94 protein-coding genes and 3 pseudogenes (2 of these 97 only partly in view) are annotated in these 115,343 nt (G+C 60.2%); 38 read left to right on the forward strand and 59 right to left on the reverse strand.

Annotated features, from left to right (window positions below):
- The 18 genes from gspG to AC1Q6Y_RS11045 form a co-directional block, all read right to left on the reverse strand.
- Positions 1-439, reverse strand: the 5' portion of a protein-coding gene (gene gspG / locus AC1Q6Y_RS10960) for a type II secretion system major pseudopilin GspG (protein WP_057712339.1). The gene continues 17 nt to the left of window position 1, outside the view; 439 of the gene's 456 nt are visible here — the first part of the coding sequence; the start codon lies at positions 437-439; its stop codon lies beyond the left edge, outside the window.
- A 3-nt stretch (positions 440-442) separates the two neighbouring features.
- The gene (gspF, locus tag AC1Q6Y_RS10965; RefSeq protein ID WP_150811953.1) at positions 443-1,648 is read right to left on the reverse strand and encodes a type II secretion system inner membrane protein GspF; all 1,206 of its coding nucleotides are present in this window, start codon (positions 1,646-1,648) and stop codon (positions 443-445) included.
- Between the two features lie 3 nt (positions 1,649-1,651).
- On the reverse strand, positions 1,652-3,124 hold the full coding sequence (gspE, locus tag AC1Q6Y_RS10970) for a type II secretion system ATPase GspE (protein ID WP_492587309.1): 1,473 nt from the start codon (positions 3,122-3,124) through the stop codon (positions 1,652-1,654).
- A 4-nt stretch (positions 3,125-3,128) separates the two neighbouring features.
- The gene (gene gspD / locus AC1Q6Y_RS10975; protein ID WP_492624553.1) at positions 3,129-5,048 is read right to left on the reverse strand and encodes a type II secretion system secretin GspD; all 1,920 of its coding nucleotides are present in this window, start codon (positions 5,046-5,048) and stop codon (positions 3,129-3,131) included.
- 8 nt (positions 5,049-5,056) lie between these two features.
- Positions 5,057-5,599 (reverse strand): hypothetical protein, encoded by a 543-nt coding sequence (locus AC1Q6Y_RS10980; protein ID WP_492624554.1) that lies wholly within the window; start codon positions 5,597-5,599, stop codon positions 5,057-5,059.
- A 4-nt stretch (positions 5,600-5,603) separates the two neighbouring features.
- Positions 5,604-6,152 (reverse strand): cytochrome b, encoded by a 549-nt coding sequence (locus AC1Q6Y_RS10985; protein WP_057712344.1) that lies wholly within the window; start codon positions 6,150-6,152, stop codon positions 5,604-5,606.
- 77 nt (positions 6,153-6,229) lie between these two features.
- Positions 6,230-7,696: an N-acetylglucosamine-binding protein GbpA gene (gene gbpA / locus AC1Q6Y_RS10990; RefSeq protein WP_057712345.1), complete on the reverse strand. Its 1,467-nt coding sequence runs from the start codon at positions 7,694-7,696 to the stop codon at positions 6,230-6,232.
- Between the two features lie 290 nt (positions 7,697-7,986).
- Entirely contained in the window at positions 7,987-9,054 is a 1,068-nt protein-coding gene (gene hemE, locus AC1Q6Y_RS10995) for a uroporphyrinogen decarboxylase (protein ID WP_057712346.1), read from the reverse strand.
- A gap of 253 nt (positions 9,055-9,307) precedes the next feature.
- Complete coding sequence (locus tag AC1Q6Y_RS11000; protein ID WP_007997363.1) at positions 9,308-10,726, reverse strand: FAD-dependent oxidoreductase; 1,419 nt, start codon at positions 10,724-10,726, stop codon at positions 9,308-9,310.
- 32 nt (positions 10,727-10,758) lie between these two features.
- Positions 10,759-15,204: a glutamate synthase large subunit gene (gene gltB / locus AC1Q6Y_RS11005; RefSeq protein WP_057712347.1), complete on the reverse strand. Its 4,446-nt coding sequence runs from the start codon at positions 15,202-15,204 to the stop codon at positions 10,759-10,761.
- Between the two features lie 349 nt (positions 15,205-15,553).
- The gene (locus AC1Q6Y_RS11010; RefSeq protein WP_492624555.1) at positions 15,554-17,149 is read right to left on the reverse strand and encodes an AAA family ATPase; all 1,596 of its coding nucleotides are present in this window, start codon (positions 17,147-17,149) and stop codon (positions 15,554-15,556) included.
- Between the two features lie 10 nt (positions 17,150-17,159).
- Positions 17,160-18,260, reverse strand: coding sequence for a 3-dehydroquinate synthase (gene aroB, locus AC1Q6Y_RS11015; protein ID WP_057712349.1), 1,101 nt, complete (start codon positions 18,258-18,260; stop codon positions 17,160-17,162).
- A 151-nt stretch (positions 18,261-18,411) separates the two neighbouring features.
- On the reverse strand, positions 18,412-18,930 hold the full coding sequence (gene aroK, locus AC1Q6Y_RS11020; RefSeq protein ID WP_057712350.1) for a shikimate kinase AroK: 519 nt from the start codon (positions 18,928-18,930) through the stop codon (positions 18,412-18,414).
- 4 nt (positions 18,931-18,934) lie between these two features.
- A complete protein-coding gene (locus tag AC1Q6Y_RS11025; RefSeq protein WP_492624556.1) occupies positions 18,935-21,004 on the reverse strand; it encodes a type IV pilus secretin PilQ in 2,070 nt (689 codons plus the stop codon).
- 13 nt (positions 21,005-21,017) lie between these two features.
- Complete coding sequence (locus tag AC1Q6Y_RS11030; RefSeq protein WP_492624557.1) at positions 21,018-21,545, reverse strand: pilus assembly protein PilP; 528 nt, start codon at positions 21,543-21,545, stop codon at positions 21,018-21,020.
- Positions 21,542-22,165 carry a type 4a pilus biogenesis protein PilO gene (gene pilO, locus AC1Q6Y_RS11035; RefSeq protein WP_492624558.1) on the reverse strand — a complete coding sequence of 208 codons (624 nt, stop codon included), beginning with the start codon at positions 22,163-22,165 and terminating at the stop codon, positions 21,542-21,544. The genes AC1Q6Y_RS11030 and pilO overlap by 4 nt, the downstream gene beginning before the upstream one ends.
- Positions 22,162-22,728 (reverse strand): PilN domain-containing protein, encoded by a 567-nt coding sequence (locus AC1Q6Y_RS11040; RefSeq protein WP_150811963.1) that lies wholly within the window; start codon positions 22,726-22,728, stop codon positions 22,162-22,164. The genes pilO and AC1Q6Y_RS11040 overlap by 4 nt, the downstream gene beginning before the upstream one ends.
- Complete coding sequence (locus AC1Q6Y_RS11045) at positions 22,728-23,792, reverse strand: pilus assembly protein PilM (protein WP_492624559.1); 1,065 nt, start codon at positions 23,790-23,792, stop codon at positions 22,728-22,730. The genes AC1Q6Y_RS11040 and AC1Q6Y_RS11045 overlap by 1 nt, the downstream gene beginning before the upstream one ends.
- A 216-nt stretch (positions 23,793-24,008) precedes the next feature.
- Between AC1Q6Y_RS11045 and AC1Q6Y_RS11050 the strand changes: the two genes are divergently transcribed.
- Positions 24,009-26,447, forward strand: coding sequence for a penicillin-binding protein 1A (locus AC1Q6Y_RS11050; protein WP_407515167.1), 2,439 nt, complete (start codon positions 24,009-24,011; stop codon positions 26,445-26,447).
- A gap of 230 nt (positions 26,448-26,677) precedes the next feature.
- Here AC1Q6Y_RS11050 and AC1Q6Y_RS11055 read toward each other — a convergent pair whose 3' ends face one another.
- The 3 genes from AC1Q6Y_RS11055 to rpmE all read right to left on the reverse strand — a co-directional run bounded on the left by AC1Q6Y_RS11055 (position 26,678) and on the right by rpmE (position 29,172).
- Complete coding sequence (locus AC1Q6Y_RS11055) at positions 26,678-27,946, reverse strand: malic enzyme-like NAD(P)-binding protein (protein WP_008047852.1); 1,269 nt, start codon at positions 27,944-27,946, stop codon at positions 26,678-26,680.
- Between the two features lie 183 nt (positions 27,947-28,129).
- Positions 28,130-28,918 carry a thermonuclease family protein gene (locus AC1Q6Y_RS11060; RefSeq protein ID WP_492624560.1) on the reverse strand — a complete coding sequence of 263 codons (789 nt, stop codon included), beginning with the start codon at positions 28,916-28,918 and terminating at the stop codon, positions 28,130-28,132.
- Between the two features lie 35 nt (positions 28,919-28,953).
- Positions 28,954-29,172, reverse strand: coding sequence for a 50S ribosomal protein L31 (rpmE, locus tag AC1Q6Y_RS11065; RefSeq protein WP_008047849.1), 219 nt, complete (start codon positions 29,170-29,172; stop codon positions 28,954-28,956).
- Between the two features lie 289 nt (positions 29,173-29,461).
- Here rpmE and AC1Q6Y_RS11070 point away from each other — a divergent pair, with 289 nt between their 5' ends.
- The 10 genes from AC1Q6Y_RS11070 to AC1Q6Y_RS11115 all read left to right on the forward strand — a co-directional run bounded on the left by AC1Q6Y_RS11070 (position 29,462) and on the right by AC1Q6Y_RS11115 (position 42,602).
- Complete coding sequence (locus AC1Q6Y_RS11070) at positions 29,462-31,681, forward strand: primosomal protein N' (RefSeq protein WP_407515055.1); 2,220 nt, start codon at positions 29,462-29,464, stop codon at positions 31,679-31,681.
- A gap of 251 nt (positions 31,682-31,932) precedes the next feature.
- Positions 31,933-33,669 (forward strand): arginine--tRNA ligase, encoded by a 1,737-nt coding sequence (argS, locus tag AC1Q6Y_RS11075; protein ID WP_349734666.1) that lies wholly within the window; start codon positions 31,933-31,935, stop codon positions 33,667-33,669.
- Between the two features lies 1 nt (position 33,670).
- On the forward strand, positions 33,671-34,378 hold the full coding sequence (locus AC1Q6Y_RS11080) for an SPOR domain-containing protein (protein ID WP_150726570.1): 708 nt from the start codon (positions 33,671-33,673) through the stop codon (positions 34,376-34,378).
- 286 nt (positions 34,379-34,664) lie between these two features.
- Positions 34,665-35,195, forward strand: a complete 531-nt coding sequence (gene hslV / locus AC1Q6Y_RS11085; protein ID WP_007975582.1) for an ATP-dependent protease subunit HslV — start codon at positions 34,665-34,667, stop codon at positions 35,193-35,195.
- A 54-nt stretch (positions 35,196-35,249) separates the two neighbouring features.
- On the forward strand, positions 35,250-36,587 hold the full coding sequence (hslU, locus tag AC1Q6Y_RS11090) for an ATP-dependent protease ATPase subunit HslU (protein ID WP_057712360.1): 1,338 nt from the start codon (positions 35,250-35,252) through the stop codon (positions 36,585-36,587).
- Positions 36,588-36,800: 213 nt separating this feature from the next.
- Positions 36,801-37,172, forward strand: a complete 372-nt coding sequence (locus tag AC1Q6Y_RS11095) for a gamma-butyrobetaine hydroxylase family protein (RefSeq protein WP_057712361.1) — start codon at positions 36,801-36,803, stop codon at positions 37,170-37,172.
- A 260-nt stretch (positions 37,173-37,432) separates the two neighbouring features.
- Positions 37,433-39,112: a class II poly(R)-hydroxyalkanoic acid synthase gene (gene phaC, locus AC1Q6Y_RS11100; protein ID WP_492624561.1), complete on the forward strand. Its 1,680-nt coding sequence runs from the start codon at positions 37,433-37,435 to the stop codon at positions 39,110-39,112.
- A 157-nt stretch (positions 39,113-39,269) separates the two neighbouring features.
- Positions 39,270-40,124 (forward strand): poly(3-hydroxyalkanoate) depolymerase, encoded by an 855-nt coding sequence (gene phaZ, locus AC1Q6Y_RS11105; protein ID WP_057712363.1) that lies wholly within the window; start codon positions 39,270-39,272, stop codon positions 40,122-40,124.
- A 115-nt stretch (positions 40,125-40,239) separates the two neighbouring features.
- The gene (gene phaC, locus AC1Q6Y_RS11110) at positions 40,240-41,922 is read left to right on the forward strand and encodes a class II poly(R)-hydroxyalkanoic acid synthase (protein ID WP_057712364.1); all 1,683 of its coding nucleotides are present in this window, start codon (positions 40,240-40,242) and stop codon (positions 41,920-41,922) included.
- 59 nt (positions 41,923-41,981) lie between these two features.
- On the forward strand, positions 41,982-42,602 hold the full coding sequence (locus tag AC1Q6Y_RS11115) for a TetR/AcrR family transcriptional regulator (RefSeq protein WP_057712365.1): 621 nt from the start codon (positions 41,982-41,984) through the stop codon (positions 42,600-42,602).
- A gap of 192 nt (positions 42,603-42,794) precedes the next feature.
- Here the strand turns inward: AC1Q6Y_RS11115 and AC1Q6Y_RS11120 are convergent, their stop codons facing one another.
- From AC1Q6Y_RS11120 to AC1Q6Y_RS11130, 3 genes are all read right to left on the reverse strand, one after another.
- The gene (locus AC1Q6Y_RS11120) at positions 42,795-43,631 is read right to left on the reverse strand and encodes a phasin family protein (RefSeq protein ID WP_090452655.1); all 837 of its coding nucleotides are present in this window, start codon (positions 43,629-43,631) and stop codon (positions 42,795-42,797) included.
- Between the two features lie 10 nt (positions 43,632-43,641).
- Positions 43,642-44,064: a phasin family protein gene (locus AC1Q6Y_RS11125; protein ID WP_057712367.1), complete on the reverse strand. Its 423-nt coding sequence runs from the start codon at positions 44,062-44,064 to the stop codon at positions 43,642-43,644.
- Positions 44,065-44,309: 245 nt separating this feature from the next.
- Positions 44,310-44,585 carry a polyhydroxyalkanoic acid system family protein gene (locus AC1Q6Y_RS11130; RefSeq protein ID WP_150811973.1) on the reverse strand — a complete coding sequence of 92 codons (276 nt, stop codon included), beginning with the start codon at positions 44,583-44,585 and terminating at the stop codon, positions 44,310-44,312.
- A gap of 155 nt (positions 44,586-44,740) precedes the next feature.
- On the opposite strand from AC1Q6Y_RS11130, the gene ubiE reads away from it, so the two are divergent.
- From ubiE to AC1Q6Y_RS11190, 12 genes and pseudogenes are all read left to right on the forward strand, one after another.
- Positions 44,741-45,511 (forward strand): bifunctional demethylmenaquinone methyltransferase/2-methoxy-6-polyprenyl-1,4-benzoquinol methylase UbiE, encoded by a 771-nt coding sequence (ubiE, locus tag AC1Q6Y_RS11135; protein ID WP_053153319.1) that lies wholly within the window; start codon positions 44,741-44,743, stop codon positions 45,509-45,511.
- Entirely contained in the window at positions 45,511-46,134 is a 624-nt protein-coding gene (locus AC1Q6Y_RS11140; protein ID WP_057712368.1) for a ubiquinone biosynthesis accessory factor UbiJ, read from the forward strand. The genes ubiE and AC1Q6Y_RS11140 overlap by 1 nt, the downstream gene beginning before the upstream one ends.
- On the forward strand, positions 46,131-47,735 hold the full coding sequence (ubiB, locus tag AC1Q6Y_RS11145; RefSeq protein ID WP_057712369.1) for a ubiquinone biosynthesis regulatory protein kinase UbiB: 1,605 nt from the start codon (positions 46,131-46,133) through the stop codon (positions 47,733-47,735). Before AC1Q6Y_RS11140 ends, ubiB begins: the two co-directional genes overlap by 4 nt.
- An 81-nt stretch (positions 47,736-47,816) precedes the next feature.
- Positions 47,817-48,218, forward strand: coding sequence for a phosphoribosyl-AMP cyclohydrolase (gene hisI / locus AC1Q6Y_RS11150; protein WP_007989281.1), 402 nt, complete (start codon positions 47,817-47,819; stop codon positions 48,216-48,218).
- Positions 48,211-48,543: a phosphoribosyl-ATP diphosphatase gene (locus AC1Q6Y_RS11155; protein WP_007975564.1), complete on the forward strand. Its 333-nt coding sequence runs from the start codon at positions 48,211-48,213 to the stop codon at positions 48,541-48,543. The genes hisI and AC1Q6Y_RS11155 overlap by 8 nt, the downstream gene beginning before the upstream one ends.
- A gap of 25 nt (positions 48,544-48,568) precedes the next feature.
- Complete coding sequence (locus AC1Q6Y_RS11160; protein ID WP_057712370.1) at positions 48,569-48,841, forward strand: twin-arginine translocase TatA/TatE family subunit; 273 nt, start codon at positions 48,569-48,571, stop codon at positions 48,839-48,841.
- A gap of 10 nt (positions 48,842-48,851) precedes the next feature.
- Entirely contained in the window at positions 48,852-49,295 is a 444-nt protein-coding gene (gene tatB / locus AC1Q6Y_RS11165; protein ID WP_492624562.1) for a Sec-independent protein translocase protein TatB, read from the forward strand.
- On the forward strand, positions 49,292-50,086 hold the full coding sequence (tatC, locus tag AC1Q6Y_RS11170) for a twin-arginine translocase subunit TatC (RefSeq protein WP_492624563.1): 795 nt from the start codon (positions 49,292-49,294) through the stop codon (positions 50,084-50,086). The genes tatB and tatC overlap by 4 nt, the downstream gene beginning before the upstream one ends.
- The gene (locus AC1Q6Y_RS11175) at positions 50,083-50,790 is read left to right on the forward strand and encodes a 16S rRNA (uracil(1498)-N(3))-methyltransferase (RefSeq protein WP_150811975.1); all 708 of its coding nucleotides are present in this window, start codon (positions 50,083-50,085) and stop codon (positions 50,788-50,790) included. The genes tatC and AC1Q6Y_RS11175 overlap by 4 nt, the downstream gene beginning before the upstream one ends.
- A 222-nt stretch (positions 50,791-51,012) precedes the next feature.
- A pseudogene (locus AC1Q6Y_RS11180) lies at positions 51,013-52,074 on the forward strand (methyl-accepting chemotaxis protein); the annotation flags it as partial.
- Positions 52,075-52,215: 141 nt separating this feature from the next.
- The gene (locus tag AC1Q6Y_RS11185; protein WP_407047289.1) at positions 52,216-52,929 is read left to right on the forward strand and encodes a methyl-accepting chemotaxis protein; all 714 of its coding nucleotides are present in this window, start codon (positions 52,216-52,218) and stop codon (positions 52,927-52,929) included.
- A gap of 217 nt (positions 52,930-53,146) precedes the next feature.
- On the forward strand, positions 53,147-55,483 hold the full coding sequence (locus tag AC1Q6Y_RS11190) for a fibronectin type III domain-containing protein (protein ID WP_492624564.1): 2,337 nt from the start codon (positions 53,147-53,149) through the stop codon (positions 55,481-55,483).
- A 55-nt stretch (positions 55,484-55,538) separates the two neighbouring features.
- Here AC1Q6Y_RS11190 and AC1Q6Y_RS11195 read toward each other — a convergent pair whose 3' ends face one another.
- The 22 genes and pseudogenes from AC1Q6Y_RS11195 to hutC form a co-directional block, all read right to left on the reverse strand.
- Entirely contained in the window at positions 55,539-56,273 is a 735-nt protein-coding gene (locus AC1Q6Y_RS11195; protein WP_492624565.1) for an amino acid ABC transporter ATP-binding protein, read from the reverse strand.
- Entirely contained in the window at positions 56,266-57,225 is a 960-nt protein-coding gene (locus AC1Q6Y_RS11200) for an amino acid ABC transporter permease (RefSeq protein ID WP_492624566.1), read from the reverse strand. The genes AC1Q6Y_RS11195 and AC1Q6Y_RS11200 overlap by 8 nt, the downstream gene beginning before the upstream one ends.
- A 156-nt stretch (positions 57,226-57,381) precedes the next feature.
- Positions 57,382-57,831 (reverse strand): annotated as a pseudogene (locus tag AC1Q6Y_RS11205) (transporter substrate-binding domain-containing protein); the annotation flags it as partial.
- 289 nt (positions 57,832-58,120) lie between these two features.
- Positions 58,121-60,691, reverse strand: coding sequence for a glucans biosynthesis glucosyltransferase MdoH (mdoH, locus tag AC1Q6Y_RS11210; RefSeq protein WP_492624567.1), 2,571 nt, complete (start codon positions 60,689-60,691; stop codon positions 58,121-58,123).
- The gene (locus AC1Q6Y_RS11215; protein ID WP_090452641.1) at positions 60,684-62,498 is read right to left on the reverse strand and encodes a glucan biosynthesis protein G; all 1,815 of its coding nucleotides are present in this window, start codon (positions 62,496-62,498) and stop codon (positions 60,684-60,686) included. Before AC1Q6Y_RS11215 ends, mdoH begins: the two co-directional genes overlap by 8 nt.
- A gap of 321 nt (positions 62,499-62,819) precedes the next feature.
- Complete coding sequence (gene dtd / locus AC1Q6Y_RS11220) at positions 62,820-63,257, reverse strand: D-aminoacyl-tRNA deacylase (protein WP_057712378.1); 438 nt, start codon at positions 63,255-63,257, stop codon at positions 62,820-62,822.
- Positions 63,254-64,225 carry a prolyl aminopeptidase gene (pip, locus tag AC1Q6Y_RS11225; protein WP_492624568.1) on the reverse strand — a complete coding sequence of 324 codons (972 nt, stop codon included), beginning with the start codon at positions 64,223-64,225 and terminating at the stop codon, positions 63,254-63,256. Before pip ends, dtd begins: the two co-directional genes overlap by 4 nt.
- Positions 64,226-64,513: 288 nt before the next feature.
- Positions 64,514-65,716, reverse strand: coding sequence for a hypothetical protein (locus tag AC1Q6Y_RS11230; protein WP_492624569.1), 1,203 nt, complete (start codon positions 65,714-65,716; stop codon positions 64,514-64,516).
- A gap of 116 nt (positions 65,717-65,832) precedes the next feature.
- A complete protein-coding gene (locus AC1Q6Y_RS11235; RefSeq protein WP_492624570.1) occupies positions 65,833-66,750 on the reverse strand; it encodes an alpha/beta hydrolase in 918 nt (305 codons plus the stop codon).
- Positions 66,751-66,911: 161 nt separating this feature from the next.
- Positions 66,912-67,868, reverse strand: coding sequence for a choline ABC transporter substrate-binding protein (locus AC1Q6Y_RS11240; RefSeq protein ID WP_492624571.1), 957 nt, complete (start codon positions 67,866-67,868; stop codon positions 66,912-66,914).
- A 203-nt stretch (positions 67,869-68,071) separates the two neighbouring features.
- The gene (gene hutG, locus AC1Q6Y_RS11245) at positions 68,072-68,875 is read right to left on the reverse strand and encodes an N-formylglutamate deformylase (protein WP_057712382.1); all 804 of its coding nucleotides are present in this window, start codon (positions 68,873-68,875) and stop codon (positions 68,072-68,074) included.
- 10 nt (positions 68,876-68,885) lie between these two features.
- Positions 68,886-70,091, reverse strand: coding sequence for an imidazolonepropionase (hutI, locus tag AC1Q6Y_RS11250; protein WP_340312448.1), 1,206 nt, complete (start codon positions 70,089-70,091; stop codon positions 68,886-68,888).
- Positions 70,092-70,108: 17 nt separating this feature from the next.
- Positions 70,109-71,515 (reverse strand): amino acid permease, encoded by a 1,407-nt coding sequence (locus AC1Q6Y_RS11255; protein ID WP_340312449.1) that lies wholly within the window; start codon positions 71,513-71,515, stop codon positions 70,109-70,111.
- 109 nt (positions 71,516-71,624) lie between these two features.
- Positions 71,625-73,157 carry a histidine ammonia-lyase gene (gene hutH, locus AC1Q6Y_RS11260; RefSeq protein ID WP_492624572.1) on the reverse strand — a complete coding sequence of 511 codons (1,533 nt, stop codon included), beginning with the start codon at positions 73,155-73,157 and terminating at the stop codon, positions 71,625-71,627.
- Between the two features lie 119 nt (positions 73,158-73,276).
- The gene (hutH, locus tag AC1Q6Y_RS11265) at positions 73,277-74,800 is read right to left on the reverse strand and encodes a histidine ammonia-lyase (RefSeq protein WP_090452628.1); all 1,524 of its coding nucleotides are present in this window, start codon (positions 74,798-74,800) and stop codon (positions 73,277-73,279) included.
- A gap of 150 nt (positions 74,801-74,950) precedes the next feature.
- Positions 74,951-75,781 carry a quaternary amine ABC transporter ATP-binding protein gene (locus AC1Q6Y_RS11270; RefSeq protein ID WP_052961897.1) on the reverse strand — a complete coding sequence of 277 codons (831 nt, stop codon included), beginning with the start codon at positions 75,779-75,781 and terminating at the stop codon, positions 74,951-74,953.
- Positions 75,778-76,629 carry an ABC transporter permease gene (locus AC1Q6Y_RS11275; protein WP_057712387.1) on the reverse strand — a complete coding sequence of 284 codons (852 nt, stop codon included), beginning with the start codon at positions 76,627-76,629 and terminating at the stop codon, positions 75,778-75,780. The genes AC1Q6Y_RS11270 and AC1Q6Y_RS11275 overlap by 4 nt, the downstream gene beginning before the upstream one ends.
- A 70-nt stretch (positions 76,630-76,699) precedes the next feature.
- Positions 76,700-77,668, reverse strand: a complete 969-nt coding sequence (locus AC1Q6Y_RS11280) for an ABC transporter substrate-binding protein (protein ID WP_057712388.1) — start codon at positions 77,666-77,668, stop codon at positions 76,700-76,702.
- A gap of 69 nt (positions 77,669-77,737) precedes the next feature.
- Entirely contained in the window at positions 77,738-79,207 is a 1,470-nt protein-coding gene (locus AC1Q6Y_RS11285; protein ID WP_057712389.1) for a purine-cytosine permease family protein, read from the reverse strand.
- A 157-nt stretch (positions 79,208-79,364) separates the two neighbouring features.
- Positions 79,365-81,047, reverse strand: a complete 1,683-nt coding sequence (hutU, locus tag AC1Q6Y_RS11290; RefSeq protein ID WP_057712390.1) for a urocanate hydratase — start codon at positions 81,045-81,047, stop codon at positions 79,365-79,367.
- A gap of 496 nt (positions 81,048-81,543) precedes the next feature.
- On the reverse strand, positions 81,544-82,113 hold the full coding sequence (locus AC1Q6Y_RS11295; protein ID WP_057712391.1) for a HutD/Ves family protein: 570 nt from the start codon (positions 82,111-82,113) through the stop codon (positions 81,544-81,546).
- The gene (hutC, locus tag AC1Q6Y_RS11300) at positions 82,110-82,820 is read right to left on the reverse strand and encodes a histidine utilization transcriptional repressor HutC (protein WP_173677901.1); all 711 of its coding nucleotides are present in this window, start codon (positions 82,818-82,820) and stop codon (positions 82,110-82,112) included. Before hutC ends, AC1Q6Y_RS11295 begins: the two co-directional genes overlap by 4 nt.
- A 146-nt stretch (positions 82,821-82,966) precedes the next feature.
- On the opposite strand from hutC, the gene AC1Q6Y_RS11305 reads away from it, so the two are divergent.
- Entirely contained in the window at positions 82,967-84,331 is a 1,365-nt protein-coding gene (locus AC1Q6Y_RS11305) for a formimidoylglutamate deiminase (protein ID WP_057712392.1), read from the forward strand.
- 114 nt (positions 84,332-84,445) lie between these two features.
- Here the strand turns inward: AC1Q6Y_RS11305 and AC1Q6Y_RS11310 are convergent, their stop codons facing one another.
- On the reverse strand, positions 84,446-85,015 hold the full coding sequence (locus AC1Q6Y_RS11310; RefSeq protein WP_057712393.1) for a lipocalin family protein: 570 nt from the start codon (positions 85,013-85,015) through the stop codon (positions 84,446-84,448).
- A gap of 30 nt (positions 85,016-85,045) precedes the next feature.
- Complete coding sequence (locus tag AC1Q6Y_RS11315) at positions 85,046-85,300, reverse strand: hypothetical protein (RefSeq protein WP_007975531.1); 255 nt, start codon at positions 85,298-85,300, stop codon at positions 85,046-85,048.
- Positions 85,301-85,593: 293 nt separating this feature from the next.
- On the opposite strand from AC1Q6Y_RS11315, the pseudogene AC1Q6Y_RS11320 reads away from it, so the two are divergent.
- Together AC1Q6Y_RS11320 and AC1Q6Y_RS11325 are read left to right on the forward strand one after the other, a co-directional pair.
- Positions 85,594-86,616 (forward strand): annotated as a pseudogene (locus AC1Q6Y_RS11320) (HAMP domain-containing protein); the annotation flags it as partial.
- Between the two features lie 93 nt (positions 86,617-86,709).
- Positions 86,710-87,474: a methyl-accepting chemotaxis protein gene (locus tag AC1Q6Y_RS11325; protein WP_371318464.1), complete on the forward strand. Its 765-nt coding sequence runs from the start codon at positions 86,710-86,712 to the stop codon at positions 87,472-87,474.
- Between the two features lie 114 nt (positions 87,475-87,588).
- On the opposite strand, the gene AC1Q6Y_RS11330 is transcribed toward AC1Q6Y_RS11325, so the two are convergent.
- The 5 genes from AC1Q6Y_RS11330 to AC1Q6Y_RS11350 form a co-directional block, all read right to left on the reverse strand.
- Complete coding sequence (locus AC1Q6Y_RS11330) at positions 87,589-88,191, reverse strand: DUF924 family protein (protein ID WP_492624573.1); 603 nt, start codon at positions 88,189-88,191, stop codon at positions 87,589-87,591.
- 3 nt (positions 88,192-88,194) lie between these two features.
- Positions 88,195-89,205, reverse strand: coding sequence for a class 1 fructose-bisphosphatase (locus AC1Q6Y_RS11335; protein ID WP_007975526.1), 1,011 nt, complete (start codon positions 89,203-89,205; stop codon positions 88,195-88,197).
- 306 nt (positions 89,206-89,511) lie between these two features.
- Positions 89,512-90,885, reverse strand: coding sequence for a DUF3999 domain-containing protein (locus AC1Q6Y_RS11340; protein ID WP_492624574.1), 1,374 nt, complete (start codon positions 90,883-90,885; stop codon positions 89,512-89,514).
- On the reverse strand, positions 90,882-94,088 hold the full coding sequence (locus tag AC1Q6Y_RS11345; protein WP_492624575.1) for a DUF2339 domain-containing protein: 3,207 nt from the start codon (positions 94,086-94,088) through the stop codon (positions 90,882-90,884). Before AC1Q6Y_RS11345 ends, AC1Q6Y_RS11340 begins: the two co-directional genes overlap by 4 nt.
- A gap of 290 nt (positions 94,089-94,378) precedes the next feature.
- On the reverse strand, positions 94,379-96,829 hold the full coding sequence (locus AC1Q6Y_RS11350) for a glycogen/starch/alpha-glucan phosphorylase (RefSeq protein WP_492624576.1): 2,451 nt from the start codon (positions 96,827-96,829) through the stop codon (positions 94,379-94,381).
- Between the two features lie 255 nt (positions 96,830-97,084).
- On the opposite strand from AC1Q6Y_RS11350, the gene AC1Q6Y_RS11355 reads away from it, so the two are divergent.
- Complete coding sequence (locus AC1Q6Y_RS11355; RefSeq protein WP_090452613.1) at positions 97,085-97,522, forward strand: YkgJ family cysteine cluster protein; 438 nt, start codon at positions 97,085-97,087, stop codon at positions 97,520-97,522.
- 219 nt (positions 97,523-97,741) lie between these two features.
- Here AC1Q6Y_RS11355 and typA read toward each other — a convergent pair whose 3' ends face one another.
- Positions 97,742-99,562 carry a translational GTPase TypA gene (gene typA, locus AC1Q6Y_RS11360; RefSeq protein ID WP_057712399.1) on the reverse strand — a complete coding sequence of 607 codons (1,821 nt, stop codon included), beginning with the start codon at positions 99,560-99,562 and terminating at the stop codon, positions 97,742-97,744.
- Positions 99,563-99,701: 139 nt separating this feature from the next.
- On the reverse strand, positions 99,702-101,156 hold the full coding sequence (gene thiI, locus AC1Q6Y_RS11365; RefSeq protein ID WP_057712400.1) for a tRNA uracil 4-sulfurtransferase ThiI: 1,455 nt from the start codon (positions 101,154-101,156) through the stop codon (positions 99,702-99,704).
- A 328-nt stretch (positions 101,157-101,484) separates the two neighbouring features.
- Between thiI and glnA the strand changes: the two genes are divergently transcribed.
- From glnA to ntrC, 6 genes are all read left to right on the forward strand, one after another.
- Complete coding sequence (glnA, locus tag AC1Q6Y_RS11370; protein ID WP_008002929.1) at positions 101,485-102,891, forward strand: type I glutamate--ammonia ligase; 1,407 nt, start codon at positions 101,485-101,487, stop codon at positions 102,889-102,891.
- A gap of 178 nt (positions 102,892-103,069) precedes the next feature.
- On the forward strand, positions 103,070-103,492 hold the full coding sequence (locus tag AC1Q6Y_RS11375) for a cupin domain-containing protein (protein ID WP_492624577.1): 423 nt from the start codon (positions 103,070-103,072) through the stop codon (positions 103,490-103,492).
- 25 nt (positions 103,493-103,517) lie between these two features.
- The gene (locus AC1Q6Y_RS11380; RefSeq protein WP_492587374.1) at positions 103,518-104,033 is read left to right on the forward strand and encodes a DUF4124 domain-containing protein; all 516 of its coding nucleotides are present in this window, start codon (positions 103,518-103,520) and stop codon (positions 104,031-104,033) included.
- Positions 104,030-104,650, forward strand: coding sequence for a DUF4124 domain-containing protein (locus tag AC1Q6Y_RS11385; protein ID WP_492624578.1), 621 nt, complete (start codon positions 104,030-104,032; stop codon positions 104,648-104,650). The genes AC1Q6Y_RS11380 and AC1Q6Y_RS11385 overlap by 4 nt, the downstream gene beginning before the upstream one ends.
- Positions 104,651-104,877: 227 nt before the next feature.
- Positions 104,878-105,963 (forward strand): nitrogen regulation protein NR(II), encoded by a 1,086-nt coding sequence (gene glnL, locus AC1Q6Y_RS11390; protein ID WP_057712404.1) that lies wholly within the window; start codon positions 104,878-104,880, stop codon positions 105,961-105,963.
- On the forward strand, positions 105,960-107,396 hold the full coding sequence (gene ntrC / locus AC1Q6Y_RS11395) for a nitrogen regulation protein NR(I) (protein ID WP_492624579.1): 1,437 nt from the start codon (positions 105,960-105,962) through the stop codon (positions 107,394-107,396). The genes glnL and ntrC overlap by 4 nt, the downstream gene beginning before the upstream one ends.
- A gap of 535 nt (positions 107,397-107,931) precedes the next feature.
- Here ntrC and AC1Q6Y_RS11400 read toward each other — a convergent pair.
- A complete protein-coding gene (locus AC1Q6Y_RS11400; protein ID WP_407515077.1) occupies positions 107,932-108,372 on the reverse strand; it encodes a hypothetical protein in 441 nt (146 codons plus the stop codon).
- Here AC1Q6Y_RS11400 and trmL point away from each other — a divergent pair.
- Positions 108,371-108,826 (forward strand): tRNA (uridine(34)/cytosine(34)/5-carboxymethylaminomethyluridine(34)-2'-O)-methyltransferase TrmL, encoded by a 456-nt coding sequence (trmL, locus tag AC1Q6Y_RS11405; RefSeq protein ID WP_090452600.1) that lies wholly within the window; start codon positions 108,371-108,373, stop codon positions 108,824-108,826. The two genes, AC1Q6Y_RS11400 and trmL, sit on opposite strands and share 2 nt — an antisense overlap.
- Before the next feature lie 116 nt (positions 108,827-108,942).
- Here the strand turns inward: trmL and secB are convergent, their stop codons facing one another.
- From secB to AC1Q6Y_RS11420, 3 genes are read right to left on the reverse strand one after another with little or no spacing between them, the layout of a single operon-like run.
- Positions 108,943-109,428, reverse strand: coding sequence for a protein-export chaperone SecB (gene secB, locus AC1Q6Y_RS11410; protein WP_057397192.1), 486 nt, complete (start codon positions 109,426-109,428; stop codon positions 108,943-108,945).
- A gap of 56 nt (positions 109,429-109,484) precedes the next feature.
- Entirely contained in the window at positions 109,485-109,739 is a 255-nt protein-coding gene (gene grxC / locus AC1Q6Y_RS11415; protein WP_008047737.1) for a glutaredoxin 3, read from the reverse strand.
- A gap of 1 nt (position 109,740) precedes the next feature.
- Positions 109,741-110,154: a rhodanese-like domain-containing protein gene (locus AC1Q6Y_RS11420; RefSeq protein ID WP_008047735.1), complete on the reverse strand. Its 414-nt coding sequence runs from the start codon at positions 110,152-110,154 to the stop codon at positions 109,741-109,743.
- A gap of 153 nt (positions 110,155-110,307) precedes the next feature.
- On the opposite strand from AC1Q6Y_RS11420, the gene gpmI reads away from it, so the two are divergent.
- From gpmI to AC1Q6Y_RS11440, 4 genes are all read left to right on the forward strand, one after another.
- Positions 110,308-111,837: a 2,3-bisphosphoglycerate-independent phosphoglycerate mutase gene (gpmI, locus tag AC1Q6Y_RS11425; RefSeq protein WP_090452598.1), complete on the forward strand. Its 1,530-nt coding sequence runs from the start codon at positions 110,308-110,310 to the stop codon at positions 111,835-111,837.
- Positions 111,838-112,090: 253 nt separating this feature from the next.
- Positions 112,091-113,386, forward strand: coding sequence for a murein hydrolase activator EnvC family protein (locus AC1Q6Y_RS11430; RefSeq protein ID WP_492624580.1), 1,296 nt, complete (start codon positions 112,091-112,093; stop codon positions 113,384-113,386).
- Between the two features lie 34 nt (positions 113,387-113,420).
- On the forward strand, positions 113,421-114,740 hold the full coding sequence (locus AC1Q6Y_RS11435) for a S41 family peptidase (RefSeq protein WP_057712409.1): 1,320 nt from the start codon (positions 113,421-113,423) through the stop codon (positions 114,738-114,740).
- 1 nt (position 114,741) lies between these two features.
- A protein-coding gene (locus tag AC1Q6Y_RS11440) for a divergent polysaccharide deacetylase family protein (protein WP_492624581.1) crosses the window boundary here: on the forward strand, positions 114,742-115,343 show its 5' portion. 175 nt of this gene lie beyond the right edge of the window; only the first 602 of its 777 coding nucleotides appear in the window; its start codon is at positions 114,742-114,744; its stop codon lies off the right edge, out of view.

The raw sequence follows: 115,343 nt of genomic DNA on the forward strand, positions 1-115,343 counted from the left end.
CGATTTCGGCGGCAAACCCTTCACCGCCCGCTACGCCATCGGCGCCCAGGGAATACAGGTCGTAAGTGCCGTCTACCGACCGCACACCCGGGTTGAGGTACTGATAAGGCGTGTTCCACGGGTCGACCGGCATGCTCTTGAGGTAGCCCTGAGGGTTCCAGCCACGCGCCACGGGCAGTCCGGAGGGACGCTTGACCAGCGCTTCCAGGCCTTGCTGGGTCGATGGGTAATGGGCGTTGTCGAGGCGATACATTTCCAGGGCTGTGGCGATGGCCTGGATATCGATTCTGGCGGCAGTGACCTTGGCTTGATCGGGGCGGCTCATGAACTGTGGCACCACGATAGCCCCCAGCACGCCGATGATGACTACCACCACCATGATTTCGATCAGGGTAAAACCGCGTTGCGCGCGGGAAAGGTTTTTGCGGACAGGTTGCATGGATCAATTCACCAATTGGTTGAGGCTGAGAATCGGGAGCAGGATGGCCATGACGATCAGCAGCACGACGCCGCCCATCAACACCAGCATGGCCGGCTCGAAGAGGCCCACCACCAGCGCAATGCGCGCGGCGAGGCTGTTTTCCTGTTGTTCGGCGGCCCGGGCCAGCATGCGGTCGAGTTCGCCGGCACGTTCGCCGCTGGCGATCATGTGCAGCATCATCGGCGGGATGTCACCGCTCAGCTCCAGGCCACGGGTCAGCGTTGCGCCTTCGCGGACCGAGCGGGCGACATCGACCATCCGCGCGCGGATGGTCAAGTTGCCGATGACCGCGGCAGCAATTTCCAGGGCATCCACCAACGGCACGGCACTTTTGCCGAGGATTGCCAGGGTGCTGGCAAACCGTGCCGCTTCCATGGCACGCAGCACTTCACCGAGGACTGGCGCATTCAGCACCCAACGATGCCAGCGCAGGCGCCACTGCGGCTGCTGCCAGCTCCAGCGCCACAGGCCGAACAGCGTCGCCAGCACGCTCATCAACAACAGGAAATGGTTGCGCAGGCCGTTGCTCACGCCAATCAGCGCCCGGGTCAGCCAGGGCAACGGCTGACCGCTGTCGACGAAGATCTTCACCACATCCGGTACCACATAACCAAGCAGAAAACCGACGATTGCCAAGCTGGCCAACATCAGGATCAACGGGTACACCAGGGCCATCTGGATCTTTTGCCGCGAGGCCTGGCGGGCCTGGGTGTAGGCCGCCAGTTGCTCCAGCACATGGCCCAGATGCCCCGAGCGTTCCCCGGCGGCCACGGTGGCGCGAAACAACTCGGGGAAGGCCCTGGGAAACTGCCCCAATGCCGAGGCCAGTGCGTGGCCTTCCATCACCCGGCTCCTGACCGCCCAGAGCAAGCTCGCAACCTTGCGCTTCGAGCTCTGCTTCGCCACCGCATCGAGCGCTTCCTCCAGGGGCAGTCCGGCCTGAACCAGCGTTGACAGTTGCAACGTCAACAACGCCAGATCAGCAGCACTCAGGCGTCCACCTCGCGACTGCTGACCCGCACCGCCGCCCCTGACCTCGGTCAAGACACGCGGCCACAAACCACGTTCACGCAACAACTGTCGCCCATGGCGGGGCCCATCGGCCTCCAGCCGTCCCTTGCAGGATCGTCCCTGGGCGTCGCGGGCGCGGTAGTCGAAGGTCGGCACCGGTCAGTTCTCCTGGGTCACACGCAGCAACTCATCGAGACTGGTCAACCCTTCCAGCACCCGCTGGCGCCCGTCCTGGAACAGGCTGCGCGAGACCTTGCGCGTTTCGTCGACGAGGATTTGCTCGCTGGCGCCCTGATGGATCAACGCCGAGACGGCGGGTGTGACGCTGATCAGTTCATAAATCCCGATGCGTCCGCGATAGCCGTGCTGGCACTGTTCACAGCCCGAGGCCTTGAACAGGGTGTGCGGCGTGCTCGTGTCGAGCCCAAGACGCTGGCAGGCCGCCGCATCGGCGAGGTACGAAACCTTGCAATGGGGGCACAAGGTGCGCAACAGACGCTGGGCCAGAACGCCCACCAGCGAGGACGCCAGCAGATAGGCATCGACGCCCATGTCTACCAGTCGCGTGACTGCGCCGGCCGCGCTGTTGGTGTGCAAGGTCGAGAGCACCAGATGCCCGGTCAAGGACGCCTGGACAGCGATTTCGGCGGTTTCGCGGTCACGGATTTCGCCAACCATCACCACGTCCGGGTCCTGGCGCAAAATCGCCCGCAGGCCCCGGGCGAAGGTCATGTCGACCTTCGGATTGACCGGCATCTGGCCGACACCCGGCAGGTGGTATTCGATCGGGTCTTCGACCGTGAGGATGTTGCGGGTCTGGTCGTTCAGGCTGCTCAGGGCGGCGTACAGGCTGGTGGTCTTGCCGGAACCGGTCGGCCCGGTCACCAGCACAATACCGTGGGGCTTGCCCAACAGATGGCGCAGGGCCGCGAGGATATCGTCCGGCATGCCCAGCCGGTGCAGGTCCAGGCGCCCGGCCTGCTTGTCGAGCAAACGCAGCACCACCCGTTCACCGTGGGCCGAAGGCAGCGTCGAGACCCGCACATCGACTTCATGCCCGGCCAGGCGCAAGGCCATTCGCCCATCCTGGGGTACGCGTTTTTCCGCGATGTCCAGGCGCGCCATGACCTTGATCCGCGACACCAGCAGTGTCGCCAGTTCGCGCTTGGGCCTGAGCATTTCACGCAGTTGGCCATCCACCCGCATACGCACCGACAGGTACTGTTCGAAGGTCTCCAGGTGCACATCCGAGGCATGCTCACGCACCGCTTCACCGAGCAACGCGTTGATCAGGCGAATGATCGGCGCGTCGCCCTGTTGCTCCAGCAGGTCGGCGGTTTGCGGGACCTGATCGACCAGGCTGAGCAAGTCCAGTTCTTCGTCCAGCCCTTGGGCAACTTGCTCCACCGCACTGCGCCCCTCGCGATAGGCCGCCGCCAGGCGCGAGGCGTACTCATCGGCCCCGACGATTTGAAACGGCAACGCCCGTCCGCACACCCGGCGCGCTTCCGCCAATGCAGTGAGCGGCGCATCACTACGCAGGGCAAGGCGCAGGTCGTCGCCGTCATGCTCCAGCAACACACCAAAACGCCGGGCGAAGCCGAAGGGCAATTGCTCGCAGAGTTCGCTCATGGATTCACTGCGCCTTGCCGCGCAAATCGAACATTGGCGCGTCGGTGGCCGGTTCGAACAACCCGCGCGCCTCGGATGGCAGCAACAACGAGTTGTTTTCCCCCGCCCCTGATTTGCTCAAGTCACGCAGCGCGTTGTAACGCTGCTGGCTGACCTGGGACAGGTCTTCCTTGCTGCGCACGATGGTCGGGCGCAAGAACACCATCAGGTTGCTTTTGGTCTGGGTGTCACGATTCCAGCGGAAGATAGCGCCGAGGTAGGGAATGTCCCTCAACAGCGGCACGCCGCTTTTCTGGGTACGCACGCTGTCCCTGATCAGGCCGCCGATCACGATGATTTCGCCATCGTCGGCGAGGATGGTGCTCTTGAGCGCTCGCTTGTTGGTGATCAGGTCCGAGGAATCAATGCCCGACACCGAAGGCGCGATGTCCGACACTTCCTGCTCGACCTCCAGGCGTAACGTCGAGCCTTCGTTGATGTAAGGCTTGATCTTCAGGCTGATGCCGACGTCCTTGCGCTCGACGGTGGTGAACGGATTCTCCGCGCCGTTGCTGTTGGTGGCATAGGAGCCGGTCTTGAACGGCACGTTCTGGCCGACGATGATTTCGGCTTCCTGATTGTCCAGGGTCAACAGGCTTGGCGTGGACAGCAGGTTGCTGTGGGTGTTGCTGGCCAGGGCCGAAACCAGCGCACCGAAGCGGTCGCCGCCCAGTTGCAGGATCGCCCCTTCCGGCGCCGATCTTTTCTCGTCGAACTTCAGCCCGCCGATGATCGGAATGTCGGTGCCGGGAAAGTTGATGAAGCCCTTGGCGTCACCCGTGTTGAGGTTCCACTGCACACCGACGGCCTCGGCGATGTCGCCGGAGATTTCGACGATGGCGGCATGGATCAACACCTGGGCCCGTGGCTGGTCCAGCTGACGCACGATGTTTTCGATGGTCCGCACCTGCGCGGGTTCGGCGATCAGCACCAGCGCGTTCTGGCTTTCGTCGGCCTTGATCATGAAGGCTGCACCGCCAGACGTGTCCTTGGCGCTGCCGACGGCGGAAGTCTGCTTTCTGCCCTGCCCCATCGACTCCAGAATCTCGGCCAACTGCTTGGCATCGCTGTGACGCAGGCGAATCACCCGGGCATTGTCGAGGGTCGTGGTGGCCGGCGTATCGAGACCTCGGGCCAGCTCGATCAGCCGCTGGCGGACGACCGGCGGGCCAATGAAAATCAGGCGGTTGGTCCTGGTGTCGGCCAGAACCTGTATGGCTGACTCGGCATTGCGCTTGCCCATGGAGGCCTCGATCACCGGCGCGACATCGCCCGCCTGGGCATGCTTGAGCTGGACCACCGCGTGCAGGTTGTTCTGACCGGAATCCAGTTCGCGGATCACCCGGGCGATGCGCTTAACATTGGCGGCCGTATCGGTCAGCACCAACGCGTTGGCCGACACCGAGGGGCCGACATAGCCATTGGCAGAGACCAATGGCCGCACCAACCCGGCAATATCGGTGGCGCTACCGGTGTTCAAGCCGATGACTTCGGTTACGAACTGCGACGCCGTGGTGGTTTTTATCGTGCCCTGGCCGGCCCGTGTCCTGGCCTCGGCAACCGGGGTGATGAGAATCCGGTCGCCCTCATCGATCACTGTGAAGTTATGGGCATCGAGCACCGAATAGAACAACCGGCGCACCCCTTCACGATCGAGGGCCTGCCGGGACATGACGGTGATTCGACCGGAGACTTTGGGGTCCAGTACCACGGTGGTCCCCAGAATGTTGGAGATCTCTTCGACGATGTCGCGCAGCTCTGCGTTGTTCATCGCCAGTTGCCATTTTTCTTCCTCGGCCTGAAGTGTGCCTTGGGAAAGCGTTAGCGCCATGGCGACGAAAAAAAGCACCGGCCGCAGTGCTTGTGCACCGAGAAAGCTATTCATGAAGTTGATCACTCTGTCGGCCCGGCAAGCGGGCTAAAAAAACGCGGAGAAACGTTCGGCACTTGCGGCTTGCCGTGGGGGGCGAGCCGTTGCAGGAAACCCGTGACGGGAGGCTGGAGCGTCAACAATTCCTCTCGGCCCTTGCTCCACAACACCGCGTGATCTGGCTCAACGCGACGCAAGATGCTGCCACCGGGCAGGCGCTCGCCGACCTGGTAGATGCGCGCGCCTTGCGAGTCTGCCAGCAACACCCGGGACAAGCCGTGAGTGACGACGAAGCTTGCCTTCAAGGTCAGCGGTTCCGCGCTCGGCAGCAATTCGGCACCCGTCGTCAGACCGAGCACCGTTGCAACCGCCGTTGCGTCGAGCGCTTGACGGGGTACGGGAGCGGTTCGCGAGGTTTCGACCGGTGCTGGCAGCACCAACTGTTCGCGATAGCGCCACTCCTGCCAGCCCAGGAACGCCCCATAGGCCAGCGGTACAACCAGCAGGCTCGCCTTGCTCAAAAGCAAGGCAAGTCCGGTCAAGCGTGAGCGCGAAAACATCACCATGGCCTCACTCAAGTCGCCCGGACCCAGGCTTGCCACACAGGCGCAAAGACATCCGTTGCAGCACCCGGTGGTTGCAGGCCTCATGCACGATGACGGCGCCGATGTGCGCGACCAGCAGCAGCGACAGCACCACACATACCCACGTGTGAACCGTGACGAACAGAGCGATCAGTTGTGGATCGCTTAACGGCTGACCGATCTCGATCACCCCGAATACATCGATCGGGCGATCCATCATCAACACGCCGGTCACCAGAACGGCACCGACGAAGAGGTAAATCAATGCGTGGGCAAACAATGCGAGCACTTCGACAAGCGACAACGACTTCATGCCCGAAAAACGGGTATGAGTGAAAAACAGAAACAGGCGCCACAGGTAAAACGGTATGAACACTGTCGTCAGCGAAACATTGAAGAACGCAACCGACTCCTTGATGTGCGCTGACACCTCGAAACCGGCCACAAGAAAACCAGACAGCAAGGTCCACAGGATCACCGCGGCAGACAACCAATGCAGCAGCACGCGCTGTCTGGAATAACCCGAAACAGTCATTTTCAACTCGATCAACGTCAGAAGAATAAAGCTTCAGGCGATCGGCTACCGATCGCCTGAAGTGCTACAAGGGGGACTTACAACTTGTTCCACGCCATGTGCCAGTGAGCACCGACACCTGGTTCAAAACCGTTGGCTGTGGGGCTGTACTGCTTGCAGTAACCCGACTCGGGGAATGGCTTGCACTCAAAGACTTCGTTGGTCTTCGGTTGCAGAACTTTGGTACCGGCGGTGTAGTCGCCGAGGCCTTCAGGGAACACGAAATCGTATTCGACGCCGGCGCCTTCGCCAGTCAGTTGGGTGGTCTGGGTGTCCTGACGGGTGGTGCGGCCATCCAGGGTGGTGCCGACCAGGGTCAGGGTGTGCGCACCCGGGTTGCTGCGTACATCCATGGACAGCCAGGTGGAGCCACTGGCCACTTGTGCCGACGTGGTGCCTACCGGTTTGTTGTTCTGGTCGAGCAAGGTCGCTTCGACGTTCATCGGACGGTTCGAGATCATGCTGAACTCGACCTTGGCCCGGCCTTTATCCAGAACGTATTCGGCTTGCTGCGAGGCCACCGACATGCGCGCTGCGGTGTCTTCCTTCATGTCCAGTTGCACTTCGTAGCGGGTTACACCGCTTTCTTTTTGTGCGTACAGCGTGTTGTTGCCCCGGATCGGCTCGATGTTGCCGTTTTCATCACGAATACCGGCGCGGATGAGCTTGTGGGTCGCGTTGATTTTTTCCGCCAGCTTGAAGGACCAGTCTTGCGGCGAGCCTTCCTCAGCGTTGTCGATGCTGATTTCGACGCTGTAATCCGGGTTCTCGCCATTGGCGGAGAATGCGCGGGCCTTGACCTTGTCGCCGACCAGCAGCTCGGTCGCGGCGGAAATACTGCCTACGGAAGACCAGCCACCCGGTAGCGCCGGTTCAGCGAGAATGTTCACGTCGGCGGCGTTATAAAACGCTGCATCGGTATCACCGACGGTCCAGATCGCCAGGATGACATGCTGGCCGGATTTATCTGCCGGGATAGTGCAGTTGTGCTTGTCGCTGTTAGACGGCATTTTATTGCCGCCATCGACGGTGCAGAACGGGGTACTTTCGAAGGTGGCGCGCTTGAGCGATTCGTTCGGATTCCAGCCGTTGCGGCTGATGAAGTACTCGTGTTTGGTGGCCGGATGAACTGCCTTGTAATGCCATTGGAAATCAATGTTGCGGTCCTTGATTTCCGTCAGGTGCCAACGGGTGGCGGACTGCGCATCCATGGCAGAGAACAGCGAGTGACCACCGCTGGCGATCTTGCCATCGACCGGTCCCTGCAAGGGAGCACCGCCGACGCCGGCCGGAAAGCCCTTGAAGGTTTCACCAACACTCTGCGGCTCGTACTGGGCGCCACCGCAGTTGGTGTTCAAGCCTTTCTGGCAAGCCAGCGCGCGCGAAGGCGGCACTTCCAGATAGCCATGGGCGGAAACGGTTTGAGAGGCCAGCATTGCCGATAACAGGATCATCGATGAAGTGCAGGCGGTTAATGCACTTCTCTTTTCAAACTTGATTTTCATGATGTATTCCAGACTGCTTATCGAAAACAGGGCGCCTTGTGGGCGCCCCTGTTCGCTTCGTGATTGTTCGGCGATACGCCGGACAAGGGCCTGGAACCTTACGGGGATGGAAGAAAATTCTATGTAGGAGTAATCGCCGCACGAGGCAGGAACAGTCTCTCCATTCCTCGATCCGACAAAGAAAGAAAACATTCTTACAACAAGTGATGCTTTATCGATTGAGCTTTTGAACGGCACAAAAAAACCTGTCCGGCACGAGGCGGGACAGGCTTTGTCGAAACGGGCAATCGCTATTCGTGATACTGCGCCGACAGCTCATGTACCGCGCGCAGGAACGCGCCAGCATGTTCCGGATCGACTTCCGGCGTGATGCCATGGCCGAGGTTGAACACGTGGCCGCTGCCTTTGCCGTAGCTGGCCAGGATGCGCCCGACTTCCGCGCGAATCGCTTCCGGCTTGGCGTAGAGCACGGTCGGGTCCATGTTGCCTTGCAGGGCGACCTTGTCGCCGACACGGGCGCGGGCGCTGCCGATGTCGCAGGTCCAGTCCAGGCCCAGTGCATCAGCACCAGCGTCGGCGATGCTTTCCAGCCACAGACCGCCGCTCTTGGTGAACAGGATCACCGGCACCTTGCGGCCTTCGTGCTCGCGGATCAAGCCGCTGACGATTTTCTTCATGTAGGCCAGGGAGAACTCCTGGTACGCCGCCGCCGAGAGGGCGCCGCCCCAGCTGTCGAAGATCTGCACCGCTTGCGCACCGGCCATGATCTGGCCGTTGAGGTAGCTGGTGACCGTCTGCGCGAGCTTGTCCAGCAGCAGGTGCAGGGCTTGCGGATTGTCGTAAAGCATGGTTTTAGTCTTGCGGTAGTCTTTCGACGAACCGCCTTCGACCATGTAGGTGGCCAGTGTCCATGGGCTGCCGGAGAAGCCGATCAGCGGCACACGGCCGTTCAGTTCGCGGCGGATGGTGCTGACCGCGTCCATCACATAGCCCAGGTCTTTGTGCGGATCAGGAATCGGCAAGGCCTCGATGTCGGCCAGGGTGCTGACGACTTTCTTGAAGCGCGGACCTTCACCGGTTTCGAAGTACAGGCCCTGACCCATGGCATCGGGGATGGTCAGGATGTCGGAGAAGAGAATCGCCGCGTCCAGTTGTGGATAGCGGTCGAGCGGCTGCATCGTGACTTCGCAAGCGAACGCCGGGTTCATGCACAGGCTCATGAAATCACCGGCCTTGGCACGGCTGGCGCGGTATTCAGGCAGGTAGCGACCGGCCTGACGCATCATCCACACGGGGGTGACGTCTACGGGTTGCTTGAGCAGGGCGCGCAGGAAACGGTCGTTCTTCAGGGCAGTCATGTCGGCATCCGGAAAAAAAGTGAGGGCATTTTCTCAGAGCCGGGCGCAAAAGGCACGGTTGCAGGTCAGCCTTTTGTCTATCGGGTCAATTTGTCGCAATGTAAACGCGGTATTCGTTACACCACAAAACAACTGTGGGAGCGAGCTTGCTCGCGATGGCGGTGTCACATTCAACATTTCTGTCGACTGATCCACCGCTATCGCGAGCAAGCTCGCTCCCACAGGGGGTATTACATTGGGTTCTGGGCCGGGGTCAGACGCCCAGGTAATCCAGGATCCCTTCAGCCGCATTGCGGCCTTCGAAGATCGCCGTCACTACCAGGTCAGAACCGCGAACCATGTCGCCACCGGCGAAGATTTTCGGATTGCTGGTCTGGTGCTTGTACTGACCTTGCTCAGGCGCCACCACGCGGCCCTGGCTGTCGGTCTGGATTTCGAACTGTTCGAACCACGGCGCCGGGCTCGGACGGAAACCGAAGGCGATAACCACGGCGTCGGCCGGGATGATCTCTTCGGAGCCCGGGATCGGCTCGGGGCTGCGACGGCCACGGGCGTCCGGCTCGCCGAGACGGGTCTCGACCACCTTCACGCCTTCGACCTTGTCTTCACCGACAATGGCGATCGGCTGGCGGTTGTAGAGGAACTTCACGCCTTCTTCCTTGGCGTTCTTCACCTCTTTGCGCGAGCCCGGCATGTTCGCTTCGTCACGACGATAGGCGCAGGTCACCGACTTGGCGCCCTGACGAATCGAAGTACGGTTGCAGTCCATCGCCGTGTCGCCGCCGCCGAGTACCACGACCTTCTTGCCTTTCATGTCGACGAAATCTTCCGGCGACTTTTCAAAGCCAAGGTTGCGGTTGACGTTGGCGATCAGGAAGTCCAGTGCGTCGTACACGCCCGGCAGGTCTTCACCGGCAAAACCGCCCTTCATGTAGGTGTAGGTGCCCATGCCCATGAATACGGCATCGTATTCTTCGAGCAGTTGCTCCATGGTCACGTCCTTGCCCACCTCGGTGTTGAGGCGGAACTCGATGCCCATGCCGCTGAAGACTTCGCGACGATTGCTCAGCACGGTCTTTTCCAGCTTGAACTCGGGGATACCGAAGGTCAGCAGACCGCCGATTTCCGGGTTCTTGTCGAACACCACCGGGGTCACGCCACCGCGCACCAGCACGTCGGCACAACCCAGGCCCGCCGGGCCCGCACCGATGATCGCGACACGCTTGCCGGTCGGCTTGACCTTGGACATGTCCGGGCGCCAGCCCATGGCGAACGCGGTGTCGGTGATGTACTTCTCCACCGAACCGATGGTCACCGCGCCGAAGCCGTCGTTGAGGGTGCAGGCACCCTCGCACAGACGGTCCTGCGGGCACACCCGGCCGCAGACTTCCGGCAGGGTGTTGGTCTGGTGCGACAGTTCGGCGGCCTGGAGGATGTTGCCCTCGGCCACCAGTTTCAGCCAGTTGGGAATGAAGTTGTGCACCGGGCACTTCCATTCGCAATACGGGTTACCGCAACCCAGGCAGCGGTGGGCCTGGTCGGCCGACTGCTGGGGTTTGAAGGGTTCGTAGATTTCCACGAACTCTTTCTTGCGTTGACGCAACAGTTTCTTCTTCGGATCCTTGCGCCCGACCTCGATGAACTGGAAGTCATTATTCAGACGTTCAGCCATTTTAAAACCTCATCAAACTCTTCAGGCGCATATCACTGCGGGTTGGCACGGGTGCTGGAAAGCAACGTTTTCAAGCTGGCAGCCTTCGGCTTGACCAACCAGAAACGGCGCAGGTAATCATCGAGGTTCTCAGCGAGTTCACGACCCCACTCGCTGTCGGTTTCCTCGACGTACTCGTTCAGCACGCGTTGCAGGTGGCTACGGTAGGCTTCCATCGCCTCGCCGCTGATCCGCTGGATTTCCACCAGTTCGTGGTTGACCCGGTCAACGAAGGTGTTGTCCTGGTCGAGCACGTAGGCGAAACCGCCGGTCATGCCAGAGCCGAAGTTGTAACCGGTCTTGCCCAATACGCAGACGAAACCACCGGTCATGTACTCGCAGCAGTGATCGCCAGTGCCTTCCACGACGGTGTGGGCACCGGAGTTACGCACGGCGAAACGCTCGCCCGCGGTGCCAGCGGCAAACAGCTTACCGCCAGTGGCGCCGTACAGGCAGGTGTTGCCAATGATGGCACTGTCCTGGGTGCGGTAGACGCTACCCTTCGGCGGCACGATCACCAGCTTGCCGCCGGTCATGCCCTTGCCGACGTAGTCGTTGGCATCGCCTTCAAGGTACATGTGCAGGCCGCCGGCGTTCCACACGCCGAAGCTCTGCCCGGCCGTGCCTTTGAAGCGGAACGTGACCGGCGCGTTGGCCATGCCCTGGTTGCCGTGCTTGCGTGCGATTTCGCCGGAGATCCGTGCGCCGATGGAACGGTCGCAGTTGCAGATATCCAGGGCGAATTCAGCGCCGCTCAGGTCGTTGATCGCCGAGGTGGCCATGTCGACCATTTTCTCGGCCAGCAGGCCCTTGTCGAACGGCGGGTTGCGTTCAACGCCACAGAACTGCGGCTTGTCCGCCGGCACGTGGTCGCTGCCCAGCAACGGAGTCAGGTCCAGGTGATGCTGCTTGGCGGTCTGGCCTTCGAGGACTTCCAGCAGATCGGTACGGCCGATCAGTTCTTCGAGGGAACGCACGCCCAGCTTGGCCAGCCACTCACGGGTTTCTTCGGCGACGTAGGTGAAGAAGTTCACCACCATGTCGACGGTGCCGATGTAGTGATCCTTGCGCAGCTTCTCGTTCTGGGTCGCGACGCCGGTGGCGCAGTTGTTCAGGTGGCAGATGCGCAGGTATTTGCAGCCCAGGGCGATCATTGGCGCAGTGCCGAAGCCGAAGCTTTCAGCGCCGAGGATTGCCGCCTTGATCACGTCGAGGCCGGTTTTCAGGCCGCCGTCGGTCTGCACCCGCACTTTGCCGCGCAGGTCGTTGCCACGCAGGGTCTGGTGGGTTTCGGCCAGGCCGAGCTCCCACGGAGCGCCCGCATATTTGATCGAGGTCAGCGGCGATGCACCGGTACCGCCATCGTAGCCGGAGATGGTGATCAGGTCCGCATAGGCCTTGGCCACACCGGCGGCGATGGTACCAACGCCGGCTTCTGCTACCAGCTTCACCGAGACCAGCGCCTGCGGGTTGACTTGTTTCAGGTCGAAAATCAGCTGCGACAAGTCTTCGATCGAGTAGATGTCGTGGTGCGGCGGCGGCGAAATCAGGGTCACGCCTGGCACTGCGTAACGCAGCTTGGCGATCAGGCCGTTGACCTTGCCACCTGGCAGTTGACCGCCCTCGCCTGGCTTGGCGCCCTGGGCGACCTTGATCTGCAGCACTTCGGCATTGACCAGGTATTCCGGGGTTACACCGAAACGGCCGGTCGCCACCTGCTTGATTTTCGAGCTCTTGATGGTGCCGTAGCGCGCCGGGTCTTCGCCGCCTTCGCCGGAGTTGGAACGCGCACCGAGGCGGTTCATGGCTTCGGCCAGGGCTTCGTGAGCTTCCGGCGACAGGGCGCCCAGCGAGATACCGGCGGAGTCGAAGCGCTTGAGCACCGACTCCAGCGGTTCGATTTCGCTCATATCCAGTGGAGTGTCGAGGGTTTTGACTTTCAGCAGGTCGCGGATCATCGACACCGGACGGTTGTCCACCAGCGACGTGTATTCCTTGAACTTGCTGTAGTCGCCCTGCTGCACAGCGGCTTGCAGGGTGTTGACCACATCCGGGTTGTAGGCGTGGTACTCGCCACCGTGGACGAACTTCAGCAAACCACCCTGCTGGATCGGCTTGCGCGGGCTCCAGGCTTCGGTGGCCAGGGCTTTCTGCTCGGCTTCGATGTCGACGAAACGCGCACCCTTGATGCGGCTCGGCACGCCCTTGAAGCTCAGGTTGCAGACTTCCTCGGACAGGCCGATCGCTTCGAACAGTTGTGCTCCGCGATAGGAGGTGATGGTCGAGATGCCCATCTTCGACAGGATCTTGAGCAGGCCCTTGGTGATGCCTTTACGGTAGTTCTTGAACACCTCATAGAGGTCGCCCAGCACTTCACCGGTACGGATCAGGTCGCCCAGCACTTCGTAGGCCAGGAACGGGTAAACGGCAGAGGCGCCGAAACCGATCAACACGGCGAAGTGGTGCGGATCGCGAGCGGTCGCGGTTTCCACCAGGATGTTGGAATCGCAACGCAGGCCTTTTTCGGTCAGACGGTGGTGCACCGCGCCGGTAGCCAGAGAGGCGTGGATCGGCAACTTGCCCGGGGCGATGTGACGGTCACTCAGCACGACCTGGGTACGACCGGCGCGCACGGCTTCTTCAGCCTGATCGGCCACGTTGCGGATCGCCGCTTCGAGGCCGACGCTTTCGTCGTAGTTGAGGTCGATGATCGCGCGCTCGAAGCCCGGACGATCGAGGTTCATCAGCGAGCGCCACTTGGCCGGGGAAATGACCGGCGAGCTGAGGATCACGCGCGAAGCGTGTTCCGGCGACTCCTGGAAGATGTTGCGCTCGGCACCGAGGCAGATTTCCAGCGACATGACGATGGCTTCGCGCAGCGGGTCGATCGGCGGGTTGGTGACCTGCGCGAACTGCTGGCGGAAATAGTCGTACGGCGTGCGCACGCGCTGGGACAGCACGGCCATCGGCGTATCGTCGCCCATCGAGCCCACGGCTTCGTAGCCTTGCTCGCCGAGCGGACGCAGCACCTGGTCGCGCTCTTCGAACGTGACCTGGTACATCTTCATGTATTGCTTGAGCTGATCGACGTCGTAGAACGCCGAACCGTGGTCGTTGTCTTCCATGGTCGCCTGGATGCGCAGGGCATTCTTGCGCAGCCATTGCTTGTACGGGTGACGGGACTTCAGGCGGTTGTCGATCGCATCGGTGTCGAGGATCTGACCGGTTTCGGTGTCCACGGCAAAGATCTGGCCCGGGCCCACACGGCCCTTGGCGATCACGTCTTCAGGCTGGTAGTTCCAGACACCGATTTCCGAGGCCAGGGTGATGAAACCGTTCTTGGTGGTGACCCAACGCGCCGGACGCAGACCGTTACGGTCGAGCAGGCACACCGCGTAGCGACCGTCGGTCATTACCACGCCGGCCGGGCCGTCCCACGGTTCCATGTGCATCGAGTTGTATTCGTAGAACGCACGCAGGTCCGGGTCCATGGTCTCGACGTTCTGCCACGCAGGCGGAATGATCATCCGCACGCCACGGAACAGGTCGATGCCACCGGTGACCATCAACTCCAGCATGTTGTCCATGCTCGAGGAGTCGGAGCCGACGCGGTTGACCAGCGGGCCGAGTTCTTCCAGGTCCATCAAGTCGTTGGTGAACTTGGTGCGACGGGCCACGGCCCAGTTGCGGTTGCCGGTGATGGTATTGATCTCGCCGTTGTGCGCCAGGAAGCGGAACGGTTGAGCCAGTGGCCATTTCGGCAAGGTGTTGGTGGAGAAGCGCTGGTGGAACACGCAAATCGAGGTTTGCAGGCGCTCATCGCTCAGGTCCGGATAGAAGGCGGTCAAGTCCGCCGGCATCATCAGGCCTTTGTAAATGATGGTCTTGTGGGAAAAGCTGCAGACGTAGTGGTCGGTGTCGGCGGCATTGGCCACGGACGAGCGACGACGGGAGGTGAACAGCTTGACGGCCATGTCCTGATCGCTCAGGCCTTCACCACCGATGAACACTTGCTCGATCTGCGGCAGGCGCTCAAGGGCGAGGCGACCGAGGACGCTGGTGTCGATCGGCACTTTGCGCCAGCCAACCAGTTGCAGACCGGCGGCCAGGATCTCGCGGTTCATGTTCTCGCGAGCGGCTTCGGCCTTGACCGGATCCTGGTTGAAGAAAACCATGCCCACAGCGTATTGCTTGGGCATTTCGACGCCGAAGGTTTCCTGGGCGATGGCTCGCAGGAACACGTCCGGCTTTTGAATCAGCAGACCGCAACCGTCACCGGTCTTGCCGTCGGCATTAATCCCACCGCGGTGGGTCATGCAGGTCAGGGCCTCGATGGCCGTTTGCAAAAGGGTATGACTGGGCTCGCCCTGCATATGGGCTATCAGGCCGAAACCGCAGTTATCCTTGAATTCATCTGGTTGGTACAGACCTGCTTTCATAGACACTTTCTCACCAGGCTGCTTCTCGCGAAGCAAATTTCTTTTCAATTCAACCACTTACCAACCGCGCCGAACGTACGCCAGCTTTGCGGGGGCAAAAGGGAGGTCATTGTACACACCGACACAGAGGCTCACAAATTTGACGACGAAATGTCGCAAATCTATGTCGCATTTGTGAAAGGTTTAAAGCGATCTGCTGTGCTAGTCAAAACTTTTTTTAATTCTGACCGCAACGACTCAAAGACTACTGTGACGCAGACACCACAAGGCACGCAGCCCGGAAGGTTGCGCGCACTTGTAGAAATTTTGAGGTGCTTGGAGAGGCGGCCTGGGTAAGGCCGCCGAATCTTCAGCGAGTTGTTGCCAGTTCCTGTTGGACGCTGGCGACAGTGCGAGGCCAAGGTTTACCAGCCTGAACCTTCGCTGGCAAGGCCTTGATGGCGGAAACGGCTGCATCACGATTGGCGAAGTTGCCGTAGGTGATCACGTAGAGCGGCTTGCCATTGAGGACTTTCTTGAAATAACGGTACTCGCCGCCCTGCTCCTTGACGAAGCTTTGTGCGGCAGTTTCGGAGCTGGTACCGAGGATTTGCACCACGTAGTTACCCGGTGCCTGACCGGCGTACCAGGTGCCGCCAGCGGCCTTGGCCGCCGGAGCCGGTTTCTCGGCAGGCTTGGCGGCAACGGCTGGCTTGGCTGGCGCTGGTGCAGGCTTGGCCACTGGAGCAGGCGCTGGTACAGGCGCTGGCTTGGCGGTGGCGACCTGAGTCGGCGCAGGCGTCGGCTTGGCCGCTGGTGTCGGCGCAGGGCCGGCAGGAACGCCCACAGGCGGCGCAGTGGTGGTCACGGTCGGCGGAGTGGCGCTGGAGCCTTCAACCGGCACGCCGTCGTCACCTTCGGTAATGCCACCTGCCGCTTCAGCCAGCGGACCGCGCATTACCGGTTGCGAGTTACCGACCAACGGCAATGGCATCGGCTGCGTGTTGCCAGCGAATTCTACGGCCGGAGCGCCGCCATTCGCTGTTGGCTGACCCTGGCCAAGCGGCAGTTGCGCCTGTTCATTGGCCGGCGCACCGGCGGTCGGTGCCTTGTTGCGACCTGGAATCAACCAGGCGGCAGCTACCGCGACCACGACCACGGCGGAAATCGCCAACACGTGTTTCTTCGGCATATTGAACCCCATTTTTGGACGCTTGACCGCTGAGCGGCTGGCGATCATGGCTTCGATCATTGCATCGCGGGCGACCTGATTGATGCTGCCAGGCCAACCTTCGGAGCTTTCGTGAATATCAGAGATCTGATCCGCGGTGAAAAGTTCGATACCGCGACCAGCGCCTTCGAGCCGCTGCTCCAGATATTCGCGGGTTTCCTCTTCGGTGTAAGGCTGCAACTCGATGACGTGGAAACGCTCTTCCTCGAGATGCAAAGCCTCAAGCTGAGCAATCAGCGAGGTCTCACCGAACAGGAACACATGCGGGCGGCCTTCAGGCGCACCGGCAGCCAGGACCATCAGAGCCTCAAGGGCGGACTCGTCGAGTTGTTCGGCGTCATCGACCAGCAGATAGACTTCTTGCCCGGTCAGTGCAAGCTGCACCACCTGAGCCAGAATAGCGTCGGCATCAGCCTGGCCGACGTTCAACGCCTGGGCCACCTGACGCAATACCCCGGCCGCATCGCCGGCGCCGCGGGCAGAAACCACCACGCTTTGTACCGATTGCTTGTTGGTGCTGGCGACCAGAGCCTGACGCAACAGGGTCTTGCCACTGCCTTCTGGGCCAGTGACCACCAGCAGCAACTGACTGTAACGGGCCAGGTGATGCAGTTGTCCCAGCACGGGTTTGCGCTGGGCCGGGAAAAATTTGAAGCCAGGCACCCGTGGAGCAAAAGGGTCATGACTCAACTGGTAATGGCCGAGGAAGGCCTCGTCGGCATGCAAACTAGTCATTGTGTTCTTATTAACCTTTAAGCTGAGCCAGGGCGCGGTAGTCTGCCCCCAGCGTGGCCTGTAGAACCTCTTTCGGATAATCGTCGGTCACCACCGCTTCACCCATGTGGCGCAGCAGCACCAGGCGTAAACGACCGTCGATCACTTTTTTGTCAATGGACATATGTTCGAGGAAATCGGCTTCTGTCATTTCTTCCGGCGGAACGACCGGCAGCCCCGCACGCTGGAACAGACGAATGCCGCGATCGCGCTCCTGCTCGCTGATCCAGCCGAGGCGCGCGGACATTTCCAGCGCCATTACGGTGCCAGCAGCCACAGCCTCACCATGAAGCCACACACCATAGCCCATGTGGGTTTCAATGGCGTGGCCAAAAGTGTGGCCCAGGTTCAGGGTGGCACGCACGCCTGTCTCTTTCTCATCGGCACCGACCACTGCCGCCTTGGCCGCACAGGAACGCTCGATGGCATAGGTCAGGGCTTGCTGGTCCAGATTACGCAGGCGATCGACGTTGTCTTCGAGCCAGGTCAGGAACGGCTCATCGCAGATCAGCCCGTACTTGATGACTTCGGCCAGCCCGGCGGACAGCTCGCGCGCCGGCAGGGTATTGAGGCTGGCGGTATCGATCAGCACCACGTTCGGCTGATAGAAGGCGCCGACCATGTTCTTGCCCAGCGGATGGTTAATCCCGGTCTTGCCGCCCACCGAGGAGTCGACCTGCGACAGCAGCGTGGTCGGAACCTGGATGAAATCGACGCCGCGCTGGTAGCAGGCGGCGGCAAAGCCGGCCATGTCACCGATCACACCGCCGCCAAGGGCGATCACCGTGGTGCGGCGGTCATGCCGGGCGGTCAGCAGACCGTCGAAAATCAGTTGCAGGGTTTCCCAGGTCTTGAAGGCTTCGCCGTCGGGCAGTACCACGGAAATCACCGAGAACTGCGCCAGGCTGCGGGTCAGACGCTCGAGATAGAGCGGCGCAACAGTCTCGTTGGAGATGATCGCTACTTGCCGTCCGCGAATGTGCGGGGCCAGCAGCTCGGGCTGATCCAACAAACCTTCGCCAATATGAATCGGGTAGCTGCGCTCGCCTAGATCGACCTTGAGTGTCTGCATGTGTCCCCACAGTGAAGATGGAATCAGGCGTACTGCCTTGAGTTAACGAATATCCACGGCCTCTGCTGGTGTGACGCCGTTCGGTAGCCATCCGCCACAACCTCGAACGGTCATGGCGGGACGCCGAGGATAGCGCATTTCGCGCGGCGCTTTAACGGGGTGGCAACTGCTGCAGACGCTCTAGAATGTCGAGTACGACCATTCGTGGCGGCCGCTCATCGGTTTCGACCACCAGGTCGGCAATTTCCCGATAAAGCGGATCGCGGATCGCCAGCAGATCCCGCAGGGTCTTGGCCGGATCGGCGGTGCGCAGCAATGGCCGATTGCGGTCGCGGGACGTGCGGCCGACCTGCTGCTCGACTGACGCATGCAGATAAACCACCCGCCCACCGGCATGCAGTGCCCGACGATTGGCTTCGCGCATGACCGCGCCCCCGCCTGTCGCCAGCACCACACCGTCGCAATCGCACAGCTCGGCAATCATTGCCTGCTCGCGATCACGAAAACCCGGTTCGCCTTCCTTATCGAAGATCCAAGGGATATTGGCGCCCGTGCGCAATTCAATTTCCTTATCGGAATCTTTGAATGGCAGGCGCAGCTCTTTGGCCAGCAACCGGCCGATGGTGCTTTTTCCAGCACCCATCGGTCCAACAAGAATCAAATTTCGCACAGAATCAATGACTCACAGCAATCGCCCGATTATTCATGATACGCGGAGTGAGGAATACCAACAGCTCGGATTTTTTCTCCGAAACCACATCACGCCGGAAAAGGCGGCCAAGATACGGCACATCGCCAAGAAATGGCACCTTATCTACAACCTTGCTCTGAGTATTTGAGAAAACACCACCAATGACGATGGTCTCGCCATCGTTGACCAGGACCTTGGCGTTGACTTCGTTTTTCTTGATGGGGGGTACATCCTGAACCTTGTTCAGGTAGTCCGGTTCGTCCTTGGTCACCTTGACTTCCATGATGATCCGGTTGTCGGGCGTGATCTGCGGCGTCACTTCCAGCGACAGCGAAGCCTCCTTGAACGACACCGAAGTCGCGCCACTGGAGCTGGCTTCCTGATAGGGAATTTCCGTGCCCTTGAGGATTTTGGCGGTTTCCTTGTCGGACGTGACCACCTTGGGCTGCGAGACGATTTCCCCGTTGCCGGTTTTCTCCATGGCCGTCAGCTCCAGGTCCAGCAAGACGTTATCGGTGATGAAGGCGATGCCGATTCCCGAGGTGTTGTTGGCTACGCCCATGTCGACGAACGGTGAGTTGGTGCTGGTACTGCCGGGCGTGCCAATGGTCGATGACCCATTGAGTCCATTGCTGACGCCGGAGGTGTTCCAGTTGCCCTTGTTCTGTATCGAACCACCCCAGCGCACCCCGAGGCTTTTGTCATAGTCGACGTTGGCTTCGACAATGCGCGCCTCGATCATCACCTGACGCACAGGGATATCCAGCTGCGTGACGATCCTGCGCAGCTCATCCAGCCGGTCCTGGGTCTGGTAGGCAATGATGTTGTTGGTGCGTTCATCGACGGTGATTGATCCCCGTTCGTCGGGTTTCGCTTCGGCACTGGTCACCGACTGGAAGAGCTTGGCGATATCCGCCGCCTTGGCGTAATTGACCTGCAACAGCTCCCGACGCAACGGCGCCAGATCGGCAATCTGCTTCTGCGATTCGAGCTCCTGACGCTCACGGGCAGCAATTTCATCGGCCGGCGCAACCAGCAGGACATTGCCGACCTTGCGCTTGTCCAGCCCCTTGGTTTTCAGCACCAGATCCAGCGCTTGATCCCACGGTACGTTCTGCAAGCGCAGGGTAATTCCCCCCTGGACCGTGTCGCTGGCCACCAGATTGAGGTTGGTGAAATCGGCGATCAGTTGCAGCACCGAGCGCACATCGATGTCCTGGAAGTTCAGCGATAGCTTCTCGCCGCTGTAGGCCTGTTGCCCGGCATTGCGTTTTTGCAATTCATCGACCGTCGCCGGGCGAACGCTGACCGTAAGCTTATTGTCGGTCTGATAGGTCGAGTAATCGAACGTGCCGCCGGGTTCAATGCTGATGGTGGCTCGATCGCCGCTCGCGCTGGCATTGACGAACTGCACGGGCGTGGCGAAATCCTTCACGTCCAGGCGCACGCGCAATCGCTCGGGTAATACGGTTTTGGCAAATCCGACGATGATCCTGCCCTCGCGCTCTTGTATGTCGGGCGCAATCGATGGATCCGACAAGTCGATCACCACGTTGCCTTCGCCCTGGGTCCCCCGCTGGAAATCCACACCCCGAATGGCCTTGCCCGCCGTCGCGACGGCTCGTGCCGGAACCGGCGTTGCTACCGCCGCCGGCCTGGATATCGACGGTTTGACTCCCTGCCCGACAACAACCAGCAGATTGTTACCTTCTATTCGCGAGTCGTACGGGGCAGGCTGGGTCAGGTTGATGATCAATCGCGTACGGTCCCGGGCTTCCACCACCGTCGCACTTCGGGCATTTCCACTGCTCAGATCGTGAGTCTTGCTCGCCAGCTGACTGGCGACACCCGGCAAATCCAGGGCAATCCGGGCTGGCGAATCCGTCGTGTAGCCGTGGGGCACCGGGGGCGGCGCATCGAACGACAACTTCAACTCGACACGGTCACCCGGCAGCGCTGCGACATCCAGCGCCTTGAGATTGGCCGCTTGTACCATCGGCGACAACAACGCTATCCATAGCGAAAGGCCGACGGTGGAAAGAATCCTGTTCATTATTGGAGTTCCACTATGAGTGCTCTTTCAAAGGGATGGTCCGGGGACGCTCCAGCCACGCACCCTGACCATCAGGGACAATTTCAACCACATCGACTTGAGAGCCACTGATCGCAACGATCCGTCCGTCGTTACGCCCCAGGTAATCGCCGACTTTCAGCCGGTGCACCCCACCCGCCCCGCGCAGCAGGGCATAGGAGCCCGTTGCATTGGAAAGGGTGCCGACCATTTCAAACTGCTCGATGTTGAAGCCTTCGAGGTATTGCTTGACCCGACCCGGGTCGGGTTTGACGTTACCCGAACCCCGCCGCCGGGCCGCCAGATCAGTGCTGATCTGTGGCGAAAACGGGCTGCGCAGATTCGCCGCGTTGTAAGTGAATGCAGGGTAAGACTGGAATACTGGCGTTGGTTCAATCTTCCCCGGCCCGTGCAGGCGCATTTCGTTCATGTACGCGTCCAGATCGGTGTAGTCATCGCCCCCGCCACAACCGGACAGGGTAGACAGCAACACCACCACCGAAAAACAACGTGCCGGGCTCATTGATGCTGCCCCTTGTCGTTGTAGCGGTAAGTCTTGGCGAGGATGGTCAAGCGCAGTTTCGGACCACCCTCAGGGCTGACAGGAGCAAGATCGAAATCGTGCAAGGTAACGATTCGCGGCAACCCGGCCACACCACTGACGAAGGTGGCCAGGTCGTGGTAATCCCCGGTGACCGTGATCTGGATCGGCAGCTCGATGTAGAACGGCTGGGCCACCTCCGGCAGCAACTTGATCTCTTCGAACTCCAGGCCACTGCCGAGGCCCGTACGCGTGATGTCTTCGAGCAAGCCGGGCACTTCCGTATCGCTGGGCAGTTGCCGCAACAGCACGACGAAGGTGTTCTCCATCTCTTTCAACTGCCGGGTATAGAGATCCAGGTTCGCCGCCATGCGGGCCTTGCTGGCGAACTGCTCCTTGAGTGTCGACTCTTCCTCGCGCTTGAGATCGAGCTGGCTCACAAGGTCGCTGGTGGAAAAGTTATAGCTAAAGGCCAGCACCAGAAGCACAAGCAAAGCAGTCACCAGACACTTGATCGCCGGCGGCCAGGCGCCCATGTTGCTGGTATCCAGATCATTGATGTCGATCTTGCGGAGACCTTCGAACCATTCGGACAGACTCATTTGCCCCCCTCCGGTGTTGCGGGTTGAGTCTGGCGGACGGTCAACTGGAAGACGTTTGCCTGCTCCAACTGGCCGGCAGCCGTGGCCTTGACTTCGGTCAGGCTCGGAGCATCGAACCAGTCTGATGCCTCGAGGTTGCGCATCAATTCTGAAACGCGGTTGTTGGATTGCGCGGCACCGGTGATGGACAAGGTCTTTGCGGTCATTTTCACTTCGGTGAAATACACGCCGTCGGGCAGGGCTCTCGCCAACTGGTCAAATATTCGCCCGCTGATTTGGCGATTGCCTTGCAGGCCCTGGATGACACCCATGCGCTCGACCAATTGCTGACGGCGCGCCTTGAGATCATTGATCTGGCTGATTCGCTCATCGACCACGGCGACTTGCTTGCCGATGTAATCGTTACGGGCGACTTGCTGGTCGATGGCACCGCTAATGACCTGGTTCGCAACCAGCACCGCCCCCATCGCGCCCACCATTGCCGCCACCAGGACCAGCAGGAAGCGCTTGCGGCGGACTTCACGTCGCTCCTCGCGCCAGGGTAAAAGGTTGATCCGTGCCATCAGTCGAAGCTCCTGAGGGCCAGACCGCAGGCGATCATCAACGCCGGGGCATCACTCGCCAGGGCAGCGCCATTGACCTTGCTGCCCAGAGTCATTTCGCAAAACGGGTTCGCGACCTGGGTCGGGGTGCCCAATTGCTGCTCGATCAAACGGTCCAGCCCCGGGATCGACGCCGTACCGCCGGCCAGCAGGACATGGTCGACGGCGCTGTACTGGCCGGAAGCAAGGAAGAAGTGCAACGAGCGCGACACCTGCTGCACCAGCGCCTCTCGAAATGGCTGCAAGACCTCAGCGGCATAGTCATCTGGCAACCCGCCCTTCTTTTGCGCCAGCCCCGCCTGCTCGAGCGTCAGGCCGTAGCGACGCTGGATTTCCTCGGTCAGTTGCCGACCGCCGAACAGTTGTTCGCGAGTGTAGATAATCCGCCCGTTGTGCAGCACGCTCAGGGTGGTCATGGTGGCGCCGATGTCCACCACTGCGACCGTCAAAGGTTTCTCGGAAACCGCGAGTCGACTGGCCAGAAGTTCGAATGAACGCTCCAGCGCGTAGGCCTCGACATCGACCACGCGGGCGGTCAGCCCCGCCAGGGCCAGGGCGGCCTCGCGGACTTCGACGTTTTCCTTGCGACAAGCGGCGAGCAGCACGTTGACGCGCTCGGGATTACGCCCGGAGGTGCCCTGGACTTCAAAGTCGATCGCGACTTCGTCCAGGGGATAAGGAATGTACTGGTCAGCCTCGATTTTCAGCTGGCTTTCCATTTCGTCTTCGCAAAGACCGGCATCCATCTCGATGGTCTTGGTGATCACCGCTGAGCCCGCTACGGCCACGGCCACGTTCTTGAGGGCGGTTCTGGCCTTGGCCAGCGCGCGAGTGATGGCCAGCCCCACACCTTCGAGCTCGGCAATATTCTTTTCGATCACCGCGCCGACCGGCAATGGCTCGACCGCATAGGCCTCGACCCGATAGCGCTCACCCTGACGGCTCAACTCAAGAAGTTTCACCGAGGTGGAACTGATGTCGATTCCCAGCAGCGTATTGGATTTTTTCTTGAAGAGTCCTGGCACTACCAATTCCCTATGACTTTCCGTGAGTTACGGACTCTGCAATGTCCATTGCGTTCAATCCACCCGTCTTGACAGCAGCGCCAGCCACGCTCCCGATCAGAAAAATGCTTATAATGCCCAGCGTTTTTTTCCGCTTTTGCTCAAGCGCGGGTCGTTCTCGATTAGCCTGAACCCTGTTGCCCAATTCATTTTTACCCTGGATATCCAAAAGCCTTGATTCGTCTGCTGAAGTTTTTCGGTTGGTCCATCGTCGCGGTTTTCTGCGGACTCCTTCTGGGTCTGAGCGGGGCGTACCTTTACCTTAGTCCCGGACTACCGTCCGTGGAGGCGCTGAGAAGCATCCAGTTGCAGATCCCTTTGCGGGTCTACAGCAGCGATAACAAGTTGATCGCAGAATTTGGCGAAATGCGCCGCACACCGATCCGTTTCGCCGACATTCCCCCCAATTTCATCAATGCGTTACTAAGTGCTGAAGACGACAATTTCGCCAACCACTACGGCGTCGATCCGAGCAGCCTGATGCGTGCCGCGACCCAACTGGTCAAAAGCGGACACATCCAGTCCGGCGGCAGCACGATCACCATGCAGGTGGCGAAGAACTTCTTCCTGACCAGCGAACGCAGCTTTTCACGCAAGACCACCGAGATCCTGCTGGCCCTGCAGATCGAACAGCAGCTGACCAAGGACGAGATCCTCGAGCTGTACGTCAACAAGATCTATCTGGGTAACCGCGCCTACGGCATCGAGGCGGCGGCGCAGGTCTATTACGGCAAATCGATTCGCGATGTCAGCCTGGCGCAGATGGCGATGATCGCCGGCCTGCCCAAGGCGCCGTCGCGCTTCAACCCGCTGGCCAACCCGGCGCGCAGCAAGGAGCGTCGCGACTGGATCCTGGGGCGCATGTACAAGCTCGGAAAAATCAGCGAGGCCGACTACACCGCTGCAGTCAACGAGCCACTGAACGCCAGCTATCACGTGCCGACCCCGGAAGTGAACGCCCCGTACATCGCCGAAATGGCCCGTGCCGAAATGGTCGGGCGTTACGGTAGCGACGCGTATACCGAAGGCTTCCGCGTCACGACCACGGTACCGAGCGACCTCCAGGAGCTGGCCAACACCGCGGTCCACGAAGGCCTGATGACCTACGATCAGCGTCACGGCTATCGCGGGCCAGAGTCGCGGCTGCCGGGCAAGACCCGCGAGGCCTGGGCAACCGAGCTGACCAAACAACGCATCATCAGCGGCCTGGAACCGGCCATCGTGACCCAGGTCGACAAGACCGGCCTGCAGGTGCTGACCCGCACCGGCCAGGAACACGTGAACTGGGACACCATGAAGTGGGCCCGGCCGTTCCTGAACACCAACAGCATGGGCGCCAACCCGAAACAACCCTCGGACGTGGCCCAGGTCGGCGATCTGATTCGCGTGCAGCGTCAGCCGGACAATTCGCTGAAGTTCAGCCAGATCCCGCAGGCCCAGGGCGCTCTGGTGTCCCTGGACCCACAGAACGGCGCCATTCGTTCGCTGGTGGGCGGCTTCGCCTTCGAACAGAGCAACTACAACCGCGCATTGCAGGCCAAGCGCCAGCCGGGCTCGAGCTTCAAACCGTTCGTCTACGCCGCCGCACTGGATAGCGGCTACACCGCCTCCAGCCTGGTGAACGACGCACCGATCGTGTTCGTCGACGAGTACCTGGACAAGGTCTGGCGCCCGAAGAACGACACCAACACCTTCCTCGGCCCGATTCGCCTGCGTGAAGCGCTGTACAAGTCGCGCAACCTGGTGTCGATCCGCTTGCTGCAAGCGATGGGCGTCGGCAAGACCATCGACTACATCACGCGTTTCGGCTTCAACAAACAGGACCTGCCACCCAACCTGTCCCTGGCACTGGGCACTGCGACCCTGACGCCAATGGAAATCGCCACCGGCTGGAGCGCCTTCGCCAACGGCGGCTACAAGATCACCCCGTACATCATCGACAAGATCGAAAGTCGCAACGGCGACACACTGTTCGTCGCCAACCCGCCGAGCGTGCCTCAGGGCGGCGCTGCCAGCGATGGCATTGCCGTGCCAGCCGCCCAAGCCTTCACGGTCAACGCAACGCCGGGCGAGGCACCGGGCACTACGCCGACACCACAAGCACCCGCCGTGGCCGAACGCATCGTTGATGGGCGCACCACGTACATCCTCAACAGCATGCTTGAGGATGTGATCAAGCTCGGCACCGGTCGCCGCGCGCTCGCCCTGGGCCGCCCTGACATTGCCGGCAAGACCGGTACGACCAACGAATCCAAGGACGCCTGGTTCTCCGGCTACAACGCCGATTACGTGACGACCGTGTGGACCGGCTTCGATCAACCGGAAAGCCTGGGTCGCAAGGAATTCGGCGGCACCGTCGCGCTGCCGATCTGGATGAACTACATGGGCGCCGCGCTCAAAGGCAAACCACCGCATACTCAACCGGAGCCCGAAGGCATCCTCAGTCTGCGAGTCGATCCGATCAGCGGTCGCGCGGCCAGCCCGGGCACCCCGGGGGCCTACTTTGAACTGTTCAAGGTCGAAGATACGCCACCGTCCGGGAACGAGCTGGGCAACGGTCTGGCACCTGGCAGCCCGCTGCCGGCGGATGAAGCGGCGCCGATCGATTTGTTCTGATTGCAGGACCAACATAAAGCCCCGCTCTTCTGTAGAAGGCGGGGCTTTTTTGCATCCGGGTTTCCTGTCATATCGCCATCGCGAGCAAGCTCGCTCCCACAGGGGTACGCATTCCAATGTGGGAGCGGGCTTGCTCGCGAAGAGGCCATCAGAAACCCCACAAAACCTTCAGGCACAAAAAAGCCCCGACTCTCACAAGCCGGGGCTTTTCGTTGAAGCGCTACAACGGCTTAGCCGTTGAACACGTCATCCACGCTTTTGAGCGGGTAGTTCTTCGGATACGGCAGGGTCGCCACACCGGTCTCGATGGCAGCTTTGGCCACGGCATCGGAGATCAGGGTGATCAGACGGGCATCCATTGGCTTCGGAATGATGTACTCACGACCGAATTCCAGCTTGATGCCGCCGTAGGCGTCGCACACTTCCTGAGGTACCGGCAGCTTGGCCAGTTCACGCAGGGCGTTGGCCGCAGCCACTTTCATTTCTTCGTTGATGCGCTTGGCGCGAACGTCCAGGGCACCGCGGAAGATGAACGGGAAGCCCAGTACGTTGTTGACCTGGTTCGGGTAGTCGGAACGACCGGTGGCCATGATCACGTCGCTACGGGTAGCGTGCGCCAGCTCCGGGGAGATTTCCGGATCAGGGTTCGAGCAGGCGAACACGATCGGGTTAGGCGCCATCGACAGCAGGCCTTCAGCACTCAGCAGGTTCGGGCCGGACAGACCAACGAACACATCAGCGCCTTGCAGGGCGTCAGCCAGGGTGCGCTTGTCGGTCGCGTGAGCGAACACAGCCTTGTACTGGTTCAGGTCGTCACGGCCGGAGTGGATCACGCCGGTGCGGTCGACCATGTAGATGTTTTCGATGTTGGCGCCCATGCTTACCAGCAACTTCATGCAGGAGATGGCGGCAGCGCCGGCACCCAGGCAGACGATCTTGGCTTCCGGCAGGGTTTTGCCAGCGATTTCCAGGGCGTTGATCATGCCGGCGGCGGTCACGATAGCGGTGCCGTGCTGGTCATCGTGGAATACCGGAATATCGCACTGCTCGATCAGAGCGCGCTCGATTTCAAAGCACTCTGGTGCCTTGATGTCTTCCAGGTTGATGCCACCGAAGGTGATGGAGATGCGCTTGACGGTGTCGATGAAGGCTTGCGGGCTTTCGGAGTCGACTTCGATGTCGAAAACGTCGATGCCGGCGAAGCGCTTGAACAGTACGCCTTTGCCTTCCATCACTGGCTTGGAAGCCAATGGGCCGAGGTTACCCAGACCGAGAATCGCGGTGCCATCGGAAATGACTGCAACCAGGTTGCCTTTGCCGGTGTACTTGTAGGCCAGTTCAGGATCGCGGGCGATCTCGCGTACTGGTTCGGCTACGCCCGGGCTGTAGGCCAGCGACAGGTCGCGAGCGGTAGCAGTGGCCTTGGTGAGCTCGACACTCAGCTTCCCTGGACGAGGATTGGCGTGATATTCGAGAGCGGCAGTTTTCAGATCAGACATTTTGGCATTCCGCTTTTTACTGTTGGACAGACTGGTCAGCGAGGATACGCGCCTCGCAAAGTCCCCACAAGACTGACTGGTCACCCCTGTCAAGCGCCCGGCCCTACGACTTTGGGCCAAGAGCCACGGCATACAAGGGTTAGACTGTTCACAATAAGCGTAAAAAATGTCTACAATTTTTTATCACTGCACGACTTGAAACATCGCCGGGTCGGTCAAGGGCAACATCCAGCGCGCCTGACCTTCTTTCAGTCCGCCACGTCGCGAACGATCCAGTACCCAACCGCGCGCCTCAATCTGCTTGCCTTCGAGCCTTTCCAGCAAGGCCGTATCAAACCGCCCCAGCAGATTGGGTGCAACGCGCAATACAACCGAATCCTGTAACTCGATCCAAACCCCGCCGCGATTGCGTTGAACCTTGCTCACACGACCGCTGAGCACGGCGAAACCGGAAGTGCTGATCTGCTCCGCCTTCAGTACAGGCGACTGGCGCCATACACCGAGCCCGGCCTGTCGAGCGCTGGTTTCTGCAGCTTGCTGACAGGTGACCAGATCGACATTCGGCGCCACGGCCACCTGAAAACCCAGGCCTTCGGCGAGCATTTGCGCTTCGAGGTTGGCGCCATTGGCACCGTAGACATGAGCCAGGGTGCGGCCGTAATGGTCCTTGCCTTCTTTGCCAGGCAGCAAACGAACCTGCCCGTCGCTAGCCGCCACCAGGGCTTCGAGTCGCTTGCGCGCGACCACGGCGAACGGTTCGTCGGAACGGCCATTCTTGCCCAGCTCCGGCGTGTTCAAGCCGATCATGCGCACACTGCGGCCATCGCTCAGGCGCAGGGTGTCGCCGTCCACCACCCGCTGCACCGCGACGGGCGCCAGGCCGCTGGGTGCCGGGCAAAATGCCTGGGCGCCGGATAGCCAAATCGCGGACATAAAAAAGGCGCCCGCGAGGGACGCCTTTTTCATCAGCATGGAAAAACCGGAACGGCTTCCCAAGTTGATTGGCCTTAGGCCTTTTTCGCGCCGAAAGCACCGAAACGGTCGGCGAAGCGCTGTACGCGGCCGCCAGTGTCCAGAGTCTTCTGCTTACCGGTGTAGAACGGGTGGCATTCGTTGCAAACGTCGATCGCCAGGGCTTTGCCGAAGGTCGAACGGGTTTCGAACTTGTTGCCGCAGCTGCAGGTAACAGCAACTGCTGGGTATTCTGGATGGATATCAGCTTTCATGGTGTCTTCCTCAGGCTAGCGTGCCGCCACCCAACACTATTGTTGAATACCGCACGTAATTAGGCCGCGGATTCTACCAGACAATGCCAATCACGCAAGCTGTCCCTGAGACCGACCGTCTGCTAGGCTCCCGGCCCAATACGCGATCCCTGTGGGAGCGAGCTTGCTCGCGATGAGGGTGTGTCATTCGGCATATGCGTTGCCTGACACGGCGCTATCGCGAGCAAGCTCGCTCCCACAGGGGGACATGCAACCCCGCTTTTATCTTCCGCTGATCGAGATCCCCCGCGTGCCCGACGCCATTTTGCGCCTCGCCCTGCCTTCGCCGCTGCGCCGCCTGTTCGACTACCGCGCTCCGGCTGGCGTCCTGCGCGCCCAGTTGCACCCCGGCATGCGCCTGCGGGTACCGTTCGGCCGACGGGAGATGATCGGTATTCTGGTAGAAGTCACCGACACCAGCGAAGTGCCGGTCGAGAAACTCAAGCCGGCCCTGGCCCTGCTCGACGCTACGCCACCGCTGCCGCCCGCGCTGTTCAAGCTGTGCCTGTGGACATCCCAGTATTACCAGCACAGCCTCGGCGACACCTTGAGCTGGGCGCTGCCGGTTTTGCTGCGCCAGGGTGAATTAGCCGAAGCACGCCAGGAGCGCTTCTGGTCCGCCGCGCCGGGGGCCAGCCTCGACGATCCGCGCATCGCCCGCGCCCCGCGCCAGCGTGAAGCCCTGGCCACGCTGGCCCAACATCCCCATGGCGTCGCCCATCAATTGCTGAGCAAACTGATGCTGAGCAAGGACAGCCTGGATTTGCTGCTGGCCAAGGACCTGGTGCAGGTCGAGATCCGCCGGCACGCCCCGGGCGCACGCCACGAACACTGGCTGGCGCAACCGGAACTCCCCCTAAACCCGGAGCAGCGCGCCGCCTATGAGGCGATTCGCGCCGGCTTCGACAGTTATCACGCGTTCCTGCTGGCCGGCGTCACCGGCAGCGGCAAGACCGAAGTCTATCTGCAGTTGATCCGCGAAACCCTCGAGGCCGGCAAGCAGGCGCTGGTGCTGATCCCGGAAATCAACCTCGGCCCGCAGACCCTGGCGCGCTTCGAACAGCGTTTCAATGCCCGTATCGCGCTGATCCATTCGGCGGTCAATGACCGCGAACGCCTCGAGGCCTGGCTGGCCGCGCGGGACGGTGAGGCCGACATCATTATCGGCACCCGCTCGGCCCTGTTCACACCGATGAAGAACCCCGGCCTGATCATCATCGACGAAGAGCACGACGGCTCCTATAAACAGCAGGAAGGTTTGCGCTACCACGCCCGTGATCTGGCATTGGTGCGGGCGCGACAGGAAAACATCCCGATTGTCCTCGGTTCCGCCACCCCTTCGCTGGAAAGCCTGCACAACGCCCACACCGGCCGCTACGGGCTGCTGCGCTTGAACGAGCGAGCCGGCGGCGCCAAACAGCCGCGCTTCCTGCGTCTGGACGTGAAAAGCCGCCCGCTGGACAGCGGCATTTCCGGGCCGATGCAACAAGCCATCGGCCAGACTCTGGCCGCCGGACAGCAAGTCCTGGTGTTCCTCAACCGCCGCGGCTTCGCCCCGACCCTGCTGTGTCATGACTGTGGCTGGATGTCCGAGTGCCAGCGCTGTGATGCGCGAATGACCGTGCACCAGCGTTACGGCGAGTTGCGCTGCCACCATTGCGGCTACGTCGAACGCGTGCCGCGCCAGTGCCCGAAGTGCAACAAGGTCGATCTGCGCCCCGTTGGCGCCGGCACCGAACGGGCCGAGGAGCGCCTGGCGATTCTGTTCCCGGACTATCCGGTGCTGCGGGTCGACCGCGACAGCACATCGCGCAAGGATGCGATGAACCAGTTGTTCGCGACCATTCAAAAAGGCCAGCCGTGCATCCTGATCGGCACGCAGATGCTTGCCAAAGGTCACCACTTTCCACGGGTGACGCTGGTGTCGATCCTCGACGCCGACGGCGGCCTGTTCTCCGGCGACTTCCGCGCCAGCGAGCGCATGGCTCAATTGATCGTGCAGGTCGCCGGCCGCGCAGGTCGCGCCGAAGAGCCGGGCAAGGTGATTATCCAGACGCACCTGGCCGACCATCCACTGCTGGTGCAATTGACCGAGCAAGGCTATTTCGCCTTTGCCGAACAGGCCTTGAGCGAACGCCGCGCGGCCGGTCTGCCGCCGTTTGCGCACCTGGCGCTGCTGCGGGCCGAGGCGCATAAACCGGGTCAGGCCGAAGGCTTCCTGGATGAGGCTTGCAGCGAGGCGGAGCGTTTGCTGGCCGAGCAGAATCTGACCGGGATCGAGTTATTGGGACCGGTCCCGGCACCGATGGAGCGCCGGGCCGGGCGTTACCGTGCGCAACTGTTGGTACAGGCTACGGCGCGAGCACCCTTGCATCGATTGCTGGCCAGTTGGTTGCTGGTGCTGGAGCAGATGCCGAGCGGGCGGGCGGTGCGTTGGTCCTTGGATGTTGATCCGGTCGATTTGTATTAATTTGGAGATTGCCATCGCGAGCAAGCTCGCTCCCACAGTGGTTCTCTGGTGGAACTAAATTTTGTATCCACCTCAAAACCTGTGGGAGCGGCGGTGCGACGATTCGACTTGCTCGCGAAGAGGCCCTAATTGTCACCACACATCCACATCCTGCCTGCTAAGGTTGGCAAGCCCGTCTTCGCAACGGATAATGCCCAGTTTTTCCACCAGCGCATGATGCGCCGCCGCGCCTGCGGTCGAAAGAGAAGACCATGAAAGACACCATTCGCCAGCTGATCCAACAAGCCATCACCCAACTCGTCAACGAAGGTGTGTTGCCTGAAGGCCTGTCACCGGCGATCCAGGTGGAAAACTCCCGCGACAAGAAGAACGGCGATTTCGCCAGCAACATCGCCATGATGCTAGCCAAGCCCGCCGGCATGAAGCCCCGCGACCTGGCGGAAAAAATCATCGCCGCCCTGCCGGCTGACGAAAATGTCACCAAGACCGAAATCGCCGGCCCGGGCTTCCTGAACTTCTTCCAGAACACCGACGCCCTGGCCTCGCGCCTGGACGCGGCCCTGGCCGACACCCACATCGGCGTACGCAAGGCCGGCCCGGTGCAGCGCACCGTGGTCGACCTGTCGGCACCGAACCTGGCCAAGGAGATGCACGTCGGTCACCTGCGCTCGACCATCATCGGCGACGGCGTGGCCCGCGTGCTGGAGTTCCTCGGCGACACCGTGATCCGTCAGAACCACGTCGGCGACTGGGGCACCCAGTTCGGCATGCTGATGGCTTACCTGCAGGAAAACCCGATCACCAGCGACGAGCTGTCGGACCTGGAGAACTTCTACCGCGCCGCCAAGCAACGCTTCGACGAATCCGAAGAGTTCGCCGACCGTGCCCGTGGCCTGGTGGTCAAGTTGCAGGCCGGCGACGCCGATTGCCTGGCCCTGTGGACCAAGTTCAAGGACATCTCGCTGTCCCACTGCCAGAAGATCTACGAACTGCTCAACGTTAAACTGACCATGGCCGACGTGATGGGCGAAAGCGCCTACAACGACGACCTGATCAACGTGGTCAACGACTTGAAGGCCGCAGGCATGCTGGTCGAGAGCAACGGCGCCCAGTGCGTGTTCCTCGACGAGTTCAAGAACGCCGACGGCGACCCGCTGCCGGTGATCATCGTCAAGGCTGACGGCGGCTACCTCTACGCCACCACCGACCTGGCGGCCGTGCGCTACCGCAGCGGCAAGCTCAAGGCCGATCGTGCACTGTACTTCGTCGACCAGCGTCAGGCCCTGCACTTCCAGCAAGTGTTCGCCGTGGCGCGCAAGGCCGGTTTCGTGACCCATCCGATGGAAATGGAACACATGGGCTTCGGCACCATGAACGGCGCGGACGGTCGTCCGTTCAAAACCCGTGATGGCGGCACCGTGAAGCTGATCGACCTGCTGACCGAAGCCCAGGAACGCGCCTATACCCTGGTGAAAGACAAGAACCCGGAGCTGGCCGAAGCCGAGTTGCGCAACATCGCCAAGGTGGTGGGCATCGGCGCAGTGAAGTACGCCGACCTGTCCAAGCATCGCACCAGTGACTACAGCTTCAACTTCGACCTGATGCTCAACTTCGAAGGCAACACCGCACCGTACCTGCTGTACGCCTACACCCGCGTGGCCGGCGTGTTCCGCAAGCTCGGCAAGGACTTCAGTGAAGTCGACGGCCAGATCGTCCTCGAAGCGGCGCACGAACATGAACTGGCGGCGAAGCTCGCGCAGTTTGGCGAAATCCTGAACAACGTGTCCGAAAAAGGCACCCCGCACATCCTTTGCACTTACCTGTACGACGTCGCCGGCCTGTTCTCCAGCTTCTACGAGAACTGCCCGATCCTCGCCGCCGATACCCCGGCACAAATGCAGAGCCGCCTGCGCCTCGCCGCGCTGACCGGACGCACACTCAAGCAAGGCCTGGAACTCTTGGGCCTGGAAACTCTGGAGCGTATGTAAGTTGGCTGCCAAGAAAAAACCTGCACCCAAGCGTGGCGCCAGCCGTTACCAAGCTCCTGCAAAGCAACCGATTCCGGGTTGGTTGTGGATGGTCATCGGCCTCACGGTCGGTGCCTTCCTTGTGTTTTTGATGAAACTGGAGCCGGGCAAGGGCAGCGACACGGTCAAGCGTGAAAAGGTCGAGCAACAGCAGAAAGCCAGCAAGATCGCCGAGGCCAACAAGACCCCGCCGAGCCCGACGCAACCGGTGAAGCCGAAGTACGACTTCTACACCTTGCTGCCGGAATCGGAAGTCATCGTGCCGCCGGATGCCGTGCCGGAAAAAACCCTGCCGACGCCGCAAGTGCCGGCCATCCCGACCACGCCGGTCACCCCGGCCGAAGCGGCGAAGATCGACACCGCACGGGCCCAGGCTGCCTTGGCCGGGATTACTCCGCCTCCTGCACCACCGGTCAAGGCTGCGCCTGTGACGAAGTTTTTCCTGCAGGCTGGCTCGTTCCGCAAAGAGACTGATGCGGACAAGGTGCGGGCGCAGATCATCCTGCTGGGCCAGGCCGTGGCGGTTGAGTCCGGCACGGTGAAAGACGAAACCTGGTATCGGGTTCTGGTCGGTCCGTTCAGCAACCGCGAGCAACTGACCACCGCGCAGAAACAATTGGCGGGCGCAGGCTTCAGCAATTTGTTGTTACAACAACGCCAGAGCCGCTGATTCCTCCCCGTGGGCACCTTGCTTGAGGTCGCCCACAACCCCTGTGGCGAGGGGGCTTGCCCCCGCTGGGGTGCGAAGCGCCCCCAAACCCGGACACCACGTTGCTTCAGACAAATCCGGGATACCGGTTTTACGGCCGCTGCGCGACCGAACGGGGGCGAGCCCCCTCGCCACAGTTATTGCACGCCATTCGTCCCCCGCCGCTTCCTTCAGTTGAAATCCTCTCCACCACCCCCATATGAATGGGCATAAGGCATTTTCGCCCCGCTGCGTGGAGACTCTTCCCTTGACCACCATCGTTTCAGTTCGCCGCCACGGCAAAGTCGTCATGGGCGGCGACGGCCAGGTTTCCCTTGGTAATACCGTGATGAAAGGCAACGCGAAAAAAGTTCGCCGCCTGTACCACGGTCAGGTCATCGCCGGTTTTGCCGGTGCCACCGCTGACGCCTTTACCCTCTTCGAACGCTTCGAAGGCCAGCTTGAAAAACACCAGGGTCACCTGGTGCGCGCCGCCGTCGAACTCGCCAAAGAATGGCGCACCGACCGTTCCCTGAGCCGCCTTGAAGCCATGCTCGCGGTCGCCAACAAGGACGCCTCCCTGATCATCACCGGCAACGGCGATGTGGTTGAGCCCGAAGACGGCCTGATCGCCATGGGTTCCGGTGGCGCCTACGCCCAGGCCGCGGCCAGCGCGCTGCTGAAAAAGACCGACCTGTCAGCCCGGGAAATCGTCGAAACCGCCCTCGGTATCGCCGGCGACATCTGTGTATTCACCAACCACACCCAGACCATTGAGGAGCAGGACTGCGCCGAGTAAGCCCGTGCAGCCATCGCACCACGGCTCATTCTTGCTTGAGGTCCACTGAATATTATGTCCATGACTCCCCGTGAAATCGTCCACGAACTCAACCGCCACATCATCGGCCAGGACGATGCCAAGCGCGCCGTCGCCATTGCCCTGCGCAACCGCTGGCGCCGCATGCAACTGCCCGAAGAGCTGCGCGTTGAAGTAACGCCAAAGAACATCCTGATGATTGGCCCGACCGGTGTCGGTAAAACCGAGATCGCCCGTCGCCTGGCCAAACTGGCCAATGCGCCGTTCATCAAGGTCGAAGCGACCAAGTTCACTGAAGTCGGCTATGTCGGCCGCGACGTCGAATCGATCATTCGTGACCTGGCCGATGCCGCGATCAAACTGCTGCGCGAACAGGAAATCGTCAAGGTTCGCCACCGCGCCGAAGACGCCGCCGAAGAGCGCATCCTCGATGCATTGCTGCCACCGGCGCGCATGGGCTTCAGCAGCGACGACGCCCCGACTGCCGACTCCAACACCCGTCAACTGTTCCGCAAGCGCCTGCGTGAAGGTCAGCTGGATGACAAGGAGATCGAAATCGAGGTCGCCGAAATGGCCGGCGTCGATATCTCCGCGCCACCGGGCATGGAAGAAATGACCAACCAGTTGCAAAGCCTGTTTGCCAACATGGGCAAGGGCAAGAAGAAAGCCCGCAAGCTCAAGGTCAAGGAAGCGCTCAAGCTGGTGCGCGACGAAGAAGCCGGTCGCCTGGTCAACGATGAAGAGTTGAAGGCCAAGGCCCTGGAAGCGGTCGAGCAGCACGGCATCGTGTTCATCGACGAAATCGACAAGGTCGCCAAGCGTGGCAATTCCGGTGGCGTCGATGTGTCCCGCGAAGGCGTGCAGCGCGACCTGCTGCCGCTGATCGAAGGCTGCACCGTCAACACCAAGCTGGGCATGGTCAAGACCGACCACATCCTGTTCATTGCTTCGGGTGCGTTCCACCTGAGCAAGCCGAGCGACCTGGTGCCAGAGCTGCAAGGCCGTCTGCCGATCCGTGTCGAACTCAAGGCCCTGACCCCTGAGGATTTCGAACGCATCCTCAGCGAGCCTCACGCCTCGCTCACCGAGCAATACTGCGCTCTGCTGAAAACCGAAGGCCTGGGCATCGAGTTCCAGCCGAGCGGCATCAAGCGCATCGCGGAGATCGCCTGGCAGGTCAACGAGAAAACCGAAAACATCGGTGCCCGTCGCCTGCACACCCTGCTCGAGCGCCTGCTCGAAGAGGTGTCGTTCAGCGCCGGCGACCTGGCCAGCGCCCATGACGACAAGGTGATCCAGATCGACGCCGACTACGTCAACAGCCACCTGGGTGAATTGGCACAGAACGAAGATCTGTCCCGTTATATCCTGTAAGCCATACTTACAGCGATAGAGATCCTGTGGGAGCGAGCCTGTGGCGAGGGGGCTTGCCCCCGTTGGGGCGCGAAGCGCACCTAAAACCAGCCACCGCGATCCTGAATCAGAATGCGGTGATCGGTTTTACGACTGCTTCGCAGTCGAACGGGGGCAAGCCCCCTCGCCACAGGCTCGCTCCCACAAGGTTCTGCACAAGACGGACATCTGGCCATGATCCCCACCGACATCAAGCTGCACAAAGCCTCGAAAACCCTGACGCTCAAATACGCGTCCGGCGAGGAGTACACCCTGCCCGCCGAGTTCTTGCGCGTGCACTCTCCTTCCGCCGAGGTCCAGGGCCACGGCAAACCCATCCTGCAATTTGGCAAGATCAACGTAGGACTGACCAAGGTAGAACCCGCCGGTCAGTACGCACTGAAATTGACCTTCGACGACGGCCACGACAGCGGTTTGTTCACCTGGGAATATCTGTACGAGCTGGGGCGACGTTATGACGCACTCTGGGAAGATTATCTGGCCGAGCTCAAAGCCGCCGGAAAAACCCGCGATCCGAACGAATCCGTCGTCAGGCTGATGCTCTAATCCGAACCTCTTGCTCTTTAGAGGGCATTTTCTAATTTCATCTGTTTGAATGCTTGGCCGCGAGGTCAGTCATTGGCCTGCTTGCGAAAAAAATTAAACTCGGGTAACCAATGGAACTGGCAAGTTCCCTGCAGTGATCTCTGCGAACTAAAAAGCAGCGATGCAGAATTAACGGTCACCCGAGCAGTAGTACCTGGCATTGGCTGTGTGACTACACAGCAGGACCCCGGTACTCGTCTCAGGACAATGGAGCGTCGTAGATGAGTAACAAGAATAACGATGACTTGAAGAGTCAAGCCTCGGAAAACACCTTGGGGCTAAATCCTGTCGTTGGACTGCGTGGAAAGGATCTACTGGCTTCTGCTCGAATGGTGCTCAGGCAGGCCATCAAGCAACCGATTCACAGCGCCAGGCATGTCGCTCATTTCGGCCTGGAACTCAAGAACGTGCTGCTCGGCAAATCCGAGCTGCTACCGACCAGCGATGACCGTCGTTTCGCGGATCCGGCCTGGAGCCAGAACCCGCTCTACAAACGTTATCTGCAAACCTACCTGGCGTGGCGCAAGGAACTCCACGACTGGATCGACGACAGCAACCTGCCGGCCAAGGACGTCAGCCGCGGGCACTTCGTGATCAACCTCATGACCGAGGCCTTCGCGCCGACCAACACGGCGGCCAACCCGGCGGCGGTCAAGCGCTTCTTCGAAACCGGTGGCAAGAGCCTGCTCGACGGCCTCTCGCATCTGGCCAAGGACCTGGTGCATAACGGCGGCATGCCGAGCCAGGTCAACATGGGTGCATTCGAGGTCGGCAAGACCCTTGGCGTGACCGAGGGTGCGGTGGTCTTTCGCAACGACGTGCTGGAGCTGATCCAGTACAAGCCGACCACCGAGCAGGTGCATGAGCGCCCACTGCTGGTGGTACCGCCGCAGATCAACAAGTTCTACGTTTTCGACCTGAGCCCGGAAAAGAGCCTGGCGCGGTTCTGCCTGCGCAACAACATGCAGACCTTCATCGTCAGCTGGCGCAACCCGACCAAGGAGCAGCGCGAGTGGGGCCTGTCGACCTACATCGAAGCGCTCAAGGAAGCGGTTGATGTGGTCACCGCCATCACAGGCAGCAAAGACGTGAACATGCTCGGTGCCTGCTCCGGCGGCATCACCTGCACCGCTCTGCTGGGCCACTACGCGGCAATCGGCGAGAACAAGGTCAACGCCCTGACCCTGCTGGTCAGCGTGCTCGACACCACCCTGGACAGCGACGTGGCCCTGTTCGTCGACGAGCAAACCCTGGAAGCCGCCAAGCGCCAGTCGTACCAGGCCGGTGTACTCGAAGGCCGCGACATGGCGAAAGTCTTCGCCTGGATGCGCCCCAACGACCTGATCTGGAACTACTGGGTCAACAACTACCTGTTGGGCAACGAACCTCCGGTATTCGACATTCTGTTCTGGAACAATGACACCACCCGGTTGCCCGCCGCGTTCCATGGCGACCTGATCGAGATGTTCAAAAGTAACCCGTTGACCCGTGCCGATGCACTGGAAGTGTGCGGTACGCCGATCGATCTGAAGAAGGTCACCGCCGACATCTTCTCGCTGGCCGGCACCAGCGACCACATTACCCCGTGGCGCTCCTGCTACAAGTCGGCGCAACTGTTCGGCGGCAACGTTGAATTCGTGCTGTCCAGCAGCGGACACATCCAGAGCATTCTGAACCCGCCGGGCAATCCGAAATCGCGCTACATGACCAGCACTGAAATGCCCGTCAATGCCGATGACTGGCAGGAAGAGTCGACCAAGCACGCCGACTCCTGGTGGCTGCATTGGCAGGCATGGCAGGCACAGCGTTCGGGCAACCTGAAAAAAGCTCCGCTGAAATTGGGCAACAAGGCCTATCCCGCGGGTGAAGCCGCGCCAGGCACCTATGTGCATGAGCGGTAACTGACACACCTCGACTTCCCTGTGGGAGCGAGCTTGCTCGCGATGACGGTGGCAGGTTTGGCATATGCGCTGACTGACACTCCGCTATCGCGAGCAAGCTCGCTCCCACAAAGGGATCGGGGAAGAATTTGAGAAAGCGACCCACAGGGCCAGAAGCATGCCGCAACCCTTCATATTCCGTACCGTCGATCTGGATGGCCAGACGCTCCGCACGGCGGTACGCCCCGGCAAGCCTCACTTGACGCCCCTGCTGATTTTCAACGGCATCGGCGCCAACCTGGAGCTGGTGTTCCCGTTCATCGCGGCACTGGACCCGGACCTGGAAGTCATCGCCTTCGACGTACCCGGCGTCGGCGGTTCGTCGACACCAAACCGGCCGTACCGTTTTCCGAGCCTTGCGAAGCTCACAGCGCGGATGCTCGACTATCTCGACTACGGGCAGGTCAACGTCATCGGCGTGTCCTGGGGGGGCGCCCTGGCTCAACAGTTCGCCTACGACTATCCGGAGCGCTGCAAGAAACTCGTGCTGGCGGCAACGGCGGCGGGTGCGGTGATGGTACCGGGCAAGCCGAAAGTGCTGTGGATGATGGCCAGCCCGCGACGCTACATCCAACCGTCCCACGTGATCCGCATTGCGCCGATGATCTACGGCGGCGCTTTCCGTCGCGACCCGACGCTGGCCGCGAGCCATGCGGCCAAGGTGCGCTCAGCGGGCAAGCTCGGATACTACTGGCAGTTGTTCGCCGGTCTCGGCTGGACCAGCATCCACTGGTTGCACAAGATCCGTCAGCCGACCCTGGTACTGGCCGGCGACGATGACCCGCTGATCCCATTGGTCAACATGCGCTTGCTGGCCTGGCGGATCCCCAACGCCCAGTTGCACATCATCGATGACGGGCATTTGTTCCTGATTACCCGGGCCGAAGCGGTGGCCCCGATCATCATGAAATTCCTGGAAGAGGAGCGCCAGCGCGCGGTGATGCATCCGCGTCCGGCGCCATTGGGCAGCTAAACCGCTGCATCAGCGGCCGGCAGGACGCCACGCCGCGCAACAACCCGTTACAGCGTCTATGGTGTTCTGGTTCGGTGTGTTTGTTTTTAGCCTGAAGACGAAGGAGTGTTGACTCATGCGCGAGAAACCAGCGAGGGATTCCTTACCGACTCCCGCCGCGTTCATCAATGCACAGAGTGCGATTACCGGCCTGCGCGGTCGGGATCTGTTATCGACCCTGCGTAGTGTGGCCGCCCATGGCTTGCGCAATCCGGTGCACAGTGCCCGACATGCCCTCAAACTCGGCGGCCAGCTTGGTCGTGTGCTGCTGGGCGAAACCCTGCACCCGACCAACCCGCAGGACGCTCGCTTCACCGATCCGGCATGGAGCCTCAACCCGTTTTATCGGCGCAGCCTGCAGGCTTATCTTAGCTGGCAGAAACAGGTCAAGAGCTGGATCGACGAGAGCGACATGAGCCCGGACGACCGCGCCCGTGCCCACTTTGCGTTCACCTTGCTCAACGACGCCGTATCACCCTCCAACACCCTGCTCAATCCACTGGCGGTCAAGGAGCTCTTCAATTCCGGCGGTAACAGCCTGGTGCGTGGCATCAGCCATTTGGTGGACGATCTGCTGCACAACGACGGCCTGCCCCGGCAAGTCACCAAGCAAGCATTCGAGGTTGGCAAGACGGTCGCCACCTCCACCGGAGCCGTGGTGTTTCGCAACGAACTGCTGGAGTTGATCCAGTACAAACCGATGAGCGAAAAGCAGTATTCCAAGCCCCTGCTGGTGGTGCCGCCGCAAATCAACAAGTACTACATTTTCGACCTGAGCCCCCACAACAGTTTCGTCCAGTACGCGCTGAAAAACGGCCTGCAAACCTTCATGATCAGCTGGCGCAACCCGGATGTGCGTCACCGCGAATGGGGGCTCTCGACCTACGTGGAAGCCGTAGAAGAGGCCATGAATGTCTGCCGGGCGATCACCGGCGCACGGGAGGTCAACCTGATGGGCGCTTGCGCCGGCGGTCTGACCATTGCCGCGCTGCAAGGACACCTGCAGGCCAAACGGCAGCTGCGCAGGGTGTCCAGCGCAACTTACCTGGTGAGCCTGCTTGACAGTCAGATGGACAGCCCCGCAACGCTGTTCGCCGACGAACAGACTCTGGAAGCCGCCAAACGCCGCTCCTATCAGAAAGGTGTACTGGACGGCCGCGACATGGCCAAGGTCTTCGCCTGGATGCGCCCCAACGATTTGATCTGGAGCTACTTCGTCAACAACTACCTGTTGGGCAAGGAGCCACCGGCGTTCGACATTCTCTACTGGAACAACGACAACACACGCCTGCCGGCCGCCCTGCATGGCGACCTGCTGGACTTCTTCAAGCACAACCCGCTGACTCACCCGGGCGGCCTGGAAGTGTGTGGCACACCGATCGACTTGCAGAAGGTCACCGTCGACAGCTTCAGCGTCGCCGGCATCAACGATCACATCACGCCGTGGGACGCGGTGTATCGCTCGACGCTGTTGCTCGGTGGCGAGCGGCGCTTCGTGCTGTCCAACAGCGGCCATGTGCAGAGCATCCTCAACCCGCCGAGCAACCCGAAAGCCAACTACGTCGAGAACGGCAAATTCAGCAGCGACCCACGGGCCTGGTACTACGACGCCAAGCGTGTCGATGGCAGTTGGTGGACCCAATGGCTTGGCTGGATTCAGGAACGCTCCGGTGCGCAGAAGGAAACCCACATGGCGCTCGGCAACCAGAACTATCCACCGATGGAGGCAGCACCCGGTACTTACGTGCGCGTGCGCTGACGTTCAACGAGCCACGGCCACTGTCGGCCGTGGCAAGACCCGATCATTAAGAAGACTGGATGAAAACCCGCGACCGGATCCTCGAATGTGCCCTGCAGTTGTTCAATCAGAAGGGCGAACCGAATGTCTCCACCATGGAAGTTGCCAATGAGATGGGCATCAGCCCGGGCAACCTCTACTACCACTTCCACGGCAAGGAGCCTCTGATTCTCGGGCTGTTCGAGCGTTTCCAGGGCGAACTGGCCCCCTTGCTCGATCCACCGGCCGATGCCGAACTGGCACCCGAAGAATACTGGCTGTTCCTGCACCTGATCGTCGAACGCCTGTCCCACTACCGGTTCCTGTTCCAGGATCTGTCGAACCTCGCCGGGCGCCTGCCGAAACTGGCCAAGGGCATTCGCAACCTGCTCAATGCACTCAAGCGCACACTGGCGTCGCTGCTGGCACGATTGAAGGCGCAAGGGCTGCTGGTCAGTGATACCCAGGCACTGGGGCAACTGGTGGAGCAGATCACCATGACGCTGCTTTTTTCACTGGACTATCAGCGGATTCTTGATCGTCAGGGCGAAGTGCGATTGGTGGTTTACCAGATCATGATGCTGGTGGCGCCGCACCTGCTGCCATCGATGAAGGCCGCGACCGAACAGATGGCGATGGAGTACCTGGAAGACCACGAATAACCCTGACACCCACCAACCCTGTGGGAGCGAGCTTGCTCACGATGGCAGCGGATCAGCCAACATCAATGTTGAATGTGATGGCCTCATCGCGAGCAAGCTCGCTCCCACATTGGGCTTGTGTCGGTCAGAGATTCGCACACAAACAAAAACGCCCGACCTTCACAGGCCGGGCGTTTTCTTGAGCCCTGAAAATCAGGACTGACTGGTTGGCGTCGATGGAGCTGGCGCGACAGTCGGGGTGACCGCAGGGGTCGGTGCGGTAGCGGAGTTCGAAGCGCTGACCGGAGCTGCCGGCGTTGCCGGTTTGGCAGCTGCCACTGCTGGTTTTGGCGCGACGGCCTTTGGAACTGCCGGCTTTTTCACCGCTGGTTTTTTCGCCGCAGCAGGTTTGGCCGCTGCAGTTTTCGCTGCAGGCTTGGCGGCCGGTTTAGCCGCTGGTTTAGCGGCGGCTTTTGCAGCCACCGGCTTGGCTGCAGGTTTGGCTGCGGCCGGTTTGGCGGCTGCAGTTTTAGCCGCAGGCTTGGCAGCAGGTTTAGCCGCTGCTTTTGCCAGTGGCTTGGCTGCGGTTTTGGCAGCAGGTTTGGCTGCCGCGGTTTTCGCCGCAACAGGCGCAACCTTGGCACCGGTCAGTTTTTCGATTTGCTTGGTCAGGGTTTCGACCTTGCTGTGCAGTGCCTTGACCTCGTTGCGGCTCGGTACGCCCAGACGCGAAATGGCGCTGTTCAGACGCTTGTCGAAAGCACCTTCCAGCTCATCCCACTTGCCCAGTGCGCGATCTTTCACGCCGCTGATGCGCGACTTGGCCGAAGAAGCGGAGTCCTTGGCGGCGTCGACAGTCTTGCCAACAGCGCTCTTGGTGAGCTTCTCGGCTTTCTCGCCGTCCTTAACCAATGCATCGAAGAGTTTGCTGCCGTCAGTGTCGATCTTCGAGTACACGCCTAAACCAGCCAGCCAGATTTTTCGGGAGTAATCTTCAACCTTCCCGATCCACGAGCTGCCTTCTTTTTCGGTTTTCTTTTTAACAGCCATCCCGTTCTCCTTAAGATTTACGCGCGACACGTTCGAGCAATGCCGTCAGCTCATCGAGCTTAGCAGAGAGTGTCTCAACGTCATGTTTAGACGGAATACCGATACGATTCAAGGTACTTGCGACACGCGTGTCGAACGCCTTCTCGACCTTGTCGAGTTGAACCTCGACCTTGCCTTTGAAAGTGCTGACTTCACTCTTGGCTTCATCGATCTCGGCATTGGCCGCTTCAAGCTTCTCAGCGACTACCTTTTTGCCTTTCTTTTCAACAACCTGACCAGCCTTGATCAGCTCCTGAAAGTACTCGCTGCCCTCTTGGCCGACCTTGGCGTAGGCACCCAGGCCTGCCAGCCAGATCTTGCGGGCATAGGATTTGACGTCGCCCAGCGTGCCGGTCGACGGGTCGATTTTTTTCTTCAAAATAACTTTGGCCATGGTGCACCTCACGCGCAGAAGGTTTGAGGAACTGCCCGGGTAAGTGTCGGGCTCTGGCACAAAGTAGGGAGAAAAATTAGAAACGGCACCCTAACAAATGACATAAACCTTTGAGAGCGCCACGCAAAAAACTGTGGGAGCGAGCTTGCTCGCGATAGCGATTCATCAGTCAAAATTAATGTCGACTGACACTGCGCCATCGCGAGCAAGCTCGCTCCCACAGGGGATCTCATTACAGCTGGAAATCAGGCCAGGGCTTTGTCGAGGGCCTTTTCGATTTCCGCTTTGATCATGCCGCTCATGGCCGACATCATCAGGCCCAGCTCCACGTCGACCTTGATCGAATCTTCACTGACATGCACCGCACCCTTCACACCCGAGCGCTTGAGGTTCAAGGTGTCGCCGGACCACTGCGGCTCCAGGCCATACTGATCGGAAAGTTTCTGCGCCAGCTTGTCGGCCTTCTCGCGAGCCGCTTCCTTACCCAGGCCATGGGCACGTTCAACACTAATACGGGCCATCAAATGACTCCTGCTTTATGGATGCTTTCCCGAGGCATCTTGACCACTGCTGCGTCAAAACGTCCCGATGGTTGCCCATCTTACCTTCAGCCTTGCCAAGACAAAGCATGCCTTGGGGATTAGAATGTCGCGCATTCTCTTTTGGTGACAGCGATATGACTGATCAGCGCAAAGGCAGCGATGCCGAACCCACCACTCACTTCGGCTTCAAAAACGTTCCGGAAAGCCAGAAAGCGGAAAAAGTCGCTGAGGTTTTCCACTCGGTAGCCGCCAAGTACGACCTGATGAACGACCTTCTGTCGGGCGGCATGCACCGTCTATGGAAGCGTTTCGCGATCGAACTGTCGGGCGTTCGTGCCGGTAACCGCGTGCTCGACATCGCCGGCGGCACTGGCGACCTGACCAAAAAATTCTCGCACTTGGTAGGCCCTACCGGCCAGGTCGTGTTGGCCGACATCAACGAATCCATGCTCAAGGTCGGTCGTGACCGCCTCCTGGACCTCGGTGTGGCCGGCAACGTCGAATTCGTCCAGGCCGATGCGGAAAAACTGCCGTTCCCGGACAACCATTTCGACTGCGTGACCATCGCCTTCGGCCTGCGCAACGTGACCCACAAGGAAGATGCACTGCGCTCGATGCTGCGCGTGCTCAAGCCGGGCGGCCGCTTGTTGGTACTGGAGTTCTCCAAGCCGACCAACGCACTGATGTCCAAGGCCTACGATGCTTACTCGTTCGCCTTCATGCCGCTGATGGGCAAGCTGATCACCAACGACTCGGAAAGCTATCGCTACCTGGCCGAATCGATCCGCATGCACCCGAACCAGGAAACCCTGAAGTCGATGATGGTCGAGGCCGGTTTCGACCGCGTGACCTATCACAACATGACCGCAGGCATCGTTGCCCTGCACCGCGGCATCAAGCCCTGATGTTGCTCGCCGGCCTGCTCGCCAGCGTTGAACTCGGCCTGAACCGGGTGCTGCGTCTCGACAGCACGGCGCTGCCGCGGCTGGCGCATTTGACCGGCAAGGTGATTGCCGTCGATTGCCGCAGCCCGGTGCTGCAACTGTTCATCCTGCCCAGCGACGAAGGCCTGATGCTCGCCTCCCAGTGGGAAACCGGCGCCGACTGCACCTTGCGCGCACCGGCCTCGAGCCTGTTGAAACTGGCGATGAGCAAGGACAAGACCTCGGTCCTGCACGCCCCTGAAGTCGAACTCGACGGCGACAGCGGCGTGCTGCTGGAACTGGCGGCGATCCTCCAGGACCTGGAGCTGGATTGGGAGTACGAACTCTCGCGCTGGCTGGGTCCGGTGGCCACGCAACTGGTCGGCGGTCACCTGCGCAGCCGCGCCCGCTGGTATCAGCAAGGGTTCGCCAGCCTCAACCAGAACCTGGGCGAATACCTGGCCGAAGAATCGCGCACCCTCGTCGGCCAGCGCGAAGCCGAAGCCCGATTCAGTGAACTGGACCAGATCAAGCTCGATCTTGAACGTCTCGAGGCGCGTTTCGAGCGCCTTTCCCGATCCCTCGACCCAAGCGATAACGCATGAAGCTGCTTGCCGTCCGCCGTCTGTTGCGCATCCAGCGCGTCGTGATCCGCTACCGCCTCGATGACCTGCTGTTCGCCCTGCCGCTGCCCTGGTTCTTGCGGGCGCTGCGTTACGCCTTGCCGTGGCGCTGGTTCCCGCGCAAGACCCTGGACCTGAGCCGTGGCGCGCGTTTGCGACTGGCGTTGCAGGACCTGGGGCCGATCTTCATCAAGTTCGGGCAGATCCTGTCCACTCGCCGCGACCTGTTGCCCGAGGACATCGCCGACGAACTGATGAAGCTGCAGGACCGCGTACCGCCATTCGACTCGCAGGTGTCGGTCAAGCTGATCGAAGAACAGCTGGGCAAGAAAATCAGCGAAGTCTTCAGCCGTTTCGACGTCGAACCGCTGGCCTCGGCCTCAGTGGCGCAGGTGCACGCCGCGCAACTGAAAACCGGTGAAGAAGTGGTGGTCAAGGTGATCCGCCCGGGCCTCAAACCGGTGATTGCCCAGGACCTGGCGTGGCTGTTCATCCTCGCCCGCGCCGCCGAAAAACTCTCGGCCGATGCGCGCCTGCTGCACCCGGTGGACGTGGTCAGCGATTATGAAAAAACCATCTACGACGAACTCGACCTGCTGCGCGAGGCGGCCAACGCCAGCCAGTTGAAGCGCAACTTCGACGGTTCGCCGCTGCTGTACGTACCGCAAGTCTATTGGGACTGGTGCCGGCCGAAAGTGCTGGTGATGGAACGCATCTACGGTATTCAGGTTACCGATCTGGCGACTCTGGCCGACCAGCGCACGGACATGAAAATGCTCGCCGAGCGTGGCGTGGAGATTTTCTTCACCCAGGTGTTCCGCGACAGTTTCTTCCACGCCGACATGCATCCCGGCAACATTTTCGTCAGCACCGTGAATCCGTGGAGCCCGCAGTACATTGCGATCGACTGCGGTATCGTCGGCAGCCTGACCCCGGAAGACCAGGATTACCTGGCGCGCAACCTGTTCGCCTTCTTCAAGCGCGATTACCGTCGCGTAGCGCAGCTGCACATCGATTCGGGCTGGGTGCCGGCGGAAACCAAGCTCAACGAATTCGAAGCGGCGATCCGTACCGTGTGCGAGCCGATCTTCGAAAAACCGTTAAAAGATATTTCCTTCGGTCAGGTGCTGATGCGCCTGTTCCAGACTGCGCGCCGCTTCAACATGGAAGTGCAGCCGCAGTTGGTCCTGCTGCAAAAAACCCTGTTGAACATCGAAGGCCTGGGCCGCCAGCTGTACCCGGACCTCGATCTATGGAACACCGCTCAGCCATTCCTCGAACGCTGGATGCGCGAGCGGGTCAGCCCCAAAGCCCTGCTCGGCAACGTGCACAGCCAATTCGAACAGATCCCGCACCTGGCCAACATGGCCCGCGACCTGCTCGAACGCATGTCCCAACCCCACGCCTACGACCCGCCGCCACCGTGGCGTCGACGCCGTGACGACTGGTTCCTGCGCCTGCTCGGTACGGCCCATCTGGCCGGTGGCGCCGTCCTTGCCGCTGGCGGACCGCTGAACCAGTTGGCCTATTGGCCGGCGGGAATCATGATGGCGGTCGGTTTGTATCTGGTCGTGCGCCGATAGCCAGTTGTGTGAACGACTGGCACACTGTTTGAACGCCTGAGCTCGGCTATTGAAGTGTCGAGCCCGCTGTCGGAGTCGAAGATGAAAAACTGGCTGGACGAGATCAAGTGGGACGCTGACGGCCTGGTGCCGGCCATTGCCCAGGATCACAAGACCGGGCGCGTCCTGATGATGGCCTGGATGAACCGCGAAGCACTGGAACTGACCGCTGCCGAGAACCGTGCCATTTACTGGTCACGTTCCCGTGGCAAGCTGTGGCGCAAGGGCGAAGAGTCCGGCCATGTGCAAACCCTGCACGAGATGCGCCTGGACTGCGACGCCGACGTCATCATCCTGATGGTCGAGCAGATCGGCGACATCGCCTGTCATACCGGCCGCCAGAGCTGCTTCTACCGCGTCTATGAGAACGGCGACTGGACAACCGTCGACCCGGTCCTGAAAGATCCGCACGCCATCTATTCCGCAGGGCACAAACATGAGTGACACTCTCACCCGCCTCGCCGAGGTACTGGAGGAGCGCAAAGGCGCCGCCGCCGACAGCTCGTATGTCGCCAGCCTGTACCACAAGGGCTTGAACAAGATTCTGGAAAAAGTCGGCGAAGAGTCGGTCGAAACCATCATCGCCGCCAAGGACGCCGCCGTCAGCGGCGACTGCAGCGATGTGATCTACGAAACCGCCGACCTGTGGTTCCACAGCATGGTCATGCTCGCCCAATTGGGGCAGCATCCACAGGCTGTACTCGATGAACTGGACCGTCGTTTCGGTCTCTCCGGACACGCCGAGAAAGCCTCGCGCCCGTCCGCCTGAATAACTATTAGAGAGGAGCAGCAGCATGGGCATTTTTGACTGGAAACACTGGGTCGTCATCCTGGTTGTCGTGGTACTGGTGTTCGGCACCAAGAAACTGAAAAACCTCGGCACTGACGTCGGCGAGTCGATCAAGGGCTTCCGCAAAGCCATGAACGACGATGAAAAACCGGCCGACCCGAACGCGACCCCGGCCCAACCGGTTCCTCCGGTTCAGCCACAGGCATCCGTGAACCAGCCGCACACCATCGACGTGCAGGCACAGAAAGTCGAAGAGCCGATCCGCAAAGACGTGTGAGCACTGACTAATGTTTGGTATCAGCTTCTCTGAACTGCTGCTCGTCGGCCTCGTCGCCCTGTTGGTGCTGGGTCCCGAGCGCTTGCCGGGCGCTGCGCGCACCGCCGGCCTGTGGGTCGGGCGCCTGAAGCGCAGCTTCAACGCAATCAAACAGGAAGTTGAACGTGAAATCGGTGCCGACGAGATTCGTCGGCAACTGCACAACGAGCACATCCTGTCGCTTGAGCAGGAGGCGCGGAAAATCTTCACGCCGACCCAGCAGGAGCCGACGCCGGTGGAACATGTGGGTACGCAGACGATTCTTGCGCCTGCCGCGGCTGTCGACCCGACACCTGCTCCGACGGCGGAAACTGCGCCTGTTGTGGCAGCGATGCCGGTTGAACCCGTTGCTCCAGCCGCCGCGCCGACAACGCCAGCGCCCAATGACACCACTTTGCCGCCGCGAGCCCCATGAGCGATCTCCCTGAAAACGACCAGCACATGCCGCTGGTTTCGCACCTCACCGAGTTGCGTACCCGTCTGCTGCGCTGCGTAGCGGCGATCTTCATCATCTTTGCCGGGCTGTTTGCCTTTACCCAGCAGATCTACACCTTCGTCTCCACGCCGCTGCGCGCGTACCTGCCCGCTGGCGCGACGATGATTGCCACTGACGTGTCGTCGCCGTTCCTGACGCCACTGAAGCTGACGATGATGGTCTCGCTGTTCCTGGCCATTCCGGTGATCCTGCACCAGATCTGGGGTTTCATCGCCCCCGGCCTGTACAAGCATGAAAAGCGCATCGCCGTGCCCTTGCTGGTCTCCAGCATCTTTCTGTTCTACGCCGGCATGGCCTTCGCCTATTTCCTGGTGTTCCCGCTGATCTTCAAGTTCTTCGCTGCTGCCACCCCGGCCGGCGTGGAAATGATGACCGACATCACTAGCTACCTCGATTTCGTCATGACGCTGTTCTTCGCCTTTGGCGTAGCGTTCGAGATTCCGGTGGCCGTGGTGCTGCTGGTGTGGATCGGCGTGGTCGATGTCAAATACCTGAAGAAAATCCGTCCGTACGTGATCATCGGCTGCTTCGTGGTCGGCATGATCCTGACACCACCGGACATCTTCTCGCAGACCCTGCTGGCCGTTCCGATGTGGCTGTTGTTCGAGATCGGCATCCTGTTCGGCAGCCTGATCAGCAAGCGCGGCGACCATTCGGAAGACCAACCGGCTGACGATCACAACGACCAGCCGCCAGCGACCCAAGCGTGAACCTGCTGCTCCTCGAAGAGGCCGATTTCATTGCGGCCGACCGCGCGATCCTGCGTGATCGTCGGTTGACCCACATGCAGGAAGTCCACCGCTGTGAAGTCGGTGACAGCATGCGCGTCGGGCGAATCGGTGGCTTGATGGGTTCGGCCGAAGTGCTGCGCCTGGACGCCGACGAAGCGGAATTGCGCGTCACCCTCGACCAGCCACCACCGGCCAAGCTGCCATTGACCCTGGTATTGGCCCTGCCACGGCCCAAGATGCTGCGCAGGGTGTTCCAGACCGTGGCGGCCATGGGTGTGCCACGGGTCGTGCTGGTCAACAGCTATCGCGTCGAGAAGAGCTTCTGGCAGACCCCGTTCCTGGAGCCAGAGGCGATTCGCGAGCAGTTAATCCTCGGTCTGGAACAGGCGCGGGACAGCGTGTTGCCGGAAGTCGTGATCGAGAAGCGCTTCAAGCCCTTCGTCGAAGACCGTCTGCCCGCGATCACCGAAGGCACCCTCGGCCTGGTGGGGCATCCGGGCAATTACCCGCCCTGCCCTCGCGCACTCAGCGAACCGGTGACCCTGGCCATCGGCCCCGAGGGTGGCTGGATTCCCTACGAGATCGACCTGCTGGGCAAATCCGGCCTGCAACCGGTGCAACTGGGCGAGCGCATCCTGCGGGTCGAAACCGCCGTGACCGCGTTGCTGGCACGCCTTTTCTAAACCCCGACACTGTCCCTGTGGGAGCGAGCTTGCTCGCGATAGCGGATTAACAGTCGACATCCATGTTGCCTGACACAACGCCATCGCGAGCAAGCTCGCTCCCACAGGTCAACATTTGCCACAGATGATCACTTGCCCGTACATCGGGAGTCACCTACAGAATCCAGCCCTCCTGCCGATAAAGCCCCCATAAAACCATTGTTTGGTCCGGGGAGTTTCAGCATGTATCAATGGCTAGCCGAGAATCTGGGTAACGTCAGCGTCAAACGCAAGCTGGGGATCGGCTTCGGTCTGGTGCTGCTGCTGACCCTGCTGATCACCTTCACCGGCTGGAGCGGCCTGAGCGGCGTGACCAGCCGCGGCGATAAACTGGGGTTCATCGCCAGCCTCAACGACCTGACCAAGGACCTGCGCATTGCACGCCTGGATTACGAGATGCGTCGCGGCGAACAAGGTCCCGGCGCCGTCAACGATCTGTTGGGCAAGCTCGATAGCGGCCTGCAGACCGCCCGCGGCCTGATCGAGCAACCGGCCGATACGGCCATGGTCGATCAACAACTGGCCGCTGTCGCCGAATACCGCCGCGCCTTCAACGACATGACCCAGGCCGGTGCCCAGCGTGAAGACGCCCGCAGCAAACTCGGCGCCACTGCCGACAATGCCGTGGCCCGCGTCGCCGAAGTGGAAAAATCCATGCTGCAAGGTGACAGCGTAGCGGCGTTCAACAGCGTGATCGACCTGAGCAAACTGATCCAGCAGGCGCGCTTCCAGGTTCGCGGCTACACCTACAGCGGTAAGAGCGAAGCCGAACAGCCAGCCCTCGACGCGATCGACAACGCCCTGAAGAACCTCGAGAGCCTGCCGACCAAACTGCCTGAAGAACACATCGCCAACCTGCAACAGGCAACTGACTCGCTGAGGGCCTATCGCGCCGCCGTCAGCCAGTTCCGCGACTCCCAGGTGGCCAGCGCCAAGGCCCTGGCACGCATGTCCACCCAAGGCGACATCCTGTTGGACATGAGCCAGAAACTCACCGTCTCGCAAACCGTCGTGCGTGACACCGACGCCGCCCATGCCAAGAACATGCTGACCCTCGCCACCGTGCTGGCCATCGCCTTCGGCCTGCTGGCCGCCTGGGCGATCACCCGACAGATCATCATTCCATTGAACCAGACCCTGGTCGTGGCCCAGCGCGTCGCCAGTGGCGACCTGACGCACAACCTGACATCGCAGCGCCGCGACGAACTCGGCCAGTTGCAACGGGCCATGCAAAGCATGACCCAAGGCCTGCGCGAACTGATCGGCGGCATCAGCGATGGCGTCACGCAGATCGCCAGCGCCGCTGAAGAGCTGTCTGCCGTCACCGAGCAAACCAGCGCCGGGGTCAACAGTCAGAAGGTCGAAACCGATCAGGTCGCCACCGCCATGAACGAAATGGCCGCCACCGTGCAGGAAGTGGCGCGCAACGCTGAAGAAGCCTCCGAAGCCGCCGTCGCCGCCGACCAGCAGGCCCGGGAGGGCGACAAAGTCGTCGGCGAAGCCATCGCCCAGATCGAACGCCTGGCCGCGGAAGTCGGTCACTCCACCGAGGCCATGGGCGAACTCAAGCGCGAAAGCGACAAGATCGGCAGCGTGCTCGACGTGATCAAGTCCGTGGCCCAGCAAACCAACCTGCTGGCCCTCAACGCCGCGATTGAAGCCGCCCGTGCCGGTGAGGCCGGCCGTGGTTTTGCCGTAGTGGCAGACGAAGTCCGCAGCCTGGCCCAGCGCACACAGAAGTCCACCGAAGAGATCGAAGAGCTGATCGTCGGCCTGCAAAACGGCACCCAGCAAGTGGCGACCATCATGGACAACAGCCGCACCCTGACCGACAGCAGCGTCGAACTGACCCGCCGTGCCGGCGGTTCACTGGAAAGCATCACCCGCACGGTGTCGGCGATCCAGGCGATGAACCAGCAGATCGCCGCGGCTGCCGAACAGCAAAGCGCCGTGGCGGAGGAGATCAACCGCAGCGTGCTGAATGTGCGCGACGTGTCGGATCAGACGTCGGCGGCGAGTGAGGAGACGGCAGCGTCCAGCGTTGAGCTGGCGCGGTTGGGGACGCATTTGCAGATGCTGGTGGGGCGGTTCAAGGTTTGAGGTGAGCACGAAGCCCCCCGTAGATGAAAAAAGGTCGGTATCTCACATGCCGGCCGATCTGCGACTTCCAGCCCGAACAAAAGCATTAAGAAATTAATGACTTAAGCTTTAACACCAATACATTAGCTATGTCCGTACTACTATCAGTTCTGATAGTTATGTAAATTTTTTAAACAGCGCACTATTTAGCTCCTGCCCATTTTTCAGGAGCACAATCATGAGCAATGACCTGATCGACACTTCTGACACCTCAGAAACACCAACGCCTAACGACATCGTCCCCTACACCAACTACAGCCGCTGGATGACTGATATCGCTTCAGAGATCGCATTGCTCAAGCTGCACCAATTGGCAATTCCTGGCTCACACAACTCTGGCGCCGACAGGGCCGGGATGATCGCTATTGGAAAAGAATGGGCTGCCAATCAGGATAACACCTTCCCGCAGCAACTCGCCGCTGGGGCACGCTATCTTGACTTGCGCCTCTACGACAGTAGTTATAAAAAAACCATCGGCAATAAGTTTCCAACCTATAAATTCATTGAAATATTCGAATTCAAACACGGTCTTTCTGCAGGAAGACGCCTGGAACATTTAGTGCGTGATGTAAAAAACTTCGTGACCGCCAACCCTGGCGAAATTGTGATTCTTGACTTTCACAAATATGACCGAGGTAGAAATTACGCTTATGACAGCCTTCAACGCTGCTTACCGTACTTTACGCCAATCAAGGGGCTTTTGATTCCACCATCAGCCAGTGACTCCAACATTTACACCATCCGCAGTCAACACCCTGGGCGCAGCATTATTCTACACCTTCCCCATAACAACCCGAATGGCAACTGGAAAAGTGAATGGATCCAAAGAGAGCAGATATGGCAATCCTTTAACCGCCAATGGAGAGATGATGCCACGCCCGAAAACATAGAATCACTCGTTATCGACTCAATGGCTTCACCACCAACAATTCCTTATTGGATACTGGACGCATCCGTTTACGGCGTCGGCGGCCCCATGTACTTGAATAAAAATCACTCTATTCGGATAGAAACATTCAAAGAGGGTCATCTAAATGCCAAAATACTCCAGGTCGACTTCATTGAAAGGCCAGATACAAAGATTTCCGTTACCGACAACTGCATCGCCCTGAACAGGAGAAGAGCAAGGGACAATACGAAGCCGAGCGCCCCCTCCAACTTTAATGTCATTGCAAAAAACGAGACAGTGGTCGACGGACAATTTCAGAATACTCTACAGTTCAAATGGAATCCGGCAATCGATGACTTGGGCGTGCGTGAATATCACATCTATCGTAATGACGCGCATTTCGCGACAACCAGTCACGCCACTTACGAGCACCAAAATTTTGCCCTAAAGAATTACACCTTCAAAGTTAAAGCCATCGACAACCTAGATAATCACTCAGACTTTTCTCCGGCATTTGATCTTGTTCAAGACACTATACCGCCAACCATACCGGGACAAATTTTTGTTACCAGATTTGCGAGCTATAGCTGCATCATAAGCTGGGGTCACTCAATCGACGCAGCGGGAATACAAAGCTACGAACTATATCTAAACGGGACTCTCAAAGATATCATTCCATATAGAGACAGCCCTTATGCTTCCGTAACTTATGTCGACATCAACCTACACCAGCAGAACGAAGTTAAAATACGCGCCAAAGACAATAATGGATTTTATTCTGAATACACAACCAGCACACTTTACCCAAACCCCGTCTTATCAAACCCGACACACTACATAGTTGGGTACGACGAGGTAACGGAGAAATATGAAATCAAGGTCGTGTGGAACGTAACTGAACACGCCATTTTTTTCCCTGACCTCTCGTACGAAGCCGATGATACGGGTCAACCTTACTATCCAATTTCGGGAGAAGGGCCGTCTTTTAGCTACCAGGTCAGTGAAGGCGAATACATATCACATAGATGCCGCATGATAAATTCTGGAGAGTTTGACAGAGGTACTCCTTACCACTTTTATTTTTCCGGAATACGTCCAGAACCAGTGACCAACTTGACTATCACCTCTCGCACTCAATCAGGCACTTCCCTCTCCTGGACTCCGTCGACCAGCACGAATCTTAAAAATTATGCAATTTCGCTAAACGAGGAGCCGCCTATTCTCGTTGCAAGCGCTGAGACTACTTATGTATTTCAAGAGCTGCCACTAAACGAAAGCTACACGGTTGAAATGTGGGCCATTAATATATACGGCGCCTGCTCTATAACTGAATCGATCACAATTGAGCCTGTTGATGATACGCCACCCGACGCGCCCCGTAACTTCCGTTATAACTATGTACAATTGAGACATATTCTCGCCTGGGATGCGCCTGCGAATGGGACAGCTGTCAGCGAATATAAAGTTGTAGTGACTAGCCCGGGCGGAGGCGCCTTTCATTTCACAACAGTCGAATCAACTCTGAACATATGGGCGTATCGAAACACTCGGTACGGTATAAGAATAACGGCAATCAACGCTGGTGGTGAGTCACCGCCACTGATCTCCGAATTCACAACGTCTTAAACCAGCTCCCCGAGCAAATCGAACCTTTGCTCGGGGACACCCCAATTCAGCCTGCTTACAACACCTGGCGCAAAATCGCCTGCGCCCGCGGATCCTTCGGTGCATCGAAGAACTCGGCTGGTGAGGCATCTTCCAGCAACTTGCCGTGATCGAAGAACAGCACCCGGTCCGCCACTTCCCGGGCGAAACCCATCTCGTGGGTGACGCAGACCATGGTCATGCCTTCCACCGCCAGGGTCTTCATCACGTCCAGCACTTCGCCGACCATTTCCGGGTCCAGCGCCGAGGTCGGTTCATCGAACAGCATGACCTTGGGCTCCATGGCCAGCGCCCGGGCAATCGCCACCCGCTGTTGCTGGCCGCCGGACAGGCGCGACGGGAACTCGTGGGCCTTCTGGGCAATGCCGACCTTCTCCAGCAGCGCCATGGCCTTGGCCTCGCGCTCCTTCTTTGCGCTCTTGCGCACCACCTTCTGCGCCAGGCACAGGTTTTCCAGCACGGTCATGTGCGGGAACAGGTTGAAATGCTGGAACACCATGCCGACTTCACGGCGGTAGGCATTGATGTCGGTTTTCGGGTCAGCCAGTTGCAGGCCGTCGATGCTCACCGAGCCCGAGTCGAACTCTTCCAGGCCGTTGAGGCAGCGCAGGAAGGTCGACTTGCCCGAGCCCGACGGACCGATGACCACCAACACCTCGCCCTTGGCCACTTGCGTGGTGACGTTGTCCACCGCGCGGACGATCTGGCCACGGGTGTCGAAGACTTTTATCAGATCGCGGACTTCAATCACTTTGCGCGAGCCTCCGCTCAAGCCGGCTGGCGATTTTCGACAGCGGCAGGTTGATCAACAGGTACAGCCCTGCCACGCAGAACAGAATTTCGAACGGCGAGAACGAGGTGGTGATGACTTCCCGACCGCTCTTGAGCAACTCGGTAATGGCGATCACCGACACCAGCGAAGTGTCCTTGACCAGGCTGATGAACTGCCCGGCCAACGGCGGCAGCACCCGCTTGAAGGCTTGCGGCAGGACAACGTGGCGCATCGACTGGCTGGCATTCAGGCCCAGGGAGCGCGCAGCTTCGTTCTGCCCACGGGCAATCGACTGCACGCCGGAACGAATGATCTCGGCCACGTAGGCCCCGGTGAACAGCGACAGCGCGGCAATCCCGGCAAACTCGCGGGACAGGTTGAGCACCGTGCCAATAAAGAAGTAGAAAATGAATATCTGCACCAGCAGCGGCGTACCGCGTACCAGTTCGATGTAGACGATCGACAGGTCGCGCAGGGTCGGGTTGTTCGACAGCCGGCACAGGCCGGTAGCCAGGCCGATCAACAGCCCGAGCACACCCGAGACCAGCGACAGCCACAGGGTAGTCCACAGGCCCCACAACAGCGGTCCTGCGGCCCAATGCCGGGTAACACCGATCACATCGCCTTCGGCCACTTCGTCGCCACGGGCCACTTGCAGGCTGTTGTCGTCGACTGTCAGCACTTGCTCGGTGCCGGCGTCGTTGCGCAGGGTCACCTGGGCCTTGTCGCCCTGGCGCACCAACTCGGTGACCGTGGAGAGGTCGGCGGCGCGCTGGCTGTCTTCGGCCTGGTAGGCGAAGTACTGCGGTACGCGGTTCCAGCGCCATTCGTAGGACATCAGCGAGGTGGCGTAGTACAACGCGCCGGCCAGGCCGATCAGCACCAGCACGGTCAATACGTGCCAGGGCCATTGGGCTTTTTTATGTTTCATTGCAAATTCCGGGATTTGTGCTGCCTGTCAGGCCGTCATCGCGGGCAAGCCCGCTCCCACAGGTATCTGGGCTGTGCACAAGATTTGTGCTCACCGCAAAACACTGTGGGAGCGGGCTTGCCCGCGATCGAAGGCGACTCGGTCTAACTGACCGGGTTACTCCATGTCCTTGAGCCACTCGGTGCTCTTGAACCACTTGTCATGGATGCGATCGTAGGTGCCGTCTTCGTGGATCTGGTGCAGGAAGTTGTTGATGAAGTTGAGGCTGTCGTAATCCCCCTTCTTCAGACCGAAGGCCAGAGGCTCGTAGGTGAACGGCTTGTCGAGGAACACCAGTTTGCCGTTACCCACCTTGTTCAGCGCCACGACGTTGTAAGGCGCGTCGTAGATAAAGGCATCGGCCTTGCCGTTGACCACGTCGAGCACGGCTTCCTGCTCATTGTCGTAGCCGTGGTACTTGGCTTTGGAGATCAGCTTTTTGGCGACCATTTCGCCGGTGGTGCCGAGCTTGGAGGTGATGCGGTAATCGGCGGTGTTCAGGTCTTTATAGGACTTGATGGTGCCTTCCAGCTCCTTGCGGATCAGCAGCGTCTGGCCGACCAGCAGCATCGACAGATACTTCTTCATCTTCAAGCCCGCAAAACCATTGCGTTTGCGGCGCGAAATCGACAGTTTTCCGGTGAAAACCGATAGATACGGACACAAAACGGTCCGGGCGCACCAATTCGGGGACGGATGCTAACGCACTCGCTCGATTGCACAAGGGTTTGGCGGGCATAAAAGCAAAAGATCGCAGCCTTCGGCAGCTCCTACAGGGTTCACGACTGTAGGAGCTGCCGAAGGCTGCGATCTTCTGGGAGTATCCCCGCCTCCTTTCGGAAGCGGGGCTTTTTCATCATGCCAACTGAGGCTGAACGCTCAGCGGCTTGAGCGGCAGCAGCGGTGCATGGGGATCGGCCTTGACCGACTTGCGCCATGCGCCCAGCCACTCGGCATGACCTTCATTCCAGACCTGCTCATGCAAGCGGGCCAATGCCACCGGGTCGCTCAACAACTGCACACGCTCGTTGTTGGTCAGGCCTTCCGGTCCGACCTTCATAGCGTGGCGTACCCGCTCCACCCGCAGCCATTCAATTGGCTCGGCCTCGCGGTGACGGGAAGTCGCCAACGAGCACGCCAGGGCGTTCTGCTGCGGGTCGACCACCGAGCGGACGAAGCCGTCGTTCAGCGCGTGCCAGCGGTTTTCGTGGGTGTACTGGTCGGTCGCCAGCAGTGCCTGCGGCGGATTGTATTCCTCAGGGATCAGGAACAGGTTCTCGTCACGGGACTTCAGGCCCAGGCCGACACGGCTGGAGATCACCGACACCGGGATCGACAGCATCAACGAACCGACGATCGGCACCAGCCACCACAGGAAGCTCGGGTTCAGCCAGATCACCAGCATGGCCCAGAAGAAGCCCAGCAAGGTTTGCGGACCGTGGCGCTTGACCGCTTCGCTCCACGGCGTGGAGTCGTCGTCACGTTGTGGCGAGTTCCAGGTCGCGGCCCAGCCGAGGAACGCGGCGAGGACGAAACGGGTGTGGAAGATCATCCGTACCGGCGCCAGCAGCATGGAGAACAGCATCTCCAGGAGCATCGACAGGGTCACCTTGAACTTGCCGCCGAACTCTTTCGCACCCTTGGCCCAGATCAGGATGATGCTCAACAGCTTCGGCAGGAACAGCAGCACGATGGTGGTCGAGAACAGCGCGATCGCCTTGTCCGGATGCCATTGTGGCCATAGCGGATAAAGCTGACGCGGTTCGAGGAAGTATTGCGGCTCCATCAGCGTGTTGACCGCCAGCAGCGCGGTCGACAGCACCAGGAAGAAGAACCACAACGGCGCCGACAGGTAGGACATCACGCCGGTCAGGAACACCGCGCGGTGCACCGGGTGCATGCCCTTGACCAGGAAAAGGCGGAAGTTCATCAGGTTGCCGTGGCACCAGCGACGGTCGCGCTTGAGTTCGTCCAGCAGGTTCGGCGGCAGTTCTTCATAGCTGCCCGGCAAATCGTAGGCAATCCACACGCCCCAACCGGCACGACGCATGAGCGCGGCTTCGACGAAGTCGTGGGACAGGATCGCACCGGCGAATGCGCCTTTACCGGGCAATGGCGCCAGGGCGCAGTGCTCGATGAACGGCTTCATGCGGATGATCGCGTTGTGGCCCCAGTAGTGCGACTCGCCCAACTGCCAGAAGTGCAGGCCGGCGGTGAACAGCGGCCCGTACACGCGGGTGGCGAACTGCTGCATGCGCGCATAAAGGGTGTCCATGCCCGACGCACGCGGCGCGGTCTGGATGATGCCGGCGTCCGGCGTGGCTTCCATCAGGCGTACCAGGCTGGTCAGGCACTCACCGCTCATCACGGAGTCGGCGTCGAGTACGACCATGTACTTGTAGTCACCGCCCCAACGACGGCAGAAGTCGTCGAGGTTGCCGCTTTTACGTTTTACGCGACGACGACGGCGGCGATAGAAAATCTTGCCGAAGCCCCCGGCTTCGCGGCAGACATCCAGCCAGGCCTGTTGCTCGGCGACGCAGATATCGGCGTCGTTACTGTCGCTGAGGACGAAGAAGTCGAAGCGGTCCAGGTCACCCGTGGCTGCAACCGACTCGAAGGTCGCCCGCAGGCCGGCGAATACCCGAGGCACGTCTTCGTTGCAGATCGGCATCACCAGCGCGGTGCGCGCATCCTTTGGAATCGGCTCGTTACCAGCACTTTTACCGGAGATGCGGTATTTATCGTGCCCGGTTAGCAACTCGAGAAAGCCCATCAGCGCGGTCCAAAAACCGGCCGAAACCCAGCAGAACAGGATCCCGAACAGGATCAGGATGCTGGTCTGCAATGCATATGGCAGCACTTGGGTGGCGGTTTGCAGTAACGGTTGGTGCAATACTTCGTCGAGGTCGACGAATGACCAGCCCTGGTAAGGCATGAGGCCTTTCATGAACCAGCCGGCGACGATGGTCTGACCGAGCATCAGTACCAGCAGAATGTAGCGGCGGATCGAACCGACGGTGCGCCAGCGCGCGGCCGGCAGCACGTTCTCGTCTTTCGGCGGCTTCGGCGGATTGGTGCGACCGGTCAGACGCCGCCAGCCGCGCACCAGAATATTGGTGCGCCACGGCTCCGGCACGACCTTGGTCCGACGAATCGGTGGGGTCGCCTTAAGGCAGACGCGACCGCTGGCGTCGAGCACCAGCATTTCGGCGTCCTGCAATTCTTCGGCAGTGCTCAGGGTCAAGCGCTTGCCGACCGAAGCCTGGGCGGCCTCGGCTGGCGCGTCGAAAGTCGAGGACGACAGACGCTCATGCAGTTCACTGAAAGACCTGCAGCCCGCGAGTTCCGCGCGCTGCTGGTCGGTCATCGGCAGATGCGCCAGATACTCGGAAAGAGTTTCTGGCCGTACTTGAGAGTTACTCATCGGCAGGCAACTGATAGCTCCAGGTCTCGGTCAGGACTTCTTCAGTCGGGGCCGATTCCGGTGTGGCTGGGGCCGCGTCGGCAGCGACAGGCTGCTTGGCGTCTTTATTGGCCTTGTCCTTGGCATCTGCAACAGGCTTCGCTTCGGCCTGCTTGGCCTCCGCTTGCCTGGCTTCCTTGTCCGCTTTCTCTTGTTGCTTGGCGGCAACCTTGTCGGCCTTGGCAACCGACGAGTTCGACGACGGAATCGAAGTCTTGGCCAGGTCCGCCGGTACGATGTTCTGCACCAGCGCGGCACGCATCTCGGTGGACTTGCTCGGATCCTTGATCTTCATCCGCAGGGTCAGGCGCCAGCCTTTGGTTTCAGGATTATAGCGAACGCTGTTTTCCACCAGCTCGGCGTTGTCGCCGACGCTGACCTGGCTGCGAACGTCCGCTTCGGCCGGCAAAGCCGCCAGGGACGGGCCTTCAAAGTCCACCAGGTAGGCAACGCTGCCGTCCGGCTGACGAATCAGGTTGGACTGTTTGACGTCACCAGTGGAGCGCAGGGTTTGTTTGACCCAGGCGCTGTCCGGCGCGTGAATCGAGGCTTCATCCATGGTCCAGTGCATACGATAAGCGACATCGAGCGGCTGGCCAGGTTCCGGCAATTTTTCCGGATTCCAGAAAGCAACGATGTTGTCGTTGGTTTCATCGGCGGTCGGAATCTCGACCAGGTCGACCGTGCCCTTGCCCCAGTCACCCTTCGGCTCGATCCAGGCGCTTGGGCGCTTGTCGTAGCGGTCGTCGAGGTCTTCGTAGTGGCTGAAGTCGCGGCCACGTTGCAGCAGACCGAAGCCACGCGGGTTTTCAACGCTGAAGTTGCTCACGGCCAGGTGCTTCGGATTGTTCAGCGGACGCCAGATCCACTCGCCGTTGCCGGCATGGATCGCCAGGCCGCTGGAATCGTGCAGCTCGCGACGGTAGTTCAGTACTTTTGACGGTTGGTTGGCGCCGAACAGGAACATGCTGGTCAACGGGGCGATGCCCAGTTTGCCGACCTTGTCACGCAGGAACATCTGCGCCTTGACGTCGACGATGGTGTCGCTGCCCGGACGCAGGGTCAGGCGGTAGGCACCGGTGGCACGAGGGGAATCCAGCAGGGCGAAGATCACCAGGTGCTTGTCGCCCGGCTTGGGCTGCTGAATCCAGAACTCGCGGAAACGCGGGAATTCTTCGCCGGACGGCAATGCGGTATCAAGCGCCATGCCGCGAGCGGACAAACCATAGACATGACCCTTGCCGACGACGCGGAAGTAGCTCGCGCCAAGCATGGTCATGATTTCGTCTTGCTTGTCGGCCTTGTTGATCGGGTACAGCACACGGAAACCGGCATAACCCAGTTGTTCGGTGGCCTTTGGATCGAACTTCATATCGCCGAAGTCGAAACGACTCGGATCGTATTTGATCTCTTCGACGGTGTTCGCGGTGATTTCGTTGATTTTCACCGGCGTATCGAAATGCATGCCCTGGTGATAGAAGGACAGCTTGAACGGCGTCTTCTGGTCAGCCCACTCGGCTTTTTCCGTCAGAAAACGAATTTTCTGATAGTCCGCGAATTTCATGTCGCGGAACTCGTTCGGCAGGTTACTGCGCGGCGCTTCGAACTTCTGCGCGGCCAGTTCTTTTGCCTTGACCGATACATCATCCAGACTGAATGCCCAAAGCTGACCGGCGCTGAGCAGGCAGAGCAGTGCAGAGCCCGCTACCAGGGCGCTGCGTAACCGTTTGGCAGACAATTTTGGTGCGTTACAGGGACTAACAATCACGAGCAACCCTCGCCGAAAACAGATCAAAAAACCAACGGCCAGTTAAAGGGCCTGCACGGTGTACGGTATGAAAAAACCGCCCTTGCAAACCACTCTTGCCAAGTTGGCGAGCATTGTTCCGACTCCGCTGTGGCGAAATGATTCCCCAATCGGATCCGGACAAGTCTCTACCTAAGTCAAAATGGACCAACGAACGCTGATCCCCGTAGCGCGGGATTATCTAGTAGGCCGCGTTACAACGCATCAGGGGTAACAAAGTATTTATCGCGAAAAACCCCTGTTTTCAGTCGAAATGAACGTAAAAACTTGTTTCAAGCGCTTTCAGGTCTGTAACAGGAAGGTTACCGGGCCATCATTGACCAGGTGCACCTGCATATCCGCGCCGAATCTACCTGATGCCACAGTGCCATGCACCTGTTTCGCTTTGCTTAATAGATAGTCGAACAGCTCCTCGCCCAACGCCGGAGGGGCCGCGGTCGAGAAACTCGGACGCAGCCCGTTTTTTGTATCGGCAGCCAGGGTGAACTGAGAGACCAGCAGCAGCCCACCGCCCACATCCGCCAAGGACAGATTCATCTTGCCCTCAGCGTCACTGAATACCCGATAGTTAAGCAGCTTATTAAGGAGTTTGTCAGCGCTGGCCCGCGTATCGTCGGGCTCGACGGCTACCAGGACCAGCAATCCCTGATCGACGGCACCCACGATCTCGCCCGCGACCTCGACCCGCGCGCCGCGCACCCGCTGCAACAGGCCCTTCATGCTTCTTCAGGCGGCAGGTCGAGCAGACGCCGGGCCATCTGATTGGCGGCGCGTACCAGCGCGTCGGTGATGCCCGGCTCGGAAGCGGCATGACCGGCATCGCGGATGACCTGCAGTTCGCTGTTCGGCCAGGCTTGATGCAATTCCCAGGCGTTATCCAGCGGGCAGATCACGTCGTAGCGACCATGAATGATCACGCCGGGCAAATGGGCGATCTTGCCCATGTCGCGGATCAGCTGATTCTGCTCCAGGAAGGCGTGGTTGCTGAAGTAGTGGCATTCGATGCGGGCAATCGACAACGCACGTTGAGGCTCGGAGAAACGGTCGACTACCAGAGGGTTAGGGCGCAGGGTCGCGGTGCGGCCCTCCCAGGTCGACCAGGCCTTGGCCGCGTGCATTTGGGCGATCTGGTCGTTGCCGACCAGGCGTTTGTGGAACGCAGCGAGCAAGTCGTCGCGCTCGTCCAGCGGGATCGGCGCGATGTAGTCCTGCCAGTAATCGGGGAACAGGCGGCTGGCGCCGGCCTGGTAGAACCATTCGATTTCCTGCGCACGGCAGAGAAAGATCCCCCGCAGGATCAGGCCGTGTACCCGCTCAGGATGGGTTTGCGCGTAGGCCAGCGCCAGGGTCGAACCCCAGGAGCCACCAAACAGCACCCATTTTTCGATGCCCAGATGCTGGCGAATCCGCTCGAGGTCGGCGACCAGGTCCCAGGTGGTGTTGTTTTCCAGGCTGGCGTGGGGGGTCGAGCGACCACAACCGCGCTGGTCGAAGGTGACGATGCGATAAAGATTTGGATCGAAGTAGCACCGACTCTGGGCATCACATCCTGCACCGGGGCCGCCGTGGATGAACACCACCGGCAAACCTTCCGGTGAACCGCTTTCGTCGACATACAGCGTGTGGGTCTCGTCGACGGCCAGATCGTGCCGGGCGTGGGGTTTGATCTGCGGGTACAAAGTCTGCATTGCGCACTCCGTAAGGGGTCGAGGTCATCCCTGGGGGGACTTCTATTATTCTGCCGTTGGGCATCATAAACCCGAATGGGGCGATGAGCATGTCCTTGGAGAGATTGAGGGCTCTGGATACCTGTCGCACTCAGGCTCGCGCCCGAAAATGAAGCCTGTGAAGGCATTCGTATGCAATAAAGAAAACCGCTATTTCAGCGCACGACTGAAACAGCGGTTTTTTGGAGCGTTGAGCCGCAATCCTGGTTCAGGCGCTATCGAATGATGAACTCAAGTACATCACCCATTCTACGGCGTCACAGTGAACTCAACGAGTACACTTGGCTCGGAAACAATGTCGCCTTTCTTCTGCCACGCTTTGATGCGATGAACTCCTGGGCCCCAAGTAAACGATGTGTACCACTTGTTATCCACCACTAATGCATCGTTCAACTTGACACCTCTTTCATCCAAAAGCTCGACAGTCGCTCCCACTTCGCAAATACCGTCGATAGCCATGCCGCCGATGGGATATGTGCCTCCTGATACAGGCACCCTGATCGATGGCGGAGGGGGCTTGATGCCGACCGGCTCAGTGCTGACAATGCAGATGTCGCGACGCGACGGAATCCCGTTTTCGGCTCCATCTTGCACAGAAACATCCAAGCGTTCGAATACAGGAGGACGAGAAGTAAATGGACCGACGCGGGAGGCCGCCCAACGATTGCCAACTATATAACCTGTATATATTCCAATGGGAAGATGCTCCACCCGGATAACACTCCCCGCATTCGAACAGGGCGTGCAGGTACCCTCCAAATCAAGATAACCTCCAAAGGGAACATTGACATTTTCGGCCTCAGGCTCCGTCACTTTCACTTCGATCCCGTCGCTACTCAGTCCTACGCCAATCCAGCGCTCCGTCGGGTCAGACAACACGTTACTTACTGACTGTACGATTTTGATATAGACAACTTCACTACTAGTCCAGATGTGTTCAAAAGACCATGTGGTGCCGGTGACGCTGGCTTCCCCGATCAAGGTTTCGTCGACATCGCGGATGGACACACTCGCGCCTGGTTCGCAGGTTCCCTCGAACCGCACTTCTTGGTTGATTGGCATAAGGCTGTTGACGAGCGGAAGGGTTACCACCGGCGGGGGTACATTGGAGGACGGCTCGCGCACAATGATCTCGCGCACTGGAGTTGGATCTGAAATAGCAGCGTCGAGGATTTGCCGTACGTGGAGGCGCTGGACTCCAGGCACCATCTTTTCTAGCGTAAGACTCCAATTAGTCCCGATCGCCGGCACATCTTTCCATGTGGTATCAGGGAGGATCAACATCTGGACAACGGCACCTTCCAGGCAGGTGCCTGCGCAACGAACAAAACCTCCGTCGTGCTCGATACCTTCTTTTGGCCAGAGCATTTCGGGGGCAGGCGGTTTTGTAGCCACCGCACGTTCGCGAGAGTCCGCCGCACTATCCTTCGTATCCTTGTTTGTACGTGCCATGATTTTCTTGCTCCTGTGGGCAGGCACGATCGCCTGCGTTCCAGAAGTGTTTTAACGTGAATCAAAAAATTAATGACCTGTCAAAAATAACAGTCTCGACAAACGGTTGCTGTAGATCAGAGCTTTACAGCCAGGTATCCGAGCAACCTTTCATACAACACATCCACCTCGGCTACCTGCCCCCGCGCCCGCAAACAACCGTGTACCAGCCCTTCGCCGTAATACAGCGTCGCCGTCACACCGGCAGCGTTCAGTCGCTCGGCATACAGCACGCCGTCATCACGCAACGGGTCCAATTGCGCCACGGAGATCCATGCCGGTGGCAGTCTGCTGAAATCCGTGGCAAGCAATGGCATGGCGTAGGCGTTCGGATGGCGGGTGCCCTGCAGGTAAAGCGCGTGATAGCAATCGACGTCACTGCTGCTGAGTAACGGCGCGTCGATGCACTCACTGCGCGACGGCAGCCGGTGATCGCCGCCCAACCCCGGATAGATCAGGACCTGCGCGCACGGCACCGGCTCGCCGGCATCGCGCAGCGCCAGGCACAACGCTGCCGCGAGGTTGCCACCGGCGCTGTCGCCCGCCACCAGCGTGCGTGCACAATCCAGTTGAAACGGCCCGTTGCGTAGTGCCCGCCAGACTTTGAGGCAATCGTCGAAGGCCGCCGGAAACGGATGTTCCGGCGCCAGGCGATAATCGACGGCGATCACCAACACACCGAGGGTCGAGGCCAGTTCCGCGCAAATGAAGTCGTGGGAATCCAGATCCCCCACCACCCAGCCACCGCCATGTAGATAGACGATGCACGGCACGCCACCAGCAGAAGGTGAAACCGGCGGCTGATACGAACGAACGGCAACCCCCGCCAACTCGAAATCGACCACATACAACCCGGCGGGACGCGGCGGCGTGAATGCCCGGCACATCTCGCTGTAGGCCTGGCGCAGACCGTCGGGGCTGCCGTCAGTGCTGTTGAAACTGACGGTTTTCTCGACGAAAGCCGTCATCTGCTCGGAAAGTGGATAAGGAGCCATAAGACTGGTGCAAGCCTGTTCAGGTTTTTAAGACGTACTTATGACCTGTGGGAGCGAGCTTGCTCGCGATTGCGAACTGACAGGCAACATAGATGTTGAATGTGAGGGCGCCATCGCGAGCAAGCTCGCTCCCACAGGTTTTGCAAACATCTGGAAAGGTGTCAGTTCTTCAGACTGGCCTGAACCGTGGCCACGCCATCCTTGCCATCAAAACTGCTGACACCCGCCAGCCAGCGCTGGAGATCTTCCGGATGCTCGCGCAGCCATTTTTTCGCGACATCCTGAGCCGATTGGCGCTCCATGATCGGCACCATCAACTGGCTTTCCTGGGCGGCGGTGAAGGTCAGGTTTTCCAGCAGTCGATTGACGTTCGGGCAGCGCTTGGCGTAATCCGGCGCGGTTACGGTGGAAACGGTCGCTGCACCTTCATTCGGGCCGTACACGTCTTCGCTGCCGGTCAGGTAGGCGATCTTCATGTTGATGTTCATCGGGTGTGGAGTCCAACCGACGAACACCACGAACTCCTTGCGATTCACGGCGCGCTGTACGGCGGCGAGCATGCCGGCTTCACCGGACTCGATCAGTTTGAAATCCTTCAGGCCGAAGTGATTGGTTTCGATCATGGTCTTGATCGTGGTGTTGGCGCCGCTGCCCGGCTCGATCCCGTAGATCTTGCCGCCAAGCTGATCCTTGAATCTGGCGATGTCGGAGAAGGTCTTCAGGCCCGCCGCTTCTACATAGTCAGGGACTGCAAGGGTGGCCTGGGCATCGGCCAGGCTCGGCTTGTCCATCACTTTGACTTGATTGGCGGCCAGGAACGGCGCGATGTTTTTGTCCATCGCCGGTTTCCAGTAACCAAGGAAAATGTCCAGGCGCTTGTCGCGGATCCCGGCGAAGATGATTTGCTGAACGGCGCTGGTCTGTTTGCTTTCGTAGCCGAGGCCATTGAGCAACACGTCGGCCATGCCGCTGGTGGCGATCACATCGGTCCAGTTGACCACGCCCATGCGCACGGTTTTGCAGGAGGCGTCGTCAGCGGCCAGGGCGCCGGTGCTCAGGAGAGCCGTGCCGCAGAGGATTGAGAGACAGCGGGCGAACAAACCTTTGGTGCTTGTCATAGAGAGCATCTCGTGCGGCAGCGATTATTGTGAGGTCGGTGTCTTTGTGCACCGTGGCCAGAACATTACGCAGCAGACGAGCGGTAAAAGCGACCTGTGGCGACCGTGTTTTGCACGGTGGCGACTGTTACGTCGCGCTTTCAAAATGAACACTTACCTGTGGGAGCGAGCAAGCTCGCTCCCACAGGGTTACGCGTCAGGCTTTAGCGCTTGTAGTGTTTTTCACCCCAGGCCAGCAAGCCTTGCAGCAACTCCTTGAGCACCAACCGCGTCGGTTCCGCCAGATCCGGGCGATAGCGGAACGGCTCGAACTCTTCCATGTAGGTGCACTGCCCCAACTCCAGTTGCACCGCGTGGATGTTCTCGGCCGGATTACCGTAATGGCGGGTGATGTGCCCGCCCTTGAAGCGCCCGTTGAGTACGTGGGTGTAGTTGTCGTGAAGCGCGCAGATCGCTTCCAGTCGGGTCGCAAGCTGTGGATCGCAACTGGCGCCGTTGAAGGTGCCGAGGTTGAAGTCCGGCAACTTGCCGTCGAACAGGTGCGGGATGATCGAGCGGATCGAGTGCGCATCGAACAGCAGCGCATAGCCGAACTCGGCCTTCAGCCGCGCCAGTTCCTGCTGCAAGGTGCTGTGGTACGGCGTCCAGATCTGCTCCAGATAAGTCGCGCGCTCTTCTTTCGAAGGCTCCAGCCCTTCGCGGAACAACGGAATGCCGTCGAACAGCGTCGCCGGGTACAGGCCGGTGGTCGCGCCCACGTACAAAGGCTTGTCGTCGGACGGTCGGTTAAGGTCGATGACGAACCGCGAGTACTCGGCCGCCAGGGTGCTTGCACCCAGTTCCGCGGCGAAGTCGTATAGCTGCGGGATGTGCCAGTCGGTGTCCGGCAGGCTTTTCGCGTCAGGGATCAACCCGGCTTCGACCGCAGGCGTCAGGCGCACACCAGCGTGGGGCATGCTGATCAGCAGCGGTACGCGGCCTTGTTTGAAGTTCAGAACCTTATCCACAACAGATCTCCTACAGACTTGATTCGACGCCGTGGCGCACGACGCGTTTTTCCAGGTCGCCGCCCAGCCAGTAACACAGGTCGGCCGGACGGTCGATTTGCCAAGCGACAAAATCCGCGACCTTGCCGACCTCCAGCGAACCATGAGTATCGGCCATGCCCAGCGCGGTGGCGGCATGAATCGTCGCGCCGGCCAGGGCTTCTTCCGGGGTCATGCGGAAGCAGGTGCAAGCCATGTTCAGCATCAGGCGCAACGACAGCGCCGGCGAGGTGCCCGGGTTGAGGTCGCTGGCGATGGCGATTTTCACGCCGTGCTTGCGCAGGGCTTCCATCGGCGGCAATTGGGTTTCACGCAGGAAGTAAAAGGCGCCGGGCAACAGCACCGCGACCGTACCGGACTTGGCCATGGCGATGGCGTCGTCCTCGGTCATGAACTCCAGGTGATCGGCGGACAACGCGTGGTAACGCGCCGCCAGGCTCGAGCCATGCAGCGACGATAACTGCTCGGCGTGCAGCTTCACTGGCAGGCCCAGTGCCTGGGCGGTAATGAACACCCGCTCGACCTGCGCCGGGGAGAACGCCAGGTACTCGCAAAACGCATCCACGGCGTCGACCAGCCCTTCGGCAGCCAGGGCCGGGAGCATGTCGGCGCAGATGTGATCGATATAGTCGTCAGCGCGATCCTTGTACTCCGGCGGCAAGGCGTGAGCCGCCAGGCAGGTGCTGCGCACGCTGACCGGCAGTTCGGCGCCGAGGCGACGGGCCACACGCAGCATCTTGCGCTCGTTGGCCAGGTCCAGGCCGTAACCGGACTTGATTTCGATGCTGGTAACGCCATCACGCATCAGGCTTTTCAGGCGCTTGGCGGCACTGGCGAACAGTTCATCTTCGCTGGCTGCGCGGGTGGCGCGCACGGTGCTGGCGATACCGCCGCCACTGGCGGCGATTTCCGCGTAGCTGACGCCTTGCAGGCGCTGTTCGAATTCACCGCTGCGGTTACCGCCGAACACCGTGTGAGTGTGGCAGTCGATCAGGCCCGGCGTGACCCAGGCCCCGTTCAAATCACTGACGGCCGGGTACTCGCCCACCGGCAACTCACCGCGCGGGCCGATCCACTCAATGTGCGCTCCTGACGTCACGATGGCCGCATCCTCGATGATCGAGTAGACGCCTTGTGCCATGGTTGCGACGTGACAGTGTTGCCAGAGAGTTTTCATCCTTGGCCTCCATTAGGTTATCGATGAGAAAAAGTAGGATCCTGCGTCACCAGGGCTGCCTGGCCCGCCGCCGGTTTCACCCACGTCAGGTAAGCCAGCACCAGCAACACGATCCAGACCACGCCGACGATCAGCGCTGCCTGGGTGTCCGGGAAATAGCCCAGCACGCCGAAAATGAACAGCATGAAGGCAATCGCCGCCGCCGGCGCATAAGGCCAGAGCGGTACCGGGAACTTCAGTTGTGCAACCTGCTCGGCGCTCATGGACCGGCGCATGGCCACTTGGGTCACCAGAATCATCAGCCAGACCCACACCGTGGCAAAGGTCGCGACGGAAGCGATCAACAGGAACACGTTTTCCGGGATCAGGTAGTTCAGCAACACACCCAGCAACAGCGCAGCACTCATCACCACCACCGTCATCCATGGCACGCCATTGCGCGACAGGCGGGCGAAGCCTTTGGGTGCATGCCCTTGCTGGGCCAGACCGAACATCATGCGGCCAGCGCCGAAGATGTCACTGTTGATCGCCGAAATCGCCGCCGTGATCACCACGATGTTGAGGATGGTGGCCGCCGAGCTGATCCCCAGCTTGTCGAAAATCTGCACGAACGGGCTGCCCTGGCTGCCGATCTGCTGCCATGGAAAGATCGACATCAGCACCAGCATCGTCAGCACATAGAACAGCAGGATCCGCAACGGTACAGCATTGATCGCCCGGGGCAGCACGTGCTGCGGGTCTTTGGCTTCACCTGCCGTTACGCCGATGATCTCAATACCGCCAAACGCAAACATCACCACCGCGAACGAAGCGATCAGACCGCCCATGCCATTGGGCATGAAGCCGCCGTGGCTCCAGAGGTTGCTGATGTCGGTCGCTTGACCGGGGGCCGAGCTGATGCCGAACAGCATGATGCCGAAACCACCCAGGATCATCGCGACGATGGCCGCGACCTTGAGCAGCGACAACCAGAACTCCATTTCACCGAAGACTTTGACGTTGCACAGGTTCAGGCCGCCAACGATGGAAACGACACCCAGCACCCAGATCCAGCGGGAAACCTCCGGAAACCAGAAGCCCATGTAGATACCGAATGCAGTGACATCGGCCATGCCGACGATGACCATTTCGAATGCGTAGGTCCAACCGAGGATGAAGCCCGCCATCGGCCCCAGGTAGGTGCTGGCGTACTGGCCGAAAGAGCCGGCCACCGGGTTGTGCACCGCCATCTCACCGAGGGCGCGCATGACCATGAACACCGCCGCGCCACCGATCAGGTAAGCGAGCAGTACCGCAGGACCGGCCATTTGAATGGCCGAGGCAGATCCATAAAACAGCCCGGTGCCGATTGCCGACCCCAGCGCCATGAAGCGAATATGTCGGGCAGAGAGCCCGCGTTTCAAACCTTTTTCTGGCTGTTGCATTTCTCGTCCCTAATTATTGTTATCCGACGCAAAATCGAATCGCGAGCGAGTTCGCTCCCACATTGGGTGGCATGCACCTGTGGGAGCGAGCCTGCTCGCGAAGGGGCAATTACAGGCTAGGCAGCAACTTCGCCGACACCAGCTCGTTCAGGCAACGGGAAGCCAGCAACTCGCTCGCAGCGTTGATATCCGGTGCAAAGAAGCGGTCCTTCTCATAGAACGGCACTTCGTTACGCAGAATGGCACGGGCTTTTTCCAGTTTTGGCGAAGTCTTCAGACCATTGCGCAGGTCCAGGCCCTGGGCTGCCGCCAGCCATTCCACCGCGAGAATCCCACGGGTGTTCTCGGCCATTTCCCACAGGCGCTTGCCAGCCGCCGGAGCCATCGATACGTGGTCTTCCTGGTTGGCGGAAGTCGGCAGGCTGTCCACCGAATGCGGATGGGACAACGCCTTGTTCTCGCTGGCCAATGCCGCTGCGGTCACCTGGGCGATCATGAAGCCGGAGTTCACACCGCCGTTGGCCACCAGGAACGGCGGCAGTTGCGACATGTGCTTGTCCATCATCAGCGAGATACGGCGCTCGCTCAGGGAACCGATTTCAGCGATGGCCAATGCCATGTTGTCAGCGGCCATGGCCACCGGCTCGGCGTGGAAGTTGCCACCGGAGATCACGTCACCTTCAGCGGCGAAAACCAACGGGTTGTCGGAAACGGCGTTGGATTCGATCGCCAATACTTCGGCCGCTTGACGGAACTGGGTCAGGCAGGCACCCATGACTTGTGGCTGGCAACGCAGGGAGTACGGGTCTTGTACCTTCTCGCAGTTTTCATGGGAGTCGGAGACTTCGCTGCGCTCGCCCAGCAGTTCGCGATAAGCGGCGGCGGCGTCGATCTGGCCTTTCTGGCCACGGGCAGCATGGATACGGGCGTCGAACGGCGAACGCGAGCCCAGGACCGCTTCAACGGTCAGGCCGCCCAGTGCCAGGGCACCAGCAAACAGGTCTTCACCTTCGAACAGGCCACGCAGGGCAAATGCGGTGGACACCTGAGTGCCGTTGAGCAGCGCCAGGCCTTCTTTCGCGGCGAGGGTCAGCGGGGTCAGACCAGCAACTTTCAGTGCTTCGGTGGCTTCCATCCACTCGCCCTTGTAGCGAGCCTTGCCTTCACCCAGCAGCACCAGCGACATGTGGGCCAGAGGCGCCAGGTCACCGGAAGCACCGACCGAGCCTTTCAATGGAATGTGCGGGTAAACCTCGGCATTGATCAGGGCGATCAGCGCGTCGATCACCACACGACGGATGCCAGAGAAACCACGGCTCAGGCTGTTGACCTTGAGCACCATGATCAGACGCACCAGCTCATCGCTGATCGGCTGGCCGACACCGGCGGCGTGGGACAGCACCAGCGAGCGCTGCAGGTTTTCCAGGTCTTCGCTGGCAATGCGGGTCGAGGCCAGCAGACCGAAACCGGTGTTGATACCGTAGGCGGTGCGGTTCTCGGCGAGGATCTGTTCCACGCAGGCAACGCTGGCTTCGATCTGGGCCGAGGCGCTGTTGTCGAGGGTCAGTTTCACCGGCTGCTGATAGACGTCACGCAGTTGGGCGAGGGTCAGTTGGCCGGGAATCAGATTTAGCGCAGTCATTTTTGTGCTCCTTTTGAGAGTTAGCTATTAACTAACCAGACGCTCCGGAGATGTCCGTTGTCCGTCGCTTCCCCCTTTTTGAGGGGGTGGCGCCTTGGCACGCTGGTTTTATAGGGAAATCAATTCAAATTCGGTAACGTTTTTTGCAGCAAAACAGGGTCTTTCAGAACACTGGCAGCGGCGGCAATGTCTGGTGCAAGCCAGCGGTCCTGGTCGTAGGCAGGAACTCGCTCACGCAGCAGACGCCAAGCGGTATCGGTGCCCGCACCAAAGCGTTGTTCCTTCAAGAATTCAAACGCCTGGGCCGCCAGCAAATACTCGATGGCGAGGATCTGCGTGCAGTTTTCCAGCGCGCGATGCAGCTTCAGCGCGGCGTTGGTGCCCAGGCTCAGGTGATCTTCCTGAAGACCGGAAGTGACGTAATTGTCGAGGACTGCCGGTTGCGCCAGTTGACGGTTCTCCGCGCACAGCGAAGCGGCCACGTATTGCACGATCATCATCCCGGAGTTCACGCCCGGGTTGGCCACCAGGAAAGCCGGCAGGCCGCTGACGTGCGGGTTGATCAAACGGTCCAGACGACGCTCGGCGATGGAGCCGATTTCCGCCATGGCGATCGCCAGCAGGTCCGCCGCCATTGCCACGGACTGGCCATGAGGGTTGGCCTGGGACACCACGCGGTAATTGTCCGCGGTGCCCAGCACCAGCGGGTTGTCGGTGGCGCCGTTGAGCTCGGTTTCGATCTGTTTGATCGCGTGCACCAGTTGATCGCGCGCAGCACCGTGCACCTGCGGGATCGAGCGAATGCTCAGGGCATCCTGGGTGCGAATGCCTTTGCTCTGGGCGATCACTTCGCTGCCGTCGAGCAAGGCCCGAAGGTTGATCCCGACCTGTTGCATGCCCGGGTGCGGCTTGAGCGCGATGATCTCCGCGTCGAACGCATCGATCTGCCCGCGCTGGGCTTCGAAGCTCATGGCGCCGATCACGTCGGCCCATTCCAGCAGGCGCGTGGCATCGGCAATCGCCAGGCAGCTCAGGCCGCTCATGCACGGCGTACCGTTGACCAGGCACAAACCGTCCTTGGCACCGAGCTTGACTGGTTGCAGACCTTCTTCGGCCAGCGCTTGCTGCGCGGAAACGATCTGCCCGCGATAGCTGACATTGCCCACGCCCAGCAGCGCGATGCCGATGTGCGCCATGTGAGTCAGATAACCCACCGAACCCTGGGACGGCACCTGCGGGGTGATGCCCCGGTTGAGCAACGCCAGCAGCGCTTCGACGACCTGACGGTGCAGGCCGGATTTGCCGTGGCTGTAGTTGACGATGGCCGCGCACATGATCGAGCGGGTCTGCTCGTCGGTCAGCGGTGCACCCACGCCGCAAGCGTGGCTGAGCAAGGTGTTGCGCGACAACTGGCTGAGTTGTTCGTCCTGCAGCGAGACGTTGCACAGCGCGCCCAGGCCGGTGTTGATGCCGTAGGCACGTTCGCCGCTGGTGACGATGCGCTGGACGATGGCCTGTGCGTTTTCGATGCGCGCCCAGATCGGTGCCGACAGTTCAAGCTGTGCGCCATGACGAGCAACGGCGACCACATCCTGCCAACTGACCTGCGACTCGGTGATAACGATTTTTTCAGCCTGGGACATCTTCAACCTCTGCGTACAAACCTGAATATAGATGCATCTTTACCGGCCTCATCGCGAGCAAGCTCGCTCCCACAGGTTTTGTGAACACCGGGGATCCACTGTGGGAGCGAGCTTGCTCGCGATGGGGCCAGCACAGCCGGCACAAACCTTTTAAACCACCGCCGCCCGACGCTGCACAAAACGGTCGACATACTCATCCGCCGGCGAATGCAGGATCTCTCTTGGCGTGCCGACCTGGATCAGGCGGCCGTCCTTGAGAATCGCGATGCGGTTGCCAATGCGCACAGCCTCGTCGAGGTCGTGGGTGATGAAGACGATGGTCTTGTGCAGGGTCTTTTGCAGTTCCAGCAACTGGTCCTGCATCTCCGCGCGGATCAGCGGGTCGAGGGCGCTGAACGCTTCGTCCATCAGGATGATGTCAGTGTCCGCCGCCAGGGCGCGGGCCAGGCCCACACGCTGACGCATGCCGCCGGATAGCTGGTGCGGGTATTTGTTTTCGTAGCCCTTGAGGCCCACGGTGTTGATCCAGTGCAGCGCACGCTCAGCGCACATGGCTTTGCTTTCGCCACGGATTTTCAGGCCGTAGGCGACGTTGTCCAGCACGCTCTTGTGCGGCAACAGGCCAAAGCTCTGGAACACCATGCTGATCTTGCGCCGACGAAATTCGCGCAGGGCTTCCATGTCGTATTGCAGGATGTCCACGCCGTCCACCAGGATCGCGCCGCTGGTCGGGTCGATCAGGCGGTTGAAGTGGCGCACCAGGGTCGACTTGCCTGAGCCCGACAGGCCCATGATCACGAAGATCTCGCCGCTGCCGATGCTCAGCGACAGGTCGTTCACGCCGACCACGCAGCCGGTTTCGGCCAGGACCTGGTCCTTGGTCTTGCCCTGGCCGATCATGGCCAGCGCATCCTTGGAACGGTTGCCGAAAATCTTGAAGACGTTCTTGACTTCGATCTTGCTCACGGTTGCGTTGTTCATTTGCTCACCTCATGCCGTGCGCGACCGTACGCCTGTGTAATGCGGTCGATCACCACAGCCAGAATCACGATCGCCAGACCGGCTTCAAGGCCACGCCCGACGTTGAGGGTCTGAATCCCTACCAGCACGTCTTCACCCAGGCCACGGGCACCGATCATCGAGGCGATCACCACCATCGACAGGGCCATCATGGTGGTCTGGTTGATCCCGGCCATGATGCTCGGCAGGGCCAGTGGCAGTTGCACGCCGAACAGTTGCTGCCAGCGGTTGGCACCGAAGGCGTTGATCGCTTCCATCACTTCGCCGTCGACCTGGCGAATGCCCAGATCGGTCAAACGGATCAGCGGTGGTGCGGCGTAGATCACCGTGGCGAAAATCGCTGGGACCTTGCCCAGGCCAAACAGCATCAGAACCGGGATCAGGTACACGAAGCTCGGCATGGTCTGCATGATGTCCAGCAACGGCATCAGCACCGAACGCAGGCGGTTGCTGCGCGCCGAGAGAATGCCCAGCGGAATGCCGATCAACACCGAAATGATCGTCGCCACCATCATCAGCGCCAGGGTCTGCATCAGCTTGTCCCAGAGGCCGACCGCACCCACCAGGAACAGCAAACCAACGATGACGGCAGTGGTCACGACCTTGCGGGTCGCGTGCCAGGCCACACCGGCCACGATCGCCAGCATCAGCCACCAGGGTGCAGCACGCAGCAGGCCTTCAAGATTGACGATGGCCCACAGCAGGGTGTCGGAGATGCTGCGGAAAACGTCGCCGTAGTTGGTAACCAGCGAATCGACCCAACCGTTGACCCAGTCGGCGATGGAAAAGGTAAAGCTTTCGGGAAACATAAGAGACTCTCAATCAAGGGGTTGCGATCAAGCGTCCGACTGCCGTTGCCGACAGCCGGAGAAGCCCAACCTACAAGGCCGCGTCGATTTTCTTGGCTGCGTCTTCGCTCACCCATGCGTGCCAGACTTCAGGATGTTCCTTCAGGAAGATCTTGGCCAGTTTTGGTGATTCGATCCGCTCTTTGGTCATGCGCCCAAGGTTCTGGTTCAGCAGGTCGATTGGCACGTTGACCTTTTCCAGCACGGCCACCAGTTCAGGCGCTTCGTCGTGGAACGTCTTGGACAAGCCGACCTTGATGGTCACTGTCTTGTTCACGCCTGGTTTCTCTTCGAGTTTCACCGCGTCGATCTGGCCCATCAAAGGCGTTGGCGACCAGTAGTAGAACAGGATCGGCTCGCCACGCTTGTAGCTCGACAGCACAGCGGCATCCAGCGCCGGGCCGGTGCCTGGGCGGAAGTTGGTGTAGGTGCTTTCCAGGCCGTAGCTTTTCAGCATTTCGCTGTTGTCCAGCTCACAGGTCCAGCCGGCCGGGCAGTTGTAGAAACGGCCCTTGGAAGGCTCTTCGGCGTCCTTGAACACCGCCGAGTATTTGCCCAGGTCAGCAATGTTTTTCAGGTCCGGAGCCTTGGCTTCCAGCTTACGCTTGGCGTCGCCTTCGATCACGTAGCGCGGCACGTACCAGCCTTCGATCGCGCCAACAACCGGGGCGCCGACACCGACGACTTTGCCGGCCTTCTCGGCCTTGTTCCAGACTTCGCTGCGGCCGACCCACTCTTCGGCAAACACTTGAATGTCGTTGCTGCTCAGGGCGTTTTCCATGGTGATGGAGTTGCCCGGCAGGCTGTCGGTCTTGCAGTCGTAGCCTTTCTCCAACACGACTTGCATCACGTCGGTCAGCAGCATGGCGCTTTCCCAGTTCAAACCGGCGAACTTCACCGGTTTGCCCGACTCGCACCAACCCGCCGCCTGAGTGGCGCCAGCGCTGGCCAGCAGGCCCATGGATAGCAATGCGGTCAGCAGGGTCTTGTTCGATTTCATTGTTATGACGCTCCTAATCATGAATTGGCTTACGGCAGTCAAGAGGCATCCAGCCCTGTCCACGTCCAATCAGGCCTGCGCCGCAGCGCGACCGACATTCAGCTTTTGTTCGGTGATCGCGCCCTGCTCGACCGGCAGGATCAAACGATCAGGCACTGTGCCGTGCCATTTTTTTGCACACAGGTAATACAGGGCGGCGGGAAGCACCAGGCCGATGACCCAGGAAATATCCACATCACCCAGGGCCGCCACCAGCGGACCGGTATAGAACTTAGTGGAGATGAACGGCAGCTGCACCAGCACACCGAACACATAGACGCTGATACCGAGGAGGTTCCAACGACCGTAGCGACCATTCGGATCGGCCAGAGCCGGTACGTCATAGCGCTCGCGGGTGATGCAGTAGTAGTCCACCAGATTGATCGCGCTCCAGGGGGTAAAGAACGCTAGCAAGAACAGGATGAAAGACTTGAACGCACCGAGGAACGAGTGCTGACCGAGCAACGCCATCAGGGTCGCAGCACCGACTATGACCAGCACGAAGACCAGGCGCTGCAAGTGCGTTACCTTCAGGTCACCACGGAAACCGCTGATGATGGTCGCAATGCACATGAAGCTGCCGTAGGAGTTCAGCGTGGAGATGGTGACCTTGCCGAACGCGATGCTGAAGTACAGCAGCGCAGCGGTGGCACCGGTACCACCCAGACCAACGATGTAGGCCACTTCGTGACCGGCGAATTGCCCGTTGGCCGAAGCGGCAGCAAACACGCCGAGGACCATCGCCACCTGCGCGCCAATGACCGAACCCGCACCTGCGGCGAAAAAGGTTTTCACCGAGGAAATATTGCTCGGCAGGTAGCGTGAGTAGTCAGCCACGTAAGGGCCGAACGCGATCTGCCAGGACGCCGCAAGCGACACCGCCAGCAGGAAGCTGCTCCAGCTGAAGTGACGGATTTGCAGGAGAGCGCCGACGTCGGTCTGGCTCATCAGGCGCCAGAACAGATAAACGAAGGCAATCACACCGATGACGCTGGCAACTCGGCCGATCCAATGGATCACCCGATAACCGAGCACCGTGACCAGCACGATGACACTGGCAAAAATGAGGATACCGACGCTGTCGCTGACGCCAAACAACTGGCCCAGCGCCTGGCCGGATAACACGGTTCCCGTTGCGGTGAAGCCCAGGTACATCAGGCACACCAGCACGATCGGGATGGCCGCGCCGTACACGCCGAACTGTACCCGGCTGGAAATCATCTGCGGCAGGCCAAGCTTGGGGCCTTGCGCGGCATGCAGCGCCATTACGCCACCGCCGAGCAGTTGGCCGATCAACAGACCGATCAACGACCAGAACACATCACCGCCAAGCACCACGGCCAATGCGCCGGTGACAATCGCGGTGATTTGCAGGTTGGCACCCATCCACAGGGTGAACTGGCTAAACAGACGACCGTGTCTTTCCGCTTCCGGGATGTAGTCGATCGAACGCTTCTCGATCAACGGTTTGTTGCCTGCACGTTCGCTGTTAACAGCCATGATTCAACCTCTGTGGATTGTTATAGGTATATCGGTTGTCGGTGTTGGCTTCTGTGGGAGCGAGCTTGCTCGCGATAGCGGTTTTTCAGTCAACGAAGAGGTTGAATGTGTCGCCCTCATCGCGAGCAAGCTCGCTCCCACATAAAGCCGTACAGCGTTATTTGCCGGTAATCATCGGCAGGTTCAGCCCTTGTTCCTTGGCGCAGTCGATGGCGATCTGGTAACCGGCATCGGCGTGACGCATGACGCCAGTGGCCGGGTCGTTGTGCAGCACGCGAGCGATACGCTCGGCCGCTTCGTCAGTACCGTCGCAGACAATCACCATGCCCGAATGCTGGGAGAAGCCCATGCCGACGCCGCCGCCGTGGTGCAGGGACACCCAGGTCGCGCCGCTCGCGGTGTTGAGCAGAGCGTTGAGCAGTGGCCAGTCGGAAACGGCGTCGGAACCGTCCTGCATCGATTCGGTTTCGCGGTTCGGGCTCGATACCGAACCGGAGTCCAGGTGGTCGCGGCCGATCACGATTGGCGCGGACAACTCGCCGCTACGGACCATTTCGTTGAACGCCAGGCCCAGCTTGGCGCGCAGGCCCAGGCCAACCCAGCAGATACGTGCCGGTAGACCCTGGAAGCTGATACGCTCGCGGGCCATGTCCAGCCAGTTGTGCAGGTGGGCGTCGTCCGGGATCAGTTCCTTGACCTTGGCGTCGGTCTTGTAGATGTCTTCAGCGTTGCCCGACAGTGCAGCCCAACGGAACGGGCCGATGCCACGGCAGAACAGCGGACGGATGTAGGCCGGTACGAAGCCCGGGAAGTCGAATGCGTTTTCCACGCCTTCTTCTTGCGCCATCTGACGGATGTTGTTGCCGTAGTCGAAGGTCGGGATGCCTTGCTTCTGGAAGTCGAGCATCGCTTTAACGTGCACGGCCATCGATTGCTTGGCGGCTTTGATCACGGCAGCAGGTTCGGTCTTGGCGCGAGCGCGGTATTCGTCCCAGGTCCAGCCGGCTGGCAGGTAGCCATTGAGCGGGTCGTGGGCGCTGGTCTGGTCGGTGACCATGTCCGGGCGCACGCCGCGCTTGACCAGTTCAGGCAGGATTTCAGCCGCGTTGCCCAGCAGCGCGATGGAAATCGCTTTGCCTTCGGCGGTGTATTTGGCGATGCGGGCCAGTGCGTCGTCGAGGTCTTTGGCTTGCTCGTCGACGTAGCGGCTTTTCAGACGGAAATCGATGCTGACCTGCTGGCATTCGATGTTCAGCGAGCAAGCGCCAGCCAGGGTTGCAGCCAGAGGCTGAGCACCACCCATGCCGCCCAGGCCAGCGGTCAGTACCCACTTGCCGGTCAGGTTGTCGTTGTAGTGCTGGCGACCAGCTTCAACGAAGGTTTCGTAGGTGCCCTGGACGATGCCCTGGCTGCCGATGTAGATCCAGCTGCCGGCGGTCATCTGGCCGTACATGGCCAGGCCTTTGGCGTCCAGTTCGTTAAAGTGTTCCCAGCTCGCCCAGTGAGGAACCAGGTTGGAGTTGGCGATCAGCACGCGCGGGGCGTTGCTGTGGGTCTTGAACACGCCGACCGGCTTGCCGGATTGCACCAGCAGGGTCTCGTCGTCGTTCAGGTTGGTCAGGCTTTCGACGATCTTGTCGTAGCATTCCCAGTTACGTGCAGCGCGACCGATACCACCGTAAACCACCAGTTCTTTAGGGTTCTCGGCGACTTCCGGGTCGAGGTTGTTCATCAGCATGCGCAGCGGCGCTTCAGTCAGCCAGCTCTTGGCGGTCAGCTTGTTACCGCGTGCGGCACGGATTTCGACGTCGCGAAACTTGGTACGTTTATTCTCGGTCACGAAAAGAACTCCTCAGCAATCAATCCAAACCAACCCAGGCAGTGGGCGAGCAAGCCAATGGGCATCAGTGCACACCGGCGAATCAGTGGACGATGGTTGAGTCTTCGTGACTCATACGCATACGTCTTTACTTGTACATACAAGCATATGCAATCAAGCGGCCAACTTGTTGGATGAGCATTCAAGAAAAGTTCGGAAACAGCTGGAGAGCCCTTGGAACAAGGGTTTTGGCGTAGATGAAATTTTTCGAGGGGATTTTTTGGAGGATAAGCGGATTGTTACTTGAGCGTGGTTTTGCGCCACGCTGGGGCATTCGGTAACAAGTTGGTGCGCGGACGGAAACGGTCTGAGGGGTAGCACAACATCGCGTGCAAACATGGCCCCTGCAGGAGCCGAGCTTGCTCGCGATGGTCGTGAAGGATAACGCGTAGAACCAGATGCCCAGCGGCGAATTTGGGTTATCCGCGAGCGAGCTCGCTCCTACAGGGATGGTGTATCAGCGTGCGACGAGTTCGATCACGCAGCAGGCGCCATTGCTGGAGACTTCCAGCAATCCGGTGTTACCGACCAGTTGCAGGCAATCATGGCGACCCAGTTGCGAAGCGCTGGTACCGACCTTCACTTCAAGCGCATCGCTGATACTGAAGACCAGCACAGTCCCCGCCTCACTGAAAAACCGCTGCTCGCCCGACAACCACTGCAACCGCGCGGCGTAACGCAGCGGTGCGTAAATGAGGTTGAAATCGCGAATCGCACCGCCGAGCAATGTGCAGGAAACCTTGCTTTCACCGCTGAAGGCAAATGGGTCCAGCGGTAACAGTGGCCGAGTATCCTGGCCATCCACCGTCAGGCTCATGCCGTCGCCCTGCAAAACAGTGATCACTCGCTCGTAACCGGCGAAGGTGGAAAACCCGCCCGACTCGCCAATGTCGGCAATCGACAGGCGCCAGCCAAAGCCATCCAGACCGGTGCCGGCATCGCGGGTGATTTCTTCGGTGCTGCCACCGCCGTTTTTCCACGGCATGCGCGGGTAATCTTTGGCGCGTAAAACCTTTAACTGATTCATTTATGGAACCGACCTTCCAGACGATGACGGGAACCGGGGTGGATCAAGCGAGCGGCGGTAACCGGCTGACGGCCGGACCAGGTGCGGCGACGGATCAGCAGGCACGGCTCGCCTTTTTCAATCTGCAGCAATTTGCATTCGGACGACTCGGCCAGGATCGCCTCGACCACGTGCTCGCCTTCGGTCAGCGGCGCGACCTGGTTCAGGTAGGCGTAGGGCGTTTGCAGGGTGAAGTCCTGCTTGAGGTAGTCCGGCGCCACCAGCGCATTGACGAAACGGTCTTCGATTTGCACCGGAATATCGTTTTCGAAATGCACGATCAGCGAGTGGAACACCTTCTGCCCTTCGCGCATGTCCAGGGCCAGGGCGCGCTCGGAGCCGGCGGCCTCTTCTTCAAGGGTGATGACCTTGCAGGTGTGGCGATGACCGCGAGAGGCGATTTCATCGGCGATGTTGTGCACTTCGAACAAGGCAGACTGGCTTTTCGGCTCGGCGACGAACGTGCCGACGCCTTGCATGCGCACCAGCAGGCCATCGGCGGTCATCTCGCGCAGGGCGCGGTTGATGGTCATGCGGCTGAAGCCCAACTGGCTGACCAGCTCGCTTTCCGACGGCACGCGGTAGTGCGGCGGCCAGTTTCCACTGTCGATTTGCTGGGTGATCATTTGTTTGACGCGGGCGTACAAGGGCGCCGGACTGTCGCCCATGTTCGCGGCCAACGGAGAGACTGGAGGCGGAGTCGGCACGGTTAATCCTTGTTCGTTGAAAAGAGATTGCTAGCTTGCCGGAGTTTACCGGGCAGGCAAACGTCTGTATATGTATATACAAATAACACACGATGGGGTGCTGAACCATGTCCGCCTTCTTTGCCGAACGCGCGCTGCTGCCTAGTGGATGGGCCAACAATGTACGTCTTGAGGTCAGCGCCGACGGCGTTTTGACCCATATCCAGGCCGATTCCAACGCAGATGGCGCCGAACGGCTAAGCGGTCCGCTGCTGCCGGGTATGCCGAATTTACACTCCCACGCCTTCCAGCGGGCCATGGCCGGGCTGGCGGAAGTGGCGGGAAATCCGAACGACAGTTTCTGGACCTGGCGCGACCTGATGTATCGCCTCGTCGGAAAAATCAGCCCGGAACAACTCGGCGTCATCGCCCGTCAGCTGTACATCGAAATGCTCAAAGCCGGTTACACATCGGTGGCGGAATTTCATTACGTACACCATGACATCAGTGGCCAGCCTTACGCGGACCCGGCCGAGCTGGCCCTGCGTATCAGCCAGGCTGCAGGTTCCGCGGGTATCGGTCTGACCCTGCTGCCGGTGCTCTACAGCCACTCCGGTTTCGGCGGCCAGACTCCGAACGAAGGTCAGCGTCGCTTCATCAACAGCACCGAAAATTACCTCAAGCTGCAATCGCGCCTGCAACCGCTCCTGGCGCAGCAGCCGGCGCAGGCCCTGGGCCTGTGTTTCCACTCGCTGCGAGCGGTCACGCCGCAACAGATCAGCGAAGTGCTGGCCGCCAGCGACAAACAATGCCCGGTGCACATCCACATTGCCGAGCAGCAGAAAGAAGTCGACGACTGCCTGACCTGGAGCGGTCGTCGTCCGCTGCAATGGCTGTACGAAAACGTCGAAGTCGACCAGCGCTGGTGCCTGGTCCACGCGACCCACGCCAACCCGGAAGAAGTCACGTCGATGGCCAGGAGCCGCGCCATCGCCGGCCTGTGCCTGACCACCGAAGCCAACCTTGGCGACGGGATTTTCCCGGCGGTGGATTTCCTCGCCCAGGGCGGCCGCATGGGTATCGGTTCCGACAGTCACGTGTCATTGAGCGTGGTGGAAGAATTGCGCTGGCTGGAATACGGCCAGCGTCTGCGTGATCAGCGGCGTAATCGTTTGTACGGCGCAGATCAGCCAATGGTCGGCCGCACGCTGTTTGATGCCGCGCTGGATGGTGGTGCCCAGGCGCTGGGTCAGCCGATTGGCGCCCTGGAAGTCGGCAAGCGCGCGGATTGGCTGGTGCTGGACGGCAACGATCCGTATCTGGCGACAGCCAATGGCGACGGGATTCTTAATCGCTGGCTGTTTGCCGGTGGCGATCGTCAGGTGCGGGACGTGTTGGTGAACGGCCAGTGGGTTGTGCGGGATGGACGGCATGCTGATGAGGAAGAAAGCAATCGCGCCTTCACTCAAGTCCTGCGCGAACTCCTGGGCTGACACAAAACAACTGTGGGAGTGAGCTTGCTCGCGATAGGGCCATCAGATTCAACATTGATGTTGTCTGACAGTCCGCTATCGCGAGCAGGCTCGCTCCCACAGTGTTATCTGTAATCAGTTGGACGTCTCGGCCATCTGCTTTTCCGAGGCCCGCCAGATCAGCCGCGTGGTGTCGTACCCCTGCTGACGTGCCTTGCTCAGCAACTCCTCACGCACCACACCATTCACGGTCGGCGTGCGCGACAACAGCCACAGATACTTGCGGCTCGGGTCACCGACGATGGCGGTCTTGTAGTCATCGCTGACGTACAGCACCCAGTATTCGCCCTTCGCCGAACCCGGAATCAGCCTGGAAAACCAGGTATCGAACTCGACCCACAGCTTGTCGCTCTTGCCGGGCACCTGTGGATAAGCCGTGCCCTTGACCTCTTCCCATTGCCACTGCGCCGTCAGGCAGCGGTTCAGCACTGCGAGGTTGCCGTCGGGCTTGAGCGTGTAATGGGCTTCGGACTGCGCGCAGTCGCGCTGGAAGTACATCGGCATACGAGCCAGCTCGTACCAGGTGCCCTGGTAGCGCTTGAGGTTGACGCTATTGACCGTCTTGGGGGCCAATGGGTCCTGGCCAGACGTGGCACAGCCGGCCAACACCAGGCCGGCAAAAAGGATGATCAATAACCGCTTCATTATTTTTCTCCCGTGGGCGATCGCCCCGGTTTACTTCAGGCCTTGGCCGGAAAACATCAGCACTTTGTCACCGGCGAACTGCACGCTGATAAAGCTGTTCTTGTCGCCCCAGGTGCAGCTGGACATGCCGAGCGCGCCTGAACAATCGGCGGGTTTGCCCAACAGGGTCTCCACATCGGCCTTGGCCATGCCGGCGGAGAGCTTCGAGTAGTTTTCCTGATTGACCTTGCTGCAGGCAGCGAGCAATACGCAGAATGAAAGCAGGGCGATGGAACGCAACGACATGGTGAAACTCCGGGGGCGTAGGGGATTGGCATGGCTGCCAAGCTGAAGCTTAGAAGAGAAAACCCCTGTCAGGTTCCCTGCCCGGCAGGCTATTTATCGGGCCACTCGTCTACCTTTTGCCGAAAATCAGCCACTTTGCCTGTTTACCGGGCATTTCGTCGTTTTTCAGAGAATTCGCCTAATCTTTGGCGCCGTTCAGTCGACATAAATGCAACGCAAAGCCACGTCAGTGGCATTTGCTCCCCCATTTTGTAGAACAGCCCCTCTGCGGTAGCTCACCCATGACCAGAAACATGAAGTTCAGCCACAAGATATTGCTGGCTGCCGCCCTCGTGGTGGCCGTCGCATTCGCTTGTTTCATCCTGTTCAACGACTATCGCCAACGCGAAACCTTGCGCAACAGTACCGAAGCCTCGATGCAGGAACTCGGCAGCCTGACCACCAGCAACATCCAGACCTGGCTGGAAAGCCGCATGCAATTGCTGCAGTCGATGGCCCAACAGATCAACGCCGACGGCAAAGCTCCCGCTGGCCTGAAACGAATCATCGACCTGCCCGCCTACACCGGCAACTTCCAGCTGAGTTACTTCGGTGGCGCCGACGGCGTGATGTTCTCGGTCCCGGCGGGCAACCGCGCGGCGGACTACGATCCGCGCGCCCGTGGCTGGTACAAGGCGGCCAATAGTGCGCAACAGACCATTGTCACCGAACCCTACATCGCCGCCTCCTCCGGCAAGCTGGTGATCACAGTCGCCACCCCGGTGCAGCACCTGGGCCAGATGATCGGTGTCGCCGGCGCCGACATCGACCTGTCCAGCGTCAGCGCGATCATCAACTCGCTGAACTTCGGCGGTCACGGCCATGCGTTCATCGTCGGTGCCGACGGCAAGATCCTGATTCACCCGGACAGCAAGCTGGTGCTCAAGAACCTGACCGAGGCCTACCCCAACGGTGCGCCGAAAGTCAGCCCGGGCATGAAGGAAGTCGAGATCGACGGCAAGCGTCAGTTCATCTCTTTCACCCACGTCAACGGCGTGCCATCGGCGGACTGGTACGTAGCGCTGGTGCTCGACCAGGAAACCGCGTTCTCGATGCTCAGTGAATTCCGCACCTCGGCGATCATCGCCATGGTAATTGCGGTGGTGATCATCATCGCCCTGCTGGGCATGCTGATCAGCCTGTTGATGCAACCGTTGCTGACCATGGGTCGCGCCATGCATGACATCGCCGAAGGCGAAGGTGACTTGACCAAGCGCCTGACCATTCACGGCCACGACGAATTCGGCGCGCTGGGGCTGTCGTTCAACCGTTTCGTCGAGCGCATCCATACCTCGATCATCGAAGTATCCTCGGCCACCGGCCAGGTCAACGAAGTGGCGCTGCGGGTAGTCGCCGCCTCGAACTCGTCGATGTTCAACTCCGACCAACAAGCCTCGCGCACCAGCAGTGTGGCAGCGGCCATCAACCAGCTCGGTGCCGCCGCCCAGGAAATCGCCCAGAACGCCGCCCTCGCCTCGCAACATTCCAGCGATGCCCGCAGCCTGGCCGAAGACGGTCAACAGGTGGTGGATAAAACCATCGCGGCGATGCAGCAACTGTCGGCCAAGATCAGCGACTCGTGCGGCAACATCGAGACCCTCAACAGCAACACGGTCAACATCGGGCAAATCCTGGAAGTGATCACCAGCATCTCCCAGCAGACCAACTTGCTGGCACTCAACGCCGCCATTGAAGCGGCCCGCGCTGGCGAGGCCGGCCGTGGTTTTGCCGTGGTGGCCGATGAGGTGCGCAACCTCGCTCACCGCACCCAGGACTCGGCGCAGCAAGTGCAGACGATGATCGAAGAGCTGCAAGTCGGTGCCCGGGCAGCGGTGGGCATCATGACCGACAGCCAGCGCCAGAGCGAAAGCAGCGTCGGCATCGCCAACCAGGCGGGCGAACGTCTGGGCAGCGTGACCCAGCGCATCGGAGAGATCGATGGCATGAACCAGTCGGTGGCCACCGCGACCGAGGAACAGACCGCCGTGGTGGAGTCGATCAACGTCGACATCACCGAAATCAACACGCTGAACCAGGAAGGCGTGGAGAACCTGCAGTCGACCTTGCGTGCGTGTGCCGATCTTGAGCAGCAGGCGGCGCGGTTGAAGCAGCTGGTGGGTAGTTTCAGGATCTGAGGCAACCTCACCGGCCTCATCGCGAGCAAGCTCGCTCCCACAGGGATCTTTGTCGCACTGGAGATCTACTGTGGGAGCGAGCTTGCTCGCGATGGCGGCATCAGCAACAAAAAACTAGAACCTGGAGCCCGGCTTTGAGAGAAACGCCAACTCCTCAGCCGTAGACTCCCGCCCCAACACCGCATTGCGATGGGGAAACCGCCCAAACTGCGCAATTACCCTCTGATGCCGCTCGGCGTAATCCAGGTAATCGGCAAACAGCGTTCGGTCACCTTCAGGCTGCTGCGCCACCAGTTCGATATAGCGCGAGACACCTTCGTTCTGCACCGCGAGGTTTTCGCTGTGCTCGAACACCAGATAGATGAACACCCGCTGAATCGGCTGCAACTGGCGATCGAAATCCGCCGCAATACCTTGGGCTACCAATTTCTGTGCGCGGGAATCGCCGGAGAATGCATTGGGAGTATCGCGAAAGATCATTCGCGGGATTTGATCGAGCAACAGCACCAGGGCCAGCCAACCTTCGGGACATTGCATCCACTCGGTCAAACCGCCGGCCAGTGCCTGCTCGGCCTGGCCCCCGAAACGCTCACGCGCTTCGAGGTCCTGGCTGTCGCGCTTGCCAAACCACAACTTGCCCTTCTGCGCCGCCACTTCCTTCGCTGACCCGAAATTTCCGAACCACCAATCAAGCAACGGCTGCCAGGGCGCGGTCATGGTTTATTCCTTGTGGTAAGCCGTGACGCGGGCAACTTCTTCCTTCGAACCGAGGAACACCGCAACACGCTGGTGCAGGCCTTCCGGCTGGATGTCGAGGATGCGCTGGTGGCCGTCGGTGGACGCGCCGCCTGCCTGTTCCACCAGGAACGACATCGGGTTGGCTTCGTACATCAGGCGCAGTTTGCCCGGCTTCGACGGCTCGCGGCTGTCGCGTGGGTACATGAACAGACCGCCACGGGTCAGGATGCGGTGCACGTCAGCCACCATCGCGGCAACCCAGCGCATGTTGTAGTTCTTTTTCAGCGGGCCTTCATCGCCGGCCAGCAATTCGCTGACGTAGCGCTGTACCGGTGCTTCCCAGTGACGCTGGTTGGAAGCGTTGATGGCGAATTCCTGGGTGGCCTCAGGAATGGTGATGTTTTCGTGGGTCAGTACGAAACTGCCCATCTCACGGTCCAGGGTGAAACCTTTCACGCCGTCGCCCAGGGTCAGGATCAGCATGGTCTGCGGGCCGTAGATCGCGTAACCGGCGGCCACTTGCTGGGTGCCTGGCTGCAGGAAAGCCTTTTCATTCAAGGGCTCGTTCTGGCTCAAGTATTCGTTCGGGCAACGCAGTACCGAGAAGATGGTGCCGACCGGGGCGTTGATGTCGATGTTCGACGAACCGTCCAGCGGGTCGAATACCAGCAGGTACGCGCCTTTCGGGTATTTGCCCGGGATCTGGTAGGCATTGTCCATTTCTTCGGACGCCATGCCGGCCAGGTGACCGCCCCATTCGTTGGCTTCGAGCAGGATCTCGTTGGAGATCACGTCGAGCTTTTTCTGCACTTCGCCCTGGACGTTTTCAGTGCCCATGCTGCCCAGAACGCCACCCAGGGCGCCTTTGGACACGGCGTGGTTGATCTCCTTGCAGGCACGCGCCACCACTTCGATCAGGAAGCGCAGATCGGCAGGAGTGTTGTTGCTGCGGGTCTGCTCAATCAAATAGCGACTCAAGGTAACGCGGGACATGGAAGGCTCCGGTGGAATGGGGGGGCTAAAAACCCGCGCAGTTTAACGCGAGTCGGGGCGCATTTCCTCCTATCAGACGTGATCGGCCAAAGAGAGTTCATGTGCGGGGATGAGCGTAGTAGGAAATGGGCCGCGCGTGGAGCTCCAATGGATAGCAGATTTCGATATCTTTGGTGATCGGCAGTCCGTATTCGCGAGCAAGCCCGCTCCCACATTGGACCAGCTGTGCACACACCATTTGTGCCACAAAGCAGATCCAGTGTGGGAGCGGGCTTGCTCGCGAATGGAGCGAAGCGCCAGCCTTCTTCAGGGTTTGACAGAGGGTTTGCGCAGCAAGCTGAACGCCATCGCCGCCAGGAACAGGACACTGAGCAACAACACCGCCCACAAGCCGAACTTCTTCCAGGGGATGTCCGTCGTCGCCAGCGTTTTCTCTGTCGATGCATTCGAAACCACCGCCCCGACATCCACAATGGCCCTGCCCAAGGTCGCGAGCTTCGCCGGGCTGTAATCCGGAATCAGCGTCGACAGCGGCAAGTTCGCCGCCTTCGCCGTCGAATTCCCCACGACCAGCGTGTAAGGCCCAGGCCCGCGCGCCAGGAACACCAGTTGTGTGGCACGCACGGCATACTTCAGCGTCGGCGCCCGATCACCCAGGCCGCCACCGCGTTCGTCCACGGTCAGCTTCAATTGCTGGACGATCTGCCCGGACAACTGCAATTCGTTTTGCACCACATCCTGACCGTTCTGGGCCAGGCGATAGAGCAAACCGCTGCCCAACGACTGCCATGGCAGACTGCTGTCGCGACGGCCGGCCAGGCTCACTGGCGCCAGGCTGTTGGGCTGGCTCAACTCGATCTGCACCCGCTCGACATTCAGCCCCATCGGCAACTGCCAGGTGTATTCACCCGCCTTCACGCTGCTGCCGGTCAACCCTTGGGACCAGACCAACGGCAGCGGCAGGCTGCGGGTACTGGCGCTCTGTAGTTGCGCCGAAGTCAGTGTCGGTGCCGAATGCGGCGTGATCCACAGTAACCGCAGGTAGCGTGCCGACTGGCCCGGCAGGTTGACTTCATGCTGTTCGACCCGCTCGTCGGAAAAGGTCAGGCGCGCCACCTGCCCTTCGCCCCAGGACTGCCAATGCTGCAAATCGTTGCTGGCTTCGATGGTGAAACGCTGGAAGCCGTCGCGCTCGCTGCTCCAGTCCAGAACCAGCTGCTGCAACGGCGCCTTGATAGCCGAAGCGTCGAGCAACCAGCCACGCAGCTCTTCCTCACCCGCCTCCAGCTGACTGGAGGGCTGCACCTCGACCAATGTGCCGTTGGTGCTCGATTGCACCCGCACGCTCGGCGCGGTTTCAGTGGCGTCCACCGAGTTGTACAACGGAAACCATTTCACCTCGGTCAAGGTGCGCGCTTCATTGCTCCGCGCCGATTCCCGGGCCAGGGCATAAGCCTGAACTTCGCCCGCCGCATTGAACACACGTACATCGCTCAGGTCGGCCTGCCGTGCATTCAGTTGTACGTTCAGGGGCAGTTCAAGGCGATACCAGGGCCCTTCGCCCGTCACCGACAAAGGCACTTGGGTGGTGAAGTCCGCCGGTTTTTCCTGGGCAACCGCCGACAACACCACGCCCATGGCAACAGCACCCAACCAACCCAGGTTCAGCTTCTGACTCAAGACGACACTCCTTCGGATTCCGGGACCGGTTTCTCGACATCCGGCACAGCTTCGGCACGCTTGGGCGGCAGCGGGGCGAAATAGCCCACCACCAGCAGCAACACGCCGACACCGATAAACGACACGATCCGCGCCAGCCCGCCGCGATTACTCAATTCGACAAAGAACAGCTTAGCCACGACCACACCTATCAAGGCGGCGCCGATCAACCAGACTTCGCGGTGGCGACGCAAATGGCCACCGATCATCAGGCTCAGGGCCATCAAGGTCCAGACGATGGACAACCCGGCTTGCACCCGCATCGACGCCAACAACAGATCCAGCTCGAACGGCACCCCGCTCCAATGGTGCGCCGTACGCATTACCAATGCCGTAAAGAACACGAACAGTGAGGCACCTGCGACCCCTTGCGTGGCGATGGCGGCGTAATCCTTGTGCAGCGCCAGTTGTGTCATGGCGCTGCGGGACCAGACATAGACGCCGGACAGCGCGAACAACAGGCCCAGCTCCAGCGGGTTGATCAATGGCACGTAGGGCAGTGGCTCGGCGTTGCCGTCACTGGCGACATTCGCCAGCCAGAACCAGCCGAGCATCAGCAACGCCAGCGGCGCGGCGGCGTATACACGGTATTCCCTTGAGTAGGCCGCCACCGGCCACGGCCACGCGCGAGGCACCGCCATCAGAACCAGATACAGACTTGGCAGAATCGCCCAACCCAACCAGCGCCAAGCGTTGTATTGCTCGGACAACACCAGCAAGCCATAACGCAGCTCCAGCGCCAGCACCCCCATCAACAGCCAACAGCCGAGCACATGGGCGACACTCGTCACGCGTGCTGGCAGCATGGGCGCCAGGCGTCGCAGGGACATGAAATGCACCACGAACACGGCGGCCCACGCCAGCCAGCCGACGTCGGCCGCCGGGTGGTAACGCGAGTGCCAGGCCGCCAGCAGCACCAGCGCCGCCGCGGGAATCAACACCGTACCGAGCACCCCCAGTGACGGCCATTTCAGGCGCAGCGCCAACACCGTCCATAGCGCAACACTCACAGCTGCGATGCTTAACAACAAAGTCGCCTGCATCGGCAGCGACGCAAAATGCAGCACTTCGATGACCCAGGCCAACGCCCACCAGCCCGCGCCCCACACCAGCAACGCCTGGGACAATCGCAACAGGCTCAGCCCTTCGAATGCTTCGGGCGAATGACCCATCTGCAAACGCCAGGCCCCGACCATCGCTGCCAGCCCCAACACCAGCGGCGCCCAGAATCCGGCATGAGCCAGGGGACTCAGCCCTACACTGAACAGCGGCCCCGTCGCCAGGAACAGTGCACCACCCAACAGTTGCACAGCGAGCGCGGTGAACACGAATGTGCGCGATGGCAGGCGCAAGCCAACCAACAACGTCAACGCCCCGGCCAAGGCCCAACTGATCACCGTGCCGTGGCTGAAGAAAAACAACGGCGCCAGCAAATAGAGAAACGCCAGCCCGAGGCACGCCAGGACTGGCAGACCTTTTAGCTCCCAAGGCCTGATCTGCTCCGGCAAGGCTTTACGCAACTGGTAGAAGCTGAACAACAACGCAACGCCCAGTAACAGTGCGCCTAGCGGTACACCACCGAGCAGGCTGCTCTCGCTGTTGTGCAGCTCGCTGAGAAACACCAGCGCCGAGCCCAGTTGCAGGAGCAAGGCAAACGCCCGGGCCAGGGGCCTTTGCTGGCGAAGGCCGAGCCAGAAGATCCCCGCGCCCTCCACCGCCCACGCCGCTGTCGTCCAGCGTGCATCGAGCCCCAGCGGAATCGCCAGGCTGGTGAAGATCACGCCCAAGGCCAGGCAGGTTTCCCCCAGCAACAGCGTGCGCCCGGCCATCAGCCAACGGGCAAGTCCCATGTAAATCATGCCCAGCGCCAAGGCACTGAACGCCGCAGCGAACTCCAGATGCTGCACCAGTGCGAACTGCAAGCCGAAACCCACCAGAGGCGGACCGAACAGCAGCGTGCCGTCGACGTAGTCGCCCTTGCGCGCCGACCATTGCAGCAGCGATTCGCGACTGCTCTCTGCCGGTGCATCGCTCATTTCCAGCAGCCTGCGCCGGGCGAACAGCAGACCAATGGCCAGGTACATCAGGAAAAACAAAATCAGAAACGGCTCGGTGCTCCACAACTGCTCCGGCGAGTAGGAACGCAGGCCCCAGGCGAAACCGATGCCGAAGGTGCCGCTGAACCCGATGACATTCAACAGCCGCCAGGCCTTGAACCAGGCGATGGCGAAGATGCCGGCGTTGAGCAGGGCAAAGTAGCTGAACAGCGCGACGTGGCTGCCGGCGCCGGTGGAGGCCAGCAGCGGCGCGGCGAATCCGCCCAGTGCGGCAGCGGCGGCCAACCCCAGGGAGTCCTGGGTAATGGCGAGAATCGCCGAACAGACTGTCACCGCCACCAGCAGGCCAAACCCCGCTGTGGGATCGAGCAGCGGATGCAGGCGCATCGCGGCAAACACCGTCAGGTACAACACGGCGATCCCGGCCCCTTGCAGGATCAACGCATAACTGCTGTTGCGCGCCCGCAACCACCAGCCCAGCCCGAGCAACCCCAAGGCTGCCGCCGCAACGCCTGCGTACCGCAACTCAACCGGCACCACCACGCCTTCGGTGGCATAGCGCAGCAAAAAGGCCAGGCCGAGGAACAACAGCACCACGCCGACCCGCAACACGGTATTGCCGCCGAACAACCAGGCTCGGGCACGGCTGATGGCGCGATCGATAAGGTTCGGGCCACGCGGAGGGACAGGTGGTTGTGCCTGGCGAGCGATCGGCTCGGGCTTCCAGGCATCGGCGGGCTGCGAACGGTTGGTTTCGGTGGCCGCTGCGGCGATCGGCTCGAGTTCGGGCGGCAGCTCCCAGACCAACTCCGGGGCTGCGGCAGGTGCTTCATCGAGGATGGTTTCAGGTGAGACAAGTGGCTCGCGGGTTTCCGGCGCCTTGACGCCCGATGCTTCGAGCAGCGCCAGCCGTTGCTCGACCGCCTGCAGCGCTACCTGCGCCTGTTCCAGCAAACGCTGCTGCTCGACTGCCTGCGAGTCCATGCGAGCCATGCGAAGGGCCTGGCCGATACCCAATCCGAATAACGCGCCCAGCAGCGCATCGCTGAATGACTCGTCGAGTATCCAGCCGAGCACCAGCCCTATCAGCATGAACATCCATTGCATGGTCGATATCCCTAAGCGGCCCCATCATGAGGCAAGTCCAAGCGGTACAGTGTCTGATCAGTCTAGTGCGAAAACACCACAACCCCCTGTAGGAGCGAGCTTGCTCGCGATGAGGCCATAACATTCAGCATTAATGTTGAATGTCAGTGCGCAATCGCGAGCAAGCTCGCTCCCGCAAGGGATTGTGGTGTGTTCAGAATCTGATCAACCCTACCGCCCGGTAATCCAGCGCCTAGTATATCGACCCAGCCCGTCAACAACCGGGCCTTGCTCGCAGTTCTGGCTGAAAACTACTCCAGTGCCTTCCAGATTTCCGTGGCGTACTCGCGAATGGTCCGGTCCGACGAGAACCAGCCCATCCGCGCCGTGTTCAACACCGCCGAGCGCCACCACTCCTTCGAATCGTGCCAATGGGCTTCGACGCGCATCTGGGCGTGCCAGTAGGAATCGAAGTCGGCGCAGACCAGGAAGCGATCGTAGTCCACCAGCGAATCGATCAATCCGGTGTAACGGGACGGATCGTCCGGCGAGAACACCCCACCACGAATCGCTTGCAGCACATCGTTCAGACGATGGGACGCGGCGATATCCGGCACCGCGCTGAACTCATGATTCTGTTTGCGTGCCTCCACCTGCTGCGCGCTGAGACCAAAGATAAACATGTGCTCGGTGCCGATGCGCTCGCTCATTTCCACGTTGGCCCCGTCCAGGGTACCGATAGTCAGCGCGCCGTTCAGGCCGAATTTCATGTTGCTGGTGCCAGAGGCTTCGAACCCGGCGGTGGAGATCTGCTCGGACAAATCCGCCGCCGGAATGATGCTCTCCGCCAGGCTGACGTTGTAGTTGGGCAGGAACACCACTTTGAGCAAGCCGCGCACGGTCGGGTCGTTGTTCACCACCCGGGCGATGTCGTTGGTCAGCTTGATGATCAGCTTGGCCTGGTGATAACTCGCGGCCGCCTTGCCGGCGAAGATTTTCACCCGTGGCACCCAGTCGATTTCAGGCTCCGCGCGAATCGCCTGGTACAACGCCACGGTGTGCATCAGGTTGAGCAACTGGCGTTTGTACTCGTGGATTCGCTTGACCTGCACGTCGAACATCGCCGCCGGGTTGACCGCCACGCCCAGTCGCTCATGAATCAGGTACGCCAGGGCTTTCTTGCTGTGCAGGCGTTGCTCGGCAAACGCCTTGCGGAATGCACTTTTCTCGGCGAACGGTTCAAGGGCGAGCAAACGCTCTTCCGGGTTGTCCAGCACCTCGGGGCCAAGGGCATCGACCAGCATCGAGGTCAGCTCGGGGTTGGCCTGATACAACCAGCGGCGGAAGGTGATGCCGTTGGTTTTGTTGTTGATCCGCTCCGGGTAGAGCTTGTGCAGTTCGGAGAACACCGTTTGACGCATCAGCTGCGTATGTAGCCCGGACACGCCGTTGATGCTGTGGGACCCGAGAAACGCCAGGTTGCCCATGCGCACCCGGCGACCGTTGTCTTCCTCGATCAGCGACACCGCGCGCAGTACGTCGAAGTCGTGAATGCCTTTGGCCCGCAGGGAGTCGATGTGGTGGGCGTTGATCAGGTAAATGATCTGCATGTGCCGCGGCAACATGCGTTCCATCAAGCCGACCGGCCAGGTTTCCAGCGCTTCGGGCAGCAATGTGTGGTTGGTGTAGGACAGCGTATCGACGGTGACCTGCCACGCGGCATCCCACGCCACGTCATAAACGTCGACCAGTTGCCGCATCAGTTCAGCCACGGCAATCGAGGGGTGAGTGTCGTTGAGCTGGATAGAGGCGTGATCACCCAGGGTCAGCACCGAGGTGTGCATGTTGCGATGGCGGCGCAGCAGATCCTGCAACGAGGCGGCGACGAAGAAGTACTCCTGGCGCAGGCGCAACTCCTGGCCGGCCTCGGTGCTGTCCGCCGGGTACAGCACCCGGGAGATGCTTTCGGCCCTGGCCACTTCGGCCACGGCGCCCAGGTGGTCGCCGGCGTTGAAACGCTCCAGATGCAGATCTTCCATGGCGCGGGCACGCCACAGGCGCAGCGTGTTGACGCTCGCCCCGCGCCAGCCGACCACCGGCGTGTCGTAGGCAATCGCCCGCACGGTTTCCGCCGGGGACCAGACTTGTCGGGATTTGCCGGTGTCGTCGGTCAGGGTCTCGACACTGCCGCCGAAACCGATGGTGTAAGCCACTTCCGGCCGCTCGAACTCCCACGGGTTGCCGAAATCCAGCCAGTGTTCGGTCTGCTCCTGCTGCCAGCCATCGACAATCGCCTGACGGAACAACCCGTGCTCATAGCGGATGCCGTAGCCATGACCGGCGATGCCGAGGGTCGACATGCTTTCCAGGAAACACGCCGCCAGACGCCCGAGGCCGCCGTTGCCCAGGGCCGCATCGGGCTCCAGCATGCGGATGCGCTCAAGGTCGACGCCGAGTTCGGTCAGGGCTTCGCGGGCCACGTCGAGCAGGCCGAGATTGCTCAGGCTGTCGAACAACAGCCGACCGATGAGAAATTCCAGGGAGAGGTAATAGACGCGCTTCTGACCTTTGCGGTAGATCTGCCGCGTGTGATCCATCCAGTGCTCGACCATGTGATCCCGCGCGGCCAGGGCAATGGCTTCGAACCAGTCGTGGTCGAAGGCGTGATCCGGGTCTTTACCCACTGCATAAGTGAGTTTGGTCAAGACGGCGTCGCGGAATGCGGCCACCTCTGCTTCGCGAACAAGTGGTTCTTGAGTCATCGATAGGACCTCGAGCGAGCTTGGAGTTGTCTGAGCCTAGACGGTCTGACAGGCGGTAGAGGCTCTGGTTCGGCAGTTTTTCCTGTAAGGGCGAATCGGGTCGGCAATACATTGTCGTGTACCTGATTCAATGCAGGGGCCGTGCCGGATTAGCGGTTTATTGGTCGGCCGTGAAAAAATCTGGCGAAAGGTTGTTCAAAAATCCACCAGTCCCGGTATGATCGCGCGCCCTGATGCACACGCTGGTAACAAACGATGATGAAGCCGAACCTGATCGCTGCCGCAGAGATCGACCGCCTCGATACCTGGGCCAAGTACTCTGCCCCGATGTGCGGCTCGTGCATGTCCAGCTGCTGCACCCTGCCCGTCGAGGTCAAGATCAAGGATCTGATCCGCATCGGCGTGGTCGATGAGTTCGAGCTGGGTGATCCGCCGAAGAACATCGCCAAGCGCCTGCAAAAGGAAGGCTTGGTCGAACGCTTCAATCAGAAGTCAGGGATCTTTACCCTCCAGCGCATGAGCAACAACGATTGCCTGTACCTGGATCGTAAGAGCCGTCTGTGCACTATTTATGATAAGCGCCCGGATACTTGCCGCAATCACCCGAAAATCGGCCCGCGGCCGGGGTATTGCGCGTACAAGCCCAAGGAAGTGGAGCGCGAGCGGAGTTCGCGGAGTATCGAGCGGTTCTGATACTTCCTGAAATTTGCGGCGGCTGATCGGCCGCCATCGCGAGCAAGCTCGCTCCCACAGTGTTCGAGGTGAACCACAAATTGTGTGAACACCACAGACCCCCTGTGGGAGCGAGCTTGCTCGCGATGAGGCCGGCACAAACACCGCACAAACCGCAGACAAACAAAAACGCCCCCGGTCTCTCGACCGGGGGCGTTTTCGTTCAGCCGGGGCTAAATCTTATGCCTTGGCTTTCTTGGCAGCGCGGGTACGCTCGCTTTCGTCCAGGATCTTCTTGCGAAGACGGATGGACTTAGGAGTTACTTCACACAGCTCGTCGTCCTGGATGAATTCCAGAGCCTGTTCCAGGGTGAAGCGAACAGGTGGAACCAGAGCGATGGTTTCGTCTTTACCCGAAGCACGCATGTTGTCGAGCTTCTTGCCCTTGGTAGGGTTAACGCCCAGGTCGTTGTCACGGCTGTTCAGACCAACGATCTGACCGTTGTAGATTTCCTGACCGTGTTCTACGAACAGCTTGCCACGCGCCTGCAGGGTTTCCAGGGAGTAGGTCAGTGCCTTGCCGGTTTCAACCGAAACCAGAACGCCGTTCTGACGGCCGGACATGTCGCCGGACTTCATCACGTCGTAACGGTCGAAGATCGAGGTCAGGATGCCAGCACCGTTGGTCAGGGTCAGGAACTGGTTACGGAAACCGATCAGACCGCGAGCAGGGATGTTGTATTCCAGACGTACACGGCCCTTGCCATCCGGCACCATGTTGGTCAGGTCGCCCTTACGCAGGCCCATCTCTTCCATCACCTTGCCCTGGGATTCTTCCGGCAAGTCGATGGTGACGTTTTCGAACGGTTCGTGCTTCACGCCGTCAACCAGACGGATGATCACTTCCGGACGGCCTACAGCCATTTCGAAGCCTTCGCGACGCATGGTTTCGATCAGTACCGAGAGGTGCAGTTCGCCACGGCCGGAAACCTTGAACTTGTCAGCCGAGTCGCCTTCTTCAACGCGCAGTGCAACGTTGTACAGCAGCTCTTTGTCCAGACGTTCCTTGATGTTACGGGAAGTCACGAACTTGCCTTCTTTACCGCAGAATGGCGAGTCGTTTACCTGGAAGGTCATGGAAACGGTTGGCTCGTCGACGGTCAGCGGCTTCATCGCTTCGACCGTGTCCGGGTGGCACAGGGTGTCGGAGATGAACAGCGAGTCCATACCGCTGATGCACACGATATCGCCTGCTGCAGCTTCTTCAACGTCGATGCGGTGCAGACCGTGGTGACCCATCAGCTTCAGGATACGACCGTTACGCTTCTTGCCGTCGGCACCGATAGCCACAACCGGGGTGTTCGGCTTGACGCGACCACGAGCGATACGGCCAACACCGATAACACCCAGGAAGCTGTTGTAGTCCAGTGCGGAGATCTGCATCTGGAACGGACCTTCACGGTCAACAGCCGGCGCCGGTACGTTGTCGACGATCGACTGGTACAGCGGGGTCATGTCTTCAGCCATTTCGGTGTGGTCCAGACCGGCAATACCATTCAGGGCCGAGGCGTAGACGACTTTGAAGTCCAGCTGTTCTTCGGTGGCACCCAGGTTGTCGAACAGGTCGAAGATCTGGTCCAGAACCCAGTCCGGACGCGCGCCTGGACGGTCAACCTTGTTGATGCACACGATCGGACGCAGGCCGGCTTCGAAAGCCTTCTTGGTCACGAAACGGGTTTGCGGCATAGGGCCGTCTTGAGCGTCAACCAGCAGCAGAACGGAGTCGACCATCGACATTACGCGTTCAACTTCGCCGCCGAAGTCGGCGTGGCCCGGGGTGTCCACGATGTTGATGTGGTAGCCGTTCCAGTTGATGGCGGTGTTTTTCGCCAGAATGGTAATACCGCGCTCTTTCTCCTGGTCGTTGGAGTCCATCACGCGCTCGTCGTTGAGCTCGTTGCGCTCCAGGGTGCCGGATTGACGCAGGAGTTTGTCTACCAGGGTGGTCTTACCATGGTCAACGTGGGCAATGATGGCGATGTTGCGTAGATTTTCGATCACTTGTGTATCTCGATCAGAGGATTCGGTGTGCTGACAAGTCTTGGCAGCGATTAACAGTAGCGTCCGTGAAAGCCGTTACAGCTTGACGGTGGCATCGGGGGGCCGGTGACGCAGGCCACAGGCAAACAGCCCCGGGCACTTAGCTCGGTCGATAAACGCGCACATTGGCATGCCCCTCACTGAGCAAATGGTGGGCATGCAGGCGACTCATCACGCCTTTGTCGCAATACAGCAGGTACTGGCGAGTAGGGTCCAGTTCCTTGAAACGAGCGTTCACTGCATAAAACGGCATCGTTTGTACCTCGATGCCAGCGAGATCCAGCGGGTCGTCTTCAGCGGCATCCGGGTGACGGATGTCGATGACGATCTGACCGGCCAGCGCTTCGCTGACTTCTTCAATCTGCAAGTCCTGGCCCAGTTCATCGATCACGCGATCGATCGGCACCAGCTTGGCGTTTTCGAGCGCACGCTCGAGTACCGCCATATCGAATTCTTTCTCTTCATGCTCGACGCGATAGCGCTTGGCCGCGGTCTTCGGATTGACCGAGATAACGCCGCAGTATTCCGGCATGTGCCGGGCGAAATCGGCGGTGCCGATTTCGATTGCCGTGTCGATAATGTCCTGCTTGTGACTGGCGATCAGCGGGCGCAGTACCAGCTTTTCGGTCACGCAGTCGATCACTGACAGGTTCGGCAGCGTCTGGCTCGACACCTGGGAGATCGCCTCACCGGTGACCAGTGCGTCGATGTGCAGTCGATCGGCAATTTGGGAGGAAGCGCGCAACATCATACGCTTCAATACTACGCCCATATGACTGTTATCGACTTTGCCGAGAATTTCGCCCAGCACTTCTTCGAACGGCACACTGACAAATAGCACGCGCTGGGAGCTGCCGTACTTCTTCCAGATGAAATGCGCGACTTCCATGACGCCCAGTTCGTGGGCACGTCCGCCCAGATTGAAGAAGCAGAAATGCGCCATCAGGCCGCGGCGCATGATCTGGTAGGCCGCCACGGTGGAGTCGAAGCCACCGGACATCAGCACCAGGGTCTGCTCCAGCGCGCCCAGCGGATATCCGCCGATGCCGTTGTGCTGGCTGTGGATCACGAACAACCGTTGGTCGCGAACTTCGATCCGGACTTCGATTTCCGGCGCTTTCAGGTCGATCCCGGCGGCGCCGCACTCGCGACGCAGCTTGCTGCCGACGTATTTTTCGACGTCCATCGAGCTGAACGTGTGCTTGCCCGCACGCTTGCAGCGCACCGAGAAAATTTTCCCGGCCAGCGCATCGCCGTAGTGCTGCCTGCACTTTTCGGTGATGTCGTCGAAGTCGCCCAGCGGGTACTCGTCGATCTGCAGAAAGTGCGCGATGCCCGGCATGCAGGTCAGGCGCTCACCCATCTCTTTCAAGGCTTTCGGGTCGGTAACACGGGTTTCCAGCTCGAGATTGTCCCACACGCCGTTCACCACCACGGCCGGGTCCAGATCACGGAGCACGGCGCGGATGTTTTTGGCCAACTGGCGGATAAATTTCGTCCGGACAGGTCGACTCTTGATGGTGATCTCGGGGAAGACTTTTACGATTAATTTCATGGAAACAGCGCGCGCATGGCCTGCCGAAAAAGGGGGGCGCGGATTATAGCGGAAATTGCTCAAGGTTTAACCAGTTAATGTGCAGAAGGTTTTGCATGCACCAAAACAGGTCACTTATTGGATATGGCGCCACATTACAGGGCGAGCTTTTCTGCTTTAAAGGGCAAAACGCCCTCTCAAGCGTGATTTTGGGGCAAAAAATCCATGCTGGGGCACTGGCATGCAATTTGCTCCCTTGTGAGGCAGGTTGCCTTGGCAGAGTATTCGCGCCGGCATCACAAACATTTAAGGGCATCCACTACCAGCCCTAATACACCCGGAGGACACTATGTCGAAGTCGGTTCAACTCATCAAAGATCATGACGTCAAGTGGATTGATCTGCGCTTCACGGACACCAAAGGCACTCAGCACCACGTGACCATGCCGGCTCGCGATGCGCTGGATGACGACTTCTTCGAAGTCGGCAAAATGTTCGACGGCTCCTCCATCGCCGGCTGGAAAGGCATCGAAGCCTCCGACATGATCCTGATGCCGGACGACTCCACCGCTGTTCTGGATCCGTTCACCGAAGAACCGACCCTGATCCTGGTCTGCGACATCATCGAGCCTTCGAGCATGCAAGGCTACGACCGCGACCCACGTGCGATCGCCAAGCGCGCCGAAGAGCACCTGAAAGCCACCGCTATCGGTGACACCGTATACGCCGGTCCGGAGCCAGAGTTCTTCATCTTTGACCAGGTGAAGTTCAAGTCCGACATTTCCGGTTCCATGTTCAAGATCTACTCTGAACAAGGTTCGTGGATGTCCGACCAGGACATCGAAGGCGGCAACAAAGGCCACCGTCCAGGCGTCAAAGGCGGCTATTTCCCGGTTCCGCCGTTCGACCACGACCACGAAATCCGTACCTCCATGTGCAACGCACTGGAAGAAATGGGCCTGACCGTCGAAGTTCACCACCACGAAGTGGCGACTGCCGGCCAGAACGAAATCGGCGTCAAGTTCAACACCCTGGTGAAGAAAGCCGACGAAACCCAAACCCTGAAGTACGTCGTGCACAACGTTGCCGATGCCTACGGCCGCACCGCGACCTTCATGCCTAAGCCTCTGTACGGCGACAATGGCTCGGGTATGCACGTACACATGTCCATCTGGAAAGATGGCAAGAACACCTTCGCTGGCGAAGGCTATGCCGGCCTGTCCGACACCGCCCTGTACTTCATCGGCGGCATCATCAAGCACGGTAAGGCCCTGAACGGCTTCACCAACCCGGCGACCAACTCCTACAAGCGTCTGGTTCCAGGCTTCGAAGCTCCAGTGATGCTGGCCTACTCGGCTCGCAACCGTTCCGCTTCGATCCGTATTCCTTACGTGTCGAGCCCGAAAGCCCGCCGTATCGAAGCACGCTTCCCGGATCCGGCTGCCAACCCGTACCTGTGCTTCGCCGCACTGTTGATGGCTGGCCTGGACGGCATCCAGAACAAGATCCACCCTGGCGACGCCGCTGACAAAAACCTGTACGACCTGCCGCCTGAAGAGGCCAAAGAGATCCCACAAGTTTGCGGCAGCCTGAAAGAAGCCCTGGAAGAGCTGGACAAAGGTCGTGCGTTCCTGACCAAAGGCGGCGTTTTCAGCGACGACTTCATCGACGCTTACATCGCCCTGAAAAGCGAAGAAGAAATCAAGGTACGTACCTTCGTACACCCACTGGAATACGAGCTGTACTACAGCTGCTGATCCGGTAGCGCCGCGGCACGCGGCGTGACAAAAAGAGGCCTCCTTCGGGAGGCCTTTTTTGTAGGCAACTTCCGACAATAAAGTTAGACATCTCTTCGGGCACACACAGCATCGTCCGGCATCAACCCATCTGAATGACTCGTAGGCTGTTCTCTACCTGCAATCAACGGATGGAATGATGAAAACTTTCCCACTCAAGACGCTACTGGCCGCTCTCACCGCCCTCGCCCTTCTAGGCTGCACCACAATTTCCCCATCGACAGACATCGAACGGGAAATCCTGCTTCAAAGCAGCAAGTCGTGGGATGGCACACCTTACATTCGCTACCCGGATGCCGTGCCCGAGCTGACAGTGCTCAAACTCACAATACCTGCAAATACCAAACTCCCCTGGCACACCCATCCCATTCCCAACGCGGGCTACATCCTCTCAGGCGAGCTAACGATCGAGGACAGGAACAGCGGCCAGACCAGTCGCGTCAAACAAGGCGAAGCACTGGCCGAAATGGTCAATATCACTCATCGCGGAGTCACCGGCGATGAACCGGTAGAACTTGTTGTGTTCTATGCTGGCAGCGAAGGTATTCCATTGGCGGAGTAGTCTTTGCTTCACACAGGGAGTCCGAATGCGGCCACTTTTATTACTTCTACTGCTGTCCTTCATTTCTCCTGTGATGGCCCAAATCTACAAATACACCGATGCCGCCGGCAATACCGCCTACAGCAATCAACCGCCCGATGGCGTTGACGCCCGGGCGGTTGATTTGCCACCGATCAACAGCATCGAGCGTCAACCGCCCGTCGATCCTGCACAACCTCTGGCAGGCAATAACACCGAGCCGACCCACCGAGCCTACGAAAAACTGGAACTCACCGGCCTGCCCACCACAGAAGCGTTACGTGCCAACAATGGCACCTTCACGATTAACGTACTGATCAAACCGCGCCTGCAAGCCACCCACCTGTTACGTCTGCTGCTGGACGGTCAGCCCTACGGCCAGCCAGGCAATGTGCCGATCCTGCAACTGGTGAACATCGATCGCGGCGAACACCGCCTCGCCGTGCAAGTGATCGATGGCGAAAACGTTGTGCAGCAGAGCCCTGCGCTGACATTCACCGTACAGCGGGTGCACATACCTTGAAGGCCTGGCTACTGATCGCCTGCCTGATCGCCCAGCCCGCCTCGGCAGAGGTCTTCATGTATGTCGATGCTCAGGGCAACCGGGTTTTCACCGACCAGCCAAAACCCGGCGACGCCCGGCGTGTACCGCTGACAAAGAGCAATCGAATAGCGGCCAACCCCACCAGCGCAGCACTGTTGATCGCCGAGAGCAGTCCTGAAGTACAGGCGCTGTTCCACTATGAGGTGCTGCGTATCCTGATCCCGGAACCCGACGCAACCATCCGCAGCAACACCGGCGAAGTCATTGTCAGCACCACCAACGAACCGGCCCTGCAACCCGGTCACCACTACCGGTTGCTGCTCGACGGCCAGCCCACCGCCGAACCTGGCCTGAGCCCGGTGTTCCCGCTTAGCAACATCGATCGCGGCAGCCATACCCTGTCCGTGGAAATCCTCGACGAACAGGGGCGCATCGTCGAACGCACCGCCAACCAACCTTTCCACATGCAGCGCACGTCTCTCGCCCAGAAGCGCAGGATCAAACCCTGCACTCTCGAAGACTACGGCCAGCGGCCGGAATGCCCGCTCAGTGACAGACCAGGCGAAGAAAAAAATCCTTTCTTGAGACTCTTTTAACCTCGTTCAGGCTTGCGCACTATATTGGTGCAATTGTTTGCACCGTACTCACACTCCAACCCATTTTGGTTCGAAAGTACCCGCGATAGCTGGCAGAACGCCACGTAAACGAGCGTCAAACGCCTGTTTCAGGCGCTGAACGCTTCTTTTCGGAGCCTTGGTTTGGTTTTTGCATTTTGCCCGTATCAGCATTTTTTTACGCACGCTCTGCCCTAAAAGAGGTCCCGATGACCATTAGCGACGCACTCCACCGTTTGCTACTCGATAACCTCACCACCGCCACCATCCTGCTCGACGCCGAACTGCGCCTCGAGTACATGAACCCGGCGGCGGAAATGCTGCTGGCCATCAGCGGTCAGCGCAGCCATGGGCAGTTCATCAGTGAGTTGTTTACCGAATCGACCGAAGCGCTGAACTCGTTGCGCCAGGCCGTCGAGCAGGCGCACCCGTTCACCAAGCGCGAAGCCATGCTCACCGCCCTCACCGGCCAGACCCTGACCGTCGACTACGCGGTAACACCGATTCTGAGCAACGGCGACACGATGCTGCTGCTCGAAGTCCACCCCCGTGACCGCCTGCTGCGGATCACCAAAGAAGAAGCACAACTGTCGAAACAGGAAACCAGCAAGATGCTGGTGCGCGGCCTTGCCCATGAAATCAAGAACCCCTTGGGCGGGATTCGCGGCGCGGCACAATTGCTGGCCCGGGAACTGCCGGAAGAAAGCCTGCGCGACTACACCAACGTCATCATCGAAGAAGCCGACCGCCTGCGTAACCTGGTGGATCGCATGCTCGGCTCCAACAAACTGCCGTCGCTGGCCATGTGCAATGTCCATGAAGTGCTTGAGCGTGTCTGCCATCTGGTGGAGGCTGAAAGCCAGGGTTGCATCACCTTGGTGCGCGACTACGATCCAAGCATCCCCGACGTCCTGATCGATCGCGAACAAATGATTCAGGCCGTGCTGAACATCGTGCGCAATGCGATGCAGGCCATCAGCAGCCAGAACGAACTGCGCCTGGGGCGTATCAGCCTGCGCACCCGCGCCATGCGCCAGTTCACCATCGGCCACGTGCGCCATCGTCTGGTGACCAAGATCGAAATCATCGACAACGGTCCGGGCATCCCGGCAGAACTTCAGGAAACCATTTTCTTCCCCATGGTCAGCGGCCGCCCGGACGGTACCGGGTTGGGCCTGGCCATTACCCAGAACATCATCAGCCAGCACCAGGGCCTGATCGAATGTGACAGCCACCCCGGCCACACCACCTTCTCGATCTTTCTGCCACTGGAACAAGGAGCCACATCGACATGAGCCGTAGTGAAACCGTGTGGATCGTCGATGACGACCGTTCTATCCGTTGGGTCCTGGAAAAAGCCTTGCAACAGGAAGGCATGACCACGCAAAGCTTCGACAGCGCCGATGGCGTGATGAGCCGTCTGGCGCGCCAGCAGCCGGACGTGATCATTTCCGACATCCGCATGCCCGGCGCCAGCGGTCTGGAGCTTCTGGCGCGGATTCGCGAACAGCACCCACGGCTGCCAGTGATCATCATGACCGCGCACTCCGATCTGGACAGCGCTGTCGCGTCCTATCAGGGCGGCGCCTTCGAGTACCTGCCCAAGCCGTTCGATGTCGACGAGGCGGTTTCCCTGGTCAAGCGCGCCAACCAGCACGCTCAGGAACAACAAGGCCTGGAAGTTGCCCCGACCCTGACCCGCACCCCGGAAATCATCGGCGAAGCGCCGGCGATGCAGGAAGTGTTTCGCGCCATCGGACGCTTGAGCCACTCCAACATCACCGTGCTGATCAATGGTGAATCGGGTACCGGTAAAGAACTGGTGGCCCACGCGCTGCATCGCCACAGCCCGCGCGCCGCTTCGCCGTTCATTGCGCTGAACATGGCGGCGATCCCCAAAGACCTGATGGAATCCGAACTGTTCGGCCACGAGAAAGGCGCGTTCACGGGCGCGGCCAACCTGCGTCGCGGGCGTTTCGAGCAAGCCGACGGCGGTACGCTGTTCCTCGACGAAATCGGTGACATGCCCGCTGACACCCAGACCCGCTTGCTACGGGTACTGGCCGACGGCGAGTTCTACCGCGTCGGCGGTCACGTGCCGGTGAAGGTCGATGTGCGCATCATCGCCGCGACTCACCAGAATCTGGAAACCCTGGTGCATGCCGGGAAATTCCGTGAGGACTTGTTCCATCGCCTCAACGTGATCCGCATCCATATCCCGCGCCTGTCGGATCGCCGCGAAGATATCCCGACCCTGGCCAAGCACTTCCTCGGCCGCGCTGCCCAGGAACTGGCAGTCGAGCCGAAGCTGCTGAAAAGCGAAACCGAGGAATACCTGAAGAACTTGCCGTGGCCCGGCAACGTGCGTCAGCTGGAGAACACCTGCCGCTGGATCACGGTGATGGCTTCGGGTCGCGAAGTGCACATCGGCGACCTGCCGCCGGAGCTGCTGAGCCTGCCTCAGGACTCGGCGCCCGTGACCAACTGGGAACAGGCCCTGCGCCAGTGGGCCGACCAGGCGCTGGCCCGTGGTCAGTCAAGCCTGCTCGACAGCGCCGTACCGGCCTTCGAGCGGATCATGATCGAGACCGCCCTCAAGCATACCGCTGGTCGCCGCCGCGATGCCGCCGTCTTGCTGGGTTGGGGACGCAACACCCTGACTCGCAAGATCAAGGAATTGGGGATGAAGGTTGATGGCGGGGATGAAGATGAGGGGGATGAGGTCTAAGTAATCACTGAGCACACGATCCTGTGGGAGCGGGCTTGCTCGCGAATGCGATGTGTCAGTCGACTTCAATTTTGACTGATACACCGCCTTCGCGAGCAAGCCCGCTCCCACATTTAAAGCCCAGTGCACCGCCAGAAGGCACCGTGAACCGCTATCGCGCACAGTAACCGATCCGAAACCCTGCCTGCATTCACAATCGAACCCCTATCGAAAAAACACGAAAGCCCCGTAATACGGGGCTTTCGGCGTTTTTAAATATTTTCTGTTTCGCATTGTTAAAACCTGGCACGCCCCCTGCAATAACCCTTTCAAGTGAATCAGTTCACCTACCCGGTTTCGGGGACCTTGGTACAGGCAGGCCGGGGATTCCCCTCTTTACATCGGGCTCACACCGCACCCGCGACGAGCCCAGCCGTTTTGGGGCCCTTGATACAGGCAGGTCAGGGGTTCCTTCTTTACACCAGGCTCACACCGCACTCGCGACGAGCCTCCCGTTTCGGGAACCTTGGTACAGGCAGGCCGGGGATTCCCTCTTTTATTGCTCCCGGAGATGGATCTCCAGCCGCCAGCGGTCATCAACCTCGCTACCGACCCATTCGCCCCGCAGGGGCCGGGCCGCTACCAGTGTCAGCAACAACCCCCCATCGCTCAAACGTACCCGCCAGTTCACGTCCTTGCCGCCGAGCTTGAGCTGACCTTTCTGCGCCTTGCCCTCGGCGCCAAACAGCAGCGCGACACTGCCGTCCACAATTTCGCCGTGGGTCTTGGGTTCATTGTTGAACCACACCACCAGCCCGTCGTTCGTCACTTCCACCTGCTGCAACTGACTGGGGTCCGGCGTGGTCAGGCGACCGATCATCATCCCGACCATCACCCCGACAATCGCCAGCGAGCCCATTACCCGCAGGAATAGTTTCGAACGCACGCCTGCTTGCGGCGTAGAATGCGCGTCATCTTTGCCTTCGGAGCCGTGCATGTTTCACGTCATCCTTTTCCAACCAGAAATTCCGCCGAATACCGGCAACGTTATCAGGCTGTGCGCCAACAGTGGCTGCCACCTGCATTTGATCGAACCGCTGGGCTTCGAGATGGACGACAAGCGCCTGCGCCGGGCCGGCCTCGATTACCACGAGTATGCCACCCTGCAACGCCACGCGGACCTTGCCAGCTGCCTGGAGAGCCTCGGCCATCCACGACTGTTCGCCTTCACCACCAAGGGTTCGCGGCCGTTCCACGATGCCAGCTTCGCCCCGGGCGACGCATTCCTGTTCGGCCCGGAAAGCCGTGGCTTGCCCGCCGAAGTGCTGGATGCCCTGCCCGGCGAGCAACGCCTGCGCCTGCCGATGCGCGAGGGCTGCCGCAGCCTGAATCTGTCCAATACCGTGGCGGTGGCCGTTTACGAAGCCTGGCGTCAGAACGACTTCAAGTAACCCCCAAAAAAATGTGGGAGCGAGCTTGCTCGCGATGGCGGTGCATCAGTCAACATTGATGTTGAAGCTGGTGACCTCATCGCGAGCAAGCTCGCTCCCACAGTATTGAAACGCTTTTACTGAACGGTCGGAGTCTCGCCAGCAGCCTGCATGCGTTGCAGCTCTTGCGCGTACAGCGCATCGAAGTTCACCGGAGCCAGCATCAGTGCCGGGAACGAACCGCGGGTCACCAGGCTATCCAGGGTTTCGCGAGCGTACGGGAACAGGATGTTCGGGCAGAACGCACCCAGAGTGTGGCTCATCGAAGCGTCATCCAGGTTCTTGATCAGGAAGATCCCGGCCTGTTGCACTTCAGCGATGAACGCCACTTCGTCACCGTTTTTCACGGTAACCGACAGGGTCAGCACGACTTCGTGGAAGTCGGCTTCCAGCGTCTTCTGACGGGTGTTCAGATCCAGAGCGACGCTCGGCTCCCACTGCTGGCGGAAGATCGCCGGGCTTTTCGGAGCTTCGAAGGACAGGTCACGCACATAAATGCGCTGCAAGGAGAATTGCGGTGCAGTTTCTTCTTCGTTCGCAGCAGTGTTCTGTTGGTCAGTCATCGCAGATCCTTCTTGATCCAGGGTTCTTTTAGGTTTGCTTGTTTGGGGTATTGCCGTCAGGCCCTGAGCAGCGCGTCGAGCTTGCCGGCACGCTCCAGGGCGAACAGATCATCACAACCGCCCACGTGGGTGCTGCCGATCCAGATTTGCGGCACGGACGTACGCCCGGCCTTCTGGGCCATCGCAGCGCGCACCTGCGGCTTGCCATCGACCTTGATCTCTTCGAAGGCCACACCTTTGTTCTCGAGCAGATACTTGGCTCGCGAGCAGTAAGGGCAGTAATCGCTGGAATAGACGACGACGCTACTCATATCACTTCACCAGCGGCAGATTGTCGGCTTTCCAGCTGGAGATACCGCCGGACAGCTTGGCGGCGGTGAAGCCGGATTTCATCAATTCGCGGGCGTGGGTGCCGGCGGTCTGGCCCATGGCGTCGACCAGGATGATGGTCTTGGCCTTGTGCTTTTCCAGCTCACCTACACGAGCGGTCAGTTTGTCCTGAGGGATGTTCAGCGCGCCGACAATGTGACCGGCGGCGAAATCCTTGGTCGGGCGAATGTCGATCACTACACCTGCGTCCTTGTTGACCAGCCCGGTCAGTTCGCCGGTGCTCAGGCTACGGCCGCCACCCTGCATTTGATAGGCAATCAGCAACGCCAGCAGTACGACGAAGATACCGACGAGAATGTAGTGGTTAGTGGCAAATTGAATCAGGTTAGCAACCATCGAAGGAGGTTCCAGGGCGTTAAAATGTCGGCCAGTATACACAGCCACTATGGTGGGCCAAACCCCGTCCGGCGGTGACGCGGCCGGAACTTCGCTTTAAACTGCCACTCCCTTTTCCATTGCTCCTTTTTATCTCAGCCACGAGTGGATTCCATGACTACCACGCCTAAACCTTTGGTCCTGATGATTCTCGACGGCTTCGGTCACAGTGACAGCCCTGAATCCAACGCTATCTTCGCCGCGAAGAAGCCCGTACTGGACCGCCTGTGGGCCACCGTGCCGAACGGCCTGATCTCGGGCAGCGGCATGGACGTCGGCCTGCCGGACGGCCAGATGGGCAACTCCGAAGTCGGCCACATGAACCTGGGTGCAGGCCGCGTGGTGTATCAGGACTTCACTCGCGTCACCAAATCGATCCGCGACGGCGAGTTCTTCGAGAATCCGACCATCTGCGCTGCCGTGGACAAAGCGGTCGCCGCCGGCAAAGCCGTGCACTTCATGGGCCTGCTGTCCGATGGCGGCGTACACAGCCACCAGGATCACCTGGTTGCCATGGCCGAACTGGCCTTCAAGCGCGGCGCTCAAAACATCTACCTGCACGCTTTCCTCGATGGCCGCGATACTCCGCCGAAAAGCGCGCAGTCGTCGATCGAACTGCTCGACGCAACCTTCCAGGCTTTGGGCAAAGGCCGGATCGCCAGCATCATCGGCCGCTACTACGCCATGGACCGCGACAACCGTTGGGACCGCGTGTCCCAGGCCTACAACCTGATTGTCGATGGCCAGGGCGAATTCAACGCCGCCACCGCTCAGGAAGGCCTGCAGGCGGCATACGAGCGTGGCGAGAGCGACGAATTCGTCAAGGCCACCTCCATCGGTGAGCCGGTAAAAGTCGAAGACGGTGATGCCGTGGTGTTCATGAACTTCCGCGCCGACCGTGCCCGCGAGCTGACCCGCGTGTTCGTCGAAGACGACTTCAGTGAGTTCGAGCGTGCCCGCCAGCCGAAACTGGCCGGTTTCGTCATGCTGACCCAATACGCCGCCAGCATTCCTGCGCCGTCGGCTTTCGCGGCCGGCAGCCTGGAAAACGTACTGGGCGATTACCTGGCGAAAAACGGCAAGACCCAACTGCGCATCGCCGAAACCGAAAAATATGCCCACGTGACCTTCTTCTTCTCCGGCGGCCGCGAAGAACCGTTCCCGGGCGAAGAACGCATCCTGATTCCGTCGCCAAAAGTCGCCACCTATGACTTGCAGCCGGAAATGAGCGCACCGGAAGTCACCGACCGCATCGTCGACGCCATCGAAAACCAGCGTTACGACGTGATCGTGGTCAACTACGCCAACGGCGACATGGTTGGCCACAGCGGCGTGTTCGAAGCGGCGGTCAAGGCCGTTGAATGCCTGGACCTGTGCGTGGGTCGCATCGTCGATGCCTTGGAAAAAGTCGGCGGCGAAGCCTTGATCACCGCTGACCATGGCAACGTCGAGCAAATGTCCGATGAAACCACCGGCCAGGCGCACACTGCGCACACCACCGAGCCGGTACCGTTCATCTATGTCGGCAAGCGCGACCTGAAGGTGCGCGAAGGCGGCGTGCTGGCGGACGTGGCGCCGACCATGCTGAAGTTGCTGGGCCTTGAGCAACCCAAGGAAATGACCGGGACTTCGATTCTGGTGTAACCGGGATATCCCGAACACTGAAAAACCCTGTGGGAGCGAGCTTGCTCGCGATAGCAATCTGACAGCCAACATCTATGTTGAATGATCGGACGCCATCGCGAGCAAGCTCGCTCCCACAATGGTTTATGGAGTTTTCGAAATGGAATTCAGTCTGTCGCTCGCTCCAGTCATCACACAGTCAGAAATGGGCATTTTTTTTGCTGCCCATGGCGGGCATACTAGGCCGTCCCTTTCCCTGGTGCCGCCTGCCCCTATGCTTCGCGTCCTGATAGCCCTAGCTCTGACATGCCTGCTCCAACCGGCCTTTGCTGACGAGCGCGCAGATACCCAACAACAGTTGGACGCCACGCGTCAGGACATTGCCGAGCTGAAGAAGCTGCTGGGCAAGCTGCAGGAAGAAAAGTCCGGTGTGCAGAAAGAGCTCAAGGGCACCGAAACCGAAATGGGCAAGCTCGAGAAGCAGGTCGAAGCCCTGCAAAAAGAGCTGAAGAAAAGCGAAGCCGAGCTGCAGCGACTCGATGCAGAGAAAAAAAAACTCCAGAGCGCGCGCATTGAACAGCAACGACTGATCGCCATTCAGGCCCGGGCGGCCTACCAGAACGGTCGCCAGGAATACCTCAAGCTGCTGCTCAACCAGCAGAATCCTGAAAGATTTGCCCGTACCCTCACCTATTACGACTACCTGAGCCAGGCTCGCCTGGAGCAGTTGAAGAGTTTCAACGAAACCCTGCGCCAACTGTCCAATGTCGAGAAAGACATCGCCATGCAGCAGGCGCAACTGCTGGTGCAGCAAAGCAGCCTCGACACCCAGCGTGATGAGCTCGAGAAAGTCCGCAAGGAGCGTCAGCAAGTCCTGGCCAAGCTCAATGACGACGTAAAGGCCCGCGATCAGAAGCTGGCGGCGCGCGAGCAGGATCAGGCAGACCTGTCTAAAGTCCTTAAAACCATTGAAGAAACTCTGGCACGCCAGGCCCGTGAGGCAGAAGAAGCGCGACAAAAAGCGCTGATTGCCCAGCAGGAAGCCGAAAAAAAGCGTTTACGTGAGGCCCAGGCGCAGGCAGATGCCAGCGACGATGCCCCACGCAAACCGGTCAGATCGACACCTGGCGCACTGGTTTCCAGTTCCGGCGAAACCTTTGGCGGTCCGTTTGCGTCAACCCGCGGCAAACTTCCCTGGCCTGTCGATGGTCGACTGCTGGCGCGCTACGGTGAAAGCCGAGGCGACGATGCCCGGACCAAGTGGGATGGCGTGATGATCGGCGCGTCTGCCGGCAGTGCGGTGCGTGCCGTACACGGTGGTCGCGTGGTGTTCGCCGACTGGTTGCGCGGCGCCGGGCTGCTGGTGATCCTCGACCACGGCAATGGTTATTTGAGTCTGTACGGTCACAACCAGACGCTGCTCAAGTCTGCCGGTGACGTTGTAAAAGCCGGTGAGCCTATTTCCACTGTCGGTAGCAGTGGCGGGCAGGACACACCAGCGCTGTATTTCGCAATTCGTCAGCAGGGTCACCCGAGTGACCCTGCGCAATGGTGCCACGCGCAAGGATAGGCGTAGAGTCACCTACATTAGGAGTTCGTTCGACATGCTGCATTTGTCCCGCCTTACCTCGCTGGCCCTGACGATCGCCCTGGTGATCGGCGCGCCTCTGGCGTTTGCCGCTCAACCAGCGCCGGTGGTTGCGCCTGCGGGCACTGCCGCGACCACCAAGGCGCCGCTGCCGCTGGATGAGTTGCGCACCTTTGCCGAGGTGATGGACCGGATCAAGGCCGCTTATGTCGAACCGGTGGACGACAAGACCCTGCTGGAAAACGCCATCAAGGGCATGCTCAGCAACCTCGATCCGCATTCCGCCTACCTGGGCCCTGAAGATTTCGCCGAGCTGCAGGAAAGCACCAGCGGTGAATTCGGTGGCCTGGGCATTGAAGTCGGCGCCGAAGACGGCTTCATCAAGGTGGTGTCGCCGATTGACGACACTCCGGCCTCCAAGGCCGGCATTCAGGCCGGCGACTTCATCGTCAAGATCGACGGCCAGCCGACTCGCGGCCAGAGCATGACCGAAGCCGTGGACAAGATGCGCGGCAAGATCGGCCAGAAAATCACCCTGACTCTGGTGCGCGATGGCGGCACGCCGTTCGACGTGACCCTGACCCGCGCCGTCATCCAGGTCAAGAGCGTGAAGAGCCAGTTGCTGGAATCGGGCTACGGCTACATCCGCATCACCCAGTTCCAGGTCAAGACCGGTGAAGAGGTTTCCAAAGCCCTGGCCAAGCTGCGCAAAGACAACGGCAAGAAGCTCAAGGGCATCATTCTCGACCTGCGCAACAACCCGGGCGGGGTGTTGCAGGCGGCGGTGGAAGTGGTCGACCACTTCATCACCAAGGGTCTGATCGTTTACACCAAGGGCCGTATCGCCAACTCCGAGCTGCGTTTCTCTGCCACCGGCAAGGACGAAAGCGAAGCCGTGCCAATGGTCGTGTTGATCAACGGCGGCAGCGCCTCGGCTTCGGAAATTGTCGCCGGCGCCCTGCAGGACCAGAAACGCGCCGTGCTGATGGGCACCACCAGTTTCGGCAAGGGCTCGGTGCAAACCGTGCTGCCGCTGAACAATGAACGCGCACTGAAGATCACCACAGCGTTGTACTACACGCCGAACGGCCGCTCCATCCAGGCCCAGGGCATCGTCCCGGACATCGAAGTGCGCAAGGCCAAGATCACCAGCGAGCAGGACAGCGATTACTTCAAGGAAGCGGACTTGCAGGGTCACCTGGGCAACGGCAACGGCGGTGTCGACAAACCGACCGGTTCCAGCGGCAAAGCCAAGCCGATGCCGCAGGACGATGATTACCAACTGGCCCAGGCCCTGAGCCTGCTCAAAGGGCTGAGCATCACGTCCGGCCGTTGAGATGTTTCTGCGGTTGCTGATCGGTCTGCTGTGTTGTCTGGCGGGTGTTGTTCATGCAGAACCCGCCGGATCGACGCCCCACAAAGCCTACCTGAGCCTGATCATCGATGACCTGGGGCAGAACCTGCCCCGGGATCGCCGCGTGCTGGCCCTGCCCGGCCCGGTGACTGCGGCGATCATGCCCGATACACCCCACGCCACCGAGTTCGCCCGCGAAGCCCATCGCGCCGGCAAGATCGTCATTCTGCACATGCCCATGGATCCGGCCACCGGACCGTTCGCCTGGCATCCCGAACTGCCCGTCGATGAGCTGGAAAAACGCCTGAACGCCGCGTTCAAAATGGTCCCGTACACCAGCGGCATCAACAACCACATGGGCAGCCGCATGACCGCACAACCAACGGCCATGGCCTGGCTGATGGCGGCCTTGCAGCGACGGCACAAGTTCTTCGTCGACAGCCGCACCAGCGCCCAGACCGTAGCCGCTGCCCAAGCGCAGAAGATCGGTTTGGCGAGCGTTTCACGGGATGTATTTCTCGACGATGAGCGTACTGAAGCAGCGATTTTGACCCAGTTGCAAACCGCGATCAGCCTCGCGCGCAA

This window comes from Pseudomonas sp. GW823-FHT06E10 (genome assembly GCF_058794995.1).

Bases quoted from the DNA above. Each gene is read 5' to 3' on its own strand.
- trmL (WP_090452600.1), top strand. From the start codon at position 108,371: ATGTTTCACGTCATCCTTTTCCAACCAGAAATTCCGCCGAATACCGGC.
- AC1Q6Y_RS11230 (WP_492624569.1), bottom strand. From the start codon at position 65,716: ATGGCACGTACAAACAAGGATACGAAGGATAGTGCGGCGGACTCTCGC.
- AC1Q6Y_RS11345 (WP_492624575.1), bottom strand. From the start codon at position 94,088: ATGCAATGGATGTTCATGCTGATAGGGCTGGTGCTCGGCTGGATACTC.
- phaZ (WP_057712363.1), top strand. From the start codon at position 39,270: ATGCCGCAACCCTTCATATTCCGTACCGTCGATCTGGATGGCCAGACG.
- ubiB (WP_057712369.1), top strand. From the start codon at position 46,131: ATGAAGCTGCTTGCCGTCCGCCGTCTGTTGCGCATCCAGCGCGTCGTG.
- hutI (WP_340312448.1), bottom strand. From the start codon at position 70,091: ATGAAAACTCTCTGGCAACACTGTCACGTCGCAACCATGGCACAAGGC.
- hutH (WP_090452628.1), bottom strand. From the start codon at position 74,800: ATGTCCCAGGCTGAAAAAATCGTTATCACCGAGTCGCAGGTCAGTTGG.
- hutC (WP_173677901.1), bottom strand. From the start codon at position 82,820: ATGGGCGACAGTCCGGCGCCCTTGTACGCCCGCGTCAAACAAATGATC.
- AC1Q6Y_RS11125 (WP_057712367.1), bottom strand. From the start codon at position 44,064: ATGGCCAAAGTTATTTTGAAGAAAAAAATCGACCCGTCGACCGGCACG.
- AC1Q6Y_RS11430 (WP_492624580.1), top strand. From the start codon at position 112,091: ATGCTTCGCGTCCTGATAGCCCTAGCTCTGACATGCCTGCTCCAACCG.
- ntrC (WP_492624579.1), top strand. From the start codon at position 105,960: ATGAGCCGTAGTGAAACCGTGTGGATCGTCGATGACGACCGTTCTATC.
- rpmE (WP_008047849.1), bottom strand. From the start codon at position 29,172: ATGAAAGCTGATATCCATCCAGAATACCCAGCAGTTGCTGTTACCTGC.
- aroB (WP_057712349.1), bottom strand. From the start codon at position 18,260: ATGCAGACACTCAAGGTCGATCTAGGCGAGCGCAGCTACCCGATTCAT.
- dtd (WP_057712378.1), bottom strand. From the start codon at position 63,257: ATGAAGGGCCTGTTGCAGCGGGTGCGCGGCGCGCGGGTCGAGGTCGCG.
- AC1Q6Y_RS11030 (WP_492624557.1), bottom strand. From the start codon at position 21,545: ATGAGCCCGGCACGTTGTTTTTCGGTGGTGGTGTTGCTGTCTACCCTG.
- AC1Q6Y_RS11240 (WP_492624571.1), bottom strand. From the start codon at position 67,868: ATGACAAGCACCAAAGGTTTGTTCGCCCGCTGTCTCTCAATCCTCTGC.
- AC1Q6Y_RS11270 (WP_052961897.1), bottom strand. From the start codon at position 75,781: ATGAACAACGCAACCGTGAGCAAGATCGAAGTCAAGAACGTCTTCAAG.
- pip (WP_492624568.1), bottom strand. From the start codon at position 64,225: ATGCAGACTTTGTACCCGCAGATCAAACCCCACGCCCGGCACGATCTG.
- AC1Q6Y_RS11380 (WP_492587374.1), top strand. From the start codon at position 103,518: ATGCGGCCACTTTTATTACTTCTACTGCTGTCCTTCATTTCTCCTGTG.
- AC1Q6Y_RS11235 (WP_492624570.1), bottom strand. From the start codon at position 66,750: ATGGCTCCTTATCCACTTTCCGAGCAGATGACGGCTTTCGTCGAGAAA.
- phaC (WP_057712364.1), top strand. From the start codon at position 40,240: ATGCGCGAGAAACCAGCGAGGGATTCCTTACCGACTCCCGCCGCGTTC.
- tatC (WP_492624563.1), top strand. From the start codon at position 49,292: ATGAGCGATCTCCCTGAAAACGACCAGCACATGCCGCTGGTTTCGCAC.
- gbpA (WP_057712345.1), bottom strand. From the start codon at position 7,696: ATGAAAATCAAGTTTGAAAAGAGAAGTGCATTAACCGCCTGCACTTCA.
- phaC (WP_492624561.1), top strand. From the start codon at position 37,433: ATGAGTAACAAGAATAACGATGACTTGAAGAGTCAAGCCTCGGAAAAC.
- AC1Q6Y_RS11325 (WP_371318464.1), top strand. From the start codon at position 86,710: ATGTTCAACTCCGACCAACAAGCCTCGCGCACCAGCAGTGTGGCAGCG.
- AC1Q6Y_RS10985 (WP_057712344.1), bottom strand. From the start codon at position 6,152: ATGACTGTTTCGGGTTATTCCAGACAGCGCGTGCTGCTGCATTGGTTG.
- AC1Q6Y_RS11275 (WP_057712387.1), bottom strand. From the start codon at position 76,629: ATGTTTCCCGAAAGCTTTACCTTTTCCATCGCCGACTGGGTCAACGGT.
- AC1Q6Y_RS11190 (WP_492624564.1), top strand. From the start codon at position 53,147: ATGAGCAATGACCTGATCGACACTTCTGACACCTCAGAAACACCAACG.
- ubiE (WP_053153319.1), top strand. From the start codon at position 44,741: ATGACTGATCAGCGCAAAGGCAGCGATGCCGAACCCACCACTCACTTC.
- AC1Q6Y_RS11295 (WP_057712391.1), bottom strand. From the start codon at position 82,113: ATGAATCAGTTAAAGGTTTTACGCGCCAAAGATTACCCGCGCATGCCG.
- AC1Q6Y_RS10980 (WP_492624554.1), bottom strand. From the start codon at position 5,599: ATGGTGATGTTTTCGCGCTCACGCTTGACCGGACTTGCCTTGCTTTTG.
- AC1Q6Y_RS11000 (WP_007997363.1), bottom strand. From the start codon at position 10,726: ATGGCTGAACGTCTGAATAATGACTTCCAGTTCATCGAGGTCGGGCGC.
- AC1Q6Y_RS11280 (WP_057712388.1), bottom strand. From the start codon at position 77,668: ATGAAATCGAACAAGACCCTGCTGACCGCATTGCTATCCATGGGCCTG.
- AC1Q6Y_RS11255 (WP_340312449.1), bottom strand. From the start codon at position 71,515: ATGCAACAGCCAGAAAAAGGTTTGAAACGCGGGCTCTCTGCCCGACAT.
- AC1Q6Y_RS11115 (WP_057712365.1), top strand. From the start codon at position 41,982: ATGAAAACCCGCGACCGGATCCTCGAATGTGCCCTGCAGTTGTTCAAT.
- AC1Q6Y_RS11055 (WP_008047852.1), bottom strand. From the start codon at position 27,946: ATGTCTGATCTGAAAACTGCCGCTCTCGAATATCACGCCAATCCTCGT.
- AC1Q6Y_RS11095 (WP_057712361.1), top strand. From the start codon at position 36,801: ATGATCCCCACCGACATCAAGCTGCACAAAGCCTCGAAAACCCTGACG.
- pilO (WP_492624558.1), bottom strand. From the start codon at position 22,165: ATGAGTCTGTCCGAATGGTTCGAAGGTCTCCGCAAGATCGACATCAAT.
- AC1Q6Y_RS11420 (WP_008047735.1), bottom strand. From the start codon at position 110,154: ATGGTTGCTAACCTGATTCAATTTGCCACTAACCACTACATTCTCGTC.
- AC1Q6Y_RS11185 (WP_407047289.1), top strand. From the start codon at position 52,216: ATGAACGAAATGGCCGCCACCGTGCAGGAAGTGGCGCGCAACGCTGAA.
- AC1Q6Y_RS11315 (WP_007975531.1), bottom strand. From the start codon at position 85,300: ATGTCGTTGCGTTCCATCGCCCTGCTTTCATTCTGCGTATTGCTCGCT.
- argS (WP_349734666.1), top strand. From the start codon at position 31,933: ATGAAAGACACCATTCGCCAGCTGATCCAACAAGCCATCACCCAACTC.
- tatB (WP_492624562.1), top strand. From the start codon at position 48,852: ATGTTTGGTATCAGCTTCTCTGAACTGCTGCTCGTCGGCCTCGTCGCC.
- AC1Q6Y_RS11130 (WP_150811973.1), bottom strand. From the start codon at position 44,585: ATGGCCCGTATTAGTGTTGAACGTGCCCATGGCCTGGGTAAGGAAGCG.
- AC1Q6Y_RS11060 (WP_492624560.1), bottom strand. From the start codon at position 28,918: ATGCTGATGAAAAAGGCGTCCCTCGCGGGCGCCTTTTTTATGTCCGCG.
- AC1Q6Y_RS11305 (WP_057712392.1), top strand. From the start codon at position 82,967: ATGTCCGCCTTCTTTGCCGAACGCGCGCTGCTGCCTAGTGGATGGGCC.
- AC1Q6Y_RS11350 (WP_492624576.1), bottom strand. From the start codon at position 96,829: ATGACTCAAGAACCACTTGTTCGCGAAGCAGAGGTGGCCGCATTCCGC.
- AC1Q6Y_RS11025 (WP_492624556.1), bottom strand. From the start codon at position 21,004: ATGAACAGGATTCTTTCCACCGTCGGCCTTTCGCTATGGATAGCGTTG.
- hemE (WP_057712346.1), bottom strand. From the start codon at position 9,054: ATGACTGCCCTGAAGAACGACCGTTTCCTGCGCGCCCTGCTCAAGCAA.
- hslU (WP_057712360.1), top strand. From the start codon at position 35,250: ATGTCCATGACTCCCCGTGAAATCGTCCACGAACTCAACCGCCACATC.
- glnL (WP_057712404.1), top strand. From the start codon at position 104,878: ATGACCATTAGCGACGCACTCCACCGTTTGCTACTCGATAACCTCACC.
- grxC (WP_008047737.1), bottom strand. From the start codon at position 109,739: ATGAGTAGCGTCGTCGTCTATTCCAGCGATTACTGCCCTTACTGCTCG.
- AC1Q6Y_RS11040 (WP_150811963.1), bottom strand. From the start codon at position 22,728: ATGGCACGGATCAACCTTTTACCCTGGCGCGAGGAGCGACGTGAAGTC.
- AC1Q6Y_RS11120 (WP_090452655.1), bottom strand. From the start codon at position 43,631: ATGGCTGTTAAAAAGAAAACCGAAAAAGAAGGCAGCTCGTGGATCGGG.
- AC1Q6Y_RS11375 (WP_492624577.1), top strand. From the start codon at position 103,070: ATGAAAACTTTCCCACTCAAGACGCTACTGGCCGCTCTCACCGCCCTC.
- AC1Q6Y_RS11155 (WP_007975564.1), top strand. From the start codon at position 48,211: ATGAGTGACACTCTCACCCGCCTCGCCGAGGTACTGGAGGAGCGCAAA.
- mdoH (WP_492624567.1), bottom strand. From the start codon at position 60,691: ATGAGTAACTCTCAAGTACGGCCAGAAACTCTTTCCGAGTATCTGGCG.
- gspE (WP_492587309.1), bottom strand. From the start codon at position 3,124: ATGAGCGAACTCTGCGAGCAATTGCCCTTCGGCTTCGCCCGGCGTTTT.
- hisI (WP_007989281.1), top strand. From the start codon at position 47,817: ATGAAAAACTGGCTGGACGAGATCAAGTGGGACGCTGACGGCCTGGTG.
- AC1Q6Y_RS11140 (WP_057712368.1), top strand. From the start codon at position 45,511: ATGTTGCTCGCCGGCCTGCTCGCCAGCGTTGAACTCGGCCTGAACCGG.
- gspD (WP_492624553.1), bottom strand. From the start codon at position 5,048: ATGAATAGCTTTCTCGGTGCACAAGCACTGCGGCCGGTGCTTTTTTTC.
- AC1Q6Y_RS11285 (WP_057712389.1), bottom strand. From the start codon at position 79,207: ATGGCTGTTAACAGCGAACGTGCAGGCAACAAACCGTTGATCGAGAAG.
- AC1Q6Y_RS11160 (WP_057712370.1), top strand. From the start codon at position 48,569: ATGGGCATTTTTGACTGGAAACACTGGGTCGTCATCCTGGTTGTCGTG.
- AC1Q6Y_RS11335 (WP_007975526.1), bottom strand. From the start codon at position 89,205: ATGTCCCGCGTTACCTTGAGTCGCTATTTGATTGAGCAGACCCGCAGC.
- AC1Q6Y_RS11355 (WP_090452613.1), top strand. From the start codon at position 97,085: ATGATGAAGCCGAACCTGATCGCTGCCGCAGAGATCGACCGCCTCGAT.
- AC1Q6Y_RS11330 (WP_492624573.1), bottom strand. From the start codon at position 88,191: ATGACCGCGCCCTGGCAGCCGTTGCTTGATTGGTGGTTCGGAAATTTC.
- AC1Q6Y_RS11400 (WP_407515077.1), bottom strand. From the start codon at position 108,372: ATGCACGGCTCCGAAGGCAAAGATGACGCGCATTCTACGCCGCAAGCA.
- AC1Q6Y_RS11310 (WP_057712393.1), bottom strand. From the start codon at position 85,015: ATGAAGCGGTTATTGATCATCCTTTTTGCCGGCCTGGTGTTGGCCGGC.
- thiI (WP_057712400.1), bottom strand. From the start codon at position 101,156: ATGAAATTAATCGTAAAAGTCTTCCCCGAGATCACCATCAAGAGTCGA.
- AC1Q6Y_RS11010 (WP_492624555.1), bottom strand. From the start codon at position 17,149: ATGACTAGTTTGCATGCCGACGAGGCCTTCCTCGGCCATTACCAGTTG.
- AC1Q6Y_RS11200 (WP_492624566.1), bottom strand. From the start codon at position 57,225: ATGAAACATAAAAAAGCCCAATGGCCCTGGCACGTATTGACCGTGCTG.
- gpmI (WP_090452598.1), top strand. From the start codon at position 110,308: ATGACTACCACGCCTAAACCTTTGGTCCTGATGATTCTCGACGGCTTC.
- glnA (WP_008002929.1), top strand. From the start codon at position 101,485: ATGTCGAAGTCGGTTCAACTCATCAAAGATCATGACGTCAAGTGGATT.
- secB (WP_057397192.1), bottom strand. From the start codon at position 109,428: ATGACTGACCAACAGAACACTGCTGCGAACGAAGAAGAAACTGCACCG.
- hutH (WP_492624572.1), bottom strand. From the start codon at position 73,157: ATGACTGCGCTAAATCTGATTCCCGGCCAACTGACCCTCGCCCAACTG.
- AC1Q6Y_RS11435 (WP_057712409.1), top strand. From the start codon at position 113,421: ATGCTGCATTTGTCCCGCCTTACCTCGCTGGCCCTGACGATCGCCCTG.
- gltB (WP_057712347.1), bottom strand. From the start codon at position 15,204: ATGAAAGCAGGTCTGTACCAACCAGATGAATTCAAGGATAACTGCGGT.